The following is an 87,427-nucleotide window of genomic DNA, read 5'->3' on the forward strand; positions in this document are numbered from 1 at the left end:
CACGACTGGCTGCTGAACTGCTCCTCCGCGCTCGCCGCCGGTTTCCCGCGGGTACCGGTCTTCCGCGCGTTCCGTGACCAGGTGCACCGGCTGGTGGAACTGGCGGCCGACGACGTCGCCTCGCGGCGCTGCGGACGGCTGGCGGTGGCTCTGGCACTGGTCGAACTCAACGAGGAACGCGGGGTCTTCGATCCGTACGCCTCGCACTCCGGCGCGCAGGTGCCGCAGCGGGTCGACCGGCTGCTGAGGGCCGCTCCCCGGCTGACGGTGGTCCGGCGACTGCGGATGACCGCTCTGGCGGCCCTGGTGCTGATGGTGCCGCTGCTGGTGGCCTTCGCCCCCGGGCTGAGGGCGCTGAGCTGAGGGCACTTAGCTGAGGGCGCCGAGCAGGCGTCCGTGCGCCGCGGCGCGCGCCCCCTCGACCGGCCACCCCGCCGACCGGACGGTTGGACCGCCGCCCAGTGGCGATTCTCTCCACTATGGCCCGCTCCTCCCCTCCTTCCTCACCGCGCTCCTTTCCGCGTTCCCTGTCCTGCCTGGCCGCCCCGCTGTGCACCGCTGCCGCCGCGGTGCTCGCCGTGCTCGTCCTGGTGGGATGGGACCCACTGCTGGACCTCGACGCGCACGTCACGACCGAACTGCACCGCACGGCGGTGGCCGAGCCCGGCTTCACACGGCTCAACCGGGTGCTGACCGACTGGGTCTGGGATCCGTGGACGATGCGGACCGTGCTGCTGTTGGCGGTCGTGTGGCTGGTGCTGCGCGGCGCGCGCCGGCCGGCGCTCTGGCTCTCGGCCGCCGCGATCGCCGGCACCGTCCTCCAGCAGGTCCTCAAGGCGCTGTTCGACCGCGACCGCCCGCGCTGGAGCGATCCGGTGGACTCGGCGAGCTTCGCGGCACTGCCCTCCGGCCACGCCATGACGGCGGCGCTCACCTGCGGTCTGCTGCTGTGGCTGGCGCATCTGCGCCAAGCGGGCCGCCCGGTGCGTCTGGCCGTCGTGTGGATGGGTGCGGTGAGCGTCGCCGGGGTGGGCTTCACCCGGGTCTACCTGGGCGTGCACTGGCCCACCGACGTGGTGGTCGGCTGGCTGCTGGGCTTCGCCGTGGCCGCCGCCGCGGCGGCGCTGTGGAGCGGGCGCGGCGCCCGGCCCTCTCGACCGGAGCGGCACGGCCCGGAAGGATCGTCCTCATGGTGATCAGAGGCGTTCTCTTCGACTTCTCCGGGACACTGCTGCGCGTCGAGCCGGCGGCGCGCTGGCTGCGCGCCGTGCTCGACGAGGCGGGCATCGCCCTGCCCGGCGGTGAGTCCGCCCGGCTGGCGGCGGAGCTGGAGGAGGCCGGTGCGCTGCCCGGTGGCGCCTCCCCGCGCACCGTGCCCGCCGGTCTGGGGGAACTGTGGAGGGAGCGCGACCGCAGCGCCGAGCGGCACCGTGCCGCCTACACCGCGCTGGCCCGCCGGGTCCCGCTGCCCCGGCCGGAGCTGTACGACGCCCTGTACGAACGGCACATGCGGCCGGAGGCCTGGCGCCCCTACCCCGACACCGCCGATGTGCTGGACGCGCTGCGGGACCGGGGGGTGCCGGTGGCGGTGGTGAGCAACATCGGCTGGGACCTGCGGCCGGTGTTCAGGGCCCACGGCCTGGACCACCGGGTGGACGCCTACGTGCTCTCCTTCGAACACGGTCTCCAGAAGCCGGAGCCCGGCATCTTCGAGCTGGCCTGCCGTGCTCTGGGAGTGGAGCCCGGGGAGGCGCTGATGGTCGGCGACAACCGGCACGCGGACGGCGGGGCCGCCGCGCTGGGCTGCGCCGTGCACCTGGTGGACCACCTGCCCTGCGACCGGCGCCCCGACGGGCTGCGTCCGGTTCTGGGGCTGGTGGACCGCAGCGGCTGAGCGAGCCGGGCGGGTGACCGTGCGGAAGCACCGGAAGGGGTGCCGATCTCGGGCGATCCCCCGCGTCGCCCGAGATCGGCGTCCGACCGGACACCGCCGTGACTCACCGGTCGGCGTCCGGAGTCCGCTGAGTATATTGGCCCTGAGCCAGTCAACGCAGGAGTTAACAGGATGTCCCCTCGCAGCGCATCGGTCAATGAGGAGTTGCGCCGGCGTTCCCGCGAGCGGCTGCTGCAGGCGACGGTGGAGCTCGTCGACGAGCGCGGATACGAGGCGACGACCCTGGGAGACATCGCGGACCGGGCCGGGGCGGCGCGGGGCCTGGTGTCGTACTACTTCCCGGGCAAGCGGCAGCTGCTCCAGTCGGCCGTCCACCGGCTGATGCACCTCACCCTGGCCGGGGCGCTGGAGCGCGAGCCGCGGCCCGCGGGCCCGGACGCCGGGCGGGAGGGGCTGGCCCGCGCGATCGACGCGATCCTGGGGCTCGCCCGCGACCGGCCGACGCTGATGCGCACTCATATGGCCGGGATCCTGCAGCACGAGGGCTTCGTCCAGTGCGACGAGCAGCAGCGGCTGGCCTGCCTGCTGCGCGACACCGTCGTCGGCTACGGCTCGCACGATCCGGACACCGACTACCCGCTGCTGCGCGCACTGCTCATGGGTGCGGTGGTGGCCGTGCTGCTGCCCGGGGCGCCGATGCCGCCGGCGAGGCTGCGGGCCGAGCTGTTCGCCCGGTACGGACTGGACTGGGAGCTGGGATTCCCGCCCGAAACTCCCCGAAGGGAGCAGTCCGGCCAGGTCCCGCTGCTGCCGCTGCCGGGCCCGCTCTGACGGACCCTCGACGCCGGGGAGGAACGGACGGGCCCCGGCGGCACGTGCCGCCGGGGCCCTGTGTTCAGCGGTCCGAATCGGTCCGGGCCGGCCCGACTACCGCTGAGCCGGTCCGGGCCGGCTCAGCGGTAGTCGGGCTGGGTCTGCGGGTTGAGCTCGTCCAGCCGGACACGCTCGGCGCCGGCGGTGCGGCGGTCCCGGATCCGCAGGACGTCGAAGCCCATCTGGATGTCGTTCGAGTAGACGTGGCCGTTGTAGTAGTACGCCGACCACGAGCCGCCGATGGTGTCGGGGTCGGAGTACGGGCCGCGCTCGAAGTACCCGATCTCCCGGGGCCTGGTGGAGTCGGTGAAGTCCCAGAAGGAGACCCCGCCCTGGTACCAGGCCTGCACCATGATGTCGCGGCCCTTGACCGGGATCAGCGAGCCGTTGTGGGCCACGCAGTTCTCGGTGTCGGCCTGGTGCCGGGGGATCTTGAAGTAGCTCTTGAACACCAGCTCGCGCTGATCGCCCTTGCCCGTGATGTGGTAGATGCCGTTGGCGCCGCGCTTGTCACCGACCTCCGCGTTGCAGGTGGCGCCGACGCCGCCGCCGAGCTCGTCGGTGAAGACGACCTTGCGGCCGTTCTCGTTGAAGGTCGCCGAGTGCCAGAACGCGAAGTTCTCGTTGTCCTGGACTCGGTCGATGACACGGGGCGCGGCCGGGTCGGAGATGTCCATCAGGATGCCGTCGCCCATGCACGCGCCCGCCGCGATCTCCATGTCGGGGAACGCGGTGATGTCATGGCAGCCGGTGGTGGGCACCATGGCGACCGGGTTCTCCGGCGGGCCGGGGTTGCCGCCGTCCGGGAAGAGGACGGGGAAGTCGATCACCGAAGCGTCCTCGGGCGCCTCGCGAGGCACCTTCACGATGGAGATTCCGTCGTGCGGGGGCCGGCAGTCGGGGAAGGACTCGTCCGGGAAGTAGGACGAGACGTAGACGTAGACGTCCCCGCGGTCGGGCACCAGCGTGTGGGTGTGCGAGCCGCAGGCGGTCTCGACGGCCGCGACGTACCGCGGGTTCCGCTTGTCGCTGATGTCGAAGACCTTGACGCCCTCCCAGGAGCTCTTCTCCGTCGGCGACTGGGCGGTGCTGTTGCAGGAGTCGTCGCTGCGCGAGGAGTCCGTGGACAGGAAGAGCAGGTCCCCGGAGACGGAGATGTCGTTCTGGCCGCCCGGGCACAGGACCTGGCTGACGACCCGGGGGGACTTCGGGCGGCTGATGTCGTAGACGGTGAAGCCGTCGTAGTTGCCCGCGAAGGCGTAGCGGCCCTGGAAGGCCAGGTCGGTGTTGAGGCTCTTGAGCGCTCCCTTGGGCAGGTTGGTCAGATGGGAGACGTTCCGGCTGTGGACGATCTCGTCCACACCGGGTATCCCGCCGCTCCCGATGGCGGCTTCGGCTTCCGCGCGGTCCTGCTTCGACACCTTCCCGGACGTGGCCGGCGAGTCACCGGGGTCGGGGATCGCCACCGCCGGTCCGGCGGCCAGGAGCGTGGACAGCAGGCCGAGTACGGCCGCGGCCGCGCCGAGGTGTCTGCGCCGTGCACGGGATCTGGGCAACGACGTCACTGCTTCCTCCCTGTCGATCCGCTTGACTCCGCCCCGAGTTGGGCGGCTCACGGACTCGGGCAGTATGACTCCTTACACCCCTGCGCCGACAGGGGAATACGAACACGGTGCCGGGTCCCTGCGTGTCAGGATTCGGGCACGCCGGAGCGTCCCGTGTCAGGATCGGGTCAACTGGCGCACCCCTGCCACAGGAGGAAAAGTGACAGACCGTCACAGATCCCGGTTCTCCGTCCGCGCGCTCACATCCGCGCTGGCGTCACTGGCCGCACTGACGGCGCTGGCCGTGCTGACCGGCTGCGAGGACGGCTCGGACGAGGCGGCCCCCGGCGGCGGCCCCTCCGTGATCGCGCCCGGCAGGCCGGGCGAGGCCGCCGAGACGCTCTCCGCCGAGGAGGCGCGGAAGGCGGGGGAGACGCAGCGGGGCAGACCCAACGACGCGGACTTCTCCTACGTCACAGGGATGATCGAGCACCATCAGCAGGCGCTGGTGATGACCGGTCTGGCCGAGGAGCACGCCGGATCGGGTAAGGTGCGCCGGCTCGCCGACCGGATCGCGGCGGCCCAGGGTCCGGAGATCTCGGCGATGCGGTCCTGGCTCAAGCGCAACGGCCGCGACGAGGGCGGCCATGAAGACCACGGAGAACACGGCGGCCACGGGGACCACGGCGGCGCGCCGATGCCCGGCATGGCGACCGAGGAGCAGCTCGACGAGCTGCGGCAGGCCCGCGGCGAGGAGTTCGACCGGCTCTTCCTGAAGTTGATGATCGCCCATCACCAGGGTGCGGTGACGATGGCCAAGGACGTGACGGCCGACGGCCGCGACACCCAGGTACAGGAGATGGCCGGGGACGTGGCCGTCCAGCAGACGGCCGAGATCAACCGGATGCGCTCGATGTCCTGACGGGCCGCGGCGGGGCGCTGCTCAGCCGCTCCTCCTGCCGGGCCGCCGAGGCGAGCACGCTGTCCAGCAGTCCGGGGAACAGCCGCTCCAGGTCGTCACGGCGCAGGGCGTTCATCTTCGCGGTGCCGCGGTAGTTCTGGCTGACCAGGCCGCTCTCGCGCAGCACCCGGAAGTGGTGGGTGGTCGTCGACTTGCTGACCGGCAGATCGAAGAGCGAGCACGTCATCTCCTCCCCGCTCGCCGCCAGGGCTCGGACGATCCGCAGGCGCACGGGGTCGGCGAGGGCGTGCAGGACCTCTTCCAGCCGGATCTCACGCGCGGCCGGGTGCTCCAGCTCTCGGGCGGTGTTCGGGGTCTGGGCTCGGGGTGTCACGCCCCCATGCTACGAGAGACATCGTAGTTTGACACATGACGTACTACGACGCTTATCGTATAAGCCCGGCCGGTCCCCGTACCTGTCCCGAACCGACGAGGAGCCCTGCGTGAGCGCCCTGTTCGAGCCGTACACCCTGCGTTCCCTGACCGTGCCCAACCGCGTCTGGATGTCGCCGATGTGCCAGTACAGCGCCGAGCCCGCCGGGGAGGACGCGGGCGTCGCGGGCGACTGGCACCTGGCCCACTACGCGGCGCGGGCGACCGGCGGCACCGGGCTGATCATGGTGGAGGCCACGGCCGTCTCCCCCGAGGGCCGGATCTCCCCCGGCGACCTGGGACTGTGGAACGACCGGCAGGTCCGGGCGCTGCGTCGGGTCACGGGCTTCGTGAAGGAGCGGGGCGCCGTGGCAGGCGTCCAGCTCGCCCACGCCGGCCGCAAGGCGTCCACCGACGCCCCCTGGCGCGGTGGCGCTCCGCTGGACACCGGGCACGGCGGCTGGCAGCCGGTCGCCCCCAGCGCGCTGCCCTTCGCGGAGGGCCACCCGGTGCCCCTGGAGATGGACCGGCAGCGGATCGACGACGTGGTCGGCCAATTCGCCGACGCGGCGCGGCGGGCGCTGGCGGCCGGTTTCGAGGTCGCCGAGATCCACGGCGCTCACGGTTACCTGCTCCACGAGTTCCTCTCCCCGCTCTCCAACCGGCGCACGGACGCCTACGGCGGAAGCTTCGAGAACCGCACACGGCCGGCCCTGCGGGTCGTGGACGCGGTGCGGCGGGTGTGGCCCGAGGACCTGCCGCTGTTCTTCCGGGTATCGGCGACCGACTGGACGGAGGGCGGCTGGAGCCCCGAGGAGACCGTGCGCCTGGCCGCGCTGCTGCGTGAGCACGGCGTGGACCTGCTCGACGTCTCCAGCGGAGGCGCCGTACCGGGTGCGCGCATCCCCGTCGGCCCCGGCTACCAGATCCCCCTGGCCGCCCGTGTCCGCGCCGAGGCGGGGCTGCCGGTGGCGGCGGTGGGCCTGATCACCGAACCGGAGCAGGCCGAGAAGACGATCGCGAACGGCGAGGCGGACGCGGTCTTCCTCGGCCGGGAGCTGCTGCGCGACCCGCACTGGGCGCTGCGCGCCGCACGGGCGCTCGGCGCCGGGCCCGTGCGCCTGCCCGGCCAGTACGCCTGGGCCGTTTGACGTCCGGTCACCGGGCCGGCCCGCGCGGGCCGGCCCGGTGGACGCGACCGGCTGAGCGGCGCCGGGCCGAACCAGTAGAGTGCCGCCCGTGGCAGCACGACCGTTGAGTGAACTTGTCGAACCCGGCTGGGCCAAGGCGCTGGAGCCGGTGGCCGGGCGCATCACCGCGATGGGCGACTTCCTGCGCGCGGAGATCGCAGCGGGACGCACCTATCTGCCGGCCGGGCCGAACGTGCTGCGCGCCTTCCAGCAGCCCTTCGACGACGTACGGGTCCTCATCGTGGGCCAGGACCCGTACCCCACACCGGGCCACGCCGTCGGGCTGAGCTTCTCGGTCGCCCCGGAGGTGCGCCCGCTGCCCGGCAGTCTGGAGAACATCTTCCGGGAGCTGCAGGCCGACCTCGGGCTGCCCCGGCCGTCCAGCGGCGATCTCACTCCGTGGACGCGGCAGGGCGTCCTGCTGCTCAACAGGGCACTGACCACCGCACCGCGCCGGCCCGCCGCGCACCGCGGCAAGGGCTGGGAGGAGGTCACCGAGCAGGCGATCCGGGCGCTCGCCGCGCGCGGCAAGCCGCTGGTGGCCGTCCTGTGGGGCCGGGACGCCCGGAATCTGCGGCCACTGCTGGAGGCGCACCCGGCGGTGGAGTCGGCCCACCCCTCCCCCATGTCGGCGGACCGCGGCTTCTTCGGTTCGCGCCCGTTCAGCAGGGCCAACGAGCTGCTGGTGCGGCAGGGCGGGGAGCCGGTCGACTGGCGCCTGCCGTGACGGGCCGCCCGGTCCCCTGGGTTCTGGGGGTGGACTCGGGCGGGTCCGGACTGCGCCTCGCCCTGGCCCGGGCCGGCGGTGACGGTTCGGCGGCGGCGCCGGCCCCGGTGGGCACCACCGCCTGCGACCTTCCGGTGCGCACCGGCCCCGCGGGCATCGAGGCGGCCCACCTGCTGGAGCTGGTGCTGCCCCGGGCCCGTTCCCTGCTGGCCGCCGCCGAACCGGACGCCGCCGGGAAGGCTGCCGCCGGATTCCGGATCGACACCGTGTGCGTGGGGGCGGCGGGCATGGCGACGCTCGGCGGCGAACTGCGCGCCGAGCTGCCGGGGGCGTTTGCCCGGGAGCTGGGCGCCCGGCGCGTGGCCCTGGCCGCCGACGCCGTGACCGCGTACGCCGGCGCGCTGGGCGAGCGGCCCGGTGCCGTGGTCGCCGCCGGGACCGGGATGATCGCGACGGGCACCGACCTGCGCTCCTGGCGGCGCGCCGACGGCTGGGGCCACCTGCTGGGCGACTGCGGCGGCGGCGCCTGGATCGGCCGGGCCGGCCTGGAGGCGGCGATGCGCGCCCATGACGGCCGGCCGGGCGGCTCGGCCGCACTGCTCGCCCGCGCCGAGACCGTCTTCGGCCCGGTGGCCTGCCTGCCGGGGAAGCTGTATCCGCGCACCGACCGCCCGGCGGTGCTCGCCTCGTTCGCCCCGGAGGTGGCCGACTGCGCCGAGCGGGACCCGGTGGCGGCGCGCGTCCTCGAGGAGGCGGCCGCCCACATCGCCGGGAGCGCCGCCGCCGTCTGCCCCGGATCCGAGGGCAGCCTCGTCGCCCTGACCGGCGGGCTTCTCGGGATCGGCGAGCCGCTGCTCGCCCCTCTGCGCCGGGAGCTGGCCGTACGGCTGCCGCACGCCCGGACCGTCCCGGCGGCGGGGGACCCCCTGGCCGGAACCCTGTTCCTGGCCGGCCGGCTGGCCCGGGACGCGCTGCGGCTGCCGCGTGACCCGGCGCTCCTCCGCATCGGGTGAGACGGGTGCGGGACCGAACGTGCCGGACAGCACAGGGCGGTTACCCAGGGGAATGGGACCGTCACCGCGACGCGCGGGAGGAAAGGGGACAGACCGGCACTCCTCCGCCCCGCCCGAACAGCCGAACCCGCCAAGGCATTAGCATGCGGCGCCATGAGCACCCCCACTGGGCCCGCGAACGGCCTGCCCGTACGAATGCCGCGTCCCCGACAGCCCGGACGGCACCGGCGGCCTCAGCCCGCCATAGCGCCTGAGGGTGCGCCCGCTCTGGTGCTGGCCGTCCCCGGAGTGCCCTCCGGCACCTCCCGGAGCCTCGCCGAGGAGATCCTGAGCATCGCCCGCTCCGAGCTGCCGGGACTCGACGCCCGGGTCGGTTTCGTGGACGGCGACGACGGCGAGTTCCCCGCCCTCCGGACCGTGCTGACGCAGGCCGCGGCCGACCGCTCCTCCCGGGCCGCCGCGGCGACGGCCGCCGTCGAGGCCGCCGCCGCCGAGGCGGTGGAGGCGGGCGCGGAGGCAGCCGAGGTGGAGGCCGAGGCCGAGGCCGCCCGCCGCAGGATCGAGGAGGCCCCGCTCGCGGTGGTCGTCCCCCTGCTGGCCGGGCCCGACGGAGCGCAGATGCGGCGGATACGCCAGGCCGTGCTCGAGAGCGGCTCCGGTGCCGAGCTGACCGATGTGCTCGGCCCGCACCCGCTGCTGGCCGAGGCCGTCCACGTCAAGCTCTCGGAGGCCGGACTCGCCCGGGCGGACCGCGCCCGGCTGTTCACCGTGGCCACCGCCGCCGACGGCATCATCCTGGCCGCCATGGGCGGCGAGGAGGCCGTGCAGGCCGCCGGGATCACCGGAATGCTGCTGGCCGCGCGCCTGGCGGTGCCGGTGCTGTCCGCCGGGCTGGACGAGGAGGGCGCCGTCACCCGCGCCGCCGAGCAGCTCCGTGAGGCCGGCTCCCGGCAACTCGCCCTGGCACCCTGCCTGATCGGCCCCGAGATCCCCGAGGGCCTGCTGGAGTCCGCGGTGCGGGAGGCCGACTGCCAGGCCGCCGAGCCGCTGGGCTCCTACACGGCGGTGGGCAGACTGGTGGCCTCCACCTACGCCGCGAAGCTCGGCATCGCCCAGCGGTCGCCGCAGGAGGCGCAGGCCCACTGATCCGGGCCCTCCCCCTGCGGCCCGCCGGGTCGCGGACCGCACGGCGGCCGGGCCCCGGCCGGACCCCTCCGCCGAGCCGTCGGCCGGTTCCTCAGCCGAGGACGACGCAGGTGGCGGCGGGAGCCTGGATCGAGCCCGCCCGGTGCGGCACCCCGGTGTCCGGGTCGATGTCGAACCAGGTCACGTCGCCCGAGCGCTCGTTGGCCGCGTAGAGCCTGCGCCCGGCCGGGTCCAGGGCCAGGTCGCGCGGCCAGTGCCCGCCGCAGGGGACGGTGGTGACCAGCTCCATACCCTCGCCGTACGGCTCCAGCGCCAGTACGGCGATGCTGTCGTGCCCGCGGTTGGCCGCCCAGGCCCAGCGGCCGTCGGCGGAGACCACCAGTTCCGAGGGGTGGTTCCTCCCTTCCGCCCCGGAGCCCGCCGGCAGCGTGCCGACCTCCCCCGCGGGCTCCAGGGCACCGCTCGCCCGGTCCCAGCGGCAGCAGGCCACGGTGGAGACCAGTTCGTTGACGACGTAAGCCCGGTCGCCGCGCGGGTGGAAGGCCAGGTGCCTGGGTCCGCTGCCGGGCCGCAGCGGTGTCCGCCCGTGCGGGCGGAGCGCGGCCGCGGTGTGGTCGAGGCGGTAGACCCACACCGAGTCGGCGCCGAGGTCGACCGCCAGCAGCCAGCGCCACGAGGCGTCGGCGACCACGGCGTGGGCGTGCGGCCCGTCCTGCCGCCCCTCCACCGGCCCGCTGCCGGTGTGAGGCAGTACGGCCGGTTGCGCGCCAAGGGTTCCGTCCGGGCGCAGCGGCAGCGAACTGACGCTCCCCGAGGTGTAGTTGGCGGTGATCAGCTGTCCGGCCGCGCAGGTCAGGTGGGTGGGACCGGCGCCTTCGACGGACACCGGCGCCCCGGCGGGGCTCGGCCGGTCGGGGTCGGCCAGGGACAGCGCGGCGGCACGGCCGTCCTCGGTCTCGCTCACCGCGTAGAGCATCCCCCCGCCCGGTCCCGGCACGAGGTAGGAGGGGTCGGCCACCGCGTCCGTGTGGTGCAGCACCGTCAGCGCCCCGGTGTCCGGAGCGACGGCGGCCGTGGTGATGCCGCGTCCGCCCGCCGAGGTGTAGGAACCGATGTACGCCCGCCGTCCGCCGCCCGCACCGTCCACTGCGCCGCCCCTCTCCCGTTCGGTCCTGCTCGAAGCGCTGCCCCGTTCCGGGCACCGGAGGGGACCGTAGCATTGGCCTGGACCAGACTGGGAGGGCTCCCAGCCCTCCGGTCCGCCCGTCCCCGGGCGCGGCGGCGCGGTCAGCCCAGGAAGGACAGCCGCACCCGCCGGTCGGGATTGTCTCCGTTGGTGTCCACCAGGCAGACCGACTGCCAGGTGCCCAGTTCCAGCCGTCCGCCGATCACCGGCAGGGTGGCGTGCGGCGGGACGAGAGCCGGCAGGACGTGGTCGCGGCCGTGGCCGGGACTGCCGTGCCGGTGGCTCCACCGGTCGTCGGCGGGCAGCAGGTCGCGCAGCGCGGCCAGCAGGTCGTCGTCGCTGCCCGCGCCGGTCTCGATGATTCCGACGCCGGCCGTCGCGTGCGGGACGAAGACGTTGAGCAGCCCGTCGCGGCCGCCGGCGACCTCCGCGAGGAAACCCTCGCATTCGCGGGTGATGTCGGCGACGGTCTCGTCCGAGCCGGTGGTGATGTGCAGGGTGCGGGTGCTGAAGCGATCGCTCATGACTCCATCCTGGGGCCTGTCCCCGCTCCGGGAAGCATCCGGCCCCGCCCGTGGTTGAGCCGGACATGGAGTTCTCCGAGGTGGAGGCCGTGGTCGTGGGCGCCGGGCAGGCGGGCCTGTCGAGCGCCTACCACCTGCGGCGCGCCGGGTACGGGCCCGGCCGGGACTTCGTCGTCCTGGACCGCTCCCCGCGCCCCGGCGGGGCCTGGCAGTTCCGCTGGCCCACCCTGACCTACGGCCGGGTGCACGGAATGCACTCCCTGCCCGGCATGGAACTGACCGGCGCCGACCCCCACCGCCCCTCCTCCGAGGTGATCGGCGGGTACTTCGCCGACTACGAGCGCGCCTTCGGCCTGGCGGTGCGGCGCCCGGTGCACGTGCGCGCGGTACGCGAGGCCGGGGACGGACGGCTGCTGGTGGAGACCGACGCCGGGGTGTGGGCCGCCCGGGCGCTGATCAACGCCACCGGGACCTGGGACCGCCCCTACTGGCCCCGGGTACCCGGCCAGGAGTCCTTCGCCGGCCGTCAGTTCCACACCTCCCGCTATCCCGGGCCGGGCGCCTTCGCGGGCGAGCGCGTGGTGGTCGTGGGCGGCGGCACCTCCGCCGTGCAGCATCTGCTGGAGATCGCGCCGGTCGCCGCCGCCACGGCCTGGGTGACCCGCCGCGAACCGGTCTTCACCGAGGGGCCGTTCGACGCCGAGCGCGGGCGTGCGGCGGTCGCCCTGGTCGAGGAGCGCGTGCGCGGGGGGCTGCCGCCGCGCAGCGTGGTCTCCGTCACCGGACTGCCCATGACCGAGGAGATACGGCGCGCCCGGGCCAGCGGGGTGCTGCGGCGCCTGCCGATGTTCGACCGGATCACTCCCGACGGTGTGGAGTGGGACGACGGGCGCTTCGTCGCGGCGGACAGCATCGTGTGGGCCACCGGTTTCCGTCCCGCGATCGGCCATCTGGCGCCGCTGCGGCTGCGCGAGCCGGGCGGCGGCATCCGCATGGACGGCACCCGCGTGGTGCGCGATCCCCGGATCCATCTGGTCGGCTACGGCCCCTCGGCGAGCACCGTCGGCGCGAGCCGCGCGGGCCGGGCCGCGGTCCGTGCGGTGCGGGACCTCCTCGACCACCCCTCGGGAGACGAACAGGCATCCGGGGAATCACCCGTACGTGTGGCGGCGGGGGAAACGGCTGCGTGGCGACCACGGGACACGTGATGCTCACGTTGTGCGAGTGACGCGCAGCGGAGCGTCACCGCCTCCCCCCGGCCCGGAGTCCCACCGGGAGACGGGGGCTGTCCCGACACTCACAAGGAGAAAGTTTCCGATGGATCTCATCACCAGCCTGCTCGCCGGCCTCGTCCACTTCGTGGGCCGGCTCGTCTGACCGAACGGCGGGCGACGACCCGGCGGCGCCGCCTCTCCCGTCCCAGGGGAGGCGGCGCCGCCGTGCGTGGGGCCGGGGACCGGCACCCGGCCAGGTCCCCGGAGCGGTCGCGGCTCAGTGGCGCGGCGCGGAGATGCTGGAGTCGCGGACGACCAGTTCGGGCTGGAGCACGATCCGCTGGTGCCGGTGCTCGGCGGCCGCCTCCCCGGTCTCCTCGATGAGCAGATCGGCGGCCGTGCGCCCCATCCGGAAGGCGGGCTGCCGCACCGAGGTCAGGGGTACGGCCGCCGCCGCGGCGAACTCGATGTCGTCGTAGCCGACCAGGGCGATCTCCCCCGGCACCGAGACACCGGCCGCGAACAGCGCCTGGAGCACCCCCAGCGCGAGCAGGTCGTTGGCGCAGAACACCGCCGTCGGCCTGGGAGCCATCCCCAGCAGCCTGGCGCCGGCGTCCCGTCCGGCCCCCACGTCGAGCCGCTCGCCCTCGATCCGGCGCAACGCGCTGTGGGGCAGCCCCGCCTCGCCCAGGGCCGCCAGTGCGCCGGTGTGCCGGTCGCGGCACTGAGACAGATGCATCGGCCCGCTCACGTAGACCAGTTCCCGGTGGCCCTGGGCCAGCAGGTGCCGGGCGGCCAGCGATCCGCCCGTGACGTCGTCGACGGAGACCGAGCAGCCCTCGTCGGCGCTGTCCAGCACCCGGTCCACCACGACGTAGGGGATGTCGTGGCGGCGGAATTCGGCCAGGTTCCGGCCGGAGGTGTCGGCCGGGGTGACCAGGACGCCGCGCACCCGCTGCTCGGCGAAGAGGGAGAGGTAGTCGGCCTCCTCCGCGGGGCTCTGCGCGCTGTTGCACAGCATCACCCCGAGCCCCTCCTCCCGCGCCGCCCGCTCCGCTCCGGAGGCCACGTCGGCGAAGAAGGGATTGGCCATGTCCAGCACGAGCAGGGCGATGATCCGGCTGCGGCCCGCCCGCAGGTGCCGCGCCGACTCGCTGCGCACATAGCCGAGTTGCGTTATCACCGCCTGCACCCGGGTCCTGGTCTCCTCGGCGACCATCTCCGGCCGGTTGATGACGTTGGAGACGGTCCCCACCGACACCCCCGCCTGACGTGCCACGTCCTTGATGCCCACCATGCGCGCCACGAGCCCGACCGTCTCCCCGTTTCCTGCTGTTCGCGGCGCCCGGCCCGGGGCCGCGCGCCCATGCTACGCACCCGCTCCGGCGCCCGGGACGCGGTGGAGCCCGCGGCGTCACCACGGGCGTCATCGCCGTCAGTCGATGTGGAAGACCTCGGTGAGCGGGCGCATGGCCTCGTCCGGCCGCGCGCCGTCCAGGGACTCGAAGAAGCCGGCCATCTCCGCCTGCCAGCGGGCGTTGACGTCCGTGGCCTCCATGGCGGCCACGGCCGCGGCGAAGTCATCGGTCTCCAGGTAGCCGACGAGGAGGCCGTCCTCGCGCAGGAAGAGCGAGTAGTTGCGCCAGCCGCTCCGGCTCAGGGCATCGAGCATCTCCGGCCAGACGGCGGCGTGCCGCTCACGGTACTCCGCCAGCCGGTCGGCGCGAACCTTCAGCAGAAAGCAGACGCGCTGCACGCGTTCCTCCTCGCGGGAGCCGTGGACGACCGTGATCTTTTATGTGAAAGGTTTCATGGAGATCACACGAAGTTAGGGGCGCTCCACCCTCCTCGTCAATGGACCGGGGACAGAAAAGTCCGAATGCCCGGGAAGCGCCGGACCTTCGGACCCTCGCCCGCCCTGCCCCTTGACACTCCCACCGGACCCCCATAGCTTTCCGGCGATGAAACGATTCATGAAGCCGTCCGGACCTCGGGAGCTCTGACGCATGACCGCCGTGTCCGCCGTGAAGGCGGCCCTCAGGAAACAGGCCATCGAGACGCCCTCGTGGGCCTACGGCAACTCCGGAACGCGTTTCAAGGTCTTCGCGCAGCCCGGCGTCCCGCGCACCCCGCGGGAGAAGCTCGACGACGCGGCTCGGGTGCACGCGCACACCGGCGTCGCGCCGACCGTGGCGCTGCACATTCCCTGGGACCGGGTCGAGGACTACGCCGCGCTGACGGACTACGCGAAGGAGCGCGGCCTGTCCCTCGGCGCGATCAACTCCAACGTCTTCCAGGACGACGACTACCGGCTCGGCAGTGTCTGCCACCCCGACCCGGCCGTGCGGCGCAAGGCGCTGGACCACCTGCTGGAGTGCGTCGACATCATGGACGCCACCGGCTCGCGCGATCTGAAGCTGTGGTTCGCCGACGGCACCAACTACCCGGGCCAGGACGACGTACGAGCCCGCCAGGACCGGCTGGCCGAGGCGCTCACCGCGGTGTACGAGCGGCTCGGCGACGGGCAGCGGATGCTGCTGGAGTACAAGTTCTTCGAGCCCGCCTTCTACACCACCGACGTCCCCGACTGGGGCACCGCCTACGCCCACTGCCTGCGGCTGGGCGAGAAGGCGCAGGTGGTGGTGGACACCGGTCACCACGCGCCGGGCACCAACATCGAGTTCATCGTGGCCGTGCTGCTGCGCGAGGGGAAGCTGGGCGGTTTCGACTTCAACTCCCGCTTCTATGCCGACGACGACCTGATGGTCGGTTCGGCCGATCCCTTCCAGCTCTTCCGGATCATGTACGAGGTGGTGCGCGGCGGCGGTTACGGACCGCGGACCGCCTTCATGCTCGACCAGTGCCACAACATCGAGGCGAAGATCCCCGCGATCATCCGCTCGGTGATGAACGTCCAGGAGGCCACCGCCAAGGCCCTGCTGGTCGACCGCGACGCGCTGGCGGCCGCCCAGGCCTCCGGCGACGTACTGGCCGCCAACGCCGTGCTGATGGACGCCTACAACACCGACGTACGGCCGCTGCTGGCCGAGGTCCGCGAGGAGACGGGCCTGGACCCGGACCCGGTCGCGGCCTACCACCGCTCGGGATGGGCCGAGCGGATCACCGAGGAGCGCAAGGGCGGCCGTCAGGCCGGCTGGGGAGCGTGAGGGACATGGACGGCGACCGCACGACGGACCGGGAGACCATCGAGGCGCTGCTGGCGCGCTCGCACCGGCTGGGCTCCGATCCGCGCAACACCAACTACGCGGGCGGCAACACCTCCGCCAAGGGCACCGGCACCGACCCCGTGACCGGAGACGGGATCGAACTGATGTGGGTCAAGGGCTCCGGCGGGGACCTGGGCACACTGACCGAGGACGGGCTGGCGGCCCTGCGCCTGGACCGGCTGCGCGCGCTGAGGGACGTGTACCCCGGGGTGGAGCGCGAGGACGAGATGGTCGCCGCGTTCGACCACTGCCTGCACGGCCGGGGCGGCGCGGCCCCCTCCATCGACACCGCGATGCACGGTCTGGTGGACGCCGCCCACGTCGACCACCTCCACCCCGACTCCGGTATCGCGCTCGCCTGCGCCGCCGACGGCGAGAGACTGACCGCCGAGTGCTTCGGCGACACCGTCGTCTGGGTCCCCTGGCGGCGCCCCGGTTTCCAGCTCGGGCTGGACATCGCCGCCGCCAAGGAGGCCAATCCGCAGGCGATCGGCTGCGTCCTGGGCGGGCACGGCATCACCGCGTGGGGCGGCACCTCGGACGAGTGCGAGGCCAACTCGCTGCACATCATCCGCACCGCCGAGGCGTTCCTCGCCGAGCGCGGCCGGCCCGAGCCGTTCGGCCCGGTCCTGGGGGGCTACGAGCCGCTGGAGGAGGGCGAGCGCCGGGCGCGCGCCGCCGCGCTGGCGCCGTACGTGCGCGCCGTCGCCTCGGCCGACCGGCCGCAGATCGGGCACTTCACCGACACCGGCGCCGTGCTGGACTTCCTCTCCCGCGCCGGACATCCGCGCCTGACGGCTCTGGGCACCTCCTGCCCGGACCACTTCCTGCGCACCAAGGTCCGCCCCCTGGTCCTGGACCTGCCGGCGACCGCGCCGCTGGAGGACGCTGTCGCCCGGCTGAAGGAGCTGCACGCCGCCTACCGCGCGGAGTACCGGGCGTACTACGAGCGGCACGCGACCCCCGGCTCCCCCGCGATGCGCGGGGCGGATCCGGCGATCGTCCTGGTGCCGGGGGTGGGGATGTTCTCCTTCGGCAAGGACAAGCAGACCGCGCGGGTGGCGGGCGAGTTCTACGTCAACGCGATCAACGTGATGCGGGGGGCCGAGGCCGTCTCCTCCTACTCCCCCATCGAGGAGAGCGAGAAGTTCCGCATCGAGTACTGGGAACTGGAGGAGGCCAAGCTGCGGCGGATGCCGGAGCCGAAGGCCCTGGCCACCAGGATCGCACTGGTCACCGGCGCGGGCTCCGGCATCGGGCGGGCCATCGCGCGCCGGCTGGCCGCCGAGGGCGCGTGCGTGGCCGTCGCGGACGTGGACGAGCGCGCGGCCGAGGCGGTCGCGAAGGAACTGGGCGGACCCGACCGGGCCGTGGCCGTCACCGTCGACGTCACCGACGAGGCGGGGGTCGGGGCGGCCCTGGCCGAGACCGCCCTGGCCTTCGGCGGCGTGGACCTGGTGGTCAACAACGCCGGGATCTCCGTCTCCAGGCCGCTGCTGGAGACCACCGCCGAGGACTGGGACCGCCAGCACGCCATCATGGCCCGCGGCTCCTTCCTGGTCTCCCGGGAGGCGGCCCGGGTGATGACCGCGCAGGGGCTGGGCGGCGACATTGTCTACATCGCCTCCAAGAACGCCGTGTTCGCGGGTCCGAACAACGTCGCCTACGGCGCGGCCAAGGCCGACCAGGCTCACCAGGTGCGGCTGCTGGCGGCCGAGCTGGGCGAGTTGGGCATCCGCGTCAACGGCGTCAACCCCGACGGGGTGGTGCGCGGCTCCGGCATCTTCGCGGGCGGCTGGGGGGCGCAGCGCGCCGCGGTGTACGGGGTGCCGGAGGAGAAGCTGGGCGAGTTCTACGCCCAGCGCACCCTCCTCAAGCGCGAGGTGCTGCCCGAGCACGTGGCGAACGCGGTGTTCGCGCTGACGGGCGGCGAGCTGAGCCACACCACCGGGCTGCTCGTGCCCGTCGACGCCGGTGTCGCCGCGGCCTTCCTTCGCTGACGCCCCTGCCCCCATCCCCTGCCCGGCCACCGTGTGAACCCTGTCGTGCCACCGTGGCGGCCGGGCAGGCCCCACTCCCCTTCCCTGCGAGGTCCCGACGTGTCCCCTGCCCCGCCAACGCACTCCCCCCTGTCCTTCGCCGCCGTCGATCTGGGCGCCTCCAGCGGGCGTGTCATGGTGGGCACGGCCGGGCCGGGCGTTCTGGAGCTGCGCGAGGCGCACCGCTTCCCCAACCGCCCCGTCCGCGCCGGCGGCACCCTGCACTGGGACGTCCTCGGCCTGTACCGGGGCGTGCTGGACGGGCTGCGGGAGGCGGGCCGCGCCGTACCGCAAGGGTCCCTGGCCTCGGTCGGTATCGACTCCTGGGCGGTGGACTACGGGCTGCTGGACGCCTCGGGCGCGCTGCTGGGCAATCCGGTGCACTACCGCGACGGCCGTACGGCGGGGGCCGCGGAGCGGGCCGCGGCCGTGCTGCCGCCCGAGGAGCTGTACGCCGGCACGGGCCTGCAGCACCAGCCGTTCAACACCCTCCACCAGCTGGTGGCGGCCCGCGGTACGCCGGTGATGGAGGCCGCCCGACGCCTGCTGCTGATCCCGGATCTGATCGCGTACTGGCTGACGGGCGAGGCGGGCACCGAGCTGACCAACGCCTCCACCACCCAGCTGGTCGACCCGCGCACCGGCGACTGGGCGCGTCCGGTGGCGAGGGCGTTCGGTGTCGATCTGTCGCTGTTCCCGCCGCTGCGGCGGCCGGGCGATCCGGCGGGCGAGCTGCTGGGCGAGGTGCTGGAGGAGTGCGGGCTGGACGGGCCGGTGCCGGTGACGGCCGTCGGCTCGCACGACACCGCCTCCGCCGTGGCCGGGGTTCCGGCGCAGAGCGGGCGGGCGTTCGCCTACATCGCCACGGGCACCTGGTCGCTGGCCGGTGTGGAGCTGGACGCGCCGGTACTCACCGAGGACTCGCGCGCCGCGAACTTCACCAACGAGCTGGGCGTGGACGGCACGGTCCGCTACCTGCGCAACATCATGGGCCTGTGGCTCCTCCAGGAGTGCCTGCGCTCCTGGGAGGCCGAGGGGCTCGCGCCGGACCTGGGGGCGCTGCTGCGCGAGGCGGCGAAGGCGCCCGCGCTGCGCTCGGTGGTGGACGCCGGCGATCCGGCGTTCCTGGCGCCGGGGCGGATGCCCGCGCGGATCGCCGAGGCGTGCCGGCGCACCGGCCTGCCGGTCCCGCGCGATCCGGCCGAGACGGTCCGCTGCGTACTGGACTCCCTGGCCCTGGCCCATCGCCGGGCGGTCGCCGACGCCCGGCGGCTGTCGGGGCGGGAGGTGGAGGTGGTGCACATCGTCGGCGGCGGGGCGCGCAACGAGCTGCTGTGCCGGCTCACGGCCGACGCCTGCGGGCTGCCGGTGGTGGCGGGGCCGGCCGAGGCGGCGGCCTTCGGCAACGTGCTGGTCCAGGCGCGCGCGGCCGGCGCCGTGCACGGCGACCTGGCGGCGCTGCGCTCCCTGCTGCGCGCCACCCAGCCGCTGCGGCACCATGAGCCCATGGGTGACCAGGCAGCCTGGCGTCGGGCGGAGGCCGCGGTATGCGGGTAGCGCTGTTCGTGACGTGTGTGACCGACACCCTCTACCCGGGCACCGGGCAGGCCGCTCTCGCCGTGCTGGAGCGGCTGGGGGTGGAGGTGGACTTCCCCCTCGCCCAGAGCTGCTGCGGACAGCCGCAGTTCAACACCGGCTACCGGCGCGAGACCGAGCCGCTGGTGCGCCGCTTCGCCGAGGTCTTCCGCGGCTACGACCACATCGTCACCCCGTCCGGTTCGTGCGCGGCGATGGTGCGTGAGAACCATCCGCGGATCGCCGCCCGGGCCCCCGGGGGCCGGTCGGCGGACGAGGCGGACGAGGTGGCCGAGGTGGCCGAGGTGGCCTCCAGGACGTACGAGCTGAGCGAGTTCCTGGTGGACGTGCTGGGGGTGACGGACGTGGGCGCGTACTATCCGCACACCGTCACCTACCATCCCACCTGCCACGGTCTGCGGACGCTGGGGCTGGGCGACCGCCCCCGGCGGCTGCTGGAGAACGTGCGCGGCCTGGAGCTGATGGAGCTGCCGGGCGCAGGGGAGTGCTGCGGTTTCGGCGGGACGTTCGCGGTGAAGAACGCGGCGGTGTCGGCGGAGATGGGCGCGGACAAGGCGCGCGGCATCGAGGGAACGGGAGCTCGGGCGGTGTGCGCGGTGGACAACTCCTGCCTGATGCACATCGGCGGCATCCTGGCCCGGCGGGGCTCGGCCGTCCGGCCCGTCCACCTCGCCGAGATCCTGGCCTCGACGGACGGCGGCGCGGCGACGGACGGCGGTACTGCCGGCGGTACGGTCGGCGGCGCGAAGGAGGAGGCGCGATGAGCGGTGGGACGTTCCTGGGCATGCCCGCCTTCCCCGAGGCCGCCGCCGCGGCCGTCCGCGACACGCGGCTGCGCGGCAACCTGCGCCACGCCACCGGCACCATCCGCGCCAAGCGCGCGCAGGCCGTCGCCGAACTGCCGGACTGGGCCGGGCTGCGGGCCGCCGGCGCGGCGATCAAGGACCGCACCCTGCGCCACCTCGACCACTACCTGGAGCGGCTGGAGGAGGCCGTGACCGCCTCGGGCGGCACCGTCCACTGGGCCGCCGACGCCGCCGAGGCCAACCGGATCGTCACTCAGCTGGTCCGCGCCACCGGCGAGAGCGAGGTGGTCAAGGTCAAGTCGATGGCCACCCAGGAGATCGGCCTGAACGCCGCTCTGGAGGCGGCCGGTATCCGCGCCTACGAGACCGACCTGGCCGAGTTGATCGTCCAGCTCGGCGACGATCTGCCCTCGCACATCCTCGTCCCCGCCATCCACCGCAACCGCGGCGAGATCCGCGACGTCTTCCGCTCCGAGATGGGGCGTTGGGGCCGTCCCGCGCCCGAGGACCTGAGCGAGGAGCCGGCCGAGCTGGCCGAAGCGGCCCGGCTGCACCTGCGGGAGAAGTTCCTGCGCGCGAAGGTCGGTATCTCAGGCGCCAACTTCATGGTGGCCGAGACCGGCACGCTGGTGGTGGTGGAGTCCGAGGGCAACGGGCGGATGTGCCTGACCCTGCCCGAGACGCTGATCTCGGTGGTCGGCATCGAGAAGGTGGTGCCCACCTGGCGCGATCTGGAGGTGTTCCTCCAGCTCCTGCCCCGCTCCTCCACCGCCGAGCGGATGAACCCCTACACCTCGATGTGGACGGGCGCCGCGGACGCCGAGGGCGCCGACGGCCCGCGCGACTTCCATCTGGTGCTGCTGGACAACGGCCGCACCGACGCGCTGGCCGACACCGTCGGCCGCCAGGCGCTGCGCTGCATCCGCTGCTCGGCCTGCCTGAACGTCTGCCCGGTCTACGAGCGGGCGGGCGGGCACGCCTACGGCTCGGCCTATCCGGGCCCGATCGGCGCGATCCTCACCCCCCAGCTGCGCGGCACGGTCACGGAGCTGGACGCCTCGCTGCCATACGCGTCCTCGCTGTGCGGGGCCTGCTACGAGGTCTGCCCGGTGGCCATCGACATCCCGCAGGTCCTGGTCCATCTGCGCGAGCGCGTCGTGGAGGGCGGCGAGGCGACGGTGCGCGGGCGGCGCACCACCGTCCGCCCCGCCCGCGGGCACGCCGCCGAGCGCGCGGCGATGCGGGCGGCCCGCTGGGTCTTCGAGCACCCGGCGGCGCTGCGGGCCGGCCAGCGACTGGCCTCCCGCACCAGGCGGCTGCACCCGCGCCGCCTGCCGGGGCCGGGGCGGGCCTGGACGGCGAGCCGCGAGCTGCCCGAGGTGCCCGCCGAGTCCTTCCGCGACTGGTGGCTGCGCGAACGGGGGGACGACGGCGGGGGGCGGAAAGGCCGGGGAGAGCGAGGAGAGCGGAGAGACCGGGGAGGCGACCGATGAGCGGCCGCGAGGTGGTGCTGGGCCGGATCCGCCGCGCCCTGCGGGACGTACCGCGCTCCGAGGCGCCGGACGACGTCCCCGTGCCCCGGGAATACGCGCGCGCCCACAGCTCGTCCGGGACCGGGGCGGCCGGCACGTCCGAGGCGCTCACCGGGCTGCTGGCAGAGAACCTGGCGGACTACCGGGCCGTGGTGCACCGCACCGGCACCGACGGCCTGTCCCCGCTTCTGTGCCGTCTGCTGGCTGCGCGCGGCAGCGCCACGGTGCTGGTGCCGCCCGGTCTGCCGCCGCACTGGCTGAAGGCCACCGACCCCGTCCGCATCCACGACCGCGCCGCCACCACCGCGCGCGAACTGGACTCGGTGGACAGCGTGGTGACCGGGTGCGCGGTGGCGATCGCGGATACCGGCACGATCGTGCTGGACGGCGGTCCCGGACAGGGACGCCGCCGCATCACCCTGATCCCCGACCACCACATCTGCGTGGTGCGCGCCCCCGAACAGGTGGTGGCGTCGGTGCCCGAGGCGCTGGAGAGGCTCGACCCGGCCCGTCCGCTGACCTGGATCTCCGGCCCGTCGGCCACCAGCGACATCGAGCTGGACCGGGTGGAGGGCGTCCACGGCCCGCGCACCCTGGAGGTGGTCCTCGTCGAGGAGCCGGCCCCCGGAGGGTGAGCCGCGCGGGGGCGGCGGCCCAGGAGGGTGAGACGCGGGCGGGCGCAACCGGGGCTGCTCCGTCGGGGCGCCGCCATTGCTCTGTACCTCTGTCACCGTGCGTGGCCTCTTGTCGCTCAGCGCGCCCGCGACTAGCTTCCCCGCATGCCTTCCCGCCGTTCCCTCCTCGCCGGCGGCGCGGCAGCCGCGCTGGCCGCCCCGCTCCTGCCCTCCGCCACCGCCTCCGCCGCGTCCGGCGGCCGCTCCGGAGGCCGGGGCGTCGTCCCCGGCGCCGACGTCGCGGCCGCCCGCGACTGGTCGATGCTGCGCGGCCGCCGAGTAGGCGTGATCAGCAATCCCACCGGTGTCCTGCGCGACACCGGGCACATCGTGGACTCCATGGCCGCCCGCAGTGAGCTGGAGATCGCCGGGGTGTTCGGCCCCGAGCACGGTTTCCGGGGCAGCGCGCAGGCGGGCGGATCCGAGCCGGAGTTCACCGACCCGCGCACCGGCCTGACGGTGTACGACGCGTACGGCGCGGGCGCGGCGAAGCTGGCCGAACTGTTCACCAGGGCCGGGGCGGACACGGTCGTCTTCGACATCCAGGACGTCGGCGTCCGCTTCTACACCTACATCTGGACCATGTACAGCGCGATGGTCGCCGCCCGCTCCACCGGCGCCCGCTTCGTGGTGCTGGACCGGCCCAACCCGATCGGGCGGCGGGCCGACGGCCCTCTGATGACCGAGGAGTTCACCTCGGGCGTCGGCGCCGAGGTGATCATCCAGCAGCACGGGATGACGGTGGGCGAGCTGGCCCGCTACTTCAACGGCGAGCTGCTGCCGAAGGAGGGCGGGGGCGGGGAGCCGGCGGAGCTGGAGGTCGTGCCGGTGCACGGCTGGGACCCGTGCTCCACCGCGCACGGCAGCGGCCTGCCCTGGGTGCCGCCCTCCCCGAACATGCCGACCGCGGACACCGCCGTGGTCTACGCCGGGACCGGTTACTTCGAGGGCACCAACCTCTCGGAGGGGCGCGGCACCACCCGCCCGTTCGAGTTCGTCGGCGCGCCGTACCTGGACCACCGCTACAGCGACCGGCTGAACGCGCGGAAGCTGCCGGGGGTGCGGTTCCGCGAGGGCTACTTCGTGCCGACGTTCGGCAAGCACACCGGCACCACCTGCGCGGGTGTCCAGATCCACGTCACCGATCCACTCCGCTACGAGCCGATCCCCACGGCGGTGGCGATGCTGGTGGAAGCGCGCCGCCACCCCGACTTCGCCTGGCGCCGGGACTCCTGGGACACCAGGCGTCCGTTCTGGATCGACAAGCTCTCCGGCTCACCCAGGCTGCGGGAGATGATCGACGCGGGCAAGGACGTGGAGGAGATCACGGCGGCCTGGCGGGAGGAGGTGCGCGCCTTCGAGCGGGCGCGCCGCCCGTACCTGCTCTACCGCTGAGGGGCGTCGGCGGCGGCCGGTTCGGCGCAGACCGTCTCGCCGTCCGCCCCCCGTGCCCTCGCAGCGGAACACCTCCCGGGGCGGCTCGTCGAGGTCGGTGATGTCGTCGACCCGCAGGAAGGAGATCGTCCGGCCCACCGGCTCCCCTCCGTCCCGGTGGAACTCGATACGGCCTGTGGCACCGGAGAACGGCCGATCGAGGTTCCGGCGCAGCACTTCGGTGTGGACGGCCACCGGGCCGATCAGCCGCGGGTTCCAGGGGCCGTCGGATGGGCGGACGCGCGCGGTCAGCGACTCGACGGCCTCCAGCAGCAGGACCGCCGAGTCGTAGGCGAGTCCGACGCGTTCGCCCACCGGCTCCCCCGGACCATCGCCGTCCGGACCGGTGCAGCGCGGCTTCTCCAGGGCCCGGTCCTCCGCGTCCGTACTGACCAGCTGGAGGAATTTGGCCGCCCTGCGGTCCCCGTCCTTCTCCACCCGCAGGCGCAGTGCCTCACAAGTGGCCAGGGGCGCCTTGGAGGCGAAGACCAGCGGCAGGCCGGCCGGCGCGCTCCTGCGCAGCGAGGGATTGGCCATGTAGCGGTTGACCGAGTCGTCGGCCACCAGCAGGAGCGGTTGCTCCTCGCAGGTGTCCAGAGCCCTGAGGAAGTCGTGGAACTCCGACCACCGCCCCGCGAAGAACAGCATTCCCCGGTAGCCGCACTCCTCTTTCCGCAGCCCCTTGCTCTCGAAGTCCTCGACGTACTCCAGGTTCCCGACCTTCTCCCTCAGCTGCTCCACCAGGGTCGAGACGTAGATGTCCTCCTGCAGGCTGGACCGCTCGCCGACGGTGTAGTAGACGCGTGTACCGCGGGCCTTCTGGTTCCCGGCGTTGGCGACCACCACGTTCATCAGCGGTACGTCGGCGGCGGTGGCCGGCTGCTGGATCCCCTGGTACTGGGCCACGGCCAGCCCTTCGAGTTCCTGGCGCTCGGCGGCGTACGCCTCCTCGTCGTCGTTGGTGTTGCGGCCCGTCAGAGTTCCCAGGTGGACGATCGTCACATAAGGGCGGCGCCGGCCGCTGCTCTCCCAGTTCTCACGTGCCTCCCGGTTCTGCTCGAAGAGCTTGTCCTGGATCCGCTGGAGCTTCTCCTGGCCGGGCTGGTCGTTGAACCGGAAGGCGTCGCTGTCGCTGTAGCCGACGCACTCGCCGCCCACGCTCCGGACGGACACCTGACCGGAGAAGGGCCGGTGCAGGCAGTCCGGTCCGCCCAGCCACTGCTGCGACCAGCCCAGGAGCGGCACCAGCAGGGCCAGGCACAGCGCGGCGGCGAAGGTGCGGTGGGCGTACCACCGCGGTGCGTCGGGTGCGATCACCAGCGGTCCGCCGCCGTCCTCGCCGCCGTCCGGTGCGGACGTGCCGGAGATCTCCACCGGCAGGAGCCAGGCCGTGCCGTCCGCGGCCGGCCCTCCCGGGCCCGGCCCCCGCTCCCACGCCGCCCTGCCGCCCTGCCCGACTTCCTCGGGCCGGACGGGGACGAGCGCGGGGATTCCCTGGGTGGCGGTGTCCCACGGCCGCCGTCGGCGGGCGTAGACGACCAGCAGCGGGTCCCACTGCTCCGTCTCGTAACGCACTTTCCCGACAAGCCCGAGCAGACGCTCACCCGCGTCCCCCGGCCCGGCGCCCTTCACCAGCACGACGGGGCAGACCGTCCGCCACCAGCACCGCACGCGCCAGGACAGACGGGGATACGCCCGCCGGAGGTCCTGCAGGAAGGCGTGGACGAGCAGTTTGTCTAGGTCCTCCCGCCGCTCGCCTCTGCGCTCCGAGGCCAGGATCCACTCGGCGAAGTCCAGGAAGCCCCCCGATGTCTTCGGCGACAGGTATCTCTTGGCGCATGAACCAGCGATAGGGGCGGCCGATTCCGGGAAACCGTCCGGACACCGCCAGCCGGAACAGGGCCGTGGGTATCCCCTGCCGCAGCAGCCACCACACCAGTTGCCAGACGGGTCCGATCTGGCCGGCGAGACCGGCCCGGTCCGCCGCCTGGCCTTCCTGAGCGGGAGCCCGGCGGCTGCGCAGCCGGGCGGTGATCTCGGCGTGGCCGTCGCCCCCCTCGCCGCTCCACGGCCCCAGCAGGCACCGCAGCACCTCGTAGTGCCGGAAGCCGATGTGCCCGAAACCGAAGCTCCGCACCGACAAAAGCTCGTACAGTCTGTCCAGCAGCAAGCGGACGTCGTCCGCGCCGGACGGCTCCCCCGTGTCGGCCCGCGCGTGGGGCACCTGCCGCCGGCCGGCGGTCCCCAGCCGCTTCTCCAGGGAGTCGAGGGCGGCGGTGGCGCCTTCGCCACCGAGCCACACCAGAGGGAGGCCGCGTTTCCTCCGGGGCCGCCGGAGCAGGGAACCGATCCACTCCAGGAGGCGGCCGGTGCCGCGCGGTGACCGTGCCCCGGGCGGTCCTCCGCCGTCCTGGTCGGTTCCGCCGCCGCGCGACGCGGTCGCGCCGCTCCCGTTTCCCGCGTCCATGCCCGTGTCCACCCCCGTGATCCGGCCAACCCGCGCTCCGGCTGCTCCCCGAGCGCCGCGGACACAGTCTGCCGAAAGACCTGACGTGACATCAGGGCCTTGTGGAAAACCGTTCCGGCCGCGCTCCGCACCGGCCGTACACCGGTGGGGTAGCGGTCACATCGCCTCGGTGAACGCGTCGTAGGCCCGCCGGTCGAACAGGACGAAGCGGATCTCGTCGAACGCCCCGGCCGCCTCCTCCCGTCCGGTCTCCTCCCGTACCGCGCGCAGTGCGGTGCGGGCGCCGTCGTCCAGCGGCCAGCCGTAGACGCCCGTGGAGACCGCGGGGAAGGCGACGGTGCGGGCGCCCAGTTCGCGCGCCACGCGCAGCGACTGCCGGTAGCAGGAGGCCAGCAGCTCCGAGCGGTCCTCGGCTGCGGACCAGACCGGTCCCACGGTGTGGATCACCCAGCGCGCGGGCAGCCGTCCGGCCGTGGTGGCCACCGCCTGCCCGGTGGGCAGGCCCTTGCCGTAGCGGGAGGCGCGCAGGGCCCGGCACTCGGCGAGGATCTCCGGTCCTCCCGCGCGGTGGATCGCCCCGTCGACGCCCCCGCCGCCCAGCAGGGAGGAGTTGGCGGCGTTGACCACCGCGTCGGCGGACTGCTCGGTGATGTCGCCCTGGACCAGCCGGATCGTGACCATGGGTCCATCCTGCCCGCTGCCGGGGCGGAACGGCATCAGGGCAGGGACGACATCAGGGCAGGGGGAGGCCGGCCGCCCACGCCAGGCCGCCGAGCAGATGGCGCCGGAAGGCGGGATCGGCGTAGGCCTCGGGGCTGTGGCCCAGGGCGGTGTAGAACGAGCGTCCTCCGGTGTTCTCGTGGCACCACGCCAGCGGGTGGTCCTCCCCCATCCCACCGCCCTCGTAGGTGGACTCGTCGGCGGAGAGCAGCACCCGCACCCGGCCGCGCGGGCTGACCCGGAAGTCGTACCACTCGTCGGTGAACGGCCAGGCGGCATCCAGGTGCTCGGTGGCCGGGTGGCCGCGGTCCTCCACCACCGCCACCCCCGGCTGGAGTTCGGGGTGTCTCTCGAAGCGGGCGCCGAGCAGTTCGCCGTACCAGGGCCAGTCGTACTCGGTGGTGGCCGCGGCGTGCACGCCGACGAAGGCGCCGCCGGCGGCGGCGTACTCCCGCAGCGCCTCGCGGCCGTCGGAGGTCAGCACGTCGCCGCTGGTGGAGAGGAAGACCACCGCGCGGCAGCCGCCCAGGGCGGCGGTGAGGACACCGGGGTCCTCGGTGTCCCCGACGGTGAGGCCCAGACCGCCGCCGAGTTCGCGGAGGGCCTCGATCCCGTGCGGAATGGAGTCGTGCCGGTAGCCGGTGGTCCGGGTGAAGACGAGGATCCGTTCAGCGCTCATGCCCTCATGGTCCCCCGCCCCGGCACCGCGCCGGACTACGCTCGTCGGCATGCCAGCACGCATCAAGGACCTGGTCGTGGACGCCGCCGACCACCAGGCGCTCGCCGACTGGTGGTGCGCCGCGCTGGGCTACGAACGCCGCAGGCCGCTGGGACAGCCTCCCCCGCCGGCGGAGTGGGCGGTGGCCATCCACCATCCGCAGGACGCCGGGCCGGTGCTCTGGTTCACTCCGGTGCCGGATCCCAGGACCGGCCGGAACCGGATGCGCTTCGACGTGTGGGGCGACACCGGCGAGCTCCTCGCGCTGGGCGCCACCATGGTCCGGCGGCATGACCAGGACACCGAGTGGGACGTCCTGGCCGATCCGGAGGGCAACGAGTTCGGCGTGTTCGCCCGGCGTGCCCCGGGACTCCACCTCTCGGGCGGAAGGACCACCCCGTGACGGGCACCACCGGCTCCATACCCGGTGCGCCCGGCCCCGCACAGAGGCTCATCGACACGGTGGCGTGGGTGCATCTGCGCGACGGGGTGATCCTGGGTGCCCGCACCCGTGGCAAGGACCTCTTCTACATCCCCGGCGGCAAGCGCCACCCGGGGGAGAGCGACGAGCAGACCCTGCTGCGGGAGGTCGAGGAGGAGCTGACCGTGGCGGTCGTCCCGGGCACGATCGCCCACGTGGGCACGTACGAGGCCCCGGTGGACGCGGGCACCCCTCAGGTGGTGGTGCGGATGGCCTGCTACACCGGCGACTACCGCGGCACGCTCGCCGCCGCCGGCGAGATCGAGGAGGTCCGCCTGCTGTCGTACGCCGACCGCGATCTGGTACCGCCGGTGGACCAGCTGGTCTTCGACGAGCTGTACGCCGCGGGGAGGCTGTCGTGACCGCTCCCGCCGCGGAACTGCGCGAGACCGTGCCCGGCGACCTGCCCTTCCTCTTCCGCTTCCAGCTCGATCCGGAGGCCAACCGGATGGCGGCCTTCACAGTCGCCGACCCCTCGGACCGCGCCGCCTTCGACTCCCGCTGGGAGCGGATCCTCGGCGACCTCGGGATCGTGAGCCGGACGGTGCTCGCCGACGGCGAGATCGTCGGCAGCGCCATGGTCCCCCCCTCCACCGACGGGCCGGGCGAGCGCGAGGTCACCTACTGGATCGCCCGTGAGCACTGGGGCCGGGGCATCGCGGGGCGCGCGCCGGCCGCCCTTCCGGCAGACCACCCGCACCGGCCGCTGTACGCCCGCGCCGCCAGGGACAACCACGGCTCGCTGCGGGTTTTGGACAGGTGCGGGTTCGTGCGCTGCGGCGAGGACGCCGGATACGCGGCTGCGCGCGGTGAGGTGGTGGAGGAGTACGTGCTGGTGCTGCGCTGAGGACTGCTCAGGCGGGGGCGGTCTCGACCGCTCCGGAGCCGGTTCCGGCCTGTCCCACCGGTGCCGCCGTCTCGGATCCGGCCGCTTCGGGAAGGACGGCGTCGCGCCGCAGCAGGGCCGCGTAGCGCCCGTCGCGCGCGATGAGCTCGTCGTGGGTGCCGCGCTCGGCGATCCGGCCGCCGTCGAGGACGACGATCTGGTCGGCGTCGCGGATGGTCGACAGGCGGTGGGCGATCGTCAGCGTGGTGCGGCCCGCGGCCAGGGCGTCGACGGCCCGCTGGACCGCCTGCTCGGTGCGGGTGTCCAGGGCGCTGGTGGCCTCGTCGAGGATGAGGACGGGCGGGTCGCGCAGAATGGTGCGGGCGAGGGCCAGACGCTGCTTCTCACCTCCGGAAAAGCGGTATCCGCGCTCGCCGACGAGGGTGTCGTAGCCCTCGGGCAGCGAGGCGATGTGCTCGTGGATCTGGGCGGCGCGGGCCGCGGCCTCGACCTCGGCGTCGGTGGCGCCGGGGCGGGCGAAGCGGAGGTTGTCGGCGACGGAGGCGTGGAAGAGGTAGGTCTCCTGCGACACCACGCCCACCGTCCGGGCCAGGGAGTCGAAGTCCAGCTCCCTCACATCGACGCCGTCGATGGTGACCCGGCCCGCTGTGACGTCGTACAGCCGGGGCACCAGATAGCTCAGCGTGCTCTTGCCGGATCCGGTCGCGCCGACGACGGCGAGGCTGCTGCCCGCCGGAACGGTCAGGTCGATGCCGCTGAGCGTGGGGGTGGCCGAGTCCGGGTCGTAGGAGAAGCCGGCGTTCTCGAAGCGGACCTCGCCGCGTGCCCGCCCCAGCCTCACGGGCCGGGCGGGCTCGGTGATGTCCACCGGCAGGTCCAGGTACTCGAAGATGCGCTGGAAGAGCGCGAGCGAGGTCTGCACCTGTACGCCGGTGCTCAGCAGTGAGACGGTCGGGCGCAGCAGGCCCTGCTGGAGGGTGACGAAGGCGACCAGGGTGCCGATGGAGAAGGCCGGGCCGCCGAGGTGGAGGAGCAGTCCGGCCGCCCAGTACAGCAGCGCCGGGATGGCCGCCATGATGATGCCGATGACCGACATCCGCCAGCGTCCGGCCATGTTGGAGCGGATCTCCAGGTCCGCCAGCCGCTCCGACTCCCCGGAGAAGGACCGGGTGAGGGAGTCGGCCCGGCCCATGGTGCGGCCCAGCAGGATGCCGCTGACCGACAGCGACTCGGTCACCATCGCCGACATCGCCGCCATCTGCTTCTGCCGCCGGGTGGCGATCTTCTTGCGCTCCCGGCCCACCCTGCGGCTTATCCAGACGAACAGCGGCATCAGCAGCAGGGAGACGAGGGTGAGCCGCCAGTCCAGCACCAGCATCGCCACGATCGTCGCCACCACGCTGGTGAGGTTGGAGACCAGAGAGGTCGCGGTGGAGGTGACCGTGGCCTGCATTCCACCGATGTCGTTGGCGATACGGGACTGGACCTCGCCGGTGCGGGTGCGGGTGAAGAACGCCAGGGGCATCCGCTGGAGCTTGGCGTAGACCCCGGTGCGCAGGTCGTGCATGACGTGCTGGCCGACGGTGGTGCTGATCAGCGTCTGGAGGACGTTGAAGACACTGGTCAGCACCGCCGTGGCGATCATGCCGAGGGCGAGCAGGGACAGCAGGCCGGTGCGCTGCTCGGGGATGGCCACGTCGAGGATCTCGCGCAGCAGGAACGGCGAGGCCACCGACACCAGCGAGGAGGCACCGACCAGCAGTCCGACCACGGCCAGCCGCCCCCGGTATGGGCGGAAGAGGCGCAGGATGCGGCGGATCTGGGCGGGCGGCTGCGGCTCGCCCTTCTCCCTGCCTGGCGGGGTCCAGTCGGGTTCGTCGCGGTGCAATGCGCTCCTTCGGCGGTCGGCGGGGGCGGGGTGGCCGGGGCGGGGCGGAGGCCCGCACGCGGGCGGCCGGTCCCGGCTCACCAGCCTACGGTTGCCCGGGCGCCGAGCGCCCGGACGTCGCCGTGCCCGGGCGGGCGTCCTCCCGGACAGCGGTCCTCCATCCGGGGGCCACCGGTCGGAGGGGCTTCCGGCCGGGAGACGGGGCTGTGCCTGTCGCCCGTCACGACGGCCGGGTGCTGTGCCGGGCACCGGATCCGAATCGCGTACCGGGTCCGCTCCCGCCGCACGTCGCCCCGTCCGCCGCACGGAAAACCCTTTGCCCTCCCACCGGGGATGGCGGAAGGCTTGCACGGCCGCTTCCGTTTGTCCGACATCGAGACCGTTTCCGGGACGTCATGCGCATTCGCGATCTTCCATATCCCGATCCCGGCGACCCCGACGTACGGTCCGGGTTCCGCCTCATGCTCTGGCTGTGGCGCTCACAGCTGGGCGGCCAGCTCAAGGCGCTGGCCTGGGGGACGCTCCACATGGCGGCGGTCGCCTCCTTCCCCCTGGCCGTGGGTGTGGCCGTACAGGCCGCCACCGAGCGCTCCGGGGACCGGCTGGCCCTCGCGGGCGCTCTGACGGTGGCACTGGGTCTGGCGGTCACCGCCGGCGACACCATGCTGCACCGCGCCGCCGTCACCAACTGGATCACCGCCGCAGCCCGGGTGCAGCAGCTGCTGGCCCGGCGGACCGCCGCGCTGGGGGCCGCGCTGACCCGGCGGGTGGCGGCCGGCGAGGTGGTGGCCGTCTCCACCGGGGATATCGAGAAGATCGGCTGGTTCGTCGAGGCCGTCTCCCGCTTCGGCGCCGCTTCGCTGACCACGGCCGGGGTGTGTACGGCCCTGGTGGTGTACGAGCCGCTGCTGGGCGCCGTGGTGACGCTGGGCGTACTGGCGCTGGTGGCGGCCGTACTGCCGCTGCTGCCGCCGACGACCCGCCGGGCGGACGCGCAGCGGGCGAAGGCCGGGCGGGCCACCGAACTGGCCGCCGACACCGTGGCCGGGCTGCGGGTGCTGCGCGGCATCGGGGGCGAGGAGCTGTTCCTCGGCAGGTACCGCGGGGCCTCGCAGGAGGTGCGGCGGGCAGCGGTGCGGACCGCGCGGATGTGGTCGCTGATCGACGCCGTGCAGGTGGTGCTGCCGGGGGTGCTGCTGATCGCGGTGGTCTGGCTGGGGGCGCGGCTGGCACTGGACGGCACGGTCGCCGTGGGCGAGCTGGTGACGGTGTACGGCGCGGTGACCTTCCTGCTCTTCCCGCTTCGGCTGTTCCAGGAGATCGCCATGGCCTACTCCTTCTCCCGCCCGTCGGCCGAGCGGGCCGCCCGGGTCCTGGCGCTGAGCCGCGGGACGCGGACGGAGAACGCGATGGGCAGGCGCGACGGCGCGCGGATGCCGCCGGAGGGCGACCTGTACGACCCCGTGAGCGGGCTGCTCGCCCCGGCCGGAAGTCTGACCGCGGTGGTGTGCGGCGACCCCGACGCCACCGGCCGGCTCGCCGAACGGCTGGGCGGGCACGGCACCGAGTCCGCGGCACAGGCGCCGTCGGTGCTGCTGGGCGGGGTCGCCCTGGACGAGGTGCCGCTGGAGGCGGCCCGTACCGCCGTGCTGGTCCAGGACAAGGACCCGGTGCTGCTGTCGGGCACCCTGGGGGGACTGCTCGACGTGCCGTCGTCCGGTGCGGTCACGCCCGGACAGGCACTGGAGGCGGCCCAGTGCGGCGATGTGCTCGCCGCACTGGCGCGCGCCGGGGGCGCCCCGGACGGCGACCCGATGCGGGCCCGGATCACCGAGCGCGGCAGGTCGCTGTCGGGCGGCCAGCGCCAGCGGCTGGCGCTGGCCCGGTCGCTGGCCGCCGATCCGCGGGTGCTGGTGCTGGACGAGCCGACCAGCGCCGTCGACTCGCACACCGAGGCACGTGTCGCCGACGCGCTGCGCCGGCTGCGGGCCGGCCGCACCACGGTGGTGTTCTCCTCCAGCCCGCTGCTGCTGGACCGGGCCGACCGGGTGGCGTTCGTCTGCGGCGGCACGGTGACCGCCGTCGGCACGCACCGGGAGCTGCTGGCGAACGAACCGGGGTACCGCGCGGTGGTCACCCGTGAGACCGGCGGCGATGACGGCCACGGCACCGGCATGGCCGGCGATGGCGGGCTCGCGGCCGGCCCGGCCGGGATCCGGGGGCCGCGGCACGAGCGGATGGAGGAGAGCGCGTGATCGGCGTCGTACCGCCCGCCCATGATCCCGCCGCGTCCGAGTCGGCCACGACTCTGCCGGTCGGCGCGCCCGGGACCGTGCGCGCCTATGCCGGCGAGCTGGTCCGGCGGCACCGCGGGGCCTTCGCCTTGCTGGTGTCGGTGAACGCCGTCGCGGTGCTGGCCTCCATGGCAGGCCCCTATCTGCTGGGGCGGGTGGTGGAGGACCTCGCGGCGGGGGTCCGCGATCTGCGCCTGGAGCGCACCGTCGTCCTGTTCGCCGCTGCCCTGGTCGTCCAGACGGTCTTCGTCCAGCAGGTGCGGCTGCGCGGAGCGGTGCTGGGCGAGCGGATGCTGGCGGATCTGCGCGAGGACTTCCTGGTCCGCTCGGTGCGGCTGCCGCCGGGTGTGCTGGAGCGGGCCGGTACGGGTGACCTGCTGTCCAGGATCACCACCGACATCGACCGGCTGGCGGGCGCCATGCGCGAGGCGGTACCCCAGCTGTCGATCGGCCTCGTCTGGGCCGCGCTGCTGCTGGGCGCGCTCACGGCCACCGCGCCGCCGCTGGCGCTGTCCGTCGTGATCGCCCTGCCGCTGCTGCTGGTGGGCTGCCGCTGGTACTACCGGCGGGCGCCGGCCGCCTACCGTTCCGAGGCGGCGGGCTACGCGGCCGTCGCCGCCGCCCTGGCCGAGACCGTGGACGCCGGGCGGACGGTGGAGGCCCATCGGCTGGGACCGCGCAGGATCGCGCTGTCCGAGCACCGCATCGGCCGCTGGACGGCGTGGGAGCGCTACACGCTGTGGCTGCGCACCGTCCTCTTCCCCGTCGTCAACGGCACCCATGTGCTGATCCTCGGTTCGGTGCTGATGCTCGGCGGCTTCTTCGTGCTGCGGGGCTGGATCTCGGTCGGCGAACTGACCACGGGCGCGCTGCTGGCGCAGATGCTGGTCGAACCGATCGGCCTGATCCTGCGCTGGTACGACGAGCTCCAGACCGCCCAGGTGTCCCTGGCCCGGCTGGTCGGAGTGCGGGAGATCGAGCCGGAGTCCGGCGACGGCGCACTGCTCCCGGACGGCCGCGAGGTGCGGGCCGACCGGGTGCGGTTCGGCTACGACGCGGGCGACGACGTGCTGCACGGGGTGTCGCTGGACGTCGCGCCCGGTACGCGGGTCGCGCTGGTGGGGCCGTCGGGTGCGGGCAAGTCCACGCTGGGCCGGCTGCTGGCGGGGATCTACGCGCCGCGGACGGGCGAGGTCACGCTCGGTGGGGCCGAGCTGTCCCGGATGCCAGCGGAGCGGGTACGCGAGCACGTGGCGCTGGTCAACCAGGAGCACCACGTCTTCGTCGGTTCGCTGCGCGACAACCTGCTGCTGGCGAGCGCGGACGCCGGTGACGCCGAGCTGTGGGCCGCCCTCGCCGCGGTGGACGCCGACGGCTGGGCCCGGAAGCTGGCCGACGGCCTGGACAGCGAGGTCGGCTCGGGCGGGGAGGCGGTCACCCCGGCCCGGGCCCAGCAGATCGCGCTGGCGCGGCTGGTGCTGGCCGATCCGCACACCCTGGTGCTGGACGAGGCGACTTCCCTGCTGGACCCGCGTGCGGCCAGGCGCCTCGAGCGCTCGCTGGCGCGGGTGCTCCAGGGGCGCACCGTGGTGGCGATCGCACACCGGCTGCACACCGCACACGACGCGGATGTGATCGCGGTCGTGGAGGACGGCCGGATCAGCGAGCTGGGAAGCCACGTCGAGCTGGTCGCCGCCGACGGCGCCTACGCCGCGCTGTGGCGGTCCTGGCACGGCTGATCCCGTCCTTTCTCCCGCGCGGCCCGGAGCGCTCCGGGCCGCGCGGGAGAAAGGCGGGGCGTGCGGCCGGGGAGGGCCCTGCCCGGAAGGGCTCAGCCGAGGAAACCCACGGCCCACAGCCCGCTCAGCCCGCCGGCCAGCATGAAGCCGGGCATCAGGACCTGCACCTCGACCCAGCTGCCCGCCTTGAACCGCATGGGCTTGGGCGTGCCCAGCGGATACCAGCGCTTGCCTCCCACGGGTATCGGCCACAGGACCGGGCAGCCGGAGACGGTGATGGCGTCGCCGAGGTCGTGGACCAGGGCGCCCAGCACGATCGGCAGCCCCAGCCACAGGTACTCCTGGCCGGGCGCGGTGAACAGCCAGTCCGCCCCGTTCCCGGGCTTGTTCAGGATGTCCGCCAGGATCCAGGCGCTGGTCGCCCCCAGCAGCCACACCAGAACGTCGCTGGAGACCCGTGCCGCCCGCCACAGCAGGCCCTCGACGGCCAGCACCATGTGGACGAAGAGGATGCCCAGCACCGCCCAGCGCCCGCCGAGCACCGCGAAGGCCGAGAAACCGGCGCCCACCGCCACCGCCCACAGCCAGGTGTGGGTGAGGGTGCGGTGGCCTCCAGCACGGCGCGGGTCGCCGGACTTGCGGGTGGCCTTGTAGACCGCGCACGAGAGTTTCTCGATCACCATGCACAGCCATCTGGAGAGCGGGCCGAAGGCACGGGAGATCGTCGCCGACTTGTGGTCCAGGTCGGGCGCGAGAGCCGCGCCCGCGCAGATCAGGGCGCCGACCACCAGGACCGGCCACGGCATCGGCCGGTCCAGGGCGTCCGCCACCGCTCCCACCCCCAGCCACGCCGCCGCCCCCGACAGTGAATGCGCCGGTCCCATCATGTGCGTCCCCACCCCATCGCGCTCGCTCCTGCGTTGTGCCGGTGGCACAGCGTAGTGCCGATGATCTTCGTACGGTCGGCCGGTTCCCACCGCGGGCGCCGCGGCAGGCAGTATGGAGGGCGTGACCCTTATCGATCAGATGCCGAGCACCGCAGATCCCGACACTCTCTACGAAGCCTTCTCCGGCTGGGCCGAGGGACGGGGCATCACGCTCTATCCCGCCCAGGAGGAGGCGCTGATCGAAGTGGTCTCCGGGGCGAACGTCATCCTGTCCACGCCGACCGGGTCCGGCAAGAGCCTGGTCGCGGCCGGGGCGCACTTCGCCGCGCTCGCCCAGGACAAGGTCACCTTCTACACCGCCCCCATCAAGGCCCTGGTGTCGGAGAAGTTCTTCGACCTGTGCAAGATCTTCGGCACCGAGAACGTCGGCATGCTCACCGGCGACGCCTCGGTCAACGCCGACGCGCCCGTCATCTGCTGCACCGCCGAGGTACTCGCCTCCATCGCGCTGCGCGACGGCGCGGACGCCGACATCGGCCAGGTCGTGATGGACGAGTTCCACTTCTACGCCGAGCCGGACCGCGGCTGGGCCTGGCAGATCCCGCTGCTGGAGCTCCCCCAGGCTCAGTTCGTCCTGATGTCGGCGACGCTCGGTGACGTCAGCAGGTTCGAGGAGGACCTGACGCGGCGCACCGGGCGTCCGACCGCCGTGGTGCGCTCGGCCACCCGTCCGGTGCCGCTGAGCTACGAGTACCGCACGACCGGTCTGACCGAGACGCTGACCGAACTGCTCGAAACCCATCAGGCGCCGGTCTACATCGTGCACTTCACCCAGGCCCAGGCGGTGGAGCGCGCCCAGGCGCTGATGAGCATCAACATGTGCTCGCGCGCCGAGAAGGACGAGATCGCCAAGCTGATCGGCAACTTCCGTTTCACCACCAAGTTCGGCCGGAACCTCTCGCGCTACGTCCGCCACGGCATCGGGGTGCACCACGCCGGAATGCTGCCGAAGTACCGGCGACTGGTGGAGAGGCTGGCCCAGGCGGGCCTGCTGAAGGTGATCTGCGGTACCGACACCCTCGGGGTGGGCGTCAACGTGCCCATCCGCACGGTGCTGTTCACCGCGCTGACCAAGTACGACGGCAACCGGGTACGGGTGCTGCGGGCACGGGAGTTCCACCAGATCGCGGGCCGCGCCGGCCGGGCCGGTTTCGACACCGCGGGCCTGGTCGTGGCCCAGGCCCCCGAGCACGTCATCGAGAACGAGAAGGCCCTCGCCAAGGCGGGCGACGATCCGAAGAAGCGCCGCAAGGTGGTGCGGAAGAAGGCCCCGGAGGGCTTCGTCAACTGGAGCCAGCAGACCTTCGAGAAGCTGATCGCCTCCGAGCCGGAGCCGCTCACCTCCCGCTTCAGGGTGACCCACGCGATGCTGCTGTCCGTCATCGCCCGGCCCGGTGACGCCTTCGCCGCGATGCGCAAACTGCTGGAGGACAACCACGAGGACCGGCGCAGCCAGCTGCGCCACATCAGGCGGGCGATCGCCATCTACCGCTCTCTGCTGGACGGCGGGGTCGTCGAACAGCTGGACGCACCCGACACCGAGGGGCGCCGTATCCGGCTGACCGTGGACCTCCAGCAGGACTTCGCGCTCAACCAGCCGCTGTCGACCTTCGCGCTCGCCGCGTTCGAGCTGCTGGACCCCGAGTCCCCCTCGTACGCGCTGGACATGGTCTCCGTGGTGGAGTCCACACTGGACGACCCGCGGCAGATCCTGGCCGCCCAGCAGAACAAGGCCAGGGGCGAGGCCGTCGCGCAGATGAAGGCCGACGGCGTCGAGTACGAGGAACGCATGGAGCGGCTGGCGGACATCGGCTACCCCAAGCCGCTGGAGGAGCTGCTCTTCCGTGCCTACGGCGTCTACCGCAAGAGCCACCCGTGGGTCGGTGACCATCCCCTGTCCCCCAAATCCGTGATCCGTGACATGTACGAACGGGCCATGACCTTCGGTGAGTTCGTCTCCCACTACGAGCTGGCCCGCACCGAGGGCATCGTGCTGCGCTATCTGGCCAGCGCCTACAAGACGCTGGAGCACACCGTGCCCGACGACCGGAAGTCCGAGGACTTCCAGGACATCGTCGAGTGGCTGGGTGAGATGGTGCGCCAGGTCGACTCCAGCCTGCTGGACGAGTGGGAGCAGCTGGCCAACCCCGAGGACGAGACCGCCGAGGAGGCCCAGGACCGCGCCGACCAGGTCAAGCCCGTCACCGCCAACGCCCGCGCCTTCCGCGTGCTGGTGCGCAACGCGATGTTCCGGCGGGTGGAGCTGGCCGCCCTGGACAAGGTCGAGGAGCTGGGCGAGCTGGACGCCGAGGCCGGCTGGGACGCCGACGCCTGGGCCGAGGCCATGGACGCGTACTGGGACGAGTACGACGAGCTGGGCACCGGCCCGGACGCCCGCGGCCCGAAGCTGCTGCGGATCGAGGAGCGCCCCGAGGACGGCCTGTGGCGGGTGCGGCAGACGTTCGCCGACCCCGGCGGCGACCACGACTGGGGGATCACCGCCGAGGTCGACCTCACGGCCTCCGACGAGGAGGGCCGGGCGGTGATCAAGGTCACCGAGGTGGGTCAGCTCTGACGGCGGCCGCGGGCTCGCGCTCCGGCCGGCACAGGGGACGGGCCGACCGCGCCGTGCTCAGCGCCAGCGTCAGGCCCATCCGGTGCCAGAGGGCCTCCTCCTCGCCGGCGGCGGTGAGCAGCCTGCGCACGGCCCTCCTGGCCGCGGGGGACTCCGGCCGGGCGGTGGTCAGCTCCGGCCGCAGTTCCTCCAGCCGGGCCCGCTCACCCAGATCCGGTACGGCCTCCCGCAGTACTTCCGGTGTGAGCACCGCGGCGTGGGCGGCGGCGGCCGCCCACGGGTCGTCCGTCCGGCGGACCGCCTGGGCGATCCGCCGGTTGCGCCAGTGGCGCGGACGCCAGTCCTCGCCCTCGGCCAGGATGTGCAGCAGCCCTTCGGGCAGCGGACCGCCGAGCAGCGCCGACTGGTGCTCGGCGACGTCCCGCAGTTCGCTGGCCAGGTAGAACCAGACCACCGCCCGGTACCGGTTGAGGGAGAAACGCACCGGGCCGAAGCAGCCGGCCCGGGCCAGCCGTGTGAAGCGCACCGGAGTGACACCCAGCAGCCCGGCGCCCTCCCGTGCACCGACCAGACGCAACCGCTCACGCAAAGTGGCCGGAAACCCCTCCTCCGCGCGCACCCGTGCCAGCTCGGCCACCGGCACCAGGCGGCGCCGGCCCTCCCGCCGCGGCGCCACCGTCGCCAGTGCGCCCAGCTCCACGGCCAGTTCCAGCTCCCTCGGCCTGATCCCCAGCATCCGGTGCGCCTCGCCCATCGGCACGGTCTCCACCGAGTCCGTCTTCCGTGTACCGGACTTCTCCGCCCTTGCCAGCCCGACCGGCATGGTGATCCCCCTGAGCATCTCGACGACTACCTTGTGTGACGAAGGTAGTCCGCCGCCGATCCGCTCCGGGGAGCCTGTGGAAAACCTGGAGGAAGCCCTGGTGGGACTGTGTCCGGCGGCACGAGCCCGCGGCGGCCCGGCAGGGCGGCGGGCCCCCGGCCGCCGCTCAGTAGCCGTTGCGCATGGCCACTCCCAGGTGCTCGCCGACCCGGTTCACCAGCAGGGTCGTCTCGTAGGCGATCTGGCCCATGTCGGCATCCGCCTCGGCGAGCACGCACAGACAGCTGCCGTCTCCGGCGGCCGTCACGAAGAGCATCCCTTCGTCGAACTCGATCATCGTCTGCCGCGCCCGGCCCACGTGGAAACGGTCCCCCGTGCCTCTGGCCAGGCTGTGCAGCCCGGACGCGACGGCGGCCAGGTGTTCGGCCTCGCTCCGCTCCAGGCTCTGGGCGGCTCCGGTGACCAGCCCGTCGTTCGAGAGCACCAGCGCATGCCGTACCGAAGGCATCCGCTGCGTCAGATCGTCCAGGAGCCAGTCCAGCTCACTGCTCAGGGCCATCCCCGATTCCCCCTTCTCATGGTCACGCGGTGCCAGCCTTACCCACGACGGGCCCCGGGGCAACCACCGATCTCGGCCGCCCGCCACCCGGTCGGAACAGGAAGAAAAACGGAAGCAGGGGTACCGGGACCGGTCACCGGGAAAGGCAACGGCAGTGGACAATGACGACCGTTCGACGGAGTACGACGGGGCACGCGTGCTGGAATTCTTCACCGAGCGGGCCGCCGGCTGGGACGCCCGCTTCCCCGGCGACGGCCCCGCCTACGACGCCGCCGTGGCCGAGCTGGGCCTGTTCCCCGGGGACACGGTGCTGGACGCCGGGTGCGGCACCGGGCGTGCGCTGCCCGCGCTGCGTGCGGCGGTGGGCAGACGGGGCACGGTGGTGGGCGTCGATCTCACCCCGGCGATGCTGGAGGTCGCCGTCCTGGCCGGACGGCACCGCGGCGCACTGCTGACCGTCGCCGACGCCGCCCGGCTGCCGCTGCGCGACGGAGTGCTCGACGCGGTGTTCGCGGCCGGCCTGGTGTCGCACCTGCCCGACCCGGCCGCCGGCCTGCGGGAGCTGGCCCGGGCGGTCCGGCCCGGCGGCCGTCTCGCGCTGTTCCATCCGGTCGGGCGCGCCGCTCTCGCCGCCCGGCACGGGCGCCCGCTCGGGCCGGACGACCCGCGGGCCGAGCCGAACCTCCGCCCGCTGCTGGCCGCCGCGGGCTGGCGTCTGGTCTCCTGCGCCGACGAGGACCACCGCTACTTCGCGCTGGCCGTACGCGGCTGAGGCGCCGCGCGGCCCCTCCATGGGGGTACGCGCGGCGGAGGGCGCCCCGGTGTGTCCCCGGTCTCTCGACGCCGCCCCCTGACATGGCTAGGGTGCGCGGACGATGTCCGGAGAGTCCGGAGAGGAGGCCGACGTGGCAGAGGCACAGGACGCGCGCGGCGAGGGCGACGACGCGCTGTACGTGCTGACCGCGGCGCTGCTCACCCCCGCGCAGTTCCCGAGCGTCCTCGGCGACGACTATCCCGAGGCGTGCGCCGCCCTGGGACTGGAGCCGTACGCGGAGGGCCACGGCCTCGTCCTCGGCCAGGACGGGCAGGGCGCGCGCTGGACCGTCGTCACGGAGGACGTGTCCCTCGTGGCGTGCGCGATCGCCGCCTGGGACTGCGGCATGGAGTACGACCTGTCCCCGGACGAGCGGACGATCGCCGCCGTGCTGCCCGGCTGGCCGCTGGCGCTGGCGGTGGCCGCGCCCGGTGTCCCCGCTCCCCATGACCCGGAGCCCGATCCGGAGCTGGACGGCGGCCGGGCACCGCTGTCCCCGCCGGACACCTCGCACTGGGGTCCGGCACAGCGGCGGCTGGGCGCGGACGAGGTCGCGCTGCAGTGGGCGAACTGGCGCGCCCGGGTCGACGAGAACGTGACGTTCGTCGATCCGGGCGAGAACCCCAACAGCAGGGTCCGCCGGGTTCTGGAGGAGGCCCGCGGCTATGTGCACTCCCCGCCGCCGCCGGGCCGGATCCGTTCCGCCTTCGCCACCGAGCAGGCCCGCACTCTGCGCGCGGACGGGCCCGGCTGGAGCCTGGTGGCGCGGACCGACGACATAGCGTTCGTCCTGCTGGACGACGAGCCCGGCGAGGTGCTCCCGGTGGGCCGCGGTTCGGAGCTGCCGGGGCTGCTCAAGGCCCTGGACGATCTGGCGGTGCGGCCGGACGCGGCGGCCTGAGCTCCGGGCGGCCCGCGCTGGCCGCCGGCCGCCTCCGGGTCAGCGCCCGAGCTCCTTGCGGCTCACCCGCCGCACCCTGCGCCGCTGCGAGGGGTCGAGGGCCAGGTAGGCGATCGCCGGCACACCGACCACCACCGCCAGTGCTATCAGGAAACTGCCGGTAAGCGCCCACAGCAGCAGCCCCACGGCCACACCGCCGACGGCGATCTTTCCACGGTTGGTCATCTTCCACGCCTCCTCCGGCGGCGGTGCGGCCGCCGCTCACTTCGGAGAACGTACGTACGGGCCGCCTGGTTCCGCGTCTTCGTCCCCGTACCGCGGAGCGGGAGGGCGGTGGCAGGGGGCGGTCCGCGGTTCTCGCGGACCGCCCCCTGCCACCGTCCCGGCCCCCGGTCGCACTCCGGCCGGGTTGCGCCGGGGACGGATCAGGAGCGGATCAGGCGAGGCCCTCCATCACGGGGTAGTAGCCACCGGACTGGCCGGCCGCCTTGGGGTGGTACGAGTTGGTGATGTTGAGCCAGTCGACGCTGTGGAGCCATGAGTCGCCGGAGCAGATCTCGTGGCCGGTGAACCTGCCGCGGACATCGCCGAAGGTGAAGCCGTGGTTGGCGACGCGCTTGGCGATGGTGTCGCTCAGGTGGTCGGCCGCGTCGTTGATGGCCGCGCGCGAGGTCTCGCTGAGTCCCACCCAGCAGCTGCCGTTGAGCTTGTAGAAGCGGGGGTAGTTGAGGACGACGACCCGGGCGTTGGGCGCCTTGCTGCGAATGGCGTTGTAGACCGCGTCGAGCTTTCCGGGCAGGGTGTTGGAGATGTAGGTGCGCGCCTCGTTGATCCGCGCGACGCACGCGTTGGTGCCCTGCAGGACACAGGTGGTCATGGCGTCGGCGAAGCCGGCGTCGTTGCCGCCGACGGAGATGCTCACCAGGGTGGTGCTCGACGTCAGGGGGCCGAGCTGGTTGTTGATGACATCACCGGTCTTGGCGCCGGAGCAGGCGGTGAAGTGGAAGGAGGCGGGTGCGTTCGCGTTCTTCCACAGCACCGGATACGCCTTGGTGCTGCGCTTGCAGGACCCACTGGAACTGTCGTAGCTGCCGGCACCGACTCCGGAGGAGTAGGAGTCGCCGAGCGCGACGTAGGAGGTGGCCGCGGCTTCCTGGGCGGATGCCACGCCCGCGCCGCCGAGGCCGAGTCCGACCAGGGCGGCGAGGGTGGCCGCCACGGACGCGAGACGGGACAACTTCATGAAGTCTCCTGGGTGTGGAGGGAGGGGGGGGTGAGGTGCGCCTACTACGTAGTAGCAGTGCGGAGTGCTTTCAGGAAGTGTCCATGCCAAAAATGATTCGGCATTCGGTTGAACAACAGCCCTGCGTCGCCGCAGGTAACGGCCTTTTCCCGACAAACAATCAAGTGTGCTGCCCAGTGGCGGCGAGGGCCCGCCGGCACACCGCCCCGCACGGGAGCACGCTGTCGGTTCCGGCCGGCCGCCGGGTGGCGCGGGGCAAGTGACGCCGGGTCGGAGCGTCTGCCCGGGCACGCGTCCTCCGGCGGCCGGCTCCCTGTCGCCGACCGCCGGGCGGCTCCCGCCCCACCGGAAGCGGACCGTCAGGTCTGCACCTCCGGCTCGTACGCGTCGGGGTGCAGGCCGAACGTCCAGGCGACGCCCTCGCGGGCGGTCCGTGTGGACGGCGGCACCCTCAGCCAGTACGTGCGGTGCGTACCGTCCGGCTCGGGGGTGGAGTTGACCACCTCGACCGTCAGCACGGGCTCGTCGCCCTCCAGATCGATCCGCCACAGCACGCCGGTGGAGTCCCGGTGGACCGGCCGGGCGCCGGACTCGGCCAGGTAGCGGTCGTAGCCGTAGTGCTCCAGCATCACGCGGCGCAGTTCGGCGTTCTCCTCCGCACGGATGCGTTCGGGGGTGAGTGCGTCCAGCCCGGCTAGGAAGTCCGCCGGGACCGGCATGCCCTTCCAGGCGTACAGGGCGAACCCGTCGGGGAAGACCACTGCGGGGCCGTCGCCCCGGTCGAGCCGCCCGGCCTCGTCGCGGTGGAGTTCCAGGGGACGCTCGGCGACGACCGCCACCCGTTCGTAGGGCCACCACCAGCCGGCGGTGCGGGCGACCGCCGCGAGCCCCTCCAGCGGACCGGTCCCGTCTCCGCCCGCGAGGGCCGCCAGCCAGGGTGCGTCGTGCTGGCCGAGCACCGCGTCCAGCAGGGCCAGCCGCACCGCGCCCTCGTCCGCGGACGTGGGCGCCGACTCCTCGACGACGCCGGCGCGTACGCGTTCCACCAGGAGCGCGGTGGTCTCCCACAGCGGCGCGCCGGTGCGCGCCCAGTGTTCCGCCCACCCCACCGGGCCCAGTCTCCCGTGCAGTCGTTCCCGTTCCCCCGCCCACGGCAGGGTGCGAACCTCCCGCCGTACGCTGCGGCCCGCTCCTCGCAGGGCCCGTACGGAGGCCACGGCCTCGCGCGGCGAGCCGGCCCACACGATGCGCTCGGGCTCGGCGAGCCCGGCCGTGCGGTACGCCAGGCGTACCCCGGCCTCCGCGGCGGACCGGTCGGCCGGGCCGGTCCGCGCCGCGATCCGGCGCCACCTCTCCGCCTCGCCCGCCAGATCCGCCGATTCACTCGTTTGAGTGTTCGTCACCGTCACCGTCGTCACTTCCTCTCCGCTCTTCCCCGCCCGGCCCACGAAGTTCAGTCGGCGACGATCCGCACGGCGCCCGGGACGTACTCGCGTTGCCGGACCACCGGTACCAGCCCCTGGGCAGCGGTATCGCGGCGTGCTCCTCGTGCACCACCCGCCCGCCGTCGGGGAGGTGGAGCAGCAACGGCCCGTACGGCCCCGCCTCCCGGACGAGCCGGCCCGGTCCCACCACGGCATGCGCGTGCCCGGTGACCTCGCCCAGGGCCAGCACCATCCGCCCCCGGGCGTCCCGCGGCACTCCGGACCGCTCCGCAGCGGTGACCGGCACGGCCTCCTCGTCCACCGGCACGATCAGCACGTCTCCCTGGCGGTACACGCGACTCTCCCCTCGACGTCCGCGCCGGTCCGTCCGGCGGCGGTGAACGGAAAACTAGGGCAGGGGTCTGACAGACAGCTTCGAAGGACCCGGCCCCGCACGGCGGACTGTCAGCGGCGGTTGATAGAACCTTCCGTACTGTCGGCACGCGTTCGGGGGAGCCCCATGACCGTCAACGAGCACCTGCGGGAGCTGTACGCCCTGCCCGCCCACACCTACCTGCCGCCCGGCGCGGACGGCGGCCCGGCGGGCACCCTGCCGGCGGCCGCCTCCGTGGCCTGGCGCCTGTTCTACGACTCCTACGACGACGGCTTCCCGGCCGAGGACTTCGAGGACGTCTGGCGCGGCTTCCTGGCGGCCGTGGACACCACGGCCGTCCGCGCCCTGATCATCGGCCAGTGGGGCGAGTGCTACGACAGGGACTCCGCGTTCATCGTCGAGTTGCTCGCCTCGAACGCGGACCGGTTCCCCGCCCTGGAGGCCGTGTTCATCGGCGATCTGGTGGCGGAGGAGGCGGAGATCTCCTGGATCGAGCAGGCCGACGTCACCCCGGTCCTGGAGGCCTACCCCCGGCTGCGCGAGTTCGGGGTGCGCGGCGGTTCCGGCCTGACGCTCCGCCCCCTGCGCCACGAGCACCTGCGCACCCTGGTGTTCGAGGCGGGCGGGCTGCCCGGCAGCGTCGTGCGCGCGGTCGCCGAAAGCGACCTGCCCGCGCTGAGCCGGCTCGATCTGTGGCTCGGCGTCAGCGGGTACGGGGGCGACGCCACCGTGGAGGACCTGGCTCCGATCCTCACCGGGGAACGCCTGCCCGCACTGCGCAGCCTGGGGCTGAAGAACAGCGAGCTGCAGGACGAGATCGCCGCCGCCGTGGCCGGCGCGCCCGTGGTGGCGCGGCTGCACACGCTGGACCTGTCCATGGGCACCCTCACCGACAGCGGTGCCGGGGCGCTGCTGAGCGGGCAGCCGCTCACCCATCTGGCACGGCTCGACCTGGCCCACCACTACCTGAGCGACGCCGTGATGGAGCGGCTGCGCGAGGAACTGGGGAGCGCCGGAGTGGACGTGGACCTCTCCGACCAGGAGAAGCCGGACGAGTACCGCGACGAGGTCTGGCGCTATGTCGCCGTCTCCGAGTGATCTCGGCGCCGGCGACCTCGGCGGTGGAGCGCCGCGGTTCGCCGTCGTCGGCAACCCCGGGAACCGCCGGGTGGAGTCGTTCGCGGCGGCCGTCGCCGGCGCGGGACTGCCCGCGCCCCGCGTGCTGCCGTGGGCCGAGGTGCTGACCGGCGGCGCGCGGTTCGCGGCGGGGGAGACCGTACGGATCGACTCGCCCGGCGAGGACCCGCGGGTCGAGCGCCTGCTGCGCGGGGTGGACGATCCGGCACGGGTGGAGGGCACGGCCCGCTGGTACGCGAACTTCACCGCGGCCGTGCGCCGTGTCGCCGGGGCCGCCCGGTCCGCCGGGTGCGCGCTGCTGGACGGCCCGGACGATCTGGCGGTGCTCTTCGACAAGCGGCTGTGCCACGGGGTGCTGACCGAGGCGGGTGTCCCGGTGCCCCCCTCGCCGACCTCCGGCCCCGGCGCCGCGCCGGTGACGGGCTGGGAGGACGTGCGCGCGGCGATGAGCGATACGGGGATGCGCCGGGCCTTCGTCAAACTCGTCCACGCCTCCTCCGCCTCCGGGGTGCTGGCCGTCGAGTCGGGCGGACGCGGCCGGTGGCGCGCGATCACGTCCGTCGAACGTGCCCCGGACGGAAGCCTGTTCAACTCCCTGCGGGTGCGGCGCTACGACGGCGAGTGCGACATCGCCGCCGTGGTCGACGCCCTGGCGCCGGACGGCCTGCACATCGAGCGCTGGCTGCCCAAGGCGTCCCTGCACGGCAGGGCGGCCGACCTGCGGGTGGTCGTGGTGGCCGGGGAGGCGACCCATGTCCTGGTGCGCACCGGCCGCTCCCATATGACCAACCTCCATCTCGGCGGCGCCCGCGGCGACCTGGCCGCGGCCCGTGCCGCGGCGGAGGCGGCCGGAGTGCCCTGGGCGCGGGTGCTGGAGGTGTGCGAGCGGGCCGCGGTCTGCTTCCCCGCCACTCTGTGCGTCGGTGTGGACCTGCTGCCCGCCACCGGCTGGCGTCGTTTCGCCGTCGGAGAGGTGAACGCCTTCGGCGACCTGCTGCCCCGGCTGACCGGGCTGGCCGGCAGCCGGGCCGAGGGCCGGGACACCTACGCGACCCAGGTCGACGCCGTTCTGCGCGGTGCGGTACCGGATCCGCCGGCTGCCGGCCGGCCGGCAGCCGGCGGATCCGGAGGACAGCAGGAGGCCCGCCGTGCAGCGGCCTGACCACATCGAAACCCGCGTGGGCGTCCCGGACATGAACGGGATAGTCGGCAGCCACGATCTGCTGCTGGTCACCCTGGACACCCTGCGCCACGACGTGGCCCGCGATCTGGCGGCCGAGGGAGCCATCCCCAACCTGGCACGTCACCTGCCGGACGGGCGATGGGAGGAGAGGCACTCCCCCGGCAGCTTCACCTACGCCTCCCACCAGGCGTTCTTCGCCGGTTTCCTGCCCACTCCCACCGCCCCGGGGCCGCATCCGCGGCTGTTCGCGGCCCGTTTCGAGGGCAGTGAGAGCACTGCGGGGGGCACCTGGGTCTTCGACGCACCGGATCTGGTGACCGGGCTGGCACAAGCCGGCTACCACACGGTCTGCATCGGAGGCGTGGGCTTCTTCAACAAGCGCGGCGCACTCGGCTCGGCGCTGCCCGGCCTGTTCACCGAGAGCCACTGGGAGCCCGAGTTCTCCGTCGCCTCCCCCACCTCCTTCGAGGCGCAGGTCGCCCGGGCCGAGGAGGTCGTGGCCGCGCTCCCGGCCGGGAAGCGGCTGTTCCTGTTCGTCAACGTCTCGGCGCTGCACCAGCCCAACTGGTTCCACCTGCCCGGCGCCACGGCCGGGGCCGGGGACTCCCTCGCCACCCACGCGGCGGCGCTGCGCTATGTGGACCGGCACATCGGGCGCCTGTTCGCCGCCGCGAGCAGCCGCCGCCCGTGCTTCACCGTCGTCTGCTCCGACCACGGCACGGCCTACGGGGAGGACGGCCACACCGGCCACCGGATCGGCCACGAGGTGGTCTGGACGGTGCCCTACGCCCATTTCACCCTCGACGCCTGCGAGCCGCGATGAGCACCACGACCGTTTCCGCCGCCGCTCCGTTCCCGGACGGCGCCCCGGGCCCGCACCGGGACCCGCACCGGGACCCGCACCGGGACCCGCACCAAAGCTCCTACCAGAGCCCGTACCAGAGCTATGTGTACGCCTATCCGCACAAGACGGCCTACCGGCGGCTGCCGGAGCGGCCGGCGCTGCGCGGGCTGTGGGCGCGGGAGAGGACCGACGCCCTCTCCCTCTACCTGCACATCCCCTTCTGCGAGGTGCGCTGCGGCTTCTGCAATCTCTTCACCCGCATCGGCGCGCCCGACGGGCTGACCGGCGCCTACCTCGACGCGCTGGAACGGCAGGCGGGCCCGGTGCGCGAAGCGCTGGGCGGGGGCGCCCGGTTCGCCACCGCGGCCTTCGGCGGCGGCACCCCCACCTTCCTGACCGCCGCCGAACTGGAGCGGCTGTGCGACATAGCCGAGGAACGGATGGGAGCGGACCTGCGAGCGGTGCCCCTGTCGGTGGAGGCGTCCCCGTCGACCGCCACCGCCGACCGGCTGGCCGTCCTGGCCGGGCGCGGCACCACACGGCTGAGCCTCGGGGTGCAGAGCTTCGTCGACGCCGAGGCACGGGCCGCGGTGCGCCCCCAGCGGCGCTCGGACGTCGAGGCCGCTCTGGGCCGCGTCCGGGAAGCGGGCATCCCGGTGCTCAACATCGACCTGATCTACGGAATCGAGGGACAGACCACCGCCTCCTGGCAGCGCTCCCTGGACGCCGCGCTCGCCTGGGAGCCGGAGGAGCTCTACCTCTACCCGCTCTACGTCCGCCCGCTGACCGGTCTGGGGCGCACCGCCGCGGACCCTGACGCCTCCGGCGGGCCCGACGGGTCCGGTGTGCCCGACCCCCGGTGGGACACGCAGCGGCTGGCCCTGTACCGCCACGGCCGCGACCATCTGCTGGCACACGGCTACGAGCAGGTGTCGATGCGGATGTTCCGCCGCACCGGGACGGCGGCCGCCGCGAAGACGGGCGGAGGCACGGCCGACCACGCCTGCCAGACCGACGGCATGGTGGGGCTGGGCTGCGGCGCCCGGTCCTACACCTCCGCCCTGCACTACTCCTTCGACTACGCCGTGGGGATGCGCCGGATACGCTCCATCGTCGACGACTACGTCTCCCGCCCGGCCGAGTCCTTCGCCCACGCGGAGGTCGGCCGGTGGATGGACACCGACGAGGCCCGCCGCAGGCACCTGCTCCAGTCGCTGCTCCAGGCCGAGGGGATGGAGACGGCGGAGTACGCGGACCGGTTCGGTGCGCCGCCCGCCGAGCACTTCCCCGCCGAACTGGCCGGCTTCGCCGAGCGCGGCTGGCTGGACGAGGGCGGGGCCCCCGGGCGGCTGCGGCTGTCGGCGGAGGGCCTGGCCCACTCCGACGCGGTCGGCCCTGCCCTGTTCTCCCCGTCCGTGCGCGCCGCGATGGCCGCATACGACCCGAGGTAGCGGAGGCCGCCGTGGACCTGACCCTGCTCTACCGCGGGCCGCTGGCCTCGTGCGACTACGACTGCCCGTACTGCCCGTTCGCCAAGCGGCGCGACTCCCGCGAGCGGCTGCGCGCCGACCGGGAGTCGCTGGAGCGCTTCGCCGACTGGGCGGCCGAGCAGCGCGAGGACCGGCTCTCGGTGCTGTTCACCCCGTGGGGCGAGGGCCTGGTGCGGTCGTGGTACCGGCACACCCTGGCCGGGCTGAGCCGGCTGCCGCACGTGGCACGGGTGGCGATCCAGACCAACCTGAGCTGCCGCACCGGCTGGCTGGACGACGCCGACACCGACACCCTCGCCCTGTGGTGCACCTACCATCCCGGCCAGACCCCCTACGGGCGCTTCCTGGCCAGGTGCCGCGAGCTGGCGGACAAAGGCGTGCGCCACAGCGTCGGAATCGTCGGCCTGCCCGGCCATCTGCACCATGCCCGGCGGCTCCGCGCCGACCTTCCCGAGCACGTCTACCTGTGGGTCAACGCCGCCGAGGGCCACGCCTACACGGACGAGGAGGCCGACCGCTGGACGGCGATCGACCCCCTCTTCCCGTACAGCCGCCACCCCCACCGCAGTGCCGGGCTGCCCTGCCGCACCGGTGAGTCCGTGGTCTCGGTGGACGGTGCCGGTACGGTGCGGCGCTGCCACTTCGTCCCGGCCCCGCTGGGCAACCTCTACGACGGCTCCTGGCGCGCGGCACTGCGGCCCAGGCCGTGTCCGCTGACCGCCTGCGACTGCCACATCGGGTACGTCCATCTGGAGTCGCTGCCGCTGTACGACGTCTTCGCGGGCGGTGTCCTGGAGCGGATACCGGCCTCCTGGCCGGGTGCGGTAGCCGCGCCGGCTCAGCGCTTGACGCCGACCCCGCCGTAGAGCGCCACGCGACGCAGCTCGCCGGTCTCGGGCACCGGTCCGTCCGGCCGCCACAGCGGAAGCTGCACCAGCCCGGGGTCGGTGAGGCCCCAGCCGTCGAAGAACGACAGGATCTCGGCATGGCTGCGCAGGCTGACCTGGGCGGTGGCGTTCCGGTAGACGCCGGTGCCCTCCTCCGCCTTCTCCTTCCCGTGGAAGTCCGAGGTGCCGTGGGTGAGCACGAGGCAGCTTCCGGGGGGCAGCGCGCCGCCGAGCGCGGCCACGAGCCCCGCGGGATCCTCCTCGTCCTTGACGAAGTGCAGGACGGCGACGAGGAGCAGGGCCACCGGACGGTCGAAGTCGATCAGTTCCCGGACGGCCGGATGCTCGATGACGGCCTCGGGCCTGCGGGCGTCGGCCAGGACGAACTCGGCGTTGCCCGCACCGGTGAGCTTGGCACCGGCGTGGACGGAGACGATGGGGTCGTTGTCGACGTACACCACGCGGGTGTCGGGGGCCGCGGCCCGGGCGATCTCGTGGGTGTTGGGCGAGGTGGGGATGCCGGTGCCGACGTCGATGATCTGACGGATGCCCAGCTCCTCCACCACCGTGCGCACCGCACGGCCGAGGAAGTCCCGGTTGGCCCGGGCACTCACCCGTACGTCCGGGGCCATCTTCATCAGGCGTTCGGCGGCCTCGCGGTCCACCTCGTAGTTGTCGCTTCCGCCGAGGTAGTAGTCGTACATGCGGGCCGGGTGCGGCCTGCTGGTGTCGATCTGCTCGGGTGTGAAGCCCTCGTGCGCCTGGCGGGTCAGGTGGGGCTGGTCGGTCATGCCGTCGCCGTCCTCGTCGTCATCGTCTTCGTCATCCTCTCGTCGTCGTCCTCGTCGGCATCTCGCCGGTTCTCAGCACGGGCTCTGTGCGGAACGTGCGGAGTACACGGAGTGCGCGGGCTGCGTGGGCCGCGGTGCGGGACCCGCACCCTCCTGGACGAGCAGGAAGTCGGCCTGCCCCGACTTGACGCCCCGGATGAATCCCGCCATCGCGTGGCGGGCGTATATCAGAGCGGGCCCGTCGGGATCGGTGGACTGGCGCAGCGCCACCCTTCCGTCCGCGAGCCGCATGGCCTCCACGCAGCTTCCCCCGTTGCCGCCGCTCCACGGCTTGTGCCAGCCCTCGCTCCCCAACTGGCGGGCGGGCATACCGTTGTAGACGCGTTTCCTCATGGGGTGGTTCACAGCTCCTTGAGCAGGCCGTCCAGGACGGCCTCGGTCCGTCGCACCGGCACCGCCTGTGCGCACATCCGGTCCAGCGCCTCCTGGAACGCCGAGACGTCGTCGCGCTGGTCGAAGTAGACGGCACCCACCAGGCTCTCGCTGTAGGCGACGTCGGGCAGTTCCGGGATGGGGAACCGGAAGATGTGGAAGGGCCCGTACATGGCCGGGTGCGGACCGGCCTCGAAGGGCATGACCTGCAGGCGTACCGTCGGCATCGAGCACGCCTCGATCAGGCGGGAGATCTGCCCGCGCATGACCTCGGGTCCGCCGATGGGCCTGCGCAGCACGGTCTCGTCCATCACCACCCACAGCAGGGGCGGTTCGTCGCGCGTGAGCAGCCGCTGGCGTTCCAGCCGCAGCGCGATGCCTCGCTCGATCTCCTCCTCCGCTGCGTGCGGCATGCCCGCACGCAGCACGGCGCGGGCGTACTCCTCGGTCTGGAGGAGTCCGGGCACGTAGTGCGGCTCGTAGGCGCGGATGACGTGGGACTCGCTCTCCAGGCTGACGAAGGCGCTGAACCAGTCGGGCAGCACATCGCGGTAGCGGTGCCACCAGCCGGGCCGGTTGGCCTCCCGGGCCAGGGAGAGGAAGCTGTCGATCTCCGACTGCTCGGTGATGCCGTAGGTGCGCAGCAGCTTCTCGACGTAGGGGATCTTCAGGCCGACCTCGGCCCGCTCCATCCGGCGGATGGTGGCGTGTGTGACGTCGAGCGCCTCGGCTGCCCGCTCGTAGGTCAGTCCCGCACGCCGCCGCAGGTCGCCCAGCCGCCGGCCGAGCACCACCCGCAGAACCGTGGGGGCGCCGCCCGCCCTGGTGTCAGCCACCGCACCCCTCCCGCGCTCCAACTCACTTGCTCACAGCGGCAGTTTGTCATGCCGCCGAATCCTCCCGACAGGGTGGCATGCACGTTTGTGCAAACAACAGATTGATCCTTGCCAGATGTTGCTCACGACCTTCACACTGAGGGCGTGGCTTACTTTTCCGATGTTCGCCCGCTGGAGCGCCCCGGAGGGTCCGTCGACAGACCCCTGCGGGACGCGTTCCGCCTCCCGGCCATGGGCACCTCAGTGGCCCAAGCCCGCAGAAGGGTCCTCGCCCGGCTGACGGAGTGGGACATCGGGACGGTGACCCGCGACGACGCGCAACTGGTCGTCTCCGAACTCTTCACCAACGCCGTGCGTCACACCGACAGCGAGAAGATCGACTGCGAGCTGCGCGTCACGGGCGCGCGGCTGCGGCTGGCGGTCACCGACCAGGGCTTCGGTCCGGCCCGGCACGCCGGGGGCGCGGCGGGGCTCTGCCCGGAAACCGGCCGCGCGGAAGGGGAGAACGGACGCGGACTGCTGCTGGTCAGCGCCCTGGCCCAGGCCTGGGGGGTACGGCCGGGCGCCGGCGGCAGGGGCCACACGGTCTGGGCGGAACTGGGCTTCGGCCCCTCCGCCCCGTGACACGGGAACGCCCGGCCTTGGCGGGGGAGGCCGGGCGTTCCCGTCCCGAACCCGGCGCCGCCACACGGGAGGGCACGCCGCGGCCCGCGGGCGGCCGCGGATAGCGTGGCCGTACGACCACCGTGTCCGACGACGAACTGATCGCCTCCACCGAAGCGGTGCTCCGTCCGCACCCCGCCGGCGGCCGGCTCTTCGGCAACGTGGCCTCGGCCCTGGTGACGGAGACGGCCGCCTCCACTCGGGCGTGTGCATCGACACCGGCTCGGGGACGGGTTTCTGCGCCGAGCACGCGGCCATCGCCGCCATGGTCACGGCGCGCGAGTACCGGATCGCGAGGATCGTCGCCGTATGGCGGGACGAGGGGGCGCGCTGCGCGTGGTGCCGCCGTGCGGGCGGTACCGGGAGTTCATCCGGCAGATCGGCCCGGGCAACCTCGACACCGAGGTGGTACTCGGGCCTCGGCATTCGCGCCGGCTGCGGGAACTGCTGCCGTACCAGGAGTGGCCCAGCGCGTACGGCTGAGCCGGCCCGCGCGCCTCCCCGCGAGCTGTGCCACGGGTGTACGGTAAGCGCTTGCCAGGCCGCGCGTCCGCCCGCCCTCCCCGTTCTGGAGCCGCAAGTGAGCACGGATCACCGCCCCGCCAACCCGGCCTCCGGCGAGCTCCGCCTGTGGTACCCCCGCCCCGCCGCCGAATGGCTCCAGGCCCTGCCGGTGGGCAACGGCCGCCTGGGAGCGATGGTCTTCGGCGGCACGGACGGCGAGCGGCTCCAGCTCAACGAGGACACCCTGTGGGCCGGCGGCCCCCACGACTACGACAACCCCCGCGCCCTCGCCTCCCTCCCCGAGGTCCGCCGGCTGGTGTTCGAGGAGCGGTGGGACGAGGCGCAGGCCCTGGCCGACTCCGGCCTGATGGGCGTCCCCGTCGAGCAGCTCCAGTACCAGACCGCCGGCGATCTGCACCTGTCCTTCCCCGGGGACGGCGAGACCACCGGCTACCGGCGCGAACTCGACCTGGCCACCGCCGTCGCCTCGGTGGAGTACACGCGCGGCGGGGTGCGCCACCGCCGCGAGGTGTTCGCCAGCGCGCCGGACCAGGTGATCGTGGTCCGGCTGACCGCCGACGCCCCCGGCGCGGTCTCCTTCACCGCCCGCCTCGACAGCCCGCTGCGCTCCGCCTCCCACTCCCCCGCCCCGCACACCATCGCCCTGGACGGCACCGGCGACGATGCCCGGGGCATCGCGGGCGTGCTGCGCTTTCGCTGCCTGGTACGGGCGGTCGCCGAGGGTGGCGCCGTGCGCTCGGCGGACGGTGAGCTGCGCGTCGAGGGGGCCGACGCCGTCACCCTGCTGGTCTCGGCCGCCACCAACCACCGCGACTGGCGCGGTGTGGAGGAGGATCCCGGGGCGGCCGCCCGCCGCGCCGCCGCCCCGGTGGACGCGGCGGCCACCCGGCCCTGCGCCGAGCTGCGTGCCCGTCATATCCGCGACCACTCAGCCCTGTTCGACCGGGTACGACTGGAGCTGCCGCTCACGCCCGCCGCCGCGCTGCCGACCGACGAGCGGGTGGCTCGCTTCGCGCGCGGTGAGGATCCGCACCTGGTGGCGCTGTACTTCGCCTACGGCCGCTACCTGCTCATCGCCTGCTCCCGTCCCGGCACCCAGCCCGCGAACCTCCAGGGGCTGTGGAACGACCTGACCGACCCGCCGTGGGGCGGCAAGTACACCATCAACATCAACACCGAGATGAACTACTGGCCGGCCGCCCCCGCCAACCTTCTGGAGTGCTGGGAGCCTTTGTTCGGCCTGCTGGAGGATCTGGCCTCCGCCGGCGCCCGTACCGCCCGGGCCATGTACGGCGCGCGCGGCTGGGTCGCCCACCACAACACCGACCTGTGGCGCGGCACCGCGCCGGTGGACGGGGCGTTCTGGGGGATGTGGCCCACCGGCGGCGCCTGGCTGGCGCTGTCGATCTGGGAGCACCACCGCTTCACCGGCGACGAGGAGAAGCTGCGCGAGCGCTATCCGGTCCTGGCCGGCGCGGCGCGCTTCTTCCTGGACTCCCTGGTCGAGGACCCGCGGACGCGGGAGCTGGTCTCCTGTCCGTCGATCTCCCCCGAGAACGCCCACCATCCCGGCCCCGGCGGCTCGCTGTGCGCGGGGCCGGCCATGGACAACCAGATCCTGCGCGATCTGTTCGAGGCCACCGCCGCGAGCGCCGAACTGCTCGGCGTGGACGAGGAGCTGGCGAAGGGGGCTCGGGCGGCGCGCGAGCGGCTGGCCCCGCCGCGGATCGGGGAGCTGGGACAGCTCCAGGAGTGGCGCGAGGACTGGGACGCGATCGCACCCGAGCGCGGCCACCGGCACGTCTCGCATCTGTACGCGCTGCACCCGGGCGGCCTGATCACCCGGCGCGGCACCCCCGAGCTGTTCGAGGCGGCGCGCACCACGCTGGAGCTGCGGGGCGACGCGGGCACGGGCTGGTCGCTCGGCTGGAAGATCAACTTCTGGGCGCGGCTGGAGGACGGCGCGCGCTCCCACAAGCTGCTGACCGACCAGCTCACCCCCGAGCGCACCGCCCCGAACCTCTTCGATCTGCACCCGCCCTTCCAGATCGACGGCAACTTCGGCGCCACCGCGGGAATCTGCGAGTGGCTGGTGCAGAGCCACGCCGGTGAGGTCCATCTGCTGCCCGCCCTGCCGCCCGCGTTGCCCGAGGGGTCGGTGCGCGGGCTGCTGGCGCGCGGCGGTTTCGAGGTGGGTCTCACCTGGCGCGGCGGCGGGCTCACCGGGGCGGAGCTGCTCTCCCGGGCCGGGCGCCGGGTGCGGGTGCGCACGGCCGGCGAGGTCGTCGCTGTGTCCTGCGAGGGGCGGCCGGTGGAGGCCGTACGGCCGGAAGGCGGGGTCGTGGAGTTCGAAACGATCCCTGGGCGCGTCTACCGGCTCTCCCCGGCCTGAGGAACGCCCGCACCGCGGGATCGTGCACGCCGGTGGCGGGAACTTTCCGGGGGCCGCCGTCCGTTCCCCGTCACCAGGAGGTGCGTTGTGGGCACTGGACACGCACGACGGGGAGAGGGCGACGGCGACGACGCCGGAAGAGACGCCTGGGACGACATCGTGCTCGACGAGGACTTCATACGCGGCGCCGAGGTGAGCGAGCCGGCCGCGCGTACGCGCATGCTGCGGGCCCGCTGGCGGGACAACCCGCCAGAGCCGCAGCCGTGGCGGGCGGACGAGCCCCCGGCGGGGTGGTTCTGGAGCAGGGGCCGCCGCAAGGGGCGCCGGTGGCGCCGCCGCAAGGACGGCTGACGCCCCCGGCCGTGCGGCGGCGGACCGTGCGGGGGCGCGGGCCGCCACCCGCGCCCCCGCACGGGGCCTCACCGGCTGTGCCGACCGGTACGGCCGGGCCGACTGGACCGGCCGTACCGCCCGCGCCGGCCGCTTCAGCCGCGGACGCCCAGCAGGTGCTCCAGCGCCAGCTGGTCCAGCCTCTCGAAGGCCATGCCGCGCCCGGCCGCGGCGTCCACGTCGAACTCCTCGAACGCGGCGGTGTCGGCCAGCAGGTCGGCGGCGGTCTCGCCCTCGTTCAGGGTCGGCCGCGCCAGCTCGTCCAGACGCGAGGCGCGCAGCGCCTCCTGGACTTCGGGGTCGGCACGGAAGGCGGCGGCCTTCTCCCTGAGGATCAGGTAGTTGCGCATGCAGCCGGCCGCCGACGCCCACACACCGTCGAAGTCCTCGGTGCGCGGCGGCTTGAAGTCGAAGTGCCGCGGCCCCTCGTAGCCGGCCGACTCCAGCAGGTCCACCAGCCAGAACGCCTGGCGCAGGTCGCCGGCGCCGAAGCGGAAGTCCTGGTCGTACTTGATGCCGGACTGGCCGTTGAGGTCGATGTGGAAGAGCTTGCCGTGCCACAGCGCCTGTGCGATGCCGTGCGGGAAGTTCAGTCCGGCCATCTGCTCGTGGCCGACCTCGGGGTTGAGGCCGACGCGGTCGGCGTGCTCCAGCTCGTTGATGAAGGCCAGGGCGTGGCCGACGGTCGGCAGCAGGATGTCGCCGCGCGGCTCGTTGGGCTTGGGCTCGATGGCGAAGCGCAGGTCGTAGCCCTGGGAGACGACGTAGTCGCCCAGGAGGTCGAAGGCCTCCTTCAGGCGGTCCAGCGCCACCCGCACGTCCTTGGCGCCGCCCGACTCCGCGCCCTCGCGGCCGCCCCAGGCGACGTAGGTGGTGGCGCCCAGTTCGGCGGCCAGGTCGATGTTGCGGATGGTCTTGCGCAGCGCGTAGCGGCGCACGTCCCGGTCGTTGGCGGTGAAGGCGCCGTCCTTGAACACCGGGTGCTTGAAGAGGTTGGTGGTGGCCATCGGCACCTTCATGCCGGTGGCGTCCAGCGCCTGGCGGAAGCGCTTGACGGTACCCTCGCGCTCGGCGTCGGAGGAGCCGAAGGGGATCAGGTCGTCGTCGTGGAAGGTGACGCCGTGGGCGCCCAGCTCGGAGAGCTTCCGGACGGTCTCGACCGGGTCGAGGGCGGGGCGGGTGGCGTCGCCGAAGGGGTCGCCACCCTGCCAGCCCACGGTCCACAGACCGAAGGTGAACTTGTGCTCGGGTGTCGGCTCGTAGCTCATGTCATGCCTCTCGGGTATTTCGTCAGGCCCGTTGACAAATTAGTATGCGCCCAGAAGCCCCAGAGAGGAAGAGGCGACATGGCCGCACCCGAAGGTCCGCTCGTTGTCGGTGTGGACAGCTCGACGCAGTCCACCAAAGCGCTGGTCGTCGACGCCGCCACCGGCGAGGTGGTCGCGCGCGGCCAGGCACCCCACACCGTCTCGCCCGACCACGAGAGCGATCCGGAGCAGTGGTGGCAGGCGCTGCGGCAGGCGCTGGAGCAGTGCGGGCCGGCCGTCCACCGGGCCACCGCGGTCTCGGTCGGCGGCCAGCAGCACGGACTGGTGACGCTGGACGGCCAGGGCCGCCCCGTCCGCCCCGCACTGCTGTGGAACGACGTGCGCTCGGCCCCGCAGCGCGACCGCCTGGTGGCCGAACTGGGCGGGCCGGAGGCCTGGGCCGAACGCTTCGGCAGCGTCCCGGCGGCCTCCTTCACCGTCACCAAGTGGCAGTGGCTGCGCGAGAACGAGCCCGAGGCGGCCGCCGCGGTGAAGGCGGTGCGGCTGCCGCACGACTACCTCACCGAGCGCCTGACCGGCCAGGGCACCACCGACCGGGGCGACGTCTCGGGCACCGGCTGGTGGTCGACGGCCGACCAGGCCTACGACCAGGAGATCCTGGGGAAGGTCGGTCTCTCCCCCGACCTGCTGCCCCGCGTACTGGGCCACGGCGAGGCGGCCGGCACGGTACGGCCGCAGGAGGGGCTGCCGCTGCCCCAGGGCACGCTGGTGGCCACCGGCACCGGCGACAACATGGCCGCCGCCCTCGGACTCGGTCTTCGGCCGGGCCGGCCGGTGCTGAGCCTGGGCACCTCCGGCACCGTCTACGCCGTCTCCACCCGCCGCCCCGCCGACCCCACCGGCACCGTCGCCGGCTTCGCCGACGCCCGCACCGACTGGCTGCCGCTGGCCTGCACCCTCAACTGCACCCTGGCCGTGGACCGCGTCGCGGCCCTGTTCGGCCTGGACCGCGAGGCCGTCGAGCCGGGCGGCGGCGTGACCGTCCTGCCGTTCCTGGACGGCGAGCGCACCCCCAACCTCCCCTACGCCTCCGGCACTCTGACCGGCCTGCGGCACGACACGAGCGCGGGCCAGATCCTCCAGGCCACCTACGACGGCGCGGTCTACGCCCTGCTGGCCGCCCTGGACCTGGTCCTGGACGAGGACGCCGAGCCGGACGCCCCGATCCTGCTGATCGGCGGCGGCGCGAAGGGCACCGCGTGGCGCGAGACGGTACGGCGCCTGTCGGGACGGCCGGTGGTCGTGCCGCGCGCACAGGAGCTGGTCGCGCTCGGCGCGGCGGCGCAGGCCGCGGCCCTGGTGCTGGGCGAGGACGCGGCGGCGGTCGCACGCCGCTGGTCCACCGCCGAGGGCGCCTCGTACGAGGCGGTGGAGCGCGACGAGGAGGCGCTGACCCGCCTGGCGGCCACCCTGAGCGACGCCGATACGCTGCTGCGGCGGCACTGACCGGCGGCGCCGTCCCACGGCCCGCCCGCACAGTCCTGCCGCGCAGGTCCCGTCCCGTGCCACCACCGTCCGCGGCACCGTCCGCACAGCCCTTGAGGAGTACGCCACCGATGGCAGCACCCGCGCCCAACACCCAGCAGGAGATGCGGCGGCGGAACCTGGCGCGCGTACTGCACGCGGTGGCCGACGGCGGCCCCCAGTCGCGGGCCGCCGTCGCGGCGCGGATCGGGCTCACCCGCACCGCCGTCTCCACCCTCGTGGACGAACTCCTGGGCGCCGGGTTGCTGGTGGAGCTGGGGCCGGGCCGCTCCGGCGCGGTCGGGCGGCCGGGCACCGCGCTGGCGCTCAGCGACAGCGGCCCCTGCGGAATCGGCGCCGAGATCGGCGTCGACCACCTCGCCGTGTGCGCCGTCGACCTGCGCGGCGAGATCCGCGCCCGCACCGCGATGGACGCGGCCAACCGGGACAGCGATCCCGGCCCGGTGCTGGAACGACTGGCCCGTCTGGTCAGGGAGGTCGCGGACGAGGCCCGCGGGCTGGGTCTGCGCCCGGCCGGGCTGGCCGTGGCCGTGCCCGGTCTGGTCGCCCGCGGGACCACGACCGTCGTCCAGGCCCCCAACCTCGGCTGGACGGACCTCGACCCGGCGCCCCGTCTGAACACGGGCGTGCTCGGCTCCGGGCCTCTCACCGGCAGCGGCGGCGACACGGCCGTGTACTCCGTCGACAACGAGGCCAACCTGGGCGCCCTGGCCGAGCTGTGGCTGGGCGGCCACACTCCGCCGTCCGGCGACTTCGTCCACGTCTCGGCCGAGATCGGCATCGGCGCCGCGATCGTGGTGGACGGGGAACTCCTGCGCGGCACCCGCGGGTTCGCCGGCGAGCTGGGCCATGTGCCGGTGCGTCCGGAGGGCCGCCCGTGCGCCTGCGGCGGCAGCGGCTGCCTGGAGCAGTACGCGGGCGAGGAGGCCGTCCTGCGGGCCGCCGGACTCGATCCGCGCGCCACCGCCGCGCGGTACCCCGGCCCCGGCGCCCGCATCGACCTGCTCGCCACCCGCGCCGAGGACGGTGACCGCGCGGTACTGGGGGCGCTGGCCGAGGCCGGAAGCGCGCTGGGCATCGCCCTGACCGGCACGGTCAACCTGCTCGACCCGCGGACCGTGGTCCTGGGCGGCGCCCTCGCCCGGCTGGCGCCCTGGCTGCTGCCCTCCCTGGAGCAGGAAATGGGCCGCCGTCTGGCAGGCCCCCCGCCGGTGTCGGCCTCCCGCCTCGGCGCGGAAGGTCCGCTGCTGGGCGCGGCCCACTCCGTCGTCCGCGCGGTCCTGGACGACCCACTGGCCCACCGCGCCTGAACGGCACGTGCCGATGAGGGCGGCCGAACGCGGCGGTCCACACCCGTGCACGGCGGTACGCGCCCGCCGCTGTCAACTTCGGAATCCACCATTCACTCTTTCGGAGTATTCGGTGTCCGTTTCACCATGACGGCGGTTCCGCCTGCGCAGAGTACCCCCCGTGTACAGAAGGCACAGCAGGTGGGGAGCGGGAGCGGGGGCGGTCGTCCTGGCACTCACCGCGGCGGGCGGGGCCCGCGCCGACGGGGCGACCGTTCCGCGGCCCTCTCCGTCGGCCGCGGGCGCCGAGGCCCGGACCGGCGGCGGTACCGAGGTACGGCTGACCGCCGGTGACGCGTCGGTGGCGGTCGTGGGACGCGCAGCCTGTCCGGGGCTGTCCGTGGTGATCACGGCCGGCGGCGGTACCGGTGTACGGCTCGGCGTGTCCCTGGGGCACCCGTGTCCGACCCCGCCTCCTCCGGCACCCACGCCCACGCCCACCCCGCCTCCTCCTCCGGCACCCACGCCCACGCCCACGCCCACCCCGCCTCCTCCGGCACCCACGCCCACGCCCACCCCGCCTCCTCCTCCGGTGCCGCCCTCGCCCACGCCCGCGCCTCCCACGGCTCCTCCGTCACCGTCCTTCCGGCCGCCCGTGGAGCCGCGTCCGACGGGCGCGTCCGTCACCGCACCGACCGCCCCCGCGCCCCGTGAACCGGCGCCTCCACCCTCTCCGACGCCTCCGCCGGAGAGTTCGCCGCCGAAGCGGCCCTCCCCGCTCCCGAGCGTCTCCCCTCCACCCGCTCCCCGTCCCGAGACCCGGCGCCACCGGTCCGGCTCGGGGCTGCCGCTCACCGGGCGCGCCCTGCTGATCGTCGCCCCGGCGGTGCTGGCCGCCGCCGCGCTGCGCCCGCGCTCCGGCTCCCGATCCCGCTGACCGAGGCCGAAAGCCCGAAGGAGCCCCCTTGTGAACGACTGGCTCTTCCTGTTCCTCGCCGTCGCCGTCTCCTGCGCCGCCGTCGTGACCATCATCCTGCTGCGGCGGCGCCGTACGAGCGAGGACGACGACCCCTCCGAGACCCCCGACGTCATCGAGTACATGACCATGATGATCGGTGTGGTGTACGCGATCGTCCTCGGCCTGGCCATCGCGGGCGCCTGGGAAGGGCGCTCCGCCGCCGAGGAGTGGACGCGGCAGGAGGCCCAGGCGCTGCACGAGGTGCGCGAGCGCGCCCAGGCCTACCCCGCCGCGGTCCGCGACCGCGTCCGCGAGCGCGTCGACGCGTACGTCCGTCACACGGTCACGGTGGAGTGGCCCCACATGGCCGAACACGGCGAAACGACCGACCGGGGGACGGCGCTCCTGGCGGACCTGCGGCGGACCGTCACCGGCCACGAACCGGCCACCGTGCGCGAGGCGCAGACGTACCAGGCCCTGGTGGACCAGGTCGCCCTGGCCGACGAGGCCCGTACCGCCCGGTCGCAGGGCGCCGAACCGACGCTGCCCGGTGTGGTGTGGCTCGGTCTGGTCTCGGGTGCGGTGATCGCGGTGGGCATGGTGTTCGCCCTGCAGATCCAGCGCTCGGGCCGGGAGCTGGTACTGGCAGGCCTGTTCACCTCGCTGATCGCGTTCCTCCTCTTCCTGGTCTGGTACTTCGACTCCCCCTTCACCCGCGGTTTCGCGGACCCGACCGAGGCGTTCACCACGCTCTTCCCACGCGCCTCGGGCGACTGAGATCACACCGCGCGCCCCGGGCTGCGCGCAGTCCGGTGGGTAGGCACCCTGGAGACCGACCGCACAGCCGTGAACCAGACGAGGAGCCCCGGGTGCCCGCACTCTTCCCCAGCCTGTACCAGGCGCCGGACAAGCCCGCGCTGCACTTCGGCGACCGGGTGATCGACTACGGCCGGCTGGCCGGGGCCGCGCACGCGCTCGCCCTGGAGATCGCCGAGGCCGGCCGGGTGGCGGTGTGGGCGACTCCCTCGCCGCACACCTGCGTCGGCGTCCTGGCCGCGCTGCTGGCCGGGGTCCCCGCCGTACCCGTCAACCCGCGCATCGGCGAGGAGGAGCTGGCCCACATACTCACCGACAGCACGCCCACCCGGGTGCTGGCCGCTCCCGGCGACGAGCTGCCCCCGGCCCTGGACGCGCTGCCGCGCACCGATGTCGCACTGGAACCCGGGGCCGATCCCAGCCCCGACGGCACCACGGCCGCATCCGACGAGAACGGCCCGGCGCTGATCGTCTACACCTCCGGCACCACCGGACCGCCCAAGGGCGTGGTGGTGCCGCGCCGCGCGATCGCCAGCACGCTGGACGACCTGGCCGACGTCTGGCGGTGGACGGGCGACGACGTGCTGGTGCACGCGCTGCCGCTGTTCCATGTGCACGGACTGGTCCTGGGCGTGCTGGGCCCGCTGCGGCGCGGGGGCACGCTGCGCCATCTGGGCCGCTTCTCGCCCGAGGCCGTCGCGGCGGCGCTGGAGGAGGGCGGCACCATGGTGTTCGGCGTGCCGACGATGTACCACCGGCTGGCCGAGGCCCTGGAGACCGGCGGCGAGGCGGGCGAGGAGAGGGACGAGGAGGGGAGCGCCCGGCTGGCCGCGGCCCTGCGCGGGGCCCGGCTGCTGGTGTCCGGCTCGGCCGCGCTGCCCCTGCACGACCACGAGCGGATCACGGCCGCGACCGGGCAGCGCGTCGTCGAGCGCTACGGGATGACCGAGACGCTGATGATCACCAGCGTGCGGGCGGACGGCGAGCGCCGCGCCGGCACCGTGGGCGTTCCCCTGCCCAGCGTGGACGTACGGCTGGTGGACGACGAGGGGCGGCGCATCGAGGGCGGCGACGGCGAGACCGTGGGCGAGATCCAGGTGCGCGGGCCCAACCTGTTCACCGAGTACCTGCACCGGCCGGACGCCACCGCGCAGGCCTTCGCGGGCGGCTGGTTCCGCACCGGCGACATGGCCACCCGGGACGCCGACGGCTTCTACCGGATCGTGGGCCGCAGAGCGACGGACCTGATCAAGAGCGGCGGTTACCGGATCGGCGCCGGGGAGATCGAGAACTGCCTGCTGGGCCATCCCGGCATCGCCGAGGCGGCGGTCGTCGGCGAGCCCGACCCGGACCTGGGCGAACGGATCGTTGCGTGGGTGGTGCCGGCCGACGGGCAGCCGCCCACCGAGCAGGAGCTGGTCGACCATGTGGCGCGGCGGCTCACGCCGCACAAGCGGCCCCGGGCCGTGCGGTTCACCGACGCCCTGCCCCGCAACGACATGGGCAAGGTCATGAAGCGGGAGCTGGGCCGTGGCTGAGCGGCCGGCCGGAGAGGGGCCGAAGCCGACGGGGCCGGGCGGGCGGCTGCCGGCCCGTGCGGTGATCGACGCGGTGGCCGACGGCTTCGCCGAGATCCCCGGCACCGACGGCGGCGGGGACGGAGGCACCGGCGACGGCGCTTACGGGGACGGGCCGATCGCCTGGGAGGGCTACGGCCGGGCACTGGCCCGCGCGCACGAGCGCACCGGCGAGCACGAGTCGGTGCTGTGCGGCACCGGCACGGTCGGCGGCGTCCCGGCGGTCCTGATCGCCTTCGAGTTCGCCTTCCTCGGCGGCTCCCTCGGGCAGCGCACCGGCGACCGCATCGAGGCCGCCCACCGGCACGCCCGCCGGTCGCGGCTGCCGGTGGTCTCCCTGACGGCGACCGGCGGCAGCCGTATGCAGGAGGGCATGCGGGCGCTGGTGCAGCTCCAGCGCGTGGCACGGCAGTCGGCGCTGACCCGGGCGGAGGGCCTGCCCCAGATCGCCGTCGTACGGGACCCGACGACCGGCGGCGGCTGGGCGACGCTGGGCGCGGGCTCCGACGTGGTGCTGGCCCTGCCGGGCGCCCAGGTCGCCTTCGCCGGCTCGCGGGTGCGCCCTCCGTACGCCGACCCGGCCGCGTACGGCGCCGAGGAGAAGCTGACGGCCGGGCAGGTCGACCGGGTCGTGGCGCCGGAGGAGCTGTCCGGCGTCCTGGGCCGCTGGCTGTCCCTGCTCTCCTCCCCCGACGGCGCCACCGGTGCCGTCGGGGCCCCCGCCGAGCCGCCGCGTGCGCTGGGCGGCGGCTCGGCGGGGGCGCCGGGTCTGCCGGAGACGGGCTGGGAGGCGGTGGAGCGGGCCCGTTCCACCCGCCGGCCGCGCGCGGACGCCTATCTGGACGCGTACTTCGAGGTCCGCGAGGAGATGTCGGGCGACCGCTGCGGCGGCACCGACCCCGGGATGCGCTGCGGCTTCGGGCGCAGGGACGGCCGTACCATCGCCTACGCCGCCCAGTGCGGCACGCCGACCCTGCCGGCGGGCTTCCGCACCGCCACCCGGCTGATCCGGCTGGCCGACCGGCTGGGCATCCCGGTGCTCACCCTGGTGGACACCCCGGGCGCGGCCAACGACGAGGCGGCCGAGCGCTCCGGCGCGGGCGCGGCGATCGCGGACCTCTTCGCGGCGGTGGCCGAGGCCCGGGTCCCGGTGACGACCCTGGTGGTCGGCGAGGGCGGCTCGGGCGGGGCACTGGCGCTGGCGGCGCCGGGGAACACCTGGGTCACCTCGGACTGCTACTTCTCCGTCATCGCCCCGGAGTCGGCCGCGGCCATCCTCAAACGCGGCCCGGAGCACGTCCGCGAGACGGCGGACCATCTGCGGCTGCGCCCGCAGGACCTGGTGGACCTGGGCGTGGCGCGCGGCATCGTGAGGACGTAGTAGCGTCGGCGCGCCGGAGTGAGCGGCGGCCGTGCCGTGTCCGGGCGCGGCGGGCGCCGTGCCCCGGTCACCGGCCGACGGGACTCAGGCCCGCCGACCGGGCCAGCCGGCGATAGGAGTCCAGTCGCCGCCCGTGGTCGTGGGTGCCCAGGGTGATCAGCAGTTCGTCGGCGCCGCTGCGCCGGGCCAGCCCGGCGAGCGCTTCGGCCGTCCCCTGCCCGGTCCCGCCGATCCGCGAGCGGCGGGCCTCGGCGAACAGGGTGCGCTCGCGGTCGGTCATCTCCCGCTCCAGCACTTCGCCCGCCGGCTCCAGCGCCGGGAAGACGCCCCGGGTGCGGGAAACGACCGTCGCCCATGCCTCCGGCGCGTGCAGCGCCTCCGCCTCGGCGGTGGTGGCGCCCGCCGCCGCGCTCACCGAGACCACCACATACGGCCCGCGGTACTGCTCCGGGGCCGAGGCGGAGGGCCGGAAGGCCGCGCGGTAGTCGTCGATCGCGCGCAGCATCCGCTCCTCGCCGCGCACCGGGGCGATCACCAGCGGCAGTCCGCGCTCGGCGGCCGCCCGTGCCCCCGAGCCCGTGGCCAGCACGAACACCGGCACCCTGAGCCCCTGTGAGGGCACGGCCCGCATGCCCCGCGCACCGTCGCCGTCGCCGTCGCCGTCGAGCCAGCCCAGCAGTTCGTCCAGGTCGTCGCCGAACCGTTCGGCGGCCTCCTTCCGTGCCCCCAGCGCCCGCCGCACCGCGCCGGTGAAGCCGACCGAGCGGCCCAGGCCGGCGTCGATCCGCCCCGGGAACAGCGACTCCAGCACCCCGAACTGCTCGGCGACCACCAGCGGCCGGTGGTTGGGCAGCATCACCCCGCCCGTCCCGACCCGGATACGGCCGGTGGCCGAGGCGACGGCGGCGGCGAGCACGGTCGGCGCGGAGCCGGCCACGCCGGGGACCCCGTGGTGCTCGGCCACCCAGAAGCGGTGGTAGCCCAGTGCCTCGGTCTCCCGGGCGAAGCGCACGGTGGCGCGCAGGGCCTCGTCCGCGCCCTCCCCCTTCCGGACCAGGGAGCGGTCCAGGACCGACAGGCGGACGGTGCGCAGCACTTCGTTGACCATGTACGTTCCAACAAGCGCGGCGGTGGGGGATTCCCGGGCAGGCCGCGGTCACTGTGGCCACGACGATCACCGTGGTCGCGGCCGCGTCCTGAGCCCTGGGCCGGGCCGGGCCGGGGGACGGTGCCGGATGTGACTCCGGGCGCGGTGCCGGACGCGCCGGCGGTCACGGCCTCCCCGGCCCGGGGGCCTGTTCGTCCTGCCGGGCGGTGCGCAACCGCCGCCGGCCGGCCGCGCGGACGGCCGCGGTGATGCGGTTCAGCCGCTCGGACTCCAGAGACCAGGTCTGCCAGTGGAGGGCGACGTCGCGGTGGGCCTGCTCCTCGAGCAGGATCAGCGTCCCGTCGGCGAGCTCCGTGCCCAGCTGGAGTTCCGGGATCATGCCCCATCCCAGTCCCGCCCTCAGGGCCGCGAGGAACCCCTCGGACGACGGGATGGTGTGCGTGGGCGGGTTCCGCTCGACGCCCCGGGAACGGAGCACCTGGCGCTGCAGGTCGTCCTTGGTGTTGAACTCCAGCACGGGCATGCCCGCCCAGTCGACGCCGGCCTCCGTGGTGAACCGCCGGTGCAGTGCGGGGGCGGCCACGGGCACGTAGCGCATGAAGCCCAGCCGCTCGACGCGGCATCCGTTGACCGGTGCGGGGTCGGCGGTGACGGCTGCGATGACGTCCCCCTGGCGCAGGAGCCGGCTGCTGTGGTCCTGATCCTCCACGTGCAGGTCCAGTGTGGTGTCCGTCCAGCCGGCGGCCTCGTGGAGGACCGGCACGAACCAGGTGATCAGGGAGTCGGCGTTGACGGCCACCGGTGTCACCGCCCGGGAGGAGACCCCGTCGCCCAGCGCGCGCCGGGTCTCCGCCTCCAGCACCTGCACCTGGCGTGCCATGCGCAGCAGCACCGCTCCGGCCTCGGTGGGAGCGCACGGCGCGCCCCGGCGCACCACCGTCTGGCCAACGGAGTTCTCCAGGGCCTTGATGCGCTGGCTGACGGCCGAGGGGCTGATCCTGAGCAGGTCCGCGGCGGCCTCGAAGGTCCCCTCGTCGATGATCGCGGCCAGGGCGCGCAGCTGCTCGAAGTTCATGAAGGAAACCTAATGCATACGTCATTCTTTTCATTTGTCTGCATCCGGGCGGCTGGCTAGCGTCAGGGCCATGTGGGGTACCTGGAGCGCCGGGCTCGCGGCCGGCCTGGCTCTGATCATCGCCATCGGCGCACAGAACGCGTTCGTGCTGCGGCAGGGCATCCGCCGGGAGCACGTCGCGGCGGTGGTGGCGCTGTGCACGGTCGGCGACATCGTGCTGATCCTCGGCGGCACCGCGGGGATCGGGGCGCTGGTGTCCCGTTTCCCCGGCGCACTGGAGGTACTGCGGTGGGCGGGAGCCGCCTATCTGGCGTGGTGGGCGGTGCGCTCCTTCGTCTCCGCGGTGAGACCCGCCTCACTGAAAGCCGACGCCCCCCGGTCGCGGAGGTCGGTGATCACCGCCACCCTGGCCCTGACCTTCCTCAACCCCCATGTCTACCTCGACACCGTGGTGCTGCTGGGCAGCCTCGCCAACCAGCAGGGCCCTGGCGCCCGGTGGATCTTCGCCACCGGGGCGGTGACGGGCAGCGTGGTGTGGTTCTCCGCTCTCGGTTACGGCGCCCGGGCGCTGTCGGGCGTGCTCAGCAGTCCGCGCACCTGGCGGGTGGTGGATCTGGTGATCGGCGCCGTGATGCTCGTCCTGGCGGTCAACCTGGTCCTGGGTTGACGGTTCGGGGATGACGGCCGGGGGTGACCCCGCCCGCGGTGCGTCACCGCGGCAGGAGGGCCCCGAAGTCCACCGTCCTGTCGCACCAGCGCTCCAGCAGCACCCGGTCGTGGCCGACCGCGAGCAGCGCCGTGCCGTGTTCGCGGCGGTACTCCTCCACGGCGGCGACGAGGGCGGCGGTGGTGGAGGCGTCGAGCATGGCGGTCATCTCGTCGCAGATCAGCAGCCGGGGCCGCAGGACGAGCGCGCGGGCCAGACAGGCGCGCTGGAGCTGGCCGTCGCTGACCTCGTGGGGACGGCGGGCGAGCAGATCGCCGCCGAGGCCGACGGAGGCGGCCAGCGCGGGCAGCCGGCCGGGGGCCTCGGCCCGGCGGCCGGTGGCGCGCAGGGGCTCGGCGATCAGGTCGGCGAGGGTGAGGCGCGGATCGGCGGCGAGGCGGGGCTGCTGGAATACGACGCCGACGGTCGTGCGCAGCTCGCGGGGGGCGCGGTGGCGGAAGCCGTACGCCATCCGTCCGGCCAGCCGCACGGTGCCCGCCCGCGGCCGGTGGAGCAGGGCGGCGACGCGGGCGAGGGTGGACTTGCCGCATCCGCTGGGGCCGAGCAGCCCGACGGCCTCGCCGTCGCCCACGGTCAGGGACGCCCCGTGCAGCACGGGGGCGCGGCGGTCGTATCCGGCGGTGACGCCGCGCATTTCCAGCGCGGATCCGGTCGCAGGTCCGGGCACCGGCTCACGCGTCGGTCCGGGTATCGGTTCGGGGAGCGGCTCATGAGTCGGTCCGGATATCGGTTCAGGCATCGGCGGTCTCCGGGGCGTGGGAGTACGCGTGGTGGCAGGCCACCGCTCCGGCGCGGGACCCGGCCAGGGCGGGAACGGCGGCGCAGTCGCCGGTGGCGCGGTCGCAGCGCGGGGCGAAGGCGCAGCCGGCGGGCAGGGCGTCGAGTTCGGGCGGCATGCCGGGGATGGGGGTGAAGGACCGCTCGGGCAGCGCCTCCAGCAGCCCTCGGGCGTACGGGTGGCGGGGGCCGGGCGCGCCGAAGAAGCTCGCGGCGCCGGTGAGTTCGACGATGCGCCCGGCGTACATCACCGCGACCCGGTCCGCGATGCGCTCGGCGGCGGCCAGGTCGTGGGTGATGACGAGCAGGCCGCGGCCGGCGTCCACGTGGCGGCGCAGTTCGTCCGCGGTGCGGTCCACCAGGTCGCGGTCCAGGCCGGTGGTCGGTTCGTCGGCGATCAGCAGCGGGGCCTCGCCGACGAGGGCGAGGGCGGTGGCGGCGCGCTGGGCGAGGCCGCCGGAGAGCTGGTGCGGGTACCGGTCGAGGTGGTCGGCGGGGAACTCGGCGCGCTCGGCGGCCGCCTCGGCGGCCCCGCGCAGCTTCGGCCCTCCCGCGCCGGTCAGTTCCCGCACCGTCTCCTCCATCTGGGAGCGGACGGTGCGCACGGGGGTGAGGTGCGAGGCGGGGCTCTGCGGTATGAGGGCGATACGGCGGCCCCTCACACGCCGGGCCAGCTCCTTCTCCCCCGCGGTGAGCAGGTCCAGGCCGTCCAGCAGGGCCGCACCGCCCACCCGGGCGTTGCCGGGCAGCAGCCCCAGCAGCGCCGAGGCCAGCACCGACTTGCCGCAGCCGCTCTCCCCCACCAGGGCCAGGCACTCGCCGGGGTCCAGGTCGAAGGAGACCCCCGTCACGGCGGCGACGGTGCGCCCGCCGCGCAGCGGGAAGCGTACGGACAGCTCCTGTACGGACAGTCGGGCCGTCACAGCGTCAGCTCCGATCGGACGCGCGGGTTGATCCGCTCGCGCCAGGCGCCGGCGAGTCCGGCGATGGCGAGGGTGGGTACGACGATGAACAGGCCCGGCCAGAGGGCGGGCCACCAGGCTCCGGCGAGCAGCGAGCCGCGGGCGGCCTCGGCCATGGTGCCGAGGCTGGCCTGGTGGGCGGGGATGCCCAGGCCCAGGAAGGACAGCGCGGACTCGTGCCAGATGGCGTGCGGCACCATCAGCACCGCCGCGAGCCCGGCCTGCGGCAGGACGCCGGGCAGCAGATGGCGTACTGCCACCCGCCACCGCGAGGCGCCGCCCGAGATCGCGGCGTCCACGTACGGGCGGCTGCGCAGGGAGTGGGTCTCGGCCCGGACGATGCGGGCGGTGGACAGCCAGTGGGTGAGGCCGACGGAGGCGATGACCGGCCAGACCCCGGGCCGGAACATGGCCACCACGAAGATGCCCAGGAGCAGGTGGGGCACGGAGGCGAAGACGTCCACGACCCGCATCACCAGCCGGTCGGTGCGCCCGCCCAGCGCGCCGGCCAGACCACCGACGGCGATGCCGACGACCGTGGCCACCAGCGCCGCGACCACGCCGACCAGCAGCGAGACGCGCAGCCCGTGGACGCAGCGCAGCAGCAGGTCGCGGCCCAGTTCGTCGGTGCCGAAGGGGTGTTCCCAGGAGGGGGGCCGGAGTTTGGCCGCGAGGTCGACGGCCTGCTGGTCCAGGGGGAAGACCGCCGGCACCAGCAGCGCGGCCAGGACGGTGGCGGCGGTGAGGACGGCCGAGACGCGGGTGCGCCAGGCGCGTGCGCCGGGCGGGCGCCCGGCGCCGCGCCGCGGGGCGGCGGCGGGGACAGGGGCTTCGGCGGGGGTTTCGGCGGGGGCCGGGGCGGGGGCGGTCACATCTCCTCCGGGTCGATCCGGGGGTCGGCCAGCACGTAGAGCAGGTCGGCCAGCAGGTTCCCGGCGAGTACGGCGGCGGTGGCCAGTACGGTCACGGCGGCCAGGAGCGGGAAGTCGGTGGCGGTGGCGGCGCGGACGGTGGCCGAGGCGATGCCGGGCCAGCTGAAGACGGTCTCCACCAGCAGGGCGCCGGTGATCAGCTCGGGTATGCGGGTGCCGATGAGGGTGAGCACCGGCAGCAGCCCCGAGCGCAGGGCGTGGCCGAGCAGTACGGTGCGCTCGCGCAGACCGCGTGCGCGGGCGCCGCGCACCGGGTCCTCGTGGAGCGCGTCGGCCACTCCCTGCCGTACGTACAGGGCGAACCACGGCAGCTGGGACAGGGCGAGCACGGCCACCGGCAGTGTCAGATGGCGTACCAGCGAGCCGGCCGTGACGGTGTCCTCGCCGCTGTCGGTGAGCCCGCCGGCGGGCAGCACACCGAGCTGGAGGGCGAAGAACCAGACGGCCAGCAGTCCGAGCCAGAACGGCGGGGCGGCCTGGAGGACGTAGGAGCCGCCGGTGACGCAGCGGTCGAGCCACCCGCCCCGGCGGCGCGCGGCGGCGACGCCGAGCACGGTGCCGAGCACCACCGCGATCAGGAACGCGAGCGCGCACAGCAGCACGGACCAGCCCAGGCGCTCGCCGACGACCTGGGCGACCGGCTGGCGCAGGGAGACCGACTGGCCAAGGTCGCCGGTCGCGGCGGAGGTGAGCCAGCTCCACCACTGCTCGGTGAACGGGCCGTCCAGGGCGAGGTTCTCGCGCAGCCGGTCGAGGGTCTCCTGGGAGGCGCGCAGCCCGGCGCTCCCGGCGTACTGGCGCACCGGGTCGAAGGGGGAGGCCGCGGCGAGCGCGAAGACGCCGAGGGTCACGGCGGCCAGGACGGGGACGGCGGCCAGCGCCCGCCGTCCCGCCAGGCGCGCCATCGGGGCCCAGGGCGGCCCCGTGCGCGGTTCCGTCTTCACTTCTTCGGCCGCCAGTCCTCGACGTTCCACCACGGGCCCGTGCCCAGGCCGTGGTCGTGGGGCTCGACCTGGGTGGTGACGTCCTGCCAGGCGTCGTCCATCACGTACACGTGGTCGATGTGGGTGAGGAAGGTGTAGCCGGGGTCGGCGGCCAGTTCGCGCTGGACGGTGGCGTACGCCTCGGTGCGGGCGTCGCGGTCGTTCGTGCGGCGCGCCTCCTCAAGCGCCCGGTCGACGTCCGCGTTGTCGTAGGCGGCCATGTTGTTGAAGCCGTCCAGGGCGAGGGAGGAGTGCAGCAGGGGGTAGAGGTCGAAGTCGGGGTCGGCCGGGCTGCCGCCGCCGGAGAGGACGGCGTCGTCCTCCATGCGCGGCTCGATGACCTCCCAGGTGCCGGACTCGACGGTGATGTCGATGCCGATCTCCTTGGCATCGGCGGCGTAGGCCAGGGCGTGCTCCTGGCGCAGCCGGTCGCCGGAGGGGTACCAGAGGGTGAAGGCGGCGCGGCGGCCGTCCCTGCGGCGCACCCCGTCCTCGCCGGCCTTCCAGCCCGCCTCCTCCAGGATCTCCCGCGCCTCGTCCGGGTCGTGGCGGCGTTCGGTGCCCTTGGCGAACCAGGGGCTGCCGGTGGGCACGGGGCCGTACGCGACCCGGCCGGCGCCGCTGAGCACGCTGTCGACGATCGCCTCTCGGTCGACGGCGATGTCCAGGGCGCGGCGTACCGCGCGGTCGCCGGTGACGGGGTCCGCGGTGGGGAGGGTGACGGCCCGGAAGTCGGCGGTCCTCGCCCGGATCACGCGCCGGTCCTCGTCGTCGGCGAAGGTGCCTGCGAGCGCGGGGGGCAGGACCGCGGCGTCGAGGTCGCCGGAGCGCAGCCGGGTGGCGCGTATGTCGTCGTCCTTGATGACGGCCATGGTGAGCTTCTCCACCTCCGGCGCGCCGCCCCAGTAGTCGGGGTTGGCCTCGAAGGTGAGCTTCTCGCCGCGGCTCCAGCCGGTGAGGACGTAGGGGCCGGTGCCGACCGGTTCGGTGTTGTAGGGGCCGGTGTTGACGTCCTGTCCGGCGGCGGCCTCCTTGGAGGCGATGGGCAGCACGGTGCGCTCGGCGAAGGCGGCGTAGGGGTACTTGAGGCGGAAGACGACGGTGTCCTCGTCCTCGGCGGTGACGCTGTCGAGGGCGTCCAGCTCGCCCCTGGAGGGGTTGTTGGTCCTCTCGTCGAGGATGGTCTCGTAGGTGAAGACCACGTCCTCGGCGTCGAAGGGGGTGCCGTCGCTGAAGGTCACCCCCTCGCGCAGGGTGTAGGTGTACGTCCGGCCGCCGTCGCCGATCTCGGGGAGCTTCGCGGCGAGGGCGGGCCTCAGTTCCATTCCGGCGTCGTGCCTCAGCAGCCCGTCGAAGATCTTGGAGTTGCCGTCCTTGCCGTAGCCGAGCAGGGGGCTGAGGGTGTCCGGTTCCTGGGCGATGCCCACGACCAGGGAGTCGCCCGTACCTCCGTCCGCGCCGCCCTTCCCGTCGGACGGCGCGGAACAGGCCGCCGCTCCGGCCAGCACAGCGCCGGCCGTCATGGCGGCGGCCGCCCGTGTCACCCGCAGTCTCATGCTCCACACCCCTGCTGCTGATCGAACGTTGTTGCAAACAGATTGCAATTAAACCGCAGACGCGCGCCACCCCACCCCTCCCCCTCCCCTCCGGCCGGACCCGGCGCCCCGCACCCGGCACCCGGCGCTTCGATCACCCTTCGGTCACCCCGTGATCACGAAAGGCCTTCCGAACCGGTTTATCCGATGCTTCTGTGGACTAGACCTTGACTCCCTACTTGGTCTGTGCCAAATCTGTGCAGACCCCACGCTCGCTCCCCCCACGCCCGTACCGTCGGCAACCTTCCAGGGGACCGCCATGCCCGTCCGCCGCCCTTTCCGCCTCCTCGCGTCCGCCCTGTCCGCCGCACTGCTGCTGAGCGGATGCGGCGCCTTCGCCGACACCGGCGACCAGGACCGGGACCGGACCCTAGACGTCTGGCTGATGCGGGGCAGCCTCTCCGGCGAACTCACCGACGCCGCCGTCCGGGACTTCGAGCGGCGCAACCCCGGCGTGGAGGTGAAGGTCACCGTCCAGGACTGGCCGGGGATCGACAAGAAGGTCACCGCCGCCCTCGGCTCCGGCGACGCGCCCGACGTGATCGAGGTCGGCAACACCCAGGTCGCCCAGTACGTGGAGACCGGCGGGGTCTCCAACCTCACCATCAAGGTCTTCGACCTCGGCGGCGACCACTGGGTCCCCGGGCTGGAGGAGCCGGGGAAGATCGACGGATACCAGTACGGCGTCCCCTTCTACGCCGCCAACCGCGTCGTCATCTACCGCAAGGACCTCTTCGACCGGGCCGGGATCACCGAGCCGCCCGCCACCCGCGAGGAGTGGATCGAGGTCACCTCCCGGCTCGACGGGCCCGGGCAGCAGGGCATCTACCTGCCGGGCCAGAACTGGTACGTGCTGGCGGGCTTCATCTGGGACGAGGGCGGCGACCTCGCCGTCGAGCGCAGCGGCCGGTGGGCCGGCACGCTCGACACCCCCGAGGCGCTGCGCGGCATGGAGTTCTACAAGGAGCTCCAGTCCCACGGCCGCGGCCCCGTCGACTCCGACGAGTCCAGGCCGGAGCAGCGCGAGTTCTTCGCCGGAAACGAGATCGCCCAGATCATCGACGTGCCCGGCGCCGCGGAGCTGATCGTCGAGAAGAACCCGGAGCTGGCGGACAGGCTCGGCTTCTTCCCGATCCCCGGCAAGGAGGCCGGGGAGCCGGGGGCGGTCTTCACCGGCGGTTCGGTGCTGATCATCCCCGAGCGGGCCGCCGAGCCGGACGCGGCGTACTCCTTCGTCAAGCTGCTGACCGGCGAGAAGTGGCAGCGCAAACTGGCCCAGACGATGAGCGTGGTGCCCAACAGCACCGAACTGGCCGACGCGCTGGAGGACGACCCCGGCGCCGCCGCGATGGCCGAGGGCGCCCGCAACGGCCGCGCCACCCCCAACTCGCCGCGGTGGGGCCGTCTGGAGGCGGACAACCCGATCAAGGCGTACCAGACGCGGGTGCTGCGCGGCGCCGACCCGGAGACGGCGGCGCGCGAGGCGTCCCGGCGGATCACCGCGATCCTGGGCGGGCGCGGCTGACGTACGGCCGGCCGCGCGCCGACCGGCACCCCCGGCCGCCGACACCCCGGCGCCCCGCTCCGCACCGGAGCCGGGTGCCGGAGCGGGGCGCCGGGCTCGCCGCCCGGGGTCACGGGGCGACGGAGTCGGGCGGCCGGGGGTCAGGCGGACGCCAGGCCGCGCCCGCGCAGCCACAGCAGCTGCTCGCGCTGCTGCGAGGAGCGGCCCCCGGCGTGGTCGCCGAAGTGCCACACCCTGATGTCCTTGTCCTGCCCCGTGTAGCGGTGGTAGGCGGCGAAGACGGTCGACGGCGGGCAGACCGGGTCCATCAGGCCCACGCTGAACAGCGCGGGAGCGGTGGCGCGGCGCGCGAAGTGCAGGCCGTCGAAGTAGTTCAGCGTGGCGAAGACGGCCTCGGGGTCGGTGCGCTGGTGCACACCGAGGTAGTGGGCGATCTCCGGGTACGGGCCGGCCGCGGCCAGTTCGGCGCCGCGCCGGAAGTGGCACAGGAAGGGCACGTCCACCAGCGCCGCCGCCACCTTCTCCGGCGCCAGCCCGGCCACGGCCAGGGCCAGTCCGCCCCCCTGGCTGCCACCGGCGGCCACCACCCGGTCCGGGTCCACCGCCGGGTGCTCGCGCACGGCGTCCACGGCGCGCACGCAGTCGGCCATCAGACGCCGGTAGTAGTGGTGGGCGGGGTCGTCCAGGCCGCGGGTCATGAAGCCGCCGACGTACTGCGGGGTGGTGGCCGGGTCCGGGTCGGGGGTGTCATGGCCCTGCCCCCGGCTGTCGACGACCAGGGTGGCGTATCCGGCGGCGCTCCACAGCAGGTGCTCGATGTACAGGCCGCGGCCGCCGCTGTAGCCGATGTAGTTGACCACCGCCGGCAGCGGCCCGTCCGCGCCGCGCGGCAGGATCAGCCAGGCCGCCACGGGCTGGCCGTCCCAGCCGGGGAAGCGCACGTCGAACACCTCGACGGTGCTCAGCGGCGCGTCCTCGACCCGCCGGTACTCCGCCGGCCCGGCCGCCGCGGTGCGGGCGGCCGTCAGCGTCTTGGACCAGAAGGCGTCGAAGTCCGCGGGCTCGGCCACCTCGGGCCGGTAGGCGCGCAGTTCTTCCAGCGGAAGATCGGTCAGCGGCATGCGGATGTCCGTCCCCTCGTAGCGGCAGGCGATAGAAAGCGCTTTCCCCCGGAGAACCTACGTTCCGCCGGGATCCCGGTCAACGGTATCCGCCCACCGTGGGCCGGACGGGTCCGGCAGCCCGGTGACCTCCGGCCGCGACACGGCCCCGTACGCCCGGCCCCGGCCTAGCGTGACCGGGATGAGTACCCCTCCCACCCGTCCGGAAAGCGCTCCTGCACCTGATGCCCCGGTTCCGGCTCCCCACCCGGAACCGGACCCGGCCCCGGAGCCGCCCCCGCGCCCCGGAGCACGCGGCCCGCGCCGGGACCTGTACGCGGCCGGCGCGGCCGCGGCCCTGTTCGCCCTGGCCGCGCTCGTCGGCCACCTCCTGTACGACTCCGAGATCCTGCGGCTGCGGTGGCCCCCGCTGTACGCGCGCTGGCTGCCCCACACCGGTCCGGGCACGCCCGCCGCCTTCTGCCTGGCCGTCCTCACCGTCGCCTACGGCCCGCCGCTGGCCCGCCGGCTGCCCTGGCGGCACCTGCTGCCGGCCGCCTGGGGCGGCGCGATGGCCTGGGCGTGGTCGCTGGCGCTGGTCGACGGCTGGGGCCGGGGAGCGGCCGGGCGGCTGACGACGAAGTACGAGTACCTCCGGTCCGTCGGCGACGTCCACGACATCGGTGTGACGCTGCGCACCTTCACCGACCGCATCCTGATGGACTCCCCCGACAACTGGCCCGCCCATGTCGCCGGCCATCCTCCGGGCGCGCTGCTGACCTTCGTCGGGCTGGACCGGATCGGACTCGGCGGCGGCGCCTGGGCCGCGCTGTGGTGCGTCACGATCGGCACGTCGGCCGCGGTGGCGGTGCTGGTGGCGCTGCGGGCGCTGTGCGGGGAGGGAACGGCCCGGCGTGCGGCGCCCTTCCTGGTACTCGCCCCGTCCGCCGTGTGGACGGCCGTCTCGGCGGACGGCTACTTCACCGCCGTCGCCGCCTGGGCCGTCGCCCTGCTGGCCCTGTCGGCCACCGGCGCCTCCCGCGCGCCGCGCGCCGCCGCGCTGGGTTCGGGTGCGCTGTTCGGCTGGCTGCTCTACCTCTCCTACGGGCTGACGCTGATGGCGGCGGTCGCGCTGGCCGTAATGGTCGCGGCCCGCACCGCCCGGCCCGTGCCGTACGTCCTGCTGGGCATGGTTCCCTGCGCGGCGCTCTTCACCGCCGCCGGCTTCTGGTGGTACGAGGGCTACACCATCCTGGTCGAGCGCTACTACCAGGGCGCGGCGGGAGTGCGGCCGTACGCCTACTACGTGTGGGCCAACCTCGCGGCGCAGGTGCCGGTGGTGGGGCTCGCCGCGGTGGCCGGGCTGCGGCGGGCCGCCGAACTGCGGCGCGGCGCGCTGGTGGTGCTGCTGGCGGGCGCGGTGTGCGCGGTGCTGGCGGCGGACCTGTCGGGGATGAGCAAGGCCGAGACCGAGCGCATCTGGCTGCCGTTCACGCTGTGGCTGCTGCCGGCCGCGGCCCTGCTGCCCGCCTCCGGCCGCCGCTGGTGGCTGGCGGCCCAGGCGTCCGTGGCGCTGGCCGTCAACCACCTGCTGTTCACCGGCTGGTGACACCGCGGAACCTTCGCCCCGGCCCGGCCCGGCTCCCGTCGCACCGCCGTCGCCCCCGGTCCGTCCTACGTCCCGCCGCCCGGCCGCGTGCGCTCGCGGCCGGGCGGCGGGGCATCGGCGGCGGGGGCCCGGGCGGCGGCGCGCAGGCCGAGGAAGACACGGCCGCCGGCGCTCCACTCCTCCTCCACCGTCCAGCCCCCCTCCTCCGCGCGGGCCCGCAGGGCGCTTCGGCCCAGCCGGGCCCAGGGGAAGGAGGGCGCGGGCCGCCCGGGGTGCGTCCGCCTCCCGTCGTCCAGTCTCGCCCGGAACCGCTCCTCGACGTCCGCCGGCGCCGCCTCGGCCAGCAGCAGCCCGCCGGGGGCCAGTAGTTCGCGCACCCGGGCCAGGAGGGCGGCCGGGTCCCCGCCCACGCCGATGTTGCCGTCGATCAGCAGGGCACTGCCCCAGCCCCCCTCGTCCGGCAGCGGGTCGAACACCGAGCGGCACAGCGCGGTCCCGCCCCGCTCGCGGGTGCGGACGACGGCGGCCGGCGCGGTGTCGACGCCCGTGGCCGGCCGGCCCAGTCCGGCCAGGGCGGCGACCAGCCTCCCCGGCCCGCAGCCGATGTCGAGCACGGCGCCGGTGCAGCGCCGCAGTACCGTCCAGTCGGCCTCGTCCGCGCGGGCGCACCAGCGCTCGACGTCCAGCGGCAGCCGACGGCTCCCGGGGCCGCGCAGGAAGAGGGGGCCGCGTCCGGTGCGCAGCGCGCGGGTGTACGGGTCGGCGCGCCAGGGGTGCCGGACCGGCACGGCCCCGGCGGGCGCGGCGGACTCGGCTGGCTCGGCTGGCTCGACCGGTTCCGCGGCCCGCCCGGTCTGCCCGGCTCGCGGATGCGAGACCGGGAAGGCCGGAGGGGTCGGGGAGGCGGTCACCGGGCCACCGCCTGCCGCAGCCGGGCGTGTTCGGCGGCGAAGCGGCCCTTGGTGCGTGCCGCGACCTCGGCGGCGTCCCCGGCGGTGTCCACGTCCCGCAGCACCGGCAGGTCGCGTACTGCCAGCCCGGCCTCCAGCAGCCGCCGCCGCTGGAGCTCACCGGTGCGGTCGGTGGACATCGGCACGCCGCGCACCAGTCCGGGATCGGGGTCGGCCAGGCCCAGCGCCCAGAAGCCGCCGTCGGCGGCCGGGCCGAACCAGGCGGCCCGGCCCTCCCAGGCGTCCGGCGCGAGCGCCGGGGCCAGCAGACCGGCGGTGAGCTGCGGGGTGTCCATACCCACCAGCAGGGCGGGGCCGCGGCATGCGCCGAAGGCCGCCGCGATCCGCTCGTCCAGCCCGCCCCCGCACTGGGGCAGCACCTCGTAGCCGTCCGGCAGCCAGGGGCCGGGGCGGCCGTCCAGCACCAGCACCCGGCGGCGGGCGGGCAGGGCCGCCACCACCGCCAGGGTGTCGGCGAGCGCCGCCTCGGCCAGCCGGGCCGCCTCGGCGGGGGTGAAGGGCGGGGTGAGGCGGGTCTTGACCCGGCCCGGCACCGGCTCCTTCGCGATCACCAGCAGCGTCGTCCCCGCCTCCGGGGCGCGGCGGGGAGGGCTCACCGGGCCCGCCGGATTCGCCGGGGGCACGGGCGGCGTGGGAGGCGCCGGGCTCACCGCAGCACCTCCCGCATGTCGTGGACGGCCTGCCAGGTGCCGCGCCAGGTGCCGGTGACCTTCGAGCGGCCCGTACGCGGCCGGTAGGGGACCTCCGTCTCCCGCACCCGCCATCCGGCGTCGGCCGCGTGCACCACCATCTGCAGGGGGTAGCCGCTGCGCCGGTCGGTCAGGCCCAGCTCCAGCAGGGCGAGGCGCCGGGCCGCCCGCAGCGGGCCCAGGTCACGGAGCCGAAGTCCCGTGCGCCTGTGCACCATCCGGGCCAGCGCCAGGTTCCCGGCCCGTGCGTGCAGCGGCCAGGCACCGCGTCCGACGGGTCTGCGGCGGGCCAGGACGAGGTCGGCCTCGCCCTTGCGCACGGGCGCGGCGATCCGTTCGGCCGCGCCGGGGTCGAGTGAGGCGTCGCAGTCGCAGAAGGCGACGATCTCGGCCTCGGCGGCGAGGAGTCCGGTGTGGCAGGCGGCGCCGAAGCCGCGGCGCGGCTCGTGCACCACGCGCGCCCCGAGCTCGCGGGCGATTTCGGCCGAGCCGTCCGTCGAGCCGTTGTCGACGACGACGGCCCGCCAGCCGCCGGGGATCCGGGACAGCACCCAGGGCAGCGCCCGGGCCTCGTTCAGACAGGGCAGCACGATCTCCCCGCGGAGGGCTGTGGGGTGGGTCATCCGCCTCACCTTACGAGAGCAATGCGGTCATTTCGGTCATCGAGTACGGCGAAACGCGGTCGCCGCCCACCGCCGCGCCGCGCGCCCGCCGACGGCCCGGCGTCGTCGGCCCAAGGGGGTCACCGCCTCAGGGGGTCACCGTGCCGACCGCGGCCGCCCCCGGCACCCGCGCCGTCGCCTGCTCCGGTGCTCCTCCCGACGGCTCTCGCAGCGGCTCCTTCGCGAAGCGCGCCATCCCCTCGGCGAAACCCACCTCCGGCTTCCAGTCCAGCTCCCGGCGCAGCCGCTCGGAGGACGCGGTGATGTGCCGTACGTCCCCCAGCCGGTACTCCCCCGTCACCACCGGCTCGGGCCCGCCGAAGGCCGCCGCCAGCGCACGGGCGGCCTCGCCGACGGTGTGCGGCTGACCGCTGCCGGTGTTGTACGCGCGCAGCGACCCCTCGGGCCGCTCGCCGAGCGCCTCCAGGGCCGCGACGTTGGCCGCCGCGACATCGCCGACGTGGACGAAGTCCCGGCGCTGGGCACCGTCCTCGTACACCCTGGGAGGCTCGCCGCGCTCGAGCGCGGAGCGGAAGAAGGAGGCGACCCCCGCGTAGGGGGTGTCGCGGGGCATCCCGTCGCCGTAGACGTTGTGGTAGCGCAGACTGACGGCCCGTGCGCCGGTGGCGCGTGCCCACACCGCCGCCAGGTGCTCCTGAGCCAGTTTGGTGGCGGCGTAGACGTTGCGCGGGTCTGCGGGGGCGTCCTCCCCGACCAGGCCGGGCTCCAGGGCGGCGCCGCACTCCGGGCAGGGCGGCTCGAAACGGCCCGCCTCCAGGTCGCGCGGCGGGCGGGGCCCGGGCCGTACCTCCCCGTGGCGTGGGCAGAGGTACCGCCCCTCCCCGTACACCACCATCGACCCGGCCAGCACCAGGCGCCCCACCCCGGCCCGGGCCATCTCCGCCAGCAGGACGGCGGTGCCCAGGTCGTTGGCGCCCACGTACGCGGGGGCGTCGGCGAAGTCCCTGCCCAGGCCGACCATCGCGGCCTGGTGGCAGACCGCGTCCACCCCGCTCAGGGCACGCGCCACCGCATCGGCGTCGCGGACGTCCGCCCTCACCCCGCTCCCGTCGGCCGTGACGCCGCGGGCGGTGCCGGCGGCGGTGTCGAGCACCAAGGGCTCATGGCCCGCGTCCCGCAGGGCCTCGACGACATGCGAGCCGATGAAGCCGGCTCCTCCGGTGACCAGTACGCGCATGAGGGCACGCTAGGACCGCTCCCGCCGCGGCGCCCGTCACCGGCCGGGCGCGTCAGCGATCCGCGGGAGGGGCGGTGCCCATGCCCACCCGTCCGGAGCAACGGGTGTGTGATCGGCCATGCCCGCCGACCGCTTCTGGCCATCCTGGTGCGGTCCTGCCAGGATCCCTGCCATGGCCAACGATCTCCTGCGTGATGTGTATGTCGTCGATGCGGTGCGCACCCCGATCGGCCGGTACGGCGGGGCACTGGCCGGGATACGCCCCGACGACCTGGCCGCCCACGTCATCCGCGCCCTGGTCGACCGCACCCCCGACCTCGACCCCGCCCGGATCGACGACGTCGTCCTCGGCAACGCCAACGGCGCCGGCGAGGAGAACCGCAACGTCGCCCGCATGGCCGCCCTCCTGGCCGGCCTCCCCGTCACCGTCCCCGGTGTGACCGTCAACCGGCTGTGCGCCTCCGGCCTCGAAGCCGTCCTCCACGCGGCCCGCGCCATCGCCTGCGGCGACGCCTCCGTCGCCATCGCCGGCGGCGTGGAGTCCATGTCCCGGGCCCCCTGGGTACTGCCCAAGCCCGAACGCGGCTTCCCTGCCGGTCACCAGCAGATGTACTCCACCACCCTGGGCTGGCGCATGACCAACCCCGCCATGCCCCCCGAGTGGACCGTCTCCCTGGGCGAGGGCGCCGAGCAGGTCGCCGACAAGCACGCCGTCACCCGCGAGGCCCAGGACGCCTATGCGCTGGCCAGCCACCGCAAGGCCGCCGCCGCCTGGGCCGAGGGCGCCCACGACGCCCAGAGCGTGCCCGTTCCCGGCACCGACCTGGCCCGTGACGAGTCCATCCGCGAGACCACCTCGACGGAAGCGCTGGCCAAGCTCAAGCCCGCCTTCCGCGCCGACGGCGGCACAGTCACCGCCGGCAACTCCTCTCCCCTCAACGACGGCGCAGCCGCCCTCCTGCTCACCGACGAGGCCGGCCTGAAGGCCACCGGCCGCGCTCCCCTGGCCCGCATCGGCGCCTCCGCCACCACCGCCGTGGAACCCAACCTCTTCGGCCTCGGCCCCGTCCAGGCCGTGACCCGCGCGCTGGACAGGGCCGGCCGCACCTTCTCCGACCTGGACGTCGTCGAACTCAACGAGGCCTTCGCCGCCCAGGTCCTGGGCTGCCTGGCCGAATGGCCCGACCTCGACCCCGCCGTCGTCAACCCCCACGGCGGCGCCATCGCCCTCGGCCACCCGCTGGGCGCCTCCGGCGCCCGTCTGGCCGGTGCCGTCGCCCACCACCTGGCCGCCACCGGCGCCCGCACCGGCCTCGCCGCCCTGTGCATCGGCGTCGGCCAGGGGCAGGCGCTCGTACTGGAGCGCTGAGCGGGCCCGTACGGCCGTACGGCCACCCGCACGGCCGCGTGCGGTCACCGGGGCCCGCCGCATGACGGCGGGTCCCGGTGGTACACGTGGCCGCCATGGAGTGGGAATGGTTCGCGGCACCCGACTACTGGCTGAGCCGTCTGGTCCTCCAGCGGGGCCTGGCCGCCGTCTACCTCGCCGCCTTCGTCTCGGCGGCGCTGCAGTTCCGGGCGCTGCTCGGCGAGCGCGGTCTGACGCCGGTCCCGGACTTCCTGCGCCGGGTGTCCTTCCGCGACTCCCCCAGCCTGTTCCACCTGCGCTACTCCGACCGGCTCTTCGCCTCCGCGGCCTGGCTGGGCGCGGCGCTGTCGGCGGCGGTGCTGCTGGGCGCGGCCGACCGGGTGCCGCTGGCGGTGTCCATGGCGATGTGGGCGCTGCTGTGGGCGCTGTACCTGTCGATCGTGAACGTCGGGCAGACGTGGTACGCGTTCGGCTGGGAGTCGCTGCTGCTGGAGTTCGGCTTCCTGGCCGTCTTCCTCGGCAACGCCGATGTCGCCCCGCCGCTGCTCATCCTCGTCCTGCTGCGCTGGCTGCTGTTCCGGGTGGAGTTCGGCGCGGGGCTGATCAAGTGGCGCGGCGATGCGTGCTGGCGCAGGCTGACCTGCCTGGAGTACCACCACGAGACCCAGCCGATGCCGGGCCCGCTGAGCTGGTTCTTCCACCGGCTGCCGCGCCCGCTGCACCGGGTGGAGGCGGCCGCCAACCACGTCACCCAGCTTGCCGTCCCCTTCCTGCTGTTCCTCCCCCAGCCGGTGGCGAGCGCCGCCGGGCTGGCCGTGGTCGTCACCCAGCTGTGGCTGGTGGCGTCCGGCAACTTCGCCTGGCTCAACTGGCTGACGGTCCTGCTGGCCTTCTCCGCGATCGACGGCTCCGCGGCCGCAGGCGCCCCCGCCCACGGCCCCACGCCCCTGTGGTTCGGTGCCGCCGTCATCGCCGTGACCGCTGTGGTGGCGGTGCTCAGCTACCGGCCCGCGCGCAATCTGCTCTCGCGCCGCCAGCGGATGAACGCCTCCTTCGACCGGCTTCATCTGGTCAACACCTACGGCGCCTTCGGCAACGTGACGCGCGTGCGGCACGAGGTGGTGATCGAGGGCACCGACGAGGAGCGGATCACCGATGCCACGCGCTGGCGGGAGTACGGCTTCAGGGGCAAGCCGGGGGACGTGCGCCGACTGCCGCGCCAGTACGCGCCGTACCACCTGAGGCTGGACTGGCTGATGTGGTTCGCCGCGCTCTCGCCCTCCTACGCGGCCCCCTGGTTCACCCGGCTGCTGCACAGGCTGCTGGAGAACGACCCCGGCACCCTGCGGCTGCTGCGCTCCGACCCCTTCCCCGGCGCTCCTCCCGTCCACGTGCGGGCCCTGCTGTACCGCTACCGCTTCACCACCTGGCGGGAGCTGCGCTCCACCGGGGCGTGGTGGGACCGCGAGCTGATCGGCCCCTACGGGCCGCCGGTCTCCCGGCGGCCCGCGGCCACGGACCCGAGCGGGGACACGGGCAGGGAAACGGACGCGGACACGTCGTGAGGGGGCAGCCGTCAGCCGCGCAGCCGGGCCGTCTCGGGCGAGGCGGTGTCCAGCGGCACCGACCAGGCGTCCAGCACGCCGAGCTGGACGGCCTGCCGCCGCAGTACGGCGTCCAGCGCCCAGTCGGCGGCCACCCGGATCCGGTTGCCCGGCATCGCGGCGAGATGGTAGCCGCGGGTGACGAGGTTGGCGACCGGACCGGACAGCGGGATGCCGAAGGGGTTGGCCGCGGCCTGCACCCCGCCCAGGTCCACGACGAAGCCCAGGTCGCTGTGCTTGTACGGGCTGCGGGAACCGACCCCGTAGGAGGCCATGACGTTGTTCGCGGCCGTCTTGCCCTGCCGGTGGGCGTGCTGGGCGGTCATCGCCGTGTACTGGCCGGGGTTGGTCAGGTCCGGCACCGCCGCGGCGTCGCCGCAGGCGAACACCTCGGGGTGGCCGGGGACGTTCAGGTACTCGTCGACGATCAGCCGCCCCTTCTCGGTCGGCAGACCGAGCTGCTCCACCAGCGGGTCGGGGCGCACCCCGACGCACCAGATCAGCGACCGGGTGGGGACGAACTCCCCGGTGTCCAGGAGGACACCGTCCTTGGTGGCCTCCTTCACCGAGGTCCCGGTGCGCACCTCCACCCCGCGTTTGCGCAGCACCCGGTCGGCGGTCCGCGCCAGCTTCTCGTCCAGCCCCGGCAGCACCCGGTCAGCGATGTCCAGCAGCATCCAGCGGGGCCGGGCGTCGGCCCGCATCCCCGTGGCGCTGCGGGCGTGCTGACGGGCCAGGGAGTCGGTGAACATCTTGCCGTGGGCGGCCACCTCGGTACCGGTGTAGCCCGCGCCGACGACCACGAAGGTGGTGCGCGCCCGGCACTCCTCCGGGTCCTCGGCGCCTGCTGCGAGGGCGACCTGTCGGCTGATGTGGTCGCGCAGGTACAGCGCCTCCGGCATGCCCCGGAACCCGACCGCGTGCTCGGCCACCCCGGGGATGGGCAGCAACTTGTTCACGCTTCCGACGGTGAGGACGAGCCGGTCGTAGCCCAGACTCTTCTCGGCCCCCTCGGGGTCGGTGTAGGTGATCGAACGCCCGTCGAGATCCACGCCGTGCACCTCTCCCAGCACCAGCCGCGCCTTCGGCAGCGTCCCTGCCAGCGACACCGAGACCCGGCGGGCCTCCAGGAGCCCGGCCGACACCTCGGGCAGCAGCGGCAGGTACAGGAAGTAGTCGTTCGGGTTCACCAGCACGATCTCGGCCGACCCGCGGAGCTTCCGCGACAGCGTCCTGGCGGTCTGGTAACCGGCGAACCCGGCTCCGACGATCACAATCCGGGAACGGCTCACGTGCGACTCCAGTCCTCGGGACCAACGACCAGGGCAACCGCGTTTCCCGCCTGCGTCCCGGCAAACCCGCCACGGCCACGGCCTTCCGCCACCGTCCGCCCCTTCCCCGCCACCGACGGGGCCGCCTCTTCACATGAACCCGCCGTCCCGGCCGACAGGGCACACCGCCGCACACGGTGGGTGACGAAGCAGCCTCCCGGGGCCGACCGGGAACGAAGATGATCTTCCGGCCCGGGCCTCCGAGGGGTGAGCGAGCACTCCCCGGAATGCGGTATGGTTTCTGTGCGCGAACGGCGAGGGACAAGATCCCGGACCGGGAGAGCATCGGGACGTGGCGCAGCTTGGTAGCGCACTTGACTGGGGGTCAAGGGGTCGCAGGTTCAAATCCTGTCGTCCCGACAGCGTTGGAAGGCGCTTCGGCCGGGGAGAAATCCCAGGTCGGAGCGCCTTTCTTCGTCTGACGGCACACCAGGCCGCCCGAGGCGCCGCCGCCCCCTTGGGGACCACTTGGGGACCAGCCGCGGGAAGAAACCGCAGATCAGAGCACGTTTCCCTGGGGAACAAGATCGCCGGGGTTATCCACCCGATTGTGGGATGCCTACAACACCCGGCGCACCGCCCCCGGCGGCTTCGGCGGGCCGGCCGCCACCGACAGGTGGGCGCTGAGCGAGCGGCCCGCCTCGGTGATCGACCGCAGATCCGGATGCAGATAGCGCTGGGTGGTGGCCAGTGATCCATGCCCGGCGATCTTCCGCAGCACATGCAGCGGGACTCCGGCGTCGGCCATCCACGTCAGTCCGGTGTGCCGCAGGTCGTGGCGGCGCAGGTGCTCGTAGCCGAGCCGAGCGACGACCTCGTCCCAGCGGGTGGCGTCCCGCAGCACCGCGGTGGTGATCCGCCCGCCGCGCGGACCGGTGAACAGCCGGGCATCCGGATCCGGACCCACGGCCAGCAGCCGCTGGGCGACCAGGGGCCGCACCTCCTCGATCAACGGCACCCGGCGGGCCACCTTGCCCTTGGTCCGCTTGTCCGCCAGCCCGCCCGGGGACGGGGTGGTCTGGCGACGCACGGTCCAGATCCAGTTCACCGGGTCGATGTCGCGAACCCGTACCCCCGAGACCTCCCCGATCCGGGCCGCGGTGCACGCGGCGAAGACCACCACCTCACCCCAGCCCGCGAACCTCCCGTGGGAGCGTGCGACCAGGGCGTCGGCCAACGCGGTCAGAGCCGCCCAGTCCGGCAGCGCCAGGGACCGGGGATCGTCGAGCTCGTCCTCGGCCTTCTGATACTCACTCTGCCAACCCTTCACCCGGGCCGGATTGGACTGGATGAGCCCGTCCCGCCGAGCCTGCTCCATCACCCGCACCAGCACCGCCAGGCTGTTCTTCACCGTCGAGCGGCTGCACCCGTCCGCGATCCACCCGTACACACTGCGGTCCACCGCACCGTTGCTGACCATCGGCAGCGGCAGATGCCCCAGGGAGGGCACCACCCGCAGCCGCCAGCCGGCCAGGCAGGGATCGGTGGTCTTCGGCTCCAGCCCGCGCAACGCCAACGCCATGTTCGCCTCCCCGTAGGCAGCCAGTGGCTGAACGGAGGTGGCCGGATCGATCCCGCGCAGCGCCGCGGCGCTCAGGGCATCGATCCACTCCTGCGCCTGTTCCTCGGTGCCGTGCGACTGCGAGAGCGACGTGCGCCGCTTGGTGCGGGGCTCGATCCAGCGCACCCGCGCCCGGTAGGGCAGGGCTCGGTCAGGCCGGTGCTCGATATCGGCGGAGAGCGGAACGGCGACCGGAAGCCTTTCTATGTGCGACATCAGCCCGCCTGCTCCGGGTCGACGCGATGGTCGGCCAGCCACTGCCGGACATCGGCCGCGCTGTAGAGGGTGACCCGCTCCGACAACTTGACGAAAGGCGGCCCCTGAGGCGGACGTGCCGTCCGCCACCGGCGCACAGTCGAGGGATCCACTTTCAACAGATGCGCCAGCTCTTCTGTGCGATACCAACCCGCTTCGCTGGACATAGCGACGGGAGGACGGGTGAATGAGGATTCAATGAGG

81 protein-coding genes, 1 tRNA gene and 1 pseudogene (1 of these 83 running past the window's edge) are annotated in these 87,427 nt (G+C 74.0%); 46 read left to right on the plus strand and 37 right to left on the minus strand.

Annotation, left to right across the window (positions count from 1 at the left end; genetic code table 11):
- From IQ279_RS17330 to IQ279_RS17345, 4 genes are all read left to right on the plus strand, one after another.
- On the plus strand, window positions 1–363 hold the end of the coding sequence (locus IQ279_RS17330) for a M56 family metallopeptidase (RefSeq protein WP_206349460.1). It extends 582 nt beyond the left edge of the window; only the last 363 of its 945 coding nucleotides appear in the window; its start codon lies beyond the left edge, outside the window; its stop codon occupies window positions 361–363.
- A 116-nt stretch (window positions 364–479) separates the two neighbouring features.
- A complete protein-coding gene (locus IQ279_RS17335) occupies window positions 480–1,196 on the plus strand; it encodes a phosphatase PAP2 family protein (protein WP_206349461.1) in 717 nt (238 codons plus the stop codon).
- Window positions 1,190–1,894: an HAD family hydrolase gene (locus IQ279_RS17340; protein ID WP_206349462.1), complete on the plus strand. Its 705-nt coding sequence runs from the start codon at window positions 1,190–1,192 to the stop codon at window positions 1,892–1,894. Before IQ279_RS17335 ends, IQ279_RS17340 begins: the two co-directional genes overlap by 7 nt.
- Before the next feature lie 171 nt (window positions 1,895–2,065).
- Window positions 2,066–2,725: a TetR/AcrR family transcriptional regulator gene (locus IQ279_RS17345; protein ID WP_206349463.1), complete on the plus strand. Its 660-nt coding sequence runs from the start codon at window positions 2,066–2,068 to the stop codon at window positions 2,723–2,725.
- Window positions 2,726–2,847: 122 nt separating this feature from the next.
- Here IQ279_RS17345 and IQ279_RS17350 read toward each other — a convergent pair whose 3' ends face one another.
- Window positions 2,848–4,332, minus strand: a complete 1,485-nt coding sequence (locus IQ279_RS17350) for an LVIVD repeat-containing protein (RefSeq protein ID WP_206349464.1) — start codon at window positions 4,330–4,332, stop codon at window positions 2,848–2,850.
- Between the two features lie 199 nt (window positions 4,333–4,531).
- On the opposite strand from IQ279_RS17350, the gene IQ279_RS17355 reads away from it, so the two are divergent.
- Complete coding sequence (locus IQ279_RS17355; RefSeq protein ID WP_307792404.1) at window positions 4,532–5,233, plus strand: DUF305 domain-containing protein; 702 nt, start codon at window positions 4,532–4,534, stop codon at window positions 5,231–5,233.
- Here the strand turns inward: IQ279_RS17355 and IQ279_RS17360 are convergent.
- Entirely contained in the window at window positions 5,208–5,606 is a 399-nt protein-coding gene (locus IQ279_RS17360) for an ArsR/SmtB family transcription factor (RefSeq protein WP_206349466.1), read from the minus strand. The two genes, IQ279_RS17355 and IQ279_RS17360, sit on opposite strands and share 26 nt — an antisense overlap.
- A 109-nt stretch (window positions 5,607–5,715) precedes the next feature.
- Between IQ279_RS17360 and IQ279_RS17365 the strand changes: the two genes are divergently transcribed.
- The 4 genes from IQ279_RS17365 to IQ279_RS17380 all read left to right on the plus strand — a co-directional run bounded on the left by IQ279_RS17365 (window position 5,716) and on the right by IQ279_RS17380 (window position 9,720).
- Window positions 5,716–6,795 carry an NADH:flavin oxidoreductase/NADH oxidase gene (locus tag IQ279_RS17365; protein ID WP_206349467.1) on the plus strand — a complete coding sequence of 360 codons (1,080 nt, stop codon included), beginning with the start codon at window positions 5,716–5,718 and terminating at the stop codon, window positions 6,793–6,795.
- A gap of 88 nt (window positions 6,796–6,883) precedes the next feature.
- Entirely contained in the window at window positions 6,884–7,561 is a 678-nt protein-coding gene (locus IQ279_RS17370) for a uracil-DNA glycosylase (RefSeq protein WP_206349468.1), read from the plus strand.
- On the plus strand, window positions 7,558–8,574 hold the full coding sequence (locus IQ279_RS17375; RefSeq protein WP_307792405.1) for an N-acetylglucosamine kinase: 1,017 nt from the start codon (window positions 7,558–7,560) through the stop codon (window positions 8,572–8,574). The genes IQ279_RS17370 and IQ279_RS17375 overlap by 4 nt, the downstream gene beginning before the upstream one ends.
- A gap of 153 nt (window positions 8,575–8,727) precedes the next feature.
- Window positions 8,728–9,720, plus strand: coding sequence for a sirohydrochlorin chelatase (locus IQ279_RS17380; RefSeq protein WP_206349469.1), 993 nt, complete (start codon window positions 8,728–8,730; stop codon window positions 9,718–9,720).
- A gap of 91 nt (window positions 9,721–9,811) precedes the next feature.
- Here IQ279_RS17380 and IQ279_RS17385 read toward each other — a convergent pair whose 3' ends face one another.
- Window positions 9,812–10,867: a lactonase family protein gene (locus IQ279_RS17385; RefSeq protein WP_206349470.1), complete on the minus strand. Its 1,056-nt coding sequence runs from the start codon at window positions 10,865–10,867 to the stop codon at window positions 9,812–9,814.
- 140 nt (window positions 10,868–11,007) lie between these two features.
- Complete coding sequence (locus IQ279_RS17390) at window positions 11,008–11,430, minus strand: secondary thiamine-phosphate synthase enzyme YjbQ (protein ID WP_206349471.1); 423 nt, start codon at window positions 11,428–11,430, stop codon at window positions 11,008–11,010.
- 65 nt (window positions 11,431–11,495) lie between these two features.
- Here IQ279_RS17390 and IQ279_RS17395 point away from each other — a divergent pair, with 65 nt between their 5' ends.
- Entirely contained in the window at window positions 11,496–12,638 is a 1,143-nt protein-coding gene (locus tag IQ279_RS17395; protein WP_206349472.1) for an NAD(P)-binding domain-containing protein, read from the plus strand.
- 283 nt (window positions 12,639–12,921) lie between these two features.
- On the opposite strand, the gene IQ279_RS17400 is transcribed toward IQ279_RS17395, so the two are convergent.
- Together IQ279_RS17400 and IQ279_RS17405 are read right to left on the minus strand one after the other, a co-directional pair.
- The gene (locus IQ279_RS17400; RefSeq protein WP_206349536.1) at window positions 12,922–13,941 is read right to left on the minus strand and encodes a LacI family DNA-binding transcriptional regulator; all 1,020 of its coding nucleotides are present in this window, start codon (window positions 13,939–13,941) and stop codon (window positions 12,922–12,924) included.
- A gap of 138 nt (window positions 13,942–14,079) precedes the next feature.
- Window positions 14,080–14,400 (minus strand): L-rhamnose mutarotase, encoded by a 321-nt coding sequence (locus tag IQ279_RS17405; RefSeq protein ID WP_206349473.1) that lies wholly within the window; start codon window positions 14,398–14,400, stop codon window positions 14,080–14,082.
- A 250-nt stretch (window positions 14,401–14,650) separates the two neighbouring features.
- On the opposite strand from IQ279_RS17405, the gene rhaI reads away from it, so the two are divergent.
- The 7 genes from rhaI (at window position 14,651) to IQ279_RS17440 (ending at window position 23,913) form a co-directional block, all read left to right on the plus strand.
- Window positions 14,651–15,811: an L-rhamnose isomerase gene (gene rhaI, locus IQ279_RS17410; RefSeq protein ID WP_206349474.1), complete on the plus strand. Its 1,161-nt coding sequence runs from the start codon at window positions 14,651–14,653 to the stop codon at window positions 15,809–15,811.
- Between the two features lie 5 nt (window positions 15,812–15,816).
- Window positions 15,817–17,871: a bifunctional aldolase/short-chain dehydrogenase gene (locus IQ279_RS17415; RefSeq protein WP_206349475.1), complete on the plus strand. Its 2,055-nt coding sequence runs from the start codon at window positions 15,817–15,819 to the stop codon at window positions 17,869–17,871.
- A gap of 99 nt (window positions 17,872–17,970) precedes the next feature.
- The gene (locus tag IQ279_RS17420) at window positions 17,971–19,467 is read left to right on the plus strand and encodes a rhamnulokinase (RefSeq protein ID WP_372445167.1); all 1,497 of its coding nucleotides are present in this window, start codon (window positions 17,971–17,973) and stop codon (window positions 19,465–19,467) included.
- Entirely contained in the window at window positions 19,458–20,270 is an 813-nt protein-coding gene (locus IQ279_RS17425; protein WP_206349476.1) for a (Fe-S)-binding protein, read from the plus strand. The genes IQ279_RS17420 and IQ279_RS17425 overlap by 10 nt, the downstream gene beginning before the upstream one ends.
- The gene (locus IQ279_RS17430) at window positions 20,267–21,805 is read left to right on the plus strand and encodes a lactate utilization protein B (protein ID WP_206349477.1); all 1,539 of its coding nucleotides are present in this window, start codon (window positions 20,267–20,269) and stop codon (window positions 21,803–21,805) included. Before IQ279_RS17425 ends, IQ279_RS17430 begins: the two co-directional genes overlap by 4 nt.
- Window positions 21,802–22,479, plus strand: coding sequence for a LutC/YkgG family protein (locus IQ279_RS17435; protein WP_206349478.1), 678 nt, complete (start codon window positions 21,802–21,804; stop codon window positions 22,477–22,479). The genes IQ279_RS17430 and IQ279_RS17435 overlap by 4 nt, the downstream gene beginning before the upstream one ends.
- A gap of 144 nt (window positions 22,480–22,623) precedes the next feature.
- Window positions 22,624–23,913 carry an exo-beta-N-acetylmuramidase NamZ family protein gene (locus IQ279_RS17440; protein ID WP_206349479.1) on the plus strand — a complete coding sequence of 430 codons (1,290 nt, stop codon included), beginning with the start codon at window positions 22,624–22,626 and terminating at the stop codon, window positions 23,911–23,913.
- On the opposite strand, the gene IQ279_RS17445 is transcribed toward IQ279_RS17440, so the two are convergent.
- The 4 genes from IQ279_RS17445 to IQ279_RS17460 all read right to left on the minus strand — a co-directional run bounded on the left by IQ279_RS17445 (window position 23,794) and on the right by IQ279_RS17460 (window position 27,818).
- A complete protein-coding gene (locus IQ279_RS17445) occupies window positions 23,794–25,527 on the minus strand; it encodes a hypothetical protein (RefSeq protein WP_206349480.1) in 1,734 nt (577 codons plus the stop codon). The genes IQ279_RS17440 and IQ279_RS17445 overlap by 120 nt on opposite strands.
- Before the next feature lie 25 nt (window positions 25,528–25,552).
- Window positions 25,553–26,419 carry a hypothetical protein gene (locus IQ279_RS17450; protein WP_206349481.1) on the minus strand — a complete coding sequence of 289 codons (867 nt, stop codon included), beginning with the start codon at window positions 26,417–26,419 and terminating at the stop codon, window positions 25,553–25,555.
- Between the two features lie 156 nt (window positions 26,420–26,575).
- Window positions 26,576–27,100, minus strand: a complete 525-nt coding sequence (locus IQ279_RS17455) for an O-acetyl-ADP-ribose deacetylase (RefSeq protein WP_206349482.1) — start codon at window positions 27,098–27,100, stop codon at window positions 26,576–26,578.
- Window positions 27,101–27,152: 52 nt separating this feature from the next.
- Window positions 27,153–27,818, minus strand: a complete 666-nt coding sequence (locus tag IQ279_RS17460; RefSeq protein WP_206349483.1) for a ThuA domain-containing protein — start codon at window positions 27,816–27,818, stop codon at window positions 27,153–27,155.
- Between the two features lie 49 nt (window positions 27,819–27,867).
- On the opposite strand from IQ279_RS17460, the gene IQ279_RS17465 reads away from it, so the two are divergent.
- The 3 genes from IQ279_RS17465 to IQ279_RS17475 are packed head-to-tail and all read left to right on the plus strand — an operon-like array spanning window position 27,868 to window position 29,185.
- Window positions 27,868–28,260, plus strand: coding sequence for a VOC family protein (locus tag IQ279_RS17465; RefSeq protein ID WP_206349484.1), 393 nt, complete (start codon window positions 27,868–27,870; stop codon window positions 28,258–28,260).
- Window positions 28,257–28,700 (plus strand): NUDIX hydrolase, encoded by a 444-nt coding sequence (locus IQ279_RS17470; protein WP_307792406.1) that lies wholly within the window; start codon window positions 28,257–28,259, stop codon window positions 28,698–28,700. Before IQ279_RS17465 ends, IQ279_RS17470 begins: the two co-directional genes overlap by 4 nt.
- Window positions 28,697–29,185 carry a GNAT family N-acetyltransferase gene (locus IQ279_RS17475; RefSeq protein ID WP_206349485.1) on the plus strand — a complete coding sequence of 163 codons (489 nt, stop codon included), beginning with the start codon at window positions 28,697–28,699 and terminating at the stop codon, window positions 29,183–29,185. The genes IQ279_RS17470 and IQ279_RS17475 overlap by 4 nt, the downstream gene beginning before the upstream one ends.
- A 7-nt stretch (window positions 29,186–29,192) precedes the next feature.
- Here the strand turns inward: IQ279_RS17475 and IQ279_RS17480 are convergent, their stop codons facing one another.
- Complete coding sequence (locus IQ279_RS17480; RefSeq protein WP_206349486.1) at window positions 29,193–31,073, minus strand: ABC transporter ATP-binding protein; 1,881 nt, start codon at window positions 31,071–31,073, stop codon at window positions 29,193–29,195.
- A gap of 395 nt (window positions 31,074–31,468) precedes the next feature.
- Here IQ279_RS17480 and IQ279_RS17485 point away from each other — a divergent pair, with 395 nt between their 5' ends.
- Complete coding sequence (locus tag IQ279_RS17485; RefSeq protein WP_206349487.1) at window positions 31,469–33,328, plus strand: ABC transporter transmembrane domain-containing protein; 1,860 nt, start codon at window positions 31,469–31,471, stop codon at window positions 33,326–33,328.
- A complete protein-coding gene (locus IQ279_RS17490; protein WP_206349488.1) occupies window positions 33,325–35,106 on the plus strand; it encodes an ABC transporter ATP-binding protein in 1,782 nt (593 codons plus the stop codon). The genes IQ279_RS17485 and IQ279_RS17490 overlap by 4 nt, the downstream gene beginning before the upstream one ends.
- Before the next feature lie 92 nt (window positions 35,107–35,198).
- Here the strand turns inward: IQ279_RS17490 and IQ279_RS17495 are convergent, their stop codons facing one another.
- A complete protein-coding gene (locus IQ279_RS17495; protein ID WP_206349489.1) occupies window positions 35,199–35,993 on the minus strand; it encodes a metal-dependent hydrolase in 795 nt (264 codons plus the stop codon).
- Between the two features lie 121 nt (window positions 35,994–36,114).
- On the opposite strand from IQ279_RS17495, the gene IQ279_RS17500 reads away from it, so the two are divergent.
- Complete coding sequence (locus tag IQ279_RS17500; protein WP_206349490.1) at window positions 36,115–38,628, plus strand: DEAD/DEAH box helicase; 2,514 nt, start codon at window positions 36,115–36,117, stop codon at window positions 38,626–38,628.
- On the opposite strand, the gene IQ279_RS17505 is transcribed toward IQ279_RS17500, so the two are convergent.
- Window positions 38,606–39,469: a DUF6397 family protein gene (locus IQ279_RS17505; protein WP_206349491.1), complete on the minus strand. Its 864-nt coding sequence runs from the start codon at window positions 39,467–39,469 to the stop codon at window positions 38,606–38,608. The two genes, IQ279_RS17500 and IQ279_RS17505, sit on opposite strands and share 23 nt — an antisense overlap.
- Window positions 39,470–39,617: 148 nt before the next feature.
- Complete coding sequence (locus tag IQ279_RS17510) at window positions 39,618–40,010, minus strand: roadblock/LC7 domain-containing protein (protein WP_206349492.1); 393 nt, start codon at window positions 40,008–40,010, stop codon at window positions 39,618–39,620.
- 154 nt (window positions 40,011–40,164) lie between these two features.
- Between IQ279_RS17510 and IQ279_RS17515 the strand changes: the two genes are divergently transcribed.
- A complete protein-coding gene (locus tag IQ279_RS17515; RefSeq protein ID WP_206349493.1) occupies window positions 40,165–40,782 on the plus strand; it encodes a class I SAM-dependent methyltransferase in 618 nt (205 codons plus the stop codon).
- 103 nt (window positions 40,783–40,885) lie between these two features.
- Window positions 40,886–41,725 carry a hypothetical protein gene (locus IQ279_RS17520; RefSeq protein ID WP_372445169.1) on the plus strand — a complete coding sequence of 280 codons (840 nt, stop codon included), beginning with the start codon at window positions 40,886–40,888 and terminating at the stop codon, window positions 41,723–41,725.
- Between the two features lie 39 nt (window positions 41,726–41,764).
- Here IQ279_RS17520 and IQ279_RS17525 read toward each other — a convergent pair whose 3' ends face one another.
- The 4 genes and pseudogenes from IQ279_RS17525 to IQ279_RS17540 all read right to left on the minus strand — a co-directional run bounded on the left by IQ279_RS17525 (window position 41,765) and on the right by IQ279_RS17540 (window position 44,747).
- Window positions 41,765–41,950, minus strand: coding sequence for a tail-anchor membrane protein (locus tag IQ279_RS17525; protein ID WP_206349495.1), 186 nt, complete (start codon window positions 41,948–41,950; stop codon window positions 41,765–41,767).
- Between the two features lie 211 nt (window positions 41,951–42,161).
- Window positions 42,162–42,968, minus strand: a complete 807-nt coding sequence (locus IQ279_RS17530; protein ID WP_206349496.1) for an SGNH/GDSL hydrolase family protein — start codon at window positions 42,966–42,968, stop codon at window positions 42,162–42,164.
- 359 nt (window positions 42,969–43,327) lie between these two features.
- Window positions 43,328–44,377: a DUF6745 domain-containing protein gene (locus IQ279_RS17535; protein WP_307792407.1), complete on the minus strand. Its 1,050-nt coding sequence runs from the start codon at window positions 44,375–44,377 to the stop codon at window positions 43,328–43,330.
- A gap of 44 nt (window positions 44,378–44,421) precedes the next feature.
- Window positions 44,422–44,747 (minus strand): annotated as a pseudogene (locus IQ279_RS17540) (DUF8820 family protein).
- 165 nt (window positions 44,748–44,912) lie between these two features.
- Here IQ279_RS17540 and IQ279_RS17545 point away from each other — a divergent pair.
- From IQ279_RS17545 to IQ279_RS17565, 5 genes are read left to right on the plus strand one after another with little or no spacing between them, the layout of a single operon-like run.
- Complete coding sequence (locus IQ279_RS17545; protein ID WP_206349497.1) at window positions 44,913–45,884, plus strand: STM4015 family protein; 972 nt, start codon at window positions 44,913–44,915, stop codon at window positions 45,882–45,884.
- Window positions 45,865–47,085 (plus strand): STM4014 family protein, encoded by a 1,221-nt coding sequence (locus IQ279_RS17550; RefSeq protein WP_206349498.1) that lies wholly within the window; start codon window positions 45,865–45,867, stop codon window positions 47,083–47,085. The genes IQ279_RS17545 and IQ279_RS17550 overlap by 20 nt, the downstream gene beginning before the upstream one ends.
- Before the next feature lie 31 nt (window positions 47,086–47,116).
- A complete protein-coding gene (locus tag IQ279_RS17555; RefSeq protein WP_206349540.1) occupies window positions 47,117–47,929 on the plus strand; it encodes an STM4013/SEN3800 family hydrolase in 813 nt (270 codons plus the stop codon).
- Window positions 47,926–49,401 (plus strand): STM4012 family radical SAM protein, encoded by a 1,476-nt coding sequence (locus IQ279_RS17560; protein WP_206349499.1) that lies wholly within the window; start codon window positions 47,926–47,928, stop codon window positions 49,399–49,401. Before IQ279_RS17555 ends, IQ279_RS17560 begins: the two co-directional genes overlap by 4 nt.
- An 11-nt stretch (window positions 49,402–49,412) precedes the next feature.
- Window positions 49,413–50,306 (plus strand): STM4011 family radical SAM protein, encoded by an 894-nt coding sequence (locus tag IQ279_RS17565; protein WP_206349500.1) that lies wholly within the window; start codon window positions 49,413–49,415, stop codon window positions 50,304–50,306.
- On the opposite strand, the gene IQ279_RS17570 is transcribed toward IQ279_RS17565, so the two are convergent.
- The 3 genes from IQ279_RS17570 to IQ279_RS17580 all read right to left on the minus strand — a co-directional run bounded on the left by IQ279_RS17570 (window position 50,279) and on the right by IQ279_RS17580 (window position 52,386).
- Entirely contained in the window at window positions 50,279–51,118 is an 840-nt protein-coding gene (locus IQ279_RS17570) for an SAM-dependent methyltransferase (RefSeq protein WP_206349501.1), read from the minus strand. The genes IQ279_RS17565 and IQ279_RS17570 overlap by 28 nt on opposite strands.
- 72 nt (window positions 51,119–51,190) lie before the next feature.
- Window positions 51,191–51,511, minus strand: a complete 321-nt coding sequence (locus tag IQ279_RS17575; protein WP_206349541.1) for a DUF397 domain-containing protein — start codon at window positions 51,509–51,511, stop codon at window positions 51,191–51,193.
- An 8-nt stretch (window positions 51,512–51,519) separates the two neighbouring features.
- Entirely contained in the window at window positions 51,520–52,386 is an 867-nt protein-coding gene (locus tag IQ279_RS17580) for a Sco1979 family transcriptional regulator (RefSeq protein WP_206349502.1), read from the minus strand.
- Between the two features lie 231 nt (window positions 52,387–52,617).
- Between IQ279_RS17580 and IQ279_RS17585 the strand changes: the two genes are divergently transcribed.
- The 4 genes from IQ279_RS17585 (at window position 52,618) to IQ279_RS17595 (ending at window position 56,317) form a co-directional block, all read left to right on the plus strand.
- Window positions 52,618–53,010 carry an ATP-binding protein gene (locus tag IQ279_RS17585; RefSeq protein WP_206349503.1) on the plus strand — a complete coding sequence of 131 codons (393 nt, stop codon included), beginning with the start codon at window positions 52,618–52,620 and terminating at the stop codon, window positions 53,008–53,010.
- Between the two features lie 348 nt (window positions 53,011–53,358).
- Window positions 53,359–53,532: a hypothetical protein gene (locus IQ279_RS28090; protein ID WP_241028283.1), complete on the plus strand. Its 174-nt coding sequence runs from the start codon at window positions 53,359–53,361 to the stop codon at window positions 53,530–53,532.
- Between the two features lie 97 nt (window positions 53,533–53,629).
- A complete protein-coding gene (locus tag IQ279_RS17590; RefSeq protein ID WP_307792408.1) occupies window positions 53,630–55,966 on the plus strand; it encodes a glycoside hydrolase family 95 protein in 2,337 nt (778 codons plus the stop codon).
- 87 nt (window positions 55,967–56,053) lie between these two features.
- Window positions 56,054–56,317, plus strand: a complete 264-nt coding sequence (locus tag IQ279_RS17595) for an SGM_3592 family protein (RefSeq protein ID WP_206349504.1) — start codon at window positions 56,054–56,056, stop codon at window positions 56,315–56,317.
- Window positions 56,318–56,451: 134 nt separating this feature from the next.
- On the opposite strand, the gene xylA is transcribed toward IQ279_RS17595, so the two are convergent.
- Window positions 56,452–57,624 (minus strand): xylose isomerase, encoded by a 1,173-nt coding sequence (gene xylA / locus IQ279_RS17600; protein WP_206349505.1) that lies wholly within the window; start codon window positions 57,622–57,624, stop codon window positions 56,452–56,454.
- A 78-nt stretch (window positions 57,625–57,702) separates the two neighbouring features.
- On the opposite strand from xylA, the gene xylB reads away from it, so the two are divergent.
- The 6 genes from xylB to IQ279_RS17630 all read left to right on the plus strand — a co-directional run bounded on the left by xylB (window position 57,703) and on the right by IQ279_RS17630 (window position 65,190).
- The gene (xylB, locus tag IQ279_RS17605) at window positions 57,703–59,130 is read left to right on the plus strand and encodes a xylulokinase (protein ID WP_206349506.1); all 1,428 of its coding nucleotides are present in this window, start codon (window positions 57,703–57,705) and stop codon (window positions 59,128–59,130) included.
- A 110-nt stretch (window positions 59,131–59,240) separates the two neighbouring features.
- The gene (locus tag IQ279_RS17610) at window positions 59,241–60,479 is read left to right on the plus strand and encodes an ROK family transcriptional regulator (RefSeq protein ID WP_206349507.1); all 1,239 of its coding nucleotides are present in this window, start codon (window positions 59,241–59,243) and stop codon (window positions 60,477–60,479) included.
- A gap of 438 nt (window positions 60,480–60,917) precedes the next feature.
- A complete protein-coding gene (locus IQ279_RS17615) occupies window positions 60,918–61,172 on the plus strand; it encodes a hypothetical protein (RefSeq protein WP_206349508.1) in 255 nt (84 codons plus the stop codon).
- A gap of 253 nt (window positions 61,173–61,425) precedes the next feature.
- Window positions 61,426–62,193 carry a bestrophin-like domain gene (locus IQ279_RS17620; RefSeq protein ID WP_206349509.1) on the plus strand — a complete coding sequence of 256 codons (768 nt, stop codon included), beginning with the start codon at window positions 61,426–61,428 and terminating at the stop codon, window positions 62,191–62,193.
- A 92-nt stretch (window positions 62,194–62,285) separates the two neighbouring features.
- The gene (locus IQ279_RS17625; RefSeq protein WP_206349510.1) at window positions 62,286–63,770 is read left to right on the plus strand and encodes an acyl-CoA synthetase; all 1,485 of its coding nucleotides are present in this window, start codon (window positions 62,286–62,288) and stop codon (window positions 63,768–63,770) included.
- Window positions 63,763–65,190, plus strand: a complete 1,428-nt coding sequence (locus tag IQ279_RS17630; RefSeq protein ID WP_206349511.1) for a carboxyl transferase domain-containing protein — start codon at window positions 63,763–63,765, stop codon at window positions 65,188–65,190. The genes IQ279_RS17625 and IQ279_RS17630 overlap by 8 nt, the downstream gene beginning before the upstream one ends.
- 67 nt (window positions 65,191–65,257) lie before the next feature.
- Here the strand turns inward: IQ279_RS17630 and IQ279_RS17635 are convergent, their stop codons facing one another.
- Both IQ279_RS17635 and IQ279_RS17640 read right to left on the minus strand, forming a co-directional pair.
- Entirely contained in the window at window positions 65,258–66,298 is a 1,041-nt protein-coding gene (locus IQ279_RS17635) for an MsnO8 family LLM class oxidoreductase (protein WP_206349512.1), read from the minus strand.
- A 163-nt stretch (window positions 66,299–66,461) separates the two neighbouring features.
- Window positions 66,462–67,373: a LysR family transcriptional regulator ArgP gene (locus IQ279_RS17640; protein ID WP_206349513.1), complete on the minus strand. Its 912-nt coding sequence runs from the start codon at window positions 67,371–67,373 to the stop codon at window positions 66,462–66,464.
- Between the two features lie 70 nt (window positions 67,374–67,443).
- Here IQ279_RS17640 and IQ279_RS17645 point away from each other — a divergent pair, with 70 nt between their 5' ends.
- On the plus strand, window positions 67,444–68,040 hold the full coding sequence (locus IQ279_RS17645; protein WP_206349514.1) for a LysE/ArgO family amino acid transporter: 597 nt from the start codon (window positions 67,444–67,446) through the stop codon (window positions 68,038–68,040).
- 43 nt (window positions 68,041–68,083) lie between these two features.
- Here IQ279_RS17645 and IQ279_RS17650 read toward each other — a convergent pair whose 3' ends face one another.
- From IQ279_RS17650 to IQ279_RS17670, 5 genes are all read right to left on the minus strand, one after another.
- On the minus strand, window positions 68,084–68,734 hold the full coding sequence (locus tag IQ279_RS17650) for an ABC transporter ATP-binding protein (RefSeq protein WP_206349515.1): 651 nt from the start codon (window positions 68,732–68,734) through the stop codon (window positions 68,084–68,086).
- A gap of 97 nt (window positions 68,735–68,831) precedes the next feature.
- Window positions 68,832–69,800 carry an ABC transporter ATP-binding protein gene (locus tag IQ279_RS17655; protein ID WP_307792409.1) on the minus strand — a complete coding sequence of 323 codons (969 nt, stop codon included), beginning with the start codon at window positions 69,798–69,800 and terminating at the stop codon, window positions 68,832–68,834.
- Window positions 69,797–70,711 (minus strand): ABC transporter permease, encoded by a 915-nt coding sequence (locus IQ279_RS17660; RefSeq protein ID WP_206349517.1) that lies wholly within the window; start codon window positions 70,709–70,711, stop codon window positions 69,797–69,799. The genes IQ279_RS17655 and IQ279_RS17660 overlap by 4 nt, the downstream gene beginning before the upstream one ends.
- Complete coding sequence (locus tag IQ279_RS17665; RefSeq protein WP_206349543.1) at window positions 70,708–71,676, minus strand: ABC transporter permease; 969 nt, start codon at window positions 71,674–71,676, stop codon at window positions 70,708–70,710. Before IQ279_RS17665 ends, IQ279_RS17660 begins: the two co-directional genes overlap by 4 nt.
- A gap of 35 nt (window positions 71,677–71,711) precedes the next feature.
- Window positions 71,712–73,310: an ABC transporter substrate-binding protein gene (locus IQ279_RS17670; protein ID WP_206349518.1), complete on the minus strand. Its 1,599-nt coding sequence runs from the start codon at window positions 73,308–73,310 to the stop codon at window positions 71,712–71,714.
- Window positions 73,311–73,608: 298 nt separating this feature from the next.
- Between IQ279_RS17670 and IQ279_RS17675 the strand changes: the two genes are divergently transcribed.
- Window positions 73,609–74,874 (plus strand): sugar ABC transporter substrate-binding protein, encoded by a 1,266-nt coding sequence (locus IQ279_RS17675; protein WP_206349519.1) that lies wholly within the window; start codon window positions 73,609–73,611, stop codon window positions 74,872–74,874.
- Window positions 74,875–75,014: 140 nt separating this feature from the next.
- On the opposite strand, the gene IQ279_RS17680 is transcribed toward IQ279_RS17675, so the two are convergent.
- Complete coding sequence (locus tag IQ279_RS17680; RefSeq protein WP_206349520.1) at window positions 75,015–75,995, minus strand: acetylxylan esterase; 981 nt, start codon at window positions 75,993–75,995, stop codon at window positions 75,015–75,017.
- Between the two features lie 181 nt (window positions 75,996–76,176).
- Between IQ279_RS17680 and IQ279_RS17685 the strand changes: the two genes are divergently transcribed.
- Complete coding sequence (locus tag IQ279_RS17685) at window positions 76,177–77,583, plus strand: hypothetical protein (protein ID WP_206349521.1); 1,407 nt, start codon at window positions 76,177–76,179, stop codon at window positions 77,581–77,583.
- A gap of 65 nt (window positions 77,584–77,648) precedes the next feature.
- Here IQ279_RS17685 and IQ279_RS17690 read toward each other — a convergent pair whose 3' ends face one another.
- The 4 genes from IQ279_RS17690 to IQ279_RS17705 form a co-directional block, all read right to left on the minus strand.
- A complete protein-coding gene (locus IQ279_RS17690) occupies window positions 77,649–78,494 on the minus strand; it encodes a methyltransferase domain-containing protein (RefSeq protein ID WP_206349522.1) in 846 nt (281 codons plus the stop codon).
- On the minus strand, window positions 78,491–79,150 hold the full coding sequence (locus IQ279_RS17695; protein ID WP_307792410.1) for a TIGR04282 family arsenosugar biosynthesis glycosyltransferase: 660 nt from the start codon (window positions 79,148–79,150) through the stop codon (window positions 78,491–78,493). The genes IQ279_RS17690 and IQ279_RS17695 overlap by 4 nt, the downstream gene beginning before the upstream one ends.
- 50 nt (window positions 79,151–79,200) lie before the next feature.
- On the minus strand, window positions 79,201–79,866 hold the full coding sequence (locus tag IQ279_RS17700) for a glycosyltransferase family 2 protein (protein WP_206349524.1): 666 nt from the start codon (window positions 79,864–79,866) through the stop codon (window positions 79,201–79,203).
- Window positions 79,867–79,993: 127 nt separating this feature from the next.
- A complete protein-coding gene (locus IQ279_RS17705; RefSeq protein WP_206349525.1) occupies window positions 79,994–81,103 on the minus strand; it encodes an NAD-dependent epimerase/dehydratase family protein in 1,110 nt (369 codons plus the stop codon).
- Window positions 81,104–81,275: 172 nt separating this feature from the next.
- Here IQ279_RS17705 and IQ279_RS17710 point away from each other — a divergent pair, with 172 nt between their 5' ends.
- A complete protein-coding gene (locus IQ279_RS17710) occupies window positions 81,276–82,472 on the plus strand; it encodes a thiolase family protein (protein ID WP_206349526.1) in 1,197 nt (398 codons plus the stop codon).
- A 95-nt stretch (window positions 82,473–82,567) separates the two neighbouring features.
- A complete protein-coding gene (locus IQ279_RS17715; protein ID WP_206349527.1) occupies window positions 82,568–84,037 on the plus strand; it encodes a lipase maturation factor family protein in 1,470 nt (489 codons plus the stop codon).
- 11 nt (window positions 84,038–84,048) lie between these two features.
- Here the strand turns inward: IQ279_RS17715 and IQ279_RS17720 are convergent, their stop codons facing one another.
- Entirely contained in the window at window positions 84,049–85,368 is a 1,320-nt protein-coding gene (locus tag IQ279_RS17720; RefSeq protein ID WP_206349528.1) for an NAD(P)/FAD-dependent oxidoreductase, read from the minus strand.
- A 325-nt stretch (window positions 85,369–85,693) separates the two neighbouring features.
- On the opposite strand from IQ279_RS17720, the gene IQ279_RS17725 reads away from it, so the two are divergent.
- Window positions 85,694–85,767: transfer RNA gene (locus IQ279_RS17725), tRNA-Pro, on the plus strand.
- Between the two features lie 199 nt (window positions 85,768–85,966).
- Here the strand turns inward: IQ279_RS17725 and IQ279_RS17730 are convergent.
- Together IQ279_RS17730 and IQ279_RS17735 are read right to left on the minus strand one after the other, a co-directional pair.
- Window positions 85,967–87,184, minus strand: coding sequence for a tyrosine-type recombinase/integrase (locus tag IQ279_RS17730; protein ID WP_206349529.1), 1,218 nt, complete (start codon window positions 87,182–87,184; stop codon window positions 85,967–85,969).
- Window positions 87,184–87,427, minus strand: a 244-nt coding sequence (locus IQ279_RS17735) for a helix-turn-helix transcriptional regulator (RefSeq protein WP_241028284.1), incomplete at its 5' end; no start/stop codon positions are given. The genes IQ279_RS17730 and IQ279_RS17735, both read right to left, overlap by 1 nt.

This window comes from Streptomyces verrucosisporus (assembly GCF_017114865.1).
Taxonomy (GTDB): domain Bacteria; phylum Actinomycetota; class Actinomycetes; order Streptomycetales; family Streptomycetaceae; genus Streptomyces; species Streptomyces fenghuangensis.

What these genes read in the sequence shown, in the direction of transcription:
- IQ279_RS17335 (WP_206349461.1), top strand. Translation starts at nt 480, where the DNA reads ATGGCCCGCTCCTCCCCTCCTTCCTCACCGCGCTCCTTTCCGCGTTCC.
- IQ279_RS17340 (WP_206349462.1), top strand. Translation starts at nt 1,190, where the DNA reads ATGGTGATCAGAGGCGTTCTCTTCGACTTCTCCGGGACACTGCTGCGC.
- IQ279_RS17345 (WP_206349463.1), top strand. Translation starts at nt 2,066, where the DNA reads ATGTCCCCTCGCAGCGCATCGGTCAATGAGGAGTTGCGCCGGCGTTCC.
- IQ279_RS17380 (WP_206349469.1), top strand. Translation starts at nt 8,728, where the DNA reads ATGAGCACCCCCACTGGGCCCGCGAACGGCCTGCCCGTACGAATGCCG.
- IQ279_RS17390 (WP_206349471.1), bottom strand. Translation starts at nt 11,430, where the DNA reads ATGAGCGATCGCTTCAGCACCCGCACCCTGCACATCACCACCGGCTCG.
- IQ279_RS17395 (WP_206349472.1), top strand. Translation starts at nt 11,496, where the DNA reads ATGGAGTTCTCCGAGGTGGAGGCCGTGGTCGTGGGCGCCGGGCAGGCG.
- IQ279_RS17400 (WP_206349536.1), bottom strand. Translation starts at nt 13,941, where the DNA reads ATGGTGGGCATCAAGGACGTGGCACGTCAGGCGGGGGTGTCGGTGGGG.
- rhaI (WP_206349474.1), top strand. Translation starts at nt 14,651, where the DNA reads ATGACCGCCGTGTCCGCCGTGAAGGCGGCCCTCAGGAAACAGGCCATC.
- IQ279_RS17415 (WP_206349475.1), top strand. Translation starts at nt 15,817, where the DNA reads ATGGACGGCGACCGCACGACGGACCGGGAGACCATCGAGGCGCTGCTG.
- IQ279_RS17425 (WP_206349476.1), top strand. Translation starts at nt 19,458, where the DNA reads ATGCGGGTAGCGCTGTTCGTGACGTGTGTGACCGACACCCTCTACCCG.
- IQ279_RS17430 (WP_206349477.1), top strand. Translation starts at nt 20,267, where the DNA reads ATGAGCGGTGGGACGTTCCTGGGCATGCCCGCCTTCCCCGAGGCCGCC.
- IQ279_RS17435 (WP_206349478.1), top strand. Translation starts at nt 21,802, where the DNA reads ATGAGCGGCCGCGAGGTGGTGCTGGGCCGGATCCGCCGCGCCCTGCGG.
- IQ279_RS17440 (WP_206349479.1), top strand. Translation starts at nt 22,624, where the DNA reads ATGCCTTCCCGCCGTTCCCTCCTCGCCGGCGGCGCGGCAGCCGCGCTG.
- IQ279_RS17450 (WP_206349481.1), bottom strand. Translation starts at nt 26,419, where the DNA reads ATGGACGCGGGAAACGGGAGCGGCGCGACCGCGTCGCGCGGCGGCGGA.
- IQ279_RS17455 (WP_206349482.1), bottom strand. Translation starts at nt 27,100, where the DNA reads ATGGTCACGATCCGGCTGGTCCAGGGCGACATCACCGAGCAGTCCGCC.
- IQ279_RS17460 (WP_206349483.1), bottom strand. Translation starts at nt 27,818, where the DNA reads ATGAGCGCTGAACGGATCCTCGTCTTCACCCGGACCACCGGCTACCGG.
- IQ279_RS17465 (WP_206349484.1), top strand. Translation starts at nt 27,868, where the DNA reads ATGCCAGCACGCATCAAGGACCTGGTCGTGGACGCCGCCGACCACCAG.
- IQ279_RS17485 (WP_206349487.1), top strand. Translation starts at nt 31,469, where the DNA reads ATGCGCATTCGCGATCTTCCATATCCCGATCCCGGCGACCCCGACGTA.
- IQ279_RS17495 (WP_206349489.1), bottom strand. Translation starts at nt 35,993, where the DNA reads ATGATGGGACCGGCGCATTCACTGTCGGGGGCGGCGGCGTGGCTGGGG.
- IQ279_RS17505 (WP_206349491.1), bottom strand. Translation starts at nt 39,469, where the DNA reads ATGCTCAGGGGGATCACCATGCCGGTCGGGCTGGCAAGGGCGGAGAAG.
- IQ279_RS17510 (WP_206349492.1), bottom strand. Translation starts at nt 40,010, where the DNA reads ATGGCCCTGAGCAGTGAGCTGGACTGGCTCCTGGACGATCTGACGCAG.
- IQ279_RS17520 (WP_372445169.1), top strand. Translation starts at nt 40,886, where the DNA reads ATGTCCGGAGAGTCCGGAGAGGAGGCCGACGTGGCAGAGGCACAGGAC.
- IQ279_RS17525 (WP_206349495.1), bottom strand. Translation starts at nt 41,950, where the DNA reads ATGACCAACCGTGGAAAGATCGCCGTCGGCGGTGTGGCCGTGGGGCTG.
- IQ279_RS17530 (WP_206349496.1), bottom strand. Translation starts at nt 42,968, where the DNA reads ATGAAGTTGTCCCGTCTCGCGTCCGTGGCGGCCACCCTCGCCGCCCTG.
- IQ279_RS17545 (WP_206349497.1), top strand. Translation starts at nt 44,913, where the DNA reads ATGACCGTCAACGAGCACCTGCGGGAGCTGTACGCCCTGCCCGCCCAC.
- IQ279_RS17550 (WP_206349498.1), top strand. Translation starts at nt 45,865, where the DNA reads ATGTCGCCGTCTCCGAGTGATCTCGGCGCCGGCGACCTCGGCGGTGGA.
- IQ279_RS17555 (WP_206349540.1), top strand. Translation starts at nt 47,117, where the DNA reads ATGAACGGGATAGTCGGCAGCCACGATCTGCTGCTGGTCACCCTGGAC.
- IQ279_RS17560 (WP_206349499.1), top strand. Translation starts at nt 47,926, where the DNA reads ATGAGCACCACGACCGTTTCCGCCGCCGCTCCGTTCCCGGACGGCGCC.
- IQ279_RS17570 (WP_206349501.1), bottom strand. Translation starts at nt 51,118, where the DNA reads ATGACCGACCAGCCCCACCTGACCCGCCAGGCGCACGAGGGCTTCACA.
- IQ279_RS17575 (WP_206349541.1), bottom strand. Translation starts at nt 51,511, where the DNA reads ATGAGGAAACGCGTCTACAACGGTATGCCCGCCCGCCAGTTGGGGAGC.
- IQ279_RS17585 (WP_206349503.1), top strand. Translation starts at nt 52,618, where the DNA reads ATGGGCACCTCAGTGGCCCAAGCCCGCAGAAGGGTCCTCGCCCGGCTG.
- IQ279_RS28090 (WP_241028283.1), top strand. Translation starts at nt 53,359, where the DNA reads ATGGCGGGACGAGGGGGCGCGCTGCGCGTGGTGCCGCCGTGCGGGCGG.
- xylA (WP_206349505.1), bottom strand. Translation starts at nt 57,624, where the DNA reads ATGAGCTACGAGCCGACACCCGAGCACAAGTTCACCTTCGGTCTGTGG.
- xylB (WP_206349506.1), top strand. Translation starts at nt 57,703, where the DNA reads ATGGCCGCACCCGAAGGTCCGCTCGTTGTCGGTGTGGACAGCTCGACG.
- IQ279_RS17610 (WP_206349507.1), top strand. Translation starts at nt 59,241, where the DNA reads ATGGCAGCACCCGCGCCCAACACCCAGCAGGAGATGCGGCGGCGGAAC.
- IQ279_RS17635 (WP_206349512.1), bottom strand. Translation starts at nt 66,298, where the DNA reads ATGGTCAACGAAGTGCTGCGCACCGTCCGCCTGTCGGTCCTGGACCGC.
- IQ279_RS17640 (WP_206349513.1), bottom strand. Translation starts at nt 67,373, where the DNA reads ATGAACTTCGAGCAGCTGCGCGCCCTGGCCGCGATCATCGACGAGGGG.
- IQ279_RS17645 (WP_206349514.1), top strand. Translation starts at nt 67,444, where the DNA reads ATGTGGGGTACCTGGAGCGCCGGGCTCGCGGCCGGCCTGGCTCTGATC.
- IQ279_RS17650 (WP_206349515.1), bottom strand. Translation starts at nt 68,734, where the DNA reads ATGCGCGGCGTCACCGCCGGATACGACCGCCGCGCCCCCGTGCTGCAC.
- IQ279_RS17665 (WP_206349543.1), bottom strand. Translation starts at nt 71,676, where the DNA reads ATGGCGCGCCTGGCGGGACGGCGGGCGCTGGCCGCCGTCCCCGTCCTG.
- IQ279_RS17670 (WP_206349518.1), bottom strand. Translation starts at nt 73,310, where the DNA reads ATGAGACTGCGGGTGACACGGGCGGCCGCCGCCATGACGGCCGGCGCT.
- IQ279_RS17675 (WP_206349519.1), top strand. Translation starts at nt 73,609, where the DNA reads ATGCCCGTCCGCCGCCCTTTCCGCCTCCTCGCGTCCGCCCTGTCCGCC.
- IQ279_RS17680 (WP_206349520.1), bottom strand. Translation starts at nt 75,995, where the DNA reads ATGCCGCTGACCGATCTTCCGCTGGAAGAACTGCGCGCCTACCGGCCC.
- IQ279_RS17685 (WP_206349521.1), top strand. Translation starts at nt 76,177, where the DNA reads ATGAGTACCCCTCCCACCCGTCCGGAAAGCGCTCCTGCACCTGATGCC.
- IQ279_RS17700 (WP_206349524.1), bottom strand. Translation starts at nt 79,866, where the DNA reads ATGACCCACCCCACAGCCCTCCGCGGGGAGATCGTGCTGCCCTGTCTG.
- IQ279_RS17705 (WP_206349525.1), bottom strand. Translation starts at nt 81,103, where the DNA reads ATGCGCGTACTGGTCACCGGAGGAGCCGGCTTCATCGGCTCGCATGTC.
- IQ279_RS17710 (WP_206349526.1), top strand. Translation starts at nt 81,276, where the DNA reads ATGGCCAACGATCTCCTGCGTGATGTGTATGTCGTCGATGCGGTGCGC.
- IQ279_RS17715 (WP_206349527.1), top strand. Translation starts at nt 82,568, where the DNA reads ATGGAGTGGGAATGGTTCGCGGCACCCGACTACTGGCTGAGCCGTCTG.
- IQ279_RS17730 (WP_206349529.1), bottom strand. Translation starts at nt 87,184, where the DNA reads ATGTCGCACATAGAAAGGCTTCCGGTCGCCGTTCCGCTCTCCGCCGAT.